The 112,137-nt window shown below is 68.4% G+C and carries 104 protein-coding genes, 2 tRNA genes and 1 riboswitch (2 of these 107 only partly in view); of the genes, 68 read left to right on the forward strand and 38 right to left on the reverse strand.

Annotation, left to right across the window (positions count from 1 at the left end):
• The 7 genes from AB4Y75_RS02935 to AB4Y75_RS02965 form a co-directional block, all read left to right on the forward strand.
• Window positions 1-63, forward strand: the final stretch of a protein-coding gene (locus AB4Y75_RS02935; protein WP_441434388.1) for a helix-turn-helix domain-containing protein. It extends 945 nt beyond the left edge of the window; 63 of the gene's 1,008 nt are visible here — the last part of the coding sequence; its start codon lies beyond the left edge, outside the window; the stop codon is at window positions 61-63.
• Between the two features lie 101 nt (window positions 64-164).
• Entirely contained in the window at window positions 165-380 is a 216-nt protein-coding gene (locus AB4Y75_RS02940; protein ID WP_441434389.1) for a hypothetical protein, read from the forward strand.
• Window positions 377-922 carry an MOSC domain-containing protein gene (locus AB4Y75_RS02945; RefSeq protein ID WP_441434390.1) on the forward strand — a complete coding sequence of 182 codons (546 nt, stop codon included), beginning with the start codon at window positions 377-379 and terminating at the stop codon, window positions 920-922. Before AB4Y75_RS02940 ends, AB4Y75_RS02945 begins: the two co-directional genes overlap by 4 nt.
• Window positions 923-1,216: 294 nt before the next feature.
• Window positions 1,217-2,890, forward strand: a complete 1,674-nt coding sequence (locus AB4Y75_RS02950) for a peptide ABC transporter substrate-binding protein (protein ID WP_441434391.1) — start codon at window positions 1,217-1,219, stop codon at window positions 2,888-2,890.
• Window positions 2,891-3,032: 142 nt separating this feature from the next.
• Window positions 3,033-3,962 (forward strand): ABC transporter permease, encoded by a 930-nt coding sequence (locus AB4Y75_RS02955; protein ID WP_441434392.1) that lies wholly within the window; start codon window positions 3,033-3,035, stop codon window positions 3,960-3,962.
• Complete coding sequence (locus tag AB4Y75_RS02960) at window positions 3,952-4,917, forward strand: ABC transporter permease (RefSeq protein WP_441434393.1); 966 nt, start codon at window positions 3,952-3,954, stop codon at window positions 4,915-4,917. Before AB4Y75_RS02955 ends, AB4Y75_RS02960 begins: the two co-directional genes overlap by 11 nt.
• A gap of 14 nt (window positions 4,918-4,931) precedes the next feature.
• A complete protein-coding gene (locus AB4Y75_RS02965) occupies window positions 4,932-6,641 on the forward strand; it encodes a dipeptide ABC transporter ATP-binding protein (protein WP_441435250.1) in 1,710 nt (569 codons plus the stop codon).
• Between the two features lie 186 nt (window positions 6,642-6,827).
• Here AB4Y75_RS02965 and AB4Y75_RS02970 read toward each other — a convergent pair whose 3' ends face one another.
• Complete coding sequence (locus AB4Y75_RS02970; protein ID WP_441434394.1) at window positions 6,828-7,598, reverse strand: SGNH/GDSL hydrolase family protein; 771 nt, start codon at window positions 7,596-7,598, stop codon at window positions 6,828-6,830.
• Window positions 7,599-7,889: 291 nt separating this feature from the next.
• On the opposite strand from AB4Y75_RS02970, the gene typA reads away from it, so the two are divergent.
• From typA to AB4Y75_RS02985, 3 genes are read left to right on the forward strand one after another with little or no spacing between them, the layout of a single operon-like run.
• On the forward strand, window positions 7,890-9,797 hold the full coding sequence (gene typA / locus AB4Y75_RS02975) for a translational GTPase TypA (RefSeq protein WP_441434395.1): 1,908 nt from the start codon (window positions 7,890-7,892) through the stop codon (window positions 9,795-9,797).
• A 28-nt stretch (window positions 9,798-9,825) separates the two neighbouring features.
• Window positions 9,826-11,388 (forward strand): WXG100 family type VII secretion target, encoded by a 1,563-nt coding sequence (locus AB4Y75_RS02980; protein WP_441434396.1) that lies wholly within the window; start codon window positions 9,826-9,828, stop codon window positions 11,386-11,388.
• 52 nt (window positions 11,389-11,440) lie between these two features.
• Window positions 11,441-11,899 (forward strand): hypothetical protein, encoded by a 459-nt coding sequence (locus AB4Y75_RS02985; RefSeq protein WP_441434397.1) that lies wholly within the window; start codon window positions 11,441-11,443, stop codon window positions 11,897-11,899.
• 18 nt (window positions 11,900-11,917) lie between these two features.
• Here the strand turns inward: AB4Y75_RS02985 and AB4Y75_RS02990 are convergent, their stop codons facing one another.
• Window positions 11,918-12,382: a hypothetical protein gene (locus AB4Y75_RS02990; protein WP_441434398.1), complete on the reverse strand. Its 465-nt coding sequence runs from the start codon at window positions 12,380-12,382 to the stop codon at window positions 11,918-11,920.
• A gap of 158 nt (window positions 12,383-12,540) precedes the next feature.
• Here AB4Y75_RS02990 and AB4Y75_RS02995 point away from each other — a divergent pair, with 158 nt between their 5' ends.
• The gene (locus AB4Y75_RS02995) at window positions 12,541-12,975 is read left to right on the forward strand and encodes a DUF3592 domain-containing protein (RefSeq protein ID WP_441434399.1); all 435 of its coding nucleotides are present in this window, start codon (window positions 12,541-12,543) and stop codon (window positions 12,973-12,975) included.
• Between the two features lie 36 nt (window positions 12,976-13,011).
• Here the strand turns inward: AB4Y75_RS02995 and AB4Y75_RS03000 are convergent, their stop codons facing one another.
• Window positions 13,012-13,275 (reverse strand): putative acetyltransferase, encoded by a 264-nt coding sequence (locus AB4Y75_RS03000; RefSeq protein WP_441434400.1) that lies wholly within the window; start codon window positions 13,273-13,275, stop codon window positions 13,012-13,014.
• Window positions 13,276-13,395: 120 nt separating this feature from the next.
• Here AB4Y75_RS03000 and fdxA point away from each other — a divergent pair, with 120 nt between their 5' ends.
• From fdxA to AB4Y75_RS03015, 3 genes are all read left to right on the forward strand, one after another.
• Window positions 13,396-13,719 carry a ferredoxin gene (gene fdxA, locus AB4Y75_RS03005; RefSeq protein ID WP_441434401.1) on the forward strand — a complete coding sequence of 108 codons (324 nt, stop codon included), beginning with the start codon at window positions 13,396-13,398 and terminating at the stop codon, window positions 13,717-13,719.
• An 11-nt stretch (window positions 13,720-13,730) separates the two neighbouring features.
• Entirely contained in the window at window positions 13,731-14,873 is a 1,143-nt protein-coding gene (gene dapC, locus AB4Y75_RS03010; protein WP_441434402.1) for a succinyldiaminopimelate transaminase, read from the forward strand.
• 226 nt (window positions 14,874-15,099) lie between these two features.
• Window positions 15,100-16,383 (forward strand): citrate synthase, encoded by a 1,284-nt coding sequence (locus tag AB4Y75_RS03015; RefSeq protein ID WP_441434403.1) that lies wholly within the window; start codon window positions 15,100-15,102, stop codon window positions 16,381-16,383.
• Window positions 16,384-16,463: 80 nt separating this feature from the next.
• Here AB4Y75_RS03015 and galE read toward each other — a convergent pair whose 3' ends face one another.
• Window positions 16,464-17,477 (reverse strand): UDP-glucose 4-epimerase GalE, encoded by a 1,014-nt coding sequence (gene galE, locus AB4Y75_RS03020; protein WP_441434404.1) that lies wholly within the window; start codon window positions 17,475-17,477, stop codon window positions 16,464-16,466.
• Between the two features lie 66 nt (window positions 17,478-17,543).
• Here galE and AB4Y75_RS03025 point away from each other — a divergent pair, with 66 nt between their 5' ends.
• Window positions 17,544-18,170: a TetR/AcrR family transcriptional regulator gene (locus AB4Y75_RS03025; protein WP_441434405.1), complete on the forward strand. Its 627-nt coding sequence runs from the start codon at window positions 17,544-17,546 to the stop codon at window positions 18,168-18,170.
• Window positions 18,171-18,243: 73 nt separating this feature from the next.
• Window positions 18,244-18,885: a hypothetical protein gene (locus tag AB4Y75_RS03030; RefSeq protein WP_441434406.1), complete on the forward strand. Its 642-nt coding sequence runs from the start codon at window positions 18,244-18,246 to the stop codon at window positions 18,883-18,885.
• A 34-nt stretch (window positions 18,886-18,919) separates the two neighbouring features.
• Here the strand turns inward: AB4Y75_RS03030 and AB4Y75_RS03035 are convergent, their stop codons facing one another.
• The gene (locus AB4Y75_RS03035) at window positions 18,920-19,774 is read right to left on the reverse strand and encodes a hypothetical protein (protein WP_441434407.1); all 855 of its coding nucleotides are present in this window, start codon (window positions 19,772-19,774) and stop codon (window positions 18,920-18,922) included.
• A gap of 74 nt (window positions 19,775-19,848) precedes the next feature.
• A complete protein-coding gene (gene dapD / locus AB4Y75_RS03040; protein WP_441434408.1) occupies window positions 19,849-20,859 on the reverse strand; it encodes a 2,3,4,5-tetrahydropyridine-2,6-dicarboxylate N-succinyltransferase in 1,011 nt (336 codons plus the stop codon).
• A 68-nt stretch (window positions 20,860-20,927) separates the two neighbouring features.
• On the opposite strand from dapD, the gene dapE reads away from it, so the two are divergent.
• Window positions 20,928-22,031, forward strand: coding sequence for a succinyl-diaminopimelate desuccinylase (gene dapE / locus AB4Y75_RS03045; protein ID WP_441434409.1), 1,104 nt, complete (start codon window positions 20,928-20,930; stop codon window positions 22,029-22,031).
• 82 nt (window positions 22,032-22,113) lie between these two features.
• On the opposite strand, the gene AB4Y75_RS03050 is transcribed toward dapE, so the two are convergent.
• From AB4Y75_RS03050 to AB4Y75_RS03065, 4 genes are all read right to left on the reverse strand, one after another.
• Window positions 22,114-22,989, reverse strand: a complete 876-nt coding sequence (locus tag AB4Y75_RS03050; protein ID WP_441434410.1) for an amino acid ABC transporter permease — start codon at window positions 22,987-22,989, stop codon at window positions 22,114-22,116.
• The gene (locus tag AB4Y75_RS03055) at window positions 22,986-23,633 is read right to left on the reverse strand and encodes an amino acid ABC transporter permease (protein ID WP_370958063.1); all 648 of its coding nucleotides are present in this window, start codon (window positions 23,631-23,633) and stop codon (window positions 22,986-22,988) included. Before AB4Y75_RS03055 ends, AB4Y75_RS03050 begins: the two co-directional genes overlap by 4 nt.
• 69 nt (window positions 23,634-23,702) lie before the next feature.
• Window positions 23,703-24,617 carry a glutamate ABC transporter substrate-binding protein gene (locus AB4Y75_RS03060; RefSeq protein ID WP_441434411.1) on the reverse strand — a complete coding sequence of 305 codons (915 nt, stop codon included), beginning with the start codon at window positions 24,615-24,617 and terminating at the stop codon, window positions 23,703-23,705.
• Between the two features lie 122 nt (window positions 24,618-24,739).
• Window positions 24,740-25,495: an amino acid ABC transporter ATP-binding protein gene (locus AB4Y75_RS03065; protein ID WP_441434412.1), complete on the reverse strand. Its 756-nt coding sequence runs from the start codon at window positions 25,493-25,495 to the stop codon at window positions 24,740-24,742.
• Window positions 25,496-25,599: 104 nt separating this feature from the next.
• On the opposite strand from AB4Y75_RS03065, the gene AB4Y75_RS03070 reads away from it, so the two are divergent.
• From AB4Y75_RS03070 to AB4Y75_RS03085, 4 genes are all read left to right on the forward strand, one after another.
• Window positions 25,600-26,376, forward strand: coding sequence for a TIGR00730 family Rossman fold protein (locus AB4Y75_RS03070; protein ID WP_441434413.1), 777 nt, complete (start codon window positions 25,600-25,602; stop codon window positions 26,374-26,376).
• Window positions 26,377-26,460: 84 nt separating this feature from the next.
• Window positions 26,461-26,841 (forward strand): DivIVA domain-containing protein, encoded by a 381-nt coding sequence (locus AB4Y75_RS03075; protein ID WP_441434414.1) that lies wholly within the window; start codon window positions 26,461-26,463, stop codon window positions 26,839-26,841.
• Window positions 26,834-28,090 carry a hypothetical protein gene (locus AB4Y75_RS03080; protein ID WP_441434415.1) on the forward strand — a complete coding sequence of 419 codons (1,257 nt, stop codon included), beginning with the start codon at window positions 26,834-26,836 and terminating at the stop codon, window positions 28,088-28,090. Before AB4Y75_RS03075 ends, AB4Y75_RS03080 begins: the two co-directional genes overlap by 8 nt.
• Before the next feature lie 105 nt (window positions 28,091-28,195).
• Window positions 28,196-28,366: a DUF3117 domain-containing protein gene (locus AB4Y75_RS03085; protein ID WP_441434416.1), complete on the forward strand. Its 171-nt coding sequence runs from the start codon at window positions 28,196-28,198 to the stop codon at window positions 28,364-28,366.
• 77 nt (window positions 28,367-28,443) lie between these two features.
• Here AB4Y75_RS03085 and AB4Y75_RS03090 read toward each other — a convergent pair whose 3' ends face one another.
• Window positions 28,444-29,076 carry an O-methyltransferase gene (locus tag AB4Y75_RS03090; protein ID WP_441434417.1) on the reverse strand — a complete coding sequence of 211 codons (633 nt, stop codon included), beginning with the start codon at window positions 29,074-29,076 and terminating at the stop codon, window positions 28,444-28,446.
• Window positions 29,077-29,242: 166 nt separating this feature from the next.
• On the opposite strand from AB4Y75_RS03090, the gene sigE reads away from it, so the two are divergent.
• The gene (gene sigE, locus AB4Y75_RS03095; protein ID WP_441435251.1) at window positions 29,243-29,875 is read left to right on the forward strand and encodes an RNA polymerase sigma factor SigE; all 633 of its coding nucleotides are present in this window, start codon (window positions 29,243-29,245) and stop codon (window positions 29,873-29,875) included.
• A gap of 95 nt (window positions 29,876-29,970) precedes the next feature.
• Window positions 29,971-30,345, forward strand: a complete 375-nt coding sequence (locus tag AB4Y75_RS03100) for a twin-arginine translocase TatA/TatE family subunit (RefSeq protein WP_441435252.1) — start codon at window positions 29,971-29,973, stop codon at window positions 30,343-30,345.
• 12 nt (window positions 30,346-30,357) lie between these two features.
• Here the strand turns inward: AB4Y75_RS03100 and AB4Y75_RS03105 are convergent, their stop codons facing one another.
• Genes AB4Y75_RS03105 through AB4Y75_RS03115 form a run of 3 tightly spaced genes read right to left on the reverse strand, consistent with a single transcriptional unit; the run spans window position 30,358 to window position 33,453 of the window.
• The gene (locus tag AB4Y75_RS03105) at window positions 30,358-31,518 is read right to left on the reverse strand and encodes an Mrp/NBP35 family ATP-binding protein (RefSeq protein WP_441434418.1); all 1,161 of its coding nucleotides are present in this window, start codon (window positions 31,516-31,518) and stop codon (window positions 30,358-30,360) included.
• On the reverse strand, window positions 31,515-32,177 hold the full coding sequence (locus tag AB4Y75_RS03110) for a DUF1003 domain-containing protein (RefSeq protein ID WP_441434419.1): 663 nt from the start codon (window positions 32,175-32,177) through the stop codon (window positions 31,515-31,517). Before AB4Y75_RS03110 ends, AB4Y75_RS03105 begins: the two co-directional genes overlap by 4 nt.
• Window positions 32,170-33,453, reverse strand: coding sequence for a magnesium transporter MgtE N-terminal domain-containing protein (locus tag AB4Y75_RS03115; protein ID WP_441434420.1), 1,284 nt, complete (start codon window positions 33,451-33,453; stop codon window positions 32,170-32,172). Before AB4Y75_RS03115 ends, AB4Y75_RS03110 begins: the two co-directional genes overlap by 8 nt.
• Before the next feature lie 76 nt (window positions 33,454-33,529).
• Between AB4Y75_RS03115 and AB4Y75_RS03120 the strand changes: the two genes are divergently transcribed.
• Complete coding sequence (locus AB4Y75_RS03120) at window positions 33,530-34,489, forward strand: general stress protein (protein WP_441434421.1); 960 nt, start codon at window positions 33,530-33,532, stop codon at window positions 34,487-34,489.
• A 193-nt stretch (window positions 34,490-34,682) separates the two neighbouring features.
• Here the strand turns inward: AB4Y75_RS03120 and AB4Y75_RS03125 are convergent, their stop codons facing one another.
• Window positions 34,683-36,245 (reverse strand): aminopeptidase P family protein, encoded by a 1,563-nt coding sequence (locus AB4Y75_RS03125; protein WP_441434422.1) that lies wholly within the window; start codon window positions 36,243-36,245, stop codon window positions 34,683-34,685.
• Between the two features lie 58 nt (window positions 36,246-36,303).
• Here AB4Y75_RS03125 and AB4Y75_RS03130 point away from each other — a divergent pair, with 58 nt between their 5' ends.
• Window positions 36,304-37,149: a PHP domain-containing protein gene (locus AB4Y75_RS03130; protein WP_441434423.1), complete on the forward strand. Its 846-nt coding sequence runs from the start codon at window positions 36,304-36,306 to the stop codon at window positions 37,147-37,149.
• A 4-nt stretch (window positions 37,150-37,153) separates the two neighbouring features.
• Here AB4Y75_RS03130 and AB4Y75_RS03135 read toward each other — a convergent pair whose 3' ends face one another.
• Entirely contained in the window at window positions 37,154-37,780 is a 627-nt protein-coding gene (locus tag AB4Y75_RS03135) for a TetR/AcrR family transcriptional regulator (RefSeq protein ID WP_441434424.1), read from the reverse strand.
• A gap of 45 nt (window positions 37,781-37,825) precedes the next feature.
• On the opposite strand from AB4Y75_RS03135, the gene AB4Y75_RS03140 reads away from it, so the two are divergent.
• A complete protein-coding gene (locus tag AB4Y75_RS03140; RefSeq protein ID WP_441434425.1) occupies window positions 37,826-38,617 on the forward strand; it encodes an alpha/beta fold hydrolase in 792 nt (263 codons plus the stop codon).
• 28 nt (window positions 38,618-38,645) lie between these two features.
• Here the strand turns inward: AB4Y75_RS03140 and AB4Y75_RS03145 are convergent, their stop codons facing one another.
• The 3 genes from AB4Y75_RS03145 to AB4Y75_RS03155 form a co-directional block, all read right to left on the reverse strand.
• Window positions 38,646-39,521, reverse strand: coding sequence for a DNA-methyltransferase (locus AB4Y75_RS03145; RefSeq protein WP_441434426.1), 876 nt, complete (start codon window positions 39,519-39,521; stop codon window positions 38,646-38,648).
• 8 nt (window positions 39,522-39,529) lie between these two features.
• Entirely contained in the window at window positions 39,530-41,191 is a 1,662-nt protein-coding gene (locus AB4Y75_RS03150; RefSeq protein ID WP_441434427.1) for a DEAD/DEAH box helicase, read from the reverse strand.
• 235 nt (window positions 41,192-41,426) lie between these two features.
• Window positions 41,427-42,944: an RNB domain-containing ribonuclease gene (locus tag AB4Y75_RS03155; protein WP_441434428.1), complete on the reverse strand. Its 1,518-nt coding sequence runs from the start codon at window positions 42,942-42,944 to the stop codon at window positions 41,427-41,429.
• Window positions 42,945-43,076: 132 nt separating this feature from the next.
• Between AB4Y75_RS03155 and AB4Y75_RS03160 the strand changes: the two genes are divergently transcribed.
• From AB4Y75_RS03160 to AB4Y75_RS03170, 3 genes are all read left to right on the forward strand, one after another.
• Window positions 43,077-44,060 (forward strand): DUF805 domain-containing protein, encoded by a 984-nt coding sequence (locus AB4Y75_RS03160; protein ID WP_441434429.1) that lies wholly within the window; start codon window positions 43,077-43,079, stop codon window positions 44,058-44,060.
• A 361-nt stretch (window positions 44,061-44,421) separates the two neighbouring features.
• Complete coding sequence (locus AB4Y75_RS03165; RefSeq protein WP_441435253.1) at window positions 44,422-44,883, forward strand: DUF805 domain-containing protein; 462 nt, start codon at window positions 44,422-44,424, stop codon at window positions 44,881-44,883.
• A gap of 104 nt (window positions 44,884-44,987) precedes the next feature.
• Window positions 44,988-45,653 carry a DUF805 domain-containing protein gene (locus tag AB4Y75_RS03170; RefSeq protein WP_441434430.1) on the forward strand — a complete coding sequence of 222 codons (666 nt, stop codon included), beginning with the start codon at window positions 44,988-44,990 and terminating at the stop codon, window positions 45,651-45,653.
• A 73-nt stretch (window positions 45,654-45,726) separates the two neighbouring features.
• Here AB4Y75_RS03170 and thiE read toward each other — a convergent pair whose 3' ends face one another.
• Window positions 45,727-46,389 (reverse strand): thiamine phosphate synthase, encoded by a 663-nt coding sequence (thiE, locus tag AB4Y75_RS03175; RefSeq protein WP_441434431.1) that lies wholly within the window; start codon window positions 46,387-46,389, stop codon window positions 45,727-45,729.
• Between the two features lie 27 nt (window positions 46,390-46,416).
• A riboswitch (TPP riboswitch) is annotated at window positions 46,417-46,533 on the forward strand.
• Between thiE and thiO the strand changes: the two genes are divergently transcribed.
• From thiO to AB4Y75_RS03190, 3 genes are all read left to right on the forward strand, one after another.
• The gene (gene thiO, locus AB4Y75_RS03180; RefSeq protein WP_441434432.1) at window positions 46,529-47,731 is read left to right on the forward strand and encodes a glycine oxidase ThiO; all 1,203 of its coding nucleotides are present in this window, start codon (window positions 46,529-46,531) and stop codon (window positions 47,729-47,731) included. Its footprint overlaps the riboswitch before it by 5 nt.
• Window positions 47,728-47,964 carry a sulfur carrier protein ThiS gene (gene thiS / locus AB4Y75_RS03185; RefSeq protein WP_441434433.1) on the forward strand — a complete coding sequence of 79 codons (237 nt, stop codon included), beginning with the start codon at window positions 47,728-47,730 and terminating at the stop codon, window positions 47,962-47,964. The genes thiO and thiS overlap by 4 nt, the downstream gene beginning before the upstream one ends.
• A gap of 1 nt (window position 47,965) precedes the next feature.
• Window positions 47,966-48,763, forward strand: coding sequence for a thiazole synthase (locus AB4Y75_RS03190; protein WP_441434434.1), 798 nt, complete (start codon window positions 47,966-47,968; stop codon window positions 48,761-48,763).
• Between the two features lie 170 nt (window positions 48,764-48,933).
• Here AB4Y75_RS03190 and AB4Y75_RS03195 read toward each other — a convergent pair whose 3' ends face one another.
• From AB4Y75_RS03195 to AB4Y75_RS03205, 3 genes are all read right to left on the reverse strand, one after another.
• Window positions 48,934-49,236 carry a hypothetical protein gene (locus AB4Y75_RS03195; RefSeq protein WP_441434435.1) on the reverse strand — a complete coding sequence of 101 codons (303 nt, stop codon included), beginning with the start codon at window positions 49,234-49,236 and terminating at the stop codon, window positions 48,934-48,936.
• 6 nt (window positions 49,237-49,242) lie between these two features.
• Window positions 49,243-49,467: a DUF3107 domain-containing protein gene (locus tag AB4Y75_RS03200; RefSeq protein WP_441434436.1), complete on the reverse strand. Its 225-nt coding sequence runs from the start codon at window positions 49,465-49,467 to the stop codon at window positions 49,243-49,245.
• 288 nt (window positions 49,468-49,755) lie between these two features.
• Window positions 49,756-50,379 (reverse strand): TetR/AcrR family transcriptional regulator, encoded by a 624-nt coding sequence (locus AB4Y75_RS03205; RefSeq protein ID WP_441434437.1) that lies wholly within the window; start codon window positions 50,377-50,379, stop codon window positions 49,756-49,758.
• A gap of 104 nt (window positions 50,380-50,483) precedes the next feature.
• Here AB4Y75_RS03205 and moeB point away from each other — a divergent pair, with 104 nt between their 5' ends.
• On the forward strand, window positions 50,484-51,695 hold the full coding sequence (gene moeB, locus AB4Y75_RS03210) for a molybdopterin-synthase adenylyltransferase MoeB (RefSeq protein WP_441434438.1): 1,212 nt from the start codon (window positions 50,484-50,486) through the stop codon (window positions 51,693-51,695).
• Window positions 51,696-51,727: 32 nt separating this feature from the next.
• Here the strand turns inward: moeB and AB4Y75_RS03215 are convergent, their stop codons facing one another.
• Both AB4Y75_RS03215 and AB4Y75_RS03220 read right to left on the reverse strand, forming a co-directional pair.
• Window positions 51,728-52,513 (reverse strand): HIRAN domain-containing protein, encoded by a 786-nt coding sequence (locus AB4Y75_RS03215; protein WP_441434439.1) that lies wholly within the window; start codon window positions 52,511-52,513, stop codon window positions 51,728-51,730.
• 177 nt (window positions 52,514-52,690) lie between these two features.
• Complete coding sequence (locus AB4Y75_RS03220; RefSeq protein WP_441434440.1) at window positions 52,691-54,082, reverse strand: glutamyl-tRNA reductase; 1,392 nt, start codon at window positions 54,080-54,082, stop codon at window positions 52,691-52,693.
• Window positions 54,083-54,228: 146 nt separating this feature from the next.
• On the opposite strand from AB4Y75_RS03220, the gene hemE reads away from it, so the two are divergent.
• The 9 genes from hemE to AB4Y75_RS03265 all read left to right on the forward strand — a co-directional run bounded on the left by hemE (window position 54,229) and on the right by AB4Y75_RS03265 (window position 64,628).
• Window positions 54,229-55,305, forward strand: coding sequence for a uroporphyrinogen decarboxylase (hemE, locus tag AB4Y75_RS03225; protein ID WP_441434441.1), 1,077 nt, complete (start codon window positions 54,229-54,231; stop codon window positions 55,303-55,305).
• Window positions 55,306-55,312: 7 nt separating this feature from the next.
• A complete protein-coding gene (hemG, locus tag AB4Y75_RS03230) occupies window positions 55,313-56,857 on the forward strand; it encodes a protoporphyrinogen oxidase (protein WP_441434442.1) in 1,545 nt (514 codons plus the stop codon).
• A 91-nt stretch (window positions 56,858-56,948) separates the two neighbouring features.
• Window positions 56,949-57,659, forward strand: a complete 711-nt coding sequence (hemQ, locus tag AB4Y75_RS03235) for a hydrogen peroxide-dependent heme synthase (RefSeq protein ID WP_441434443.1) — start codon at window positions 56,949-56,951, stop codon at window positions 57,657-57,659.
• On the forward strand, window positions 57,656-58,885 hold the full coding sequence (locus AB4Y75_RS03240) for a ferrochelatase (protein WP_441434444.1): 1,230 nt from the start codon (window positions 57,656-57,658) through the stop codon (window positions 58,883-58,885). Before hemQ ends, AB4Y75_RS03240 begins: the two co-directional genes overlap by 4 nt.
• A 43-nt stretch (window positions 58,886-58,928) precedes the next feature.
• Complete coding sequence (gene hemC, locus AB4Y75_RS03245; RefSeq protein ID WP_441434445.1) at window positions 58,929-59,903, forward strand: hydroxymethylbilane synthase; 975 nt, start codon at window positions 58,929-58,931, stop codon at window positions 59,901-59,903.
• On the forward strand, window positions 59,887-60,834 hold the full coding sequence (locus AB4Y75_RS03250) for a uroporphyrinogen-III synthase (protein WP_441434446.1): 948 nt from the start codon (window positions 59,887-59,889) through the stop codon (window positions 60,832-60,834). Before hemC ends, AB4Y75_RS03250 begins: the two co-directional genes overlap by 17 nt.
• Window positions 60,835-60,852: 18 nt before the next feature.
• A complete protein-coding gene (gene hemB / locus AB4Y75_RS03255) occupies window positions 60,853-61,830 on the forward strand; it encodes a porphobilinogen synthase (protein WP_441434447.1) in 978 nt (325 codons plus the stop codon).
• A 196-nt stretch (window positions 61,831-62,026) separates the two neighbouring features.
• Window positions 62,027-63,553 (forward strand): hypothetical protein, encoded by a 1,527-nt coding sequence (locus tag AB4Y75_RS03260; RefSeq protein ID WP_441434448.1) that lies wholly within the window; start codon window positions 62,027-62,029, stop codon window positions 63,551-63,553.
• A gap of 28 nt (window positions 63,554-63,581) precedes the next feature.
• Window positions 63,582-64,628, forward strand: coding sequence for an LLM class flavin-dependent oxidoreductase (locus AB4Y75_RS03265; protein WP_441434449.1), 1,047 nt, complete (start codon window positions 63,582-63,584; stop codon window positions 64,626-64,628).
• 81 nt (window positions 64,629-64,709) lie between these two features.
• On the opposite strand, the gene AB4Y75_RS03270 is transcribed toward AB4Y75_RS03265, so the two are convergent.
• Window positions 64,710-65,456, reverse strand: a complete 747-nt coding sequence (locus AB4Y75_RS03270; protein ID WP_441434450.1) for a 3-hydroxybutyrate dehydrogenase — start codon at window positions 65,454-65,456, stop codon at window positions 64,710-64,712.
• A complete protein-coding gene (locus AB4Y75_RS03275; RefSeq protein WP_441434451.1) occupies window positions 65,453-66,871 on the reverse strand; it encodes an MFS transporter in 1,419 nt (472 codons plus the stop codon). Before AB4Y75_RS03275 ends, AB4Y75_RS03270 begins: the two co-directional genes overlap by 4 nt.
• 154 nt (window positions 66,872-67,025) lie before the next feature.
• On the opposite strand from AB4Y75_RS03275, the gene AB4Y75_RS03280 reads away from it, so the two are divergent.
• The 3 genes from AB4Y75_RS03280 to AB4Y75_RS03290 are packed head-to-tail and all read left to right on the forward strand — an operon-like array spanning window position 67,026 to window position 70,578.
• Entirely contained in the window at window positions 67,026-67,937 is a 912-nt protein-coding gene (locus AB4Y75_RS03280) for a LysR family transcriptional regulator (protein ID WP_441434452.1), read from the forward strand.
• A gap of 38 nt (window positions 67,938-67,975) precedes the next feature.
• Entirely contained in the window at window positions 67,976-69,277 is a 1,302-nt protein-coding gene (gene hemL, locus AB4Y75_RS03285; protein ID WP_441434453.1) for a glutamate-1-semialdehyde 2,1-aminomutase, read from the forward strand.
• 14 nt (window positions 69,278-69,291) lie between these two features.
• Entirely contained in the window at window positions 69,292-70,578 is a 1,287-nt protein-coding gene (locus tag AB4Y75_RS03290; RefSeq protein ID WP_441434454.1) for a glycoside hydrolase family 3 N-terminal domain-containing protein, read from the forward strand.
• A gap of 50 nt (window positions 70,579-70,628) precedes the next feature.
• On the opposite strand, the gene AB4Y75_RS03295 is transcribed toward AB4Y75_RS03290, so the two are convergent.
• Window positions 70,629-71,330, reverse strand: coding sequence for a LysE family translocator (locus tag AB4Y75_RS03295; RefSeq protein WP_441434455.1), 702 nt, complete (start codon window positions 71,328-71,330; stop codon window positions 70,629-70,631).
• Between the two features lie 80 nt (window positions 71,331-71,410).
• Between AB4Y75_RS03295 and AB4Y75_RS03300 the strand changes: the two genes are divergently transcribed.
• Window positions 71,411-71,866 (forward strand): Lrp/AsnC family transcriptional regulator, encoded by a 456-nt coding sequence (locus AB4Y75_RS03300; protein WP_441434456.1) that lies wholly within the window; start codon window positions 71,411-71,413, stop codon window positions 71,864-71,866.
• A 185-nt stretch (window positions 71,867-72,051) separates the two neighbouring features.
• On the opposite strand, the gene AB4Y75_RS03305 is transcribed toward AB4Y75_RS03300, so the two are convergent.
• From AB4Y75_RS03305 to AB4Y75_RS03320, 4 genes are all read right to left on the reverse strand, one after another.
• On the reverse strand, window positions 72,052-72,789 hold the full coding sequence (locus tag AB4Y75_RS03305; protein WP_441434457.1) for an amino acid ABC transporter ATP-binding protein: 738 nt from the start codon (window positions 72,787-72,789) through the stop codon (window positions 72,052-72,054).
• Window positions 72,786-73,550, reverse strand: a complete 765-nt coding sequence (locus tag AB4Y75_RS03310) for an amino acid ABC transporter permease (protein WP_441434458.1) — start codon at window positions 73,548-73,550, stop codon at window positions 72,786-72,788. The genes AB4Y75_RS03305 and AB4Y75_RS03310 overlap by 4 nt, the downstream gene beginning before the upstream one ends.
• Window positions 73,551-73,641: 91 nt before the next feature.
• Window positions 73,642-74,589, reverse strand: coding sequence for a substrate-binding periplasmic protein (locus tag AB4Y75_RS03315; RefSeq protein ID WP_441434459.1), 948 nt, complete (start codon window positions 74,587-74,589; stop codon window positions 73,642-73,644).
• A 369-nt stretch (window positions 74,590-74,958) separates the two neighbouring features.
• Complete coding sequence (locus AB4Y75_RS03320) at window positions 74,959-75,690, reverse strand: 3'-5' exonuclease (RefSeq protein WP_441434460.1); 732 nt, start codon at window positions 75,688-75,690, stop codon at window positions 74,959-74,961.
• 91 nt (window positions 75,691-75,781) lie between these two features.
• Between AB4Y75_RS03320 and AB4Y75_RS03325 the strand changes: the two genes are divergently transcribed.
• Genes AB4Y75_RS03325 through AB4Y75_RS03335 form a run of 3 tightly spaced genes read left to right on the forward strand, consistent with a single transcriptional unit; the run spans window position 75,782 to window position 83,044 of the window.
• Window positions 75,782-76,210: an MGMT family protein gene (locus AB4Y75_RS03325; RefSeq protein WP_441434461.1), complete on the forward strand. Its 429-nt coding sequence runs from the start codon at window positions 75,782-75,784 to the stop codon at window positions 76,208-76,210.
• A gap of 22 nt (window positions 76,211-76,232) precedes the next feature.
• Window positions 76,233-79,685 carry an ATP-dependent helicase gene (locus AB4Y75_RS03330; RefSeq protein ID WP_441434462.1) on the forward strand — a complete coding sequence of 1,151 codons (3,453 nt, stop codon included), beginning with the start codon at window positions 76,233-76,235 and terminating at the stop codon, window positions 79,683-79,685.
• Window positions 79,682-83,044: an ATP-dependent helicase gene (locus AB4Y75_RS03335; RefSeq protein ID WP_441434463.1), complete on the forward strand. Its 3,363-nt coding sequence runs from the start codon at window positions 79,682-79,684 to the stop codon at window positions 83,042-83,044. The genes AB4Y75_RS03330 and AB4Y75_RS03335 overlap by 4 nt, the downstream gene beginning before the upstream one ends.
• A gap of 188 nt (window positions 83,045-83,232) precedes the next feature.
• Here AB4Y75_RS03335 and AB4Y75_RS03340 read toward each other — a convergent pair whose 3' ends face one another.
• Window positions 83,233-84,696, reverse strand: coding sequence for a phosphotransferase (locus AB4Y75_RS03340; protein ID WP_441434464.1), 1,464 nt, complete (start codon window positions 84,694-84,696; stop codon window positions 83,233-83,235).
• 89 nt (window positions 84,697-84,785) lie between these two features.
• On the opposite strand from AB4Y75_RS03340, the gene nudC reads away from it, so the two are divergent.
• From nudC to AB4Y75_RS03355, 3 genes are all read left to right on the forward strand, one after another.
• Entirely contained in the window at window positions 84,786-85,835 is a 1,050-nt protein-coding gene (gene nudC / locus AB4Y75_RS03345; RefSeq protein WP_441434465.1) for an NAD(+) diphosphatase, read from the forward strand.
• 249 nt (window positions 85,836-86,084) lie between these two features.
• The gene (locus tag AB4Y75_RS03350) at window positions 86,085-88,220 is read left to right on the forward strand and encodes an ATP-dependent DNA helicase UvrD2 (protein ID WP_441434466.1); all 2,136 of its coding nucleotides are present in this window, start codon (window positions 86,085-86,087) and stop codon (window positions 88,218-88,220) included.
• Entirely contained in the window at window positions 88,217-88,780 is a 564-nt protein-coding gene (locus AB4Y75_RS03355) for a M48 metallopeptidase family protein (protein ID WP_441434467.1), read from the forward strand. The genes AB4Y75_RS03350 and AB4Y75_RS03355 overlap by 4 nt, the downstream gene beginning before the upstream one ends.
• An 87-nt stretch (window positions 88,781-88,867) precedes the next feature.
• On the opposite strand, the gene AB4Y75_RS03360 is transcribed toward AB4Y75_RS03355, so the two are convergent.
• On the reverse strand, window positions 88,868-90,331 hold the full coding sequence (locus AB4Y75_RS03360) for a zinc-dependent metalloprotease (protein ID WP_441434468.1): 1,464 nt from the start codon (window positions 90,329-90,331) through the stop codon (window positions 88,868-88,870).
• Between the two features lie 168 nt (window positions 90,332-90,499).
• On the opposite strand from AB4Y75_RS03360, the gene AB4Y75_RS03365 reads away from it, so the two are divergent.
• The 5 genes from AB4Y75_RS03365 to AB4Y75_RS03385 all read left to right on the forward strand — a co-directional run bounded on the left by AB4Y75_RS03365 (window position 90,500) and on the right by AB4Y75_RS03385 (window position 95,931).
• Window positions 90,500-91,630: a YlbL family protein gene (locus AB4Y75_RS03365; RefSeq protein WP_441434469.1), complete on the forward strand. Its 1,131-nt coding sequence runs from the start codon at window positions 90,500-90,502 to the stop codon at window positions 91,628-91,630.
• Window positions 91,631-91,843: 213 nt separating this feature from the next.
• Window positions 91,844-94,834, forward strand: coding sequence for a UPF0182 family membrane protein (locus AB4Y75_RS03370; protein ID WP_441434470.1), 2,991 nt, complete (start codon window positions 91,844-91,846; stop codon window positions 94,832-94,834).
• 102 nt (window positions 94,835-94,936) lie between these two features.
• A tRNA-Met gene (locus AB4Y75_RS03375) sits at window positions 94,937-95,010 on the forward strand.
• 144 nt (window positions 95,011-95,154) lie between these two features.
• A tRNA-Met gene (locus AB4Y75_RS03380) sits at window positions 95,155-95,228 on the forward strand.
• A gap of 184 nt (window positions 95,229-95,412) precedes the next feature.
• Window positions 95,413-95,931 (forward strand): GNAT family N-acetyltransferase, encoded by a 519-nt coding sequence (locus AB4Y75_RS03385; RefSeq protein ID WP_441434471.1) that lies wholly within the window; start codon window positions 95,413-95,415, stop codon window positions 95,929-95,931.
• A 139-nt stretch (window positions 95,932-96,070) separates the two neighbouring features.
• On the opposite strand, the gene AB4Y75_RS03390 is transcribed toward AB4Y75_RS03385, so the two are convergent.
• Window positions 96,071-96,880: a PspA/IM30 family protein gene (locus AB4Y75_RS03390; RefSeq protein ID WP_441434472.1), complete on the reverse strand. Its 810-nt coding sequence runs from the start codon at window positions 96,878-96,880 to the stop codon at window positions 96,071-96,073.
• 108 nt (window positions 96,881-96,988) lie between these two features.
• Complete coding sequence (locus AB4Y75_RS03395) at window positions 96,989-99,010, reverse strand: TPM domain-containing protein (RefSeq protein ID WP_441434473.1); 2,022 nt, start codon at window positions 99,008-99,010, stop codon at window positions 96,989-96,991.
• Between the two features lie 284 nt (window positions 99,011-99,294).
• On the opposite strand from AB4Y75_RS03395, the gene AB4Y75_RS03400 reads away from it, so the two are divergent.
• The 6 genes from AB4Y75_RS03400 (at window position 99,295) to AB4Y75_RS03425 (ending at window position 105,640) form a co-directional block, all read left to right on the forward strand.
• Window positions 99,295-100,941, forward strand: a complete 1,647-nt coding sequence (locus tag AB4Y75_RS03400) for a trypsin-like peptidase domain-containing protein (protein ID WP_441434474.1) — start codon at window positions 99,295-99,297, stop codon at window positions 100,939-100,941.
• A gap of 148 nt (window positions 100,942-101,089) precedes the next feature.
• A complete protein-coding gene (locus tag AB4Y75_RS03405; RefSeq protein WP_441434475.1) occupies window positions 101,090-101,890 on the forward strand; it encodes an electron transfer flavoprotein subunit beta/FixA family protein in 801 nt (266 codons plus the stop codon).
• Window positions 101,891-101,908: 18 nt separating this feature from the next.
• Window positions 101,909-102,847 carry an electron transfer flavoprotein subunit alpha/FixB family protein gene (locus AB4Y75_RS03410; protein WP_441434476.1) on the forward strand — a complete coding sequence of 313 codons (939 nt, stop codon included), beginning with the start codon at window positions 101,909-101,911 and terminating at the stop codon, window positions 102,845-102,847.
• A 5-nt stretch (window positions 102,848-102,852) separates the two neighbouring features.
• Window positions 102,853-103,614 carry a PIG-L deacetylase family protein gene (locus AB4Y75_RS03415; RefSeq protein ID WP_441434477.1) on the forward strand — a complete coding sequence of 254 codons (762 nt, stop codon included), beginning with the start codon at window positions 102,853-102,855 and terminating at the stop codon, window positions 103,612-103,614.
• 101 nt (window positions 103,615-103,715) lie between these two features.
• Entirely contained in the window at window positions 103,716-104,261 is a 546-nt protein-coding gene (locus AB4Y75_RS03420; protein ID WP_441434478.1) for a gluconokinase, read from the forward strand.
• Complete coding sequence (locus AB4Y75_RS03425) at window positions 104,258-105,640, forward strand: GntT/GntP/DsdX family permease (protein ID WP_441434479.1); 1,383 nt, start codon at window positions 104,258-104,260, stop codon at window positions 105,638-105,640. Before AB4Y75_RS03420 ends, AB4Y75_RS03425 begins: the two co-directional genes overlap by 4 nt.
• A gap of 89 nt (window positions 105,641-105,729) precedes the next feature.
• Here the strand turns inward: AB4Y75_RS03425 and AB4Y75_RS03430 are convergent, their stop codons facing one another.
• Together AB4Y75_RS03430 and AB4Y75_RS03435 are read right to left on the reverse strand one after the other, a co-directional pair.
• Entirely contained in the window at window positions 105,730-106,197 is a 468-nt protein-coding gene (locus tag AB4Y75_RS03430; RefSeq protein ID WP_441434480.1) for a tRNA (cytidine(34)-2'-O)-methyltransferase, read from the reverse strand.
• Between the two features lie 34 nt (window positions 106,198-106,231).
• Entirely contained in the window at window positions 106,232-107,176 is a 945-nt protein-coding gene (locus tag AB4Y75_RS03435) for a J domain-containing protein (protein WP_441434481.1), read from the reverse strand.
• A 133-nt stretch (window positions 107,177-107,309) separates the two neighbouring features.
• Here AB4Y75_RS03435 and AB4Y75_RS03440 point away from each other — a divergent pair, with 133 nt between their 5' ends.
• From AB4Y75_RS03440 to AB4Y75_RS03460, 5 genes are all read left to right on the forward strand, one after another.
• On the forward strand, window positions 107,310-108,236 hold the full coding sequence (locus tag AB4Y75_RS03440) for a diacylglycerol/lipid kinase family protein (RefSeq protein WP_441434482.1): 927 nt from the start codon (window positions 107,310-107,312) through the stop codon (window positions 108,234-108,236).
• 30 nt (window positions 108,237-108,266) lie between these two features.
• Entirely contained in the window at window positions 108,267-109,490 is a 1,224-nt protein-coding gene (locus tag AB4Y75_RS03445) for a cysteine desulfurase family protein (RefSeq protein WP_441434483.1), read from the forward strand.
• A 115-nt stretch (window positions 109,491-109,605) separates the two neighbouring features.
• Window positions 109,606-110,730: a tRNA 2-thiouridine(34) synthase MnmA gene (gene mnmA, locus AB4Y75_RS03450; protein ID WP_441434484.1), complete on the forward strand. Its 1,125-nt coding sequence runs from the start codon at window positions 109,606-109,608 to the stop codon at window positions 110,728-110,730.
• Window positions 110,731-110,813: 83 nt separating this feature from the next.
• Window positions 110,814-111,209 carry a chorismate mutase gene (locus AB4Y75_RS03455; RefSeq protein ID WP_441434485.1) on the forward strand — a complete coding sequence of 132 codons (396 nt, stop codon included), beginning with the start codon at window positions 110,814-110,816 and terminating at the stop codon, window positions 111,207-111,209.
• On the forward strand, window positions 111,206-112,137 hold the 5' portion of the coding sequence (locus AB4Y75_RS03460) for a hypothetical protein (protein ID WP_441434486.1). 136 nt of this gene lie beyond the right edge of the window; only the first 932 of its 1,068 coding nucleotides appear in the window; it begins with the start codon at window positions 111,206-111,208; its stop codon lies beyond the right edge, outside the window. Before AB4Y75_RS03455 ends, AB4Y75_RS03460 begins: the two co-directional genes overlap by 4 nt.

Genomic DNA, 112,137 nt, shown 5'->3' on the forward strand with positions numbered 1-112,137 from the left:
CGGCGGGGGCGAGAGGTCTTCTATCGCCGGACGTCCTTGGCGGATGAACTCCTGAAGGCCTGATGCGGCCGGGCCGGGTCCGAGGGCTGCCGGCCGGCGTCGGTGCGGCCTGGTCCCACCTTGCAGTCCTTCCGCGGCCGGCGACCGCACCCTAGGCTGGTGACGTGAGCCTCCTCGATGACCCCTTCGACCACACCGAGACCAAGGACGGGACGATCCTGATCCGCCGTGGCGGGCGGCTGGTGGTGACGGTGGCCGGACGCCGGGCTCAGGAACTCGCCGCCCGCCTCGGCCGGGCGGATGACGCAGGGCGGCAGCAGCTCCTGGCCCGGGCCACGGGCAACTACCGCCGAGGGAACGAACGGGGTGCTCAGGGATGAGCCGGGCCGCCCGCCTCGAAGCGCTGCATCTGAGCCCCGTGCATGGTTTCTCCAAGGAGACCGTGGATTCGCTCCGCCTCCTGGAAGGCCAGGGCGTCGAGGGGGATGCCCATTGCGGCGTGACCGTCCAGCACCGCTCCCGGGTGGCTGCGGATCCCTCCCAGCCGAACCTTCGCCAAGTGCACCTGATTCATGCCGAACTCTTCGATGCGCTGAGTGCTGCGGGCTTCACGGTGCGCCCGGGTGAACTGGGCGAGAACCTGACCACCAGGGGAGTGGATCTGCTCTCCCTGCCGGTCGGTTCCCGGCTGGTCATGGGTGAGGCCGTGGTCACGGTGACCGGCCTGCGGAACCCCTGTCAGCAGATCAACGGCTTCCAGGCAGGGCTCCTCAAGCAGGTTCTGAAGGTGGATCCGGATGGCCGTCCGCTCCGCCTCGCGGGGGTGATGGGCATCGTGTCGCGAGGCGGGATGCTGACCACGGGAGATGTCATCGAGGTGCTGCTTCCGGAGGGGGAGCACTTCCCCTTGACCAGGGTCTGACCGGTTCCAGGGCTCTGAACTGCGCTTTCGACAAGGAGCGGGAAGAGCCGTGGAGGCGGAGCATCACCGGGACGCATTGCGTCATTCGAGGTGACAATCAAGTCAACTGACTTTGCGGGCGTAACAAAGGCGCGGTCTGAGGATCACGGTTTGGCAACGGATGCCCACTGGGTGGACAAAATCAAGCTAAGCTTTCACGTTATGTAGGCCAAGTCACACCTGTGTGTCCTGGACCTCGTTCATGGGAATCCGCGAGATTCCCCATCTCTACTCAGGAACTCCAAAGGAGGCGGAATGCGTTTCTCGCGCACTTCCAAGGCACTGGGCCTGGCGGTCATCGCTGCATTGGCTCTGTCGGCGTGTGGCGGCGGCAGCACCAATGGTGGCGGCTCCACCGGCGGCGATGCGGATCCGAAGGGCATCGTGCGGGCTTACAGCAACGAGCCGCAGAACCCGTTGCTCCCCGGCCAGACCAACGAGGTCTTCGGTGGCCGCGTGGTTGATCTGCTGTTCGCGGGTCTCGTCAGCTACGACAGCAGCGGCAAGACCGTGAACGAGCTGGCCGACTCGATCGAGTCCTCCGACTCGCAGAACTACACCATCAAGATCAAGTCGGGTCAGAAGTTCACCAATGGTGAAGCGATCACGGCCAAGACCTTCGTGGACTCCTGGAACTTCGAGGCGCTGAGCACCAACGGTCAGTCCAACGGCAGCTTCTTCAGCTCGCTCGAAGGCTACGACGCGGTCTCCGCCACCACCGGCACCGGCGACAACGCCAAGCCCGCCCCGAAGGCTCAGACCATGTCCGGTCTGAAGGTCGTCGATGACACCACCTTCACCGTCAAGCTGAAGCAGCCGGAGTCCGACTGGACCCAGCGCCTCGGATACACCGTCTTCTTCCCGCTTCCCTCGGAGGCGATGAAGGATCCCAAGAAGTTCGGCCAGAACCCCATCGGCAACGGCCCGTACAAGATGGCCGGCGCCGACGCTTGGCAGCATGACAAGCAGATCGCCCTCGTCAAGAACGATGACTACAAGGGCCCGCGTGAAGCCAAGAACGGCGGCGTGACCTTCGCGTTCTACACGAACTCCGATGCCGCCTACACGGACATCCAGGGCAACAGCCTGGACGTGCTGGACGTCATCCCGTCCACCGCTCTGGCCACCTTCCAGCAGGACCTCGACGGCCGCGCGGCGAACAAGCCCAGCGCCCTCAACGGCACGCTGAACATCCCGGTCTACCTGCCGGACTTCCAGGGTGAGGCCGGTTCGCTCCGACGCCAGGCCATCTCCCACGCGATCGACCGTGCCCAGATCACCAAGGTGATCTTCCACGACACCCGCACGCCGGCCAAGGAATTCACCGTTCCGTCCATGCTCGGCTATGACGCGAACATCCCGGGCAGCGATGTCTTGAACTTTGACGCCGCCAAGGCCAAGGATCTGTGGGCCCAGGCCGACAAGATCAAGCCGTGGGATTCCTCCAAGTCCTTCACCATCGCGTACAACACCGATGGCGGAAACAAGGAATGGGTCGACGCCGTCGCCAACCAGCTGAAGAACAACCTGGGCATCAAGGCTGAAGGCAAGCCGTACCCCAAGTTCGCCACCATGCTGGACGACCGTCTGAACCGCAAGCTGACCGGCGCCGTCCGTGCCGGCTGGCAGGCCGACTACCCGTCGATCTACAACTTCCTGGAGCCGACCCTCGGCACCAACGGCAGCTCCAACTACGAGAAGTACTCGAACCCCGAGTTCGACAAGCTGCTCCTCGAAGGCGAAGCCGCCAAGACCCCCGAAGATGGCGCCAAGATCTTCAACAAGGCTCAGGAGATCCTGTTCAAGGATCTCCCGAACATCCCGCTGTGGTCCCAGAACCAGCCCATCGGCTGGAGCACCAGCGTGAACAACGTTGAGACCGACTGGCACGGCGTGATCGAGTACTACAAGGTCACCAAGAACAAGTAGGAATCCATCATCTGATGTAGTCCAACGCCGCGAGCGAGCGTAACCTGACTGCTGTTGTCTGGTTACGCTCGCTTGTTGGCGTTCATCTACGGAGAACCCCTCATATGAAAAACACGACTTCGATCAAGTTCAGGTGGCGCTCATGCTCCGTTATCTAGGACGACGCCTCCTGCAGGTCATCCCCGTATTCTTCGGCGTGACGCTGCTCGTCTACGCCATGGTCTTCGCGGTCCCCGGTGATCCCATCCGCGCCATGTTCGGGGACAAGCAGCCCTCAGACGCCGTCATCAACGCGCTGCGTGCGCAGTACAACCTCGATCAGCCCTTCTTCGTCCAGTACTTCCTGTTCCTGAAGAACCTGCTCTCCTTCAACCTCGGGGTGGACTTCACCGGTCGCCCCATCGCCGACATCCTCGCCCAGATCTACCCGGTGACCGCCCAGCTGGCCATCATGGCCTTGGTGATCGAAGCCGTCTTCGGCATCGTCGCGGGCCTCATCGCCGGCCTCAACAAGGGAAAGGTCTTCGACGCGACGCTGCTGGTCTTCTCCCTGCTGCTGATCTCCGTTCCGACCTTCGTCATCGGCTTCGTCCTGCAGCTGGTGATCGGTCTGCAACTCGGCTGGGCGCGGCCCACCGTGGGTTCGTCGGTGGACTTCAACTCGCTGATTCTGCCGGCCATCGTGCTTGCTTCCGTCTCCTTCGCCTATGTCCTGCGTTTGACCAGGACCTCCGTGGCGGAGGGTATGGACGCCGACTATGTCCGGACGGCCACGGCCAAGGGCCTGTCCCGTGGCCGTGTCATCACCGTGCACGTGCTGCGCAACTCGCTCATCCCCGTGGTGACCTTCCTGGGTGCAGACCTGGGCAACCTCATGGGCGGCGCGATCGTCACCGAGGCCATCTTCAATGTGCCCGGTGTCGGCCAAAAGCTCTACAACTCCATCATCCGTGGTGAGGGGCCGACGATCGTGGCCATCGTGAGCCTCCTCGTCCTGGTCTTCGTCATCTCCAACCTGGTCGTCGACCTGCTGTACGCCTGGCTTGATCCGAGGATTCGCTATGACAAATAAGAAAAACTCGCGCGTGATCGAGCACTACGTCGCCCCGTTGGACGAGACGCCACTTGCGGCCGTCGACAGTTCGGTGGCGGACTCCGCCCCCAGTAGTCTGTGGAAGGAGGCCTGGGTCAATCTCCGGACCCGGCCGCTCTTCATCGTCTCGGCGGTGCTGATCCTTTTGATCGCCGTGGTCTCGATCTTCCCCCAGCTCTTCACCTCCCTTGACCCCAGCAAGCCGAACTTCTGTGATCTCGGTTCAGCCCTTCAGGGGCCGTCCGGTGCGCACTTCTTCGGCACCGATGGCCAGGGCTGTGACATCTATGCCAAGACCATCTATGGCGCACGTGCCTCGGTGTCCGTCGGCATCCTGACCACCATCTTCGTGGTCATCATCGGCGGAGCCCTGGGTGCCATTGCCGGCTTCTTCGGTGGCTGGGTGGATTCGGTGCTTGCCCGCCTGGGTGACATCTTCTTCGCCCTGCCTCTGGTGCTCGGTGCCCTGGTGGTCTTCCAGATGCCGCTCTTCCGTGAAAATAAGGGAATCCTCTCCGTGGTCGCGGTGCTGACTGTGCTCGGATGGCCGAACATCGCTCGCATCACCCGCGGCGCGGTTCTCTCGGTGCGGAACGCGGATTACATCACCGCCTCCACCGCACTGGGCGTCAGTAAGTGGGGCGCCCTCATCCGCCACGCAATTCCTAACTCGCTCGCGCCGATCATCGTGGTCGCCACCGTGAGCCTCGGAACCTTCATCGTGGCCGAGGCGACGCTGTCCTTCCTCGGTATCGGTCTCCCGCAAGAGCTGCTGTCCTGGGGCCAGGCCATTTCGGATGCTCGGACGCAGCTGAGGACCAACCCCTCGGTGCTCCTGTACCCGTCGGCAGCTCTTTGCATCACCGTGCTCAGCTTCATCATGCTCGGCGACGCCCTGCGGGACGCCCTTGACCCCAAAGCGAGGAAGAAGTGACTCCGGAGATCAACATGAATGAGGTGCCGAACACCTCCGGCGGACAGGAAGACCGTCCGCTCCTCGAGATCAAAGATCTGGAGATCGAATTCACCACCGCAGGCGGCACGGCCAAGGCCGTCCGCAAGGTCAACTTCACCGTGATGCCGGGCGAAACTGTGGCGATCGTGGGCGAGTCCGGTTCGGGCAAGTCCACCTCCGCCCTGGCCGCCATCGGACTGCTGGCCAAGAACGGTCGCGTGTCCGGTGGGCAGATCATCTTCGATGGTGAGGACATCACCCATGTGGATGAAAAGCGCATGGTCGAATTGCGGGGCAACTCCATCGGAATGGTTCCCCAGGACCCCATGTCCAACCTGAACCCGGTCTGGAAGATCGGATTCCAGGTCAAGGAGACGCTCAAGGCCAACGGCTTGCCGAGCGGACCCAAGGACGTGGCTGAGGCGCTGTCGAACGCGGGTCTCCCGGACGCCGAACGTCGTGCGAAGCAGTATCCGCACGAGTTCTCGGGTGGCATGCGCCAGCGTGCCCTCATCGCCATCGGCCTGTCCTGCCAGCCACGCCTCCTGATCGCCGATGAGCCCACCTCGGCTCTCGACGTGACGGTGCAGCGGCAGATCCTCGATCACTTGGAGAAGATGACCGAGGAGCTGGGCACCGCTGTCCTGCTCATCACGCACGATCTGGGTCTTGCCGCTGAGCGCGCCCAGAAGGTCGTCGTCATGTACAAGGGCCAGGTCGTGGAATCGGGTCCTGCGCTGGAGCTGCTGCGCAACCCGCAGCACCCCTATACCAAGCGTCTGGTCTCTGCGGCGCCGTCGCTTGCGTCACGCCGTATCCAGGTGGCGAAGGAAGCCGGTCTGGAATCCGAGGAGCTGCTCAGCGGTTCCGAGACGGTCCACGAGAAGGGCAAGCCGGATGCGGTGCTCAAGATCAAGGATCTGACCAAGGTCTTCAAGCTCCGGGAAGGTGCGTTCGGCCGTAAGACCGACTTCACCGCGGTGGACAAGGTCAGCTTCGAGGTCATGCGTGGCACCACCACGGCCGTGGTCGGTGAGTCCGGCTCGGGCAAGTCGACCGTGGCCCGTATGGTCCTGGGTCTCGAGACGCCCACGTCCGGCAACATCTCCTTCGACGGCGTCGACGTCAGCACCCTCAAGGGTGCGGATGCGCTCAAGTTCCGTCGTCGCGTGCAGCCGATCTTCCAGGACCCGTACGGGTCCCTGGATCCGATGTTCAACATCTTCCGCACCATCGAGGAACCTCTTCGGGTGCACAAGGTGGGGGACAAGGCGAGCCGTGAGAAGAAGGTCCGCGAGCTGCTCGACGCCGTGGCCCTTCCCGCCAGCATGATGCGGCGGTACCCGAATGAGCTCTCCGGCGGTCAGCGCCAGCGTGTGGCGATCGCCCGTGCTCTCGCGCTGGATCCCGAAGTGATCATCTGTGACGAGGCGGTGTCCGCTCTGGACGTGCTGGTTCAGGACCAGGTGCTGAACCTGCTCGCGAATCTGCAGTCCGATCTGGGTCTGACCTACCTCTTCATCACGCACGACCTCGCGGTGGTCCGCCAGATCGCCGACGACGTCTGCGTCATGGAGCGCGGAAAGCTCGTGGAGACCGGGACCACGGACAGTGTGTTCGAGAACCCGCAGCAGGAGTACACGCAGAAGCTGCTCGACGCCATCCCCGGCGCCCGGCTGCTCCTGCCGCCTGAGGTCGCCTGACGACCTGTACTGAGAACTCTGCACGGAGAATAAGGACAGGGTCCCACCGGAGACGGTGGGACCCTGTCCTTTTCTGATTCCGAATGTTCCCCAATTGTCCCCGTGCTCGTGTCGGGTGTCCGCGCCATGCAGACTGCGCGGCTGCATCACCCGCCGACCGCTCGGCGCGCCGGATCTTCTGGAACCTCAGCGGCCTTCCAGCACCTGGGACAGATGCTCCGCGAACACCGGGGTCAGGCGCCGGTGTCCGCTCGCCTTGAGGTGCACCCCGTCGGCCATCTCGTTCTCGAGTCCGTAGGCGGACACCCAGCCGCCGGGATCCACGAAGGGGATCCTGAGCTCTTCGGCGGTCCCCGCCAGGAGCGAGTCGACCACCAGCCGCCGCCCTCCGCCGTCGTGCGCCGAGCGGGAAAGCACCCCCACCATCACGATCCGGGAACCGGGATAACGGCGGTGCATCAGATACGCGAGCTGCCGGGCGTTCTGTGAAACCTGGGGGAGCGGCTTGCCCTGACCGGCGTCGTTGCCGCCGCCCTGGAACACGATCAGTTCAGGGGCGAACGGCGGAAGCTTCCACGCGCCCTGCTGGTACGACTGCAGGTAATTCGCGGCGCGGGGCCGGCTCGCGGCGTAGCCCGTGCCGCCGGCGCCCACCCAGGTGACCGAGTAGCCCAGACTGGCGAGCCCTCGCCGGGGCCAGGTCTCCTCGCCGGGAACCCCGGCGGCGCCCGCGGACTGGGAGTCGCCCACCAGCAGCGCGGTGCCCCGCCGGACCCCGTCCGGGCCCGTCAGCGCGACGACGGCGGTGCCCCGCCCGGCGCTCACCCCAGTCCCGGCCACCTGGCCGGGAGTGCTGTGGGCGGGAGAGAGGGGTGCCTTCTCGCTCACGACGAGTGAGCCCGCCACGAGGGCGAGTGCGGCTGCGGAGAGCGCGGCGCGGCGGAAGGCGATGTTCAAGGAGTTCCTCACAGGAGTCGGGACCTTGAACCAGTGTGGGGCCCGATGAAAGGGTTTGACCAGTCGTTGGGCGTATCGAAATGGTCACGTCTGGCCGGCTCCTCCACGCGGCTCCGGAGGGGCGACGTCGCCCGGGATTCCCGGCTTGTCCGACAGGCCTTGCCGCAACCGGTAGAATTGTCGTGGAAGGGCTGTGGTGTCCTCCCCCTGCTTTGTGCCCCGTCGCTGGACAAGTGATCCGCGGGCACGGAATTCACTGTCTTGTCGTCGTTGAAACGAGTCGAAAACCGCATGTCCGAAAACACTGCCTCGCGTTCTGATCTGCGCAATGTCGCAATCGTCGCCCACGTTGACCATGGCAAGACCACGCTCGTGGACGCCATGCTCCGCCAGACGAACTCCTTCGCCTCCCACGGCGAGGTCGAGGACCGCGTGATGGACTCTGGTGACCTTGAGCGTGAAAAGGGCATCACCATCCTGGCCAAGAACACCACGGTGGCCTACAACGGTCCCGCTTCCAATGGCGAGACCATCACCATCAACGTGATCGACACCCCGGGCCACGCCGACTTCGGTGGCGAGGTGGAGCGCGGTCTGTCCATGGTGGATGGCGTCGTGCTGCTGGTGGATGCCTCCGAGGGCCCGCTGCCGCAGACCCGCTTCGTGCTCCGCAAGGCACTGGCTGCTCATAAGCCCGTCATCCTCCTGGTCAACAAGACCGACCGTCCCGATGCCCGCATCGAAGAGGTCGTCCACGAGTCCATGGACCTCCTGCTCGGCCTGGCCTCCGACCTGGCCGACGAGGTTCCGGACCTGGACCTGGACAAGGTCCTCGAAGTCCCCGTGGTCTACGCCGCCGCCAAGGTCGGGCGCGCCTCCACCGAGCAGCCGGCCGACGGCACCGCTCCGGAGAACGAGGACCTGGAGCCGCTGTTCAAGACGATCATCGATCACATCCCCGCTCCGACGTACAACCCGGACGGCGTGCTGCAGGCTCACGTGACCAACCTGGACGCCTCCCCGTTCTTGGGCCGTCTGGCGCTGCTGCGCATCTACAACGGCACCCTCCGCAAGGGCCAGCAGGTCGCCTGGGCCCGTCAGGACGGCACCCTCAAGACCGTCAAGATCACCGAACTCCTGGCCACCAAGGCCCTGGAGCGCGTTCCGGCCGAGTCCGCCGGTCCGGGTGAGATCGTCGCCGTCGCAGGCATCGAGGACATCACCATCGGTGAGACCCTGACCGATCTGGAGAACCCGCAGCCGCTGCCGCTCATCAAGGTGGACGACCCGGCGATCTCCATGACCATCGGTATCAACACCTCCCCGCTGGCCGGCAAGGTCAAGGGCGCCAAGGTCACGGCCCGTCAGGTCAAGGACCGCCTGGACAAGGAGCTGATCGGTAACGTCTCCCTCCGTGTCCTGCCGACCGAGCGTCCGGACGCCTGGGAGGTCCAGGGCCGTGGTGAGCTCGCGCTGGCCATCCTGGTGGAGCAGATGCGCCGCGAAGGCTTCGAACTGACCGTGGGCAAGCCCCAGGTGGTCACCAAGACCATCGACGGCAAGATCCACGAGCCGATGGAACACATGACCATCGACGTGCCGGAGGAGTTCCTCGGCGCCGTCACGCAGCTCATGGCCGCCCGCAAGGGCCGCATGACCAACATGGCCAACCACGGCACCGGCTGGTGCCGCATGGAGTTCATCGTTCCGGCCCGTGGCCTGATCGGTTTCCGCACCAAGTTCCTCACGGACACCCGCGGCGCCGGCATCGCCTCCTCGATCGCCGAGGGTTACGAGCCGTGGGCCGGCCCCATCGAGTACCGCACCAACGGTTCCATGGTGGCCGACCGCGCCGGTGTGGTGACGCCGTTCGCCATGATCAACCTGCAGGAGCGCGGTTCCTTCTTCGTGAAGCCCACCTCCGAGGTCTACGAGGGCATGATCGTCGGCGAGAACTCCCGCGCCGACGACATGGACGTCAATATCACCAAGGAGAAGAAGCTCACCAACATGCGTGCGGCCTCCTCGGACTCCTTCGAGAACCTCACGCCCCCGCGTGAGCTGACCCTGGAGGAATCCCTCGAGTTCGCCCGCGAGGACGAGTGCGTGGAGATCACCCCCGAGGACATCCGCATCCGCAAGGTGATCCTGGACTCCAACGAGCGTCTCAAGGCCGCCAGGGCCCGCGCGCGCTCCTGATTCCAGCCTGACCTGGGCGCCGTGCGCCATGGGGAGTGATCCCCATGGCGCTGGAGCGGACGTCGCCAGACTCCGGGAGCTGTCCAGCACCATGGACAAGTCGGCGGAGCTGCTGAAATCGCGGAGCAAGAGCCTCCAGACCGAGATCATGAACTCGCCGTGGAAGGGCCAGGACGCGAGCCGGTTCCTGCAGAGCTGGAGCAGCGAGTACCAGCCGTTGCTGGAGAAGGCCATCAACGCCCTGCGCCAGAACGCCAAGACGCTGACCGCCCAGGCGAAGGAACAGGAGGAGGCCTCCAACTCCTCCGGATCCGCTGGCAGTGGCGGCCCGGGAACGGTCCAGAAACCGTCCCACGACGACCTCACCAAGGCCCTGGAGAACATCACGCACGCCACACCCGTGCAGCAGGCCGCCTGGTGGAACGGCCTCTCGGAGGAGGACAAGAAGTACCTTCTGAGCAATCCGGCCACCGCCGCGCTCATCATGAAGCTCGACGGCGGCGTGCCCGATGCGGCGCAGGAAGAGGCCCGGAAGTTCCTGCAGGACGAGGCCAAGCACACCATCCCGGTGTACAGGGAGACGCTCAGGGCCGACGCCAACCTCCGGGTGGCCTGGGTGCACGGGGGCGTGGGTGTGAGCGCCGAGGTGGTCCAGAACGCGGACGGATCCGCCACCCTCAAGGTGTCCGGCAAACTCGGTGCGGGCGTCAACAACCCCACGGGTGAACTGGGTGCCACGCTGAACGGCGAGATGTCCCGTGAGTACAAGTTCGCCTCCGTTGAAGAGGCGATGAAAGCCCGCACGCAGATGGTCACCGATCTGCCGCCGGACAGTTTCGACAAGGCCGTGGACGCCACCACGAACACCCCGAAGTACCTTCTGGACACGATCGACAACGCCGCCGACAAGAACGGCTCCTCGAGCCACGTGGACCGCCTGAAGGGATCGCTCTCGCTCGATGCGGAGGGCAAGGCCGGCGGGGCGTCGGGAAGCGTGAAACTCGACATGGCCTATGAGCAGAATCTGTCGGATGGAACCTCCAAGGGCACCGGCGAGTTCTCCGCCAAGGGAAGCCTCGACCTGGACGGGAGGCGTTTCGAAGCCGATGGCAAGGGTGGCCTGACGGTGAACTGGGACAAGGACCACAACATCAAGTCGGTGTCCGTGGCCGTCGAGGGCACCGTGGCGCAGGGCGTCAAGGACTCAGTCAAGGGCGGCACGGAGGACGCCGGTCTGTCCGCGAGCTCCACGACCACCACCGGAACCCAGGGGACCGTCAAGATCGACATCCCTTACACCCCGGAGAATCAGCAGCTGATCGAGCAGTACCTGGGGCACGCGGCGTCGAATGACACTGCAGGGGTGGCCGGTGACCTCGCCAGGCTCTACGACGCGGGCGCCGCCACGGTCCAGGTCAACGAGGTGGTCACGAACAAGAACGAGTTCAAGGTGGATGCCAAGGTGGTGGAAGCCAAGGTCAGCACCGAGGCGAAGGTCACCCAGAACGTGGTCACCTATTACAAGGTGCCCAATGACGGACGCCTGGACGTGCTGAGCGGCCAGGTTCCCCCGGGATCAGGCGGCTGGTGACCAGCCCCGATACGCTATCCCGGAGTAATCAGGATTCAAGGAGGAGCACCTCATGACCGTGAACATCGAATCCCCGCTCGGCTTCCGGGCCGAGTTCCCCGAGCACACCCTCACGCTGGAGGAATCCACCGGCGGACCGCAGACCGAACAGTACGGGCTTCCCGGCAACGTCCTGGTGACCCTGTATCAGGACCGGAACGTCCCCGCCGACGTGTCCGGCGCGAATCTGTGGGCGCACCGCCAGGGCGACTACTACCTGAAGGAGATGGATGCCACCCAGCTGACTGAGGGCGCGCTGAACAACGACGGGAAGGAGTCCTACGTCGTCATGCTCAAGCTGCCCGGTGGAGAGGACGAGACGAGGATCGTCTCGTGCGTGGGGATGGTGCAGAACGGATCATTCCTCGGCCTCGTGACGGTGTGGCCCGTGTATGACGAGGCGGTCGAACCCCGCACGGAACTCCTGCGCGAGATCGTCGGATCCATCACGGTGCTGCCCCCGGCCACCTGAGCTGCTGAGTCGCGGGCGTCAGAGCACCTTCAGGGTGAGCGTGACGCCCTCGGGAGTGCAGAGCCCGGAGGCCCGCAGGAAGTGCTCCGACACCAGATCCTTGTCCTGCTTGCTGGGACCTCCGCCCTGACCGGCGGCCTTGCCCTGGTACCCCAGGACCACGATGCTCATGGACTTGTACAGCCCTTGCAGGTCGTAGGGAACGGCGTCGGACGCCTGGTCGAACTCGCCCCAGAGGTCGAGAAGCCCCTTCTTGTCCGTGGGCTGCAGGGCCGCGAGTTTCTCATCCAGGGCGTTGAACTTCTCGCAGCCCTCCTTCATGCTGAGGCTGCCGGAGCTCCCGGAGGGGGACGCCTCGTCCGCCGGCGTCGTGGCGGACTCAGCCGGCTCGCTGGTGGCCGGCGCGGGGGCCGGCGCCGTCGGCGCGCAGGCGGCGAGCAGGGGCATCAGTGCCAGCGTGGTCCAGAGGTTGGTCTTCTTCATGGGAGCCTTTTCTGCCGGGTGTCCGCAGGACGGAGCGTGTACTGTGAGCCACGCTACCGGGCCTGCTCATCCCGTGCATGTCATGTCGGTGGGTAGCCCTGCCCACCCCGGCAGCGCGGGCTCCCGGTACAGAAGTCCCCTGACGAGAGGAACCGTTCATGTCCACCGTTCAGATCATCGCCTGGAGCATCTGGGGCGCGTTCGTCGTCCTCATGGTGGTCGTCTCCGTGGTCCAGATGCTCGCGCTGCGCCGGCGGGAGCGGGGCATGCGCGAGTGGCCGCGGGTCCAGGCGGTGGTGGTGGGCCACAAGGAAGGGCCCGGGGTCGGAGAGGGCGTGGACAGCCGGACGCGCTATTTCCCTGTCTATCAGTACCAAGACCCGGCCGGCCGGCTCCTTCAGGGGCGTGCACTGCGGGGTGGTCCCAGCCCACTTCAGCTGGGCAGCACCGTGGAGATCTGCGTCAATCCGCAGAAACCTGCCGAGTCGTATGTGATCGAGAAGACGAGCAGGGTTGCACTCGGCTGCACCATGGTGTTCGCGGGGGTCTTCCTGATCGGGTCGTTCTTCTTCCTCAGGATCCTGGTGGGCTGACCCCTCCGGCCGCAGCAGTCGGCCGAGGGTGCGGCGTCAGAACCGTGGTGCCCGACGCGCGGCCGGCGGCGGAACGGGCTTGGCCAGGGTCACCCGATCCAGCGGGATGCTGATCTCACCGTTCCTGCCCGTGATCACGATCCGCGGACTCCCGACGACGACGGCGGTGTCATCCCGCGCGGACAGCTCGCCGAGAGCGTCGCTGAGCGCGCCGTCGTCGAGCCGGTGACGCACCACCACCCGGGTGCCCAAGGGGGCGCTGAGCAGTAGGGGAACGCCTCGGAGCGTGGAGAACGACACGCCTCCATCGTAGAGCGGCGTCATCCTCTTCGGTGAAGTGACCTCCGGGGTAATACAGTGGAGTCCAGCGGAGGAACGCCTGCGGGACACGGGCACCGTTACTGGAAGGAATATGGGAACGTGACGTACGTAATCGCGCAGCCTTGCGTGGACGTGAAGGACAAGGCCTGCATTGAGGAATGCCCGGTCGACTGTATCTACGAAGGCGAGCGTTCCCTCTACATCCACCCGGACGAATGCGTCGACTGCGGCGCCTGCGAGCCGGTCTGCCCGGTGGAGGCCATCTACTACGAGGACGACGTCCCCGATGAGTGGAGCGAGTACTACAAGGCGAACGTCGAGTTCTTCGTCGAGCTCGGTTCCCCCGGCGGGGCCGCCAAGGTCGGCAACACGGGCACCGACCACCCCTTCATCTCCGCCCTCCCGCCGCAGAACCAGGACTGAGTTCCGCGACGATGGCCTTTCCCTCGGAGACCTTCGGTCTGAGCCTTCCTGAATACCCCTGGGAGGCTCTGGCGCCTTACCGGGCCAAGGCCGCGCAGCACCCGGGCGGTGTGGTGGATCTGTCCATCGGCACCCCTGTGGACCCCACCCCGGACTTCATCCAGGAGTCGCTCGCGGCGGCCGCCGACGCTCACGGCTACCCGACCGTGCATGGCACCCCGGCGCTCCGCGAAGCCGTGGTCGGCTGGTTCGAACGGCGCCGGAACGTCCCCGGGCTGGACCCGGACGCGGTCCTGCCCACCGTGGGATCCAAGGAGATGGTCGCCTGGCTGCCGTTCTTCCTCGGCCTGAAGCCGGGCGATGTGGTGGTGCGTCCGAGCGTCGCCTACCCCACCTATGACATCGGCGCCCAGCTGGTGGGCGCCACTCCGGTGGCCGCGGACGATCTGGACGAGCTGGGCGCCGACACGCGGGCGCGGGTCCGCCTGGTCTGGCTGAACTCCCCGGGCAACCCCACCGGCGAGGTCCGGTCGGCGGAAGCTCTCAAGAAGGTGGTCGACCAGGCGCGCGCCCAGGGCGCCGTGGTGGCCTCCGACGAATGCTACGCGGAGCTGGGCTGGGACGAATGGGACGTCCAGCGTGGCGGAGAAGCCGTCCCCAGCGTCCTCGACGCCAGGGTCAGCGGGGGAGACGTGTCCGGTCTCCTCTCGGTCTACTCGCTCAGCAAGCAGTCCAATCTGGCCGGATACCGTGCGTCCTTCGCCGCCGGGGACCCCGTGCTGATCGCCAATCAGGTCAACGCCCGCAAGCACGCCGGGATGATCGTCCCCGCGCCCGTGCAGGCGGCACTCCGTATCGCCCTGGGTGACGACGCCCACGTGCAGGCGCAGAAGGACCTCTACCGGGGCCGCCGGGAGCGTCTGCTGCCTGCCCTGCGGCACTTCGGGCTGGACATCCGGCACTCCGAGGCCGGGCTCTACCTGTGGAGCACTGCGGGCGAGGACACCTGGACGACGGTGGACCGCCTGGCGGAACGCGGCATCGTCTGCGGCCCCGGCGTCTTCTACGGCAGGCGCGGCGAAGGTTTCGTCCGCATCGCTCTCACGGCCACGGATGAGCGCGTGGACGCGGCGGTCGAGCGCCTGCTCGCCTGAGGCTCGCCGTCGGGCTCCTACTCCGCCGCAGGGTGGCGCCGCAAGGCTTCCTGAGAAAAAGCTGTCGATTAGGGTAGCGCTTGCCGGTGGTTGTAGTTTGTTACTGGAAACCTGGCGATTCCTCCGGGAATTCCGCCCTGGCTTTGTCGGTTACGGACAACCCGCCACCGCCGGAGCCACTGGATCACGAGTTCTACCGGGGCGACGCCCCCATGAAGGAGACTCCATGACTGAGCACAAGAGCGCAACGCTCCGCCATGAAAACGGCGAGCTGCAACTTCCCCGGATTCCCGCGGTGGAAGGCAACGACGGGTATGACGTCTCCAAGCTCCTGAAAGCCACGGGCGCCGTCACCTACGACCCCGGGTTCATGAACACGGCGGCCACCTCGTCCGCCATCACCTACATCGACGGCGATGCCGGGATCCTCCGCTACCGCGGATACCCCATCGAGCAGCTGGCTCAGCACTCCAGCTTCCTCGAGGTCTCCTACCTGCTGATCTACGGCGAGCTTCCGACCCCCACGGAGCTGGAGGAGTTCGACCAGAAGATCCGCCGCCACACCCTGCTCCACGAGGACCTCAAGGGCTTCTTCGGTGGCTTCCCGCGCGACGCGCACCCGATGCCGGTGCTGTCCTCCGCGGTCTCGGCACTCTCCACCTTCTACCAGGACTCCCTGGACCCCTTCAACCAGGAGCAGGTGGAGCTCTCCACCATCCGTCTGCTGGCCAAGGTCCCGGTCATCGCGGCCTATGCCCACAAGAAGTCGATCGGGCAGCCGATGCTGTACCCGGACAACTCGATGAACCTGGTGGAGAACTTCCTGCGCCTGTCCTTCGGCCTGCCCGTGGAGCAGTACGAGATGGACCCGACCATCGTCAAGGCCCTGGACCTGCTGCTCATCCTGCACGCTGACCACGAGCAGAACTGCTCCACCTCCACCGTGCGACTGGTCGGTTCGGCCAACGCCAACCTCTTCGCCTCCGTCTCGGCCGGCATCAACGCCCTCTTCGGCCCCGCCCACGGCGGTGCCAACGAGGCCGTGCTGAAGATGCTCCGCCAGATCCAGGCCGACGGCATCAAGCCGGAGGACTACATGGAGAAGGTGAAGAACAAGGAGGACGGCGTCCGCCTCATGGGCTTCGGGCACCGTGTCTACAAGAACTACGATCCGCGCGCCAAGATCATCAAGGCGACCGCGCACGAGGTGCTCGGCAAGCTCGGCGGCAACGACGAGCTCCTGGACATCGCGATGCGCCTGGAGGAGAAGGCTCTGGCCGATGACTACTTCATTCAGCGCAAGCTCTACCCCAACGTGGACTTCTACACTGGCCTGATCTACAAGGCCATGGGCTTCCCGGAGAAGATGTTCACCGTCCTCTTCGCCATCGGCCGCCTCCCGGGCTGGATCGCCCAGTGGCGCGAGATGATCAACGACCCGGCCACCAAGATCGGCCGCCCGCGCCAGCTGTACACCGGCTACCCGGAGCGCAACTACCCGGCGGTCTGACCCCGGACAGTCTGCACGACGACGGCGCCCCCACCTTCCGCGGAAGGTGGGGGCGCCGTCGTCATGGGGTTCCCTGTGGCTCAGTCGGCGTAGCCGTTGGGGTTGTTCTTCTGCCAGCGCCAGTGATCCTCGCACATCTGGTCCAGGGTCTTGGTGGTGGACCAGCCCAGATCGGCGAGGGCCGCGCTGGCATCCGCGTAACTCTCCGCGACATCGCCGGGGCGGCGAGCGGCGAACTCGTACGGGAGCTGGCGTCCCACGGCCCGGGAGAAGGCCGTGAGCACTTCCAGCACACTTGCGCCATTTCCGGTGCCCAGGTTCCAGCGGTGAGTGCCGCCGTGGGCCGTGAGATAGTTCAGCGCCGCCACGTGCCCGTCGGCGAGGTCCACCACATGGATGTAGTCGCGGACCCCGGTGCCGTCCACCGTGGGGTAGTCGCTACCGAAGATCATGAGCTTCTCCCGACGGCCCACGGCCACCTGGGCGATGAACGGCATGAGATTGTTCGGGATGCCGCTGGGATCCTCGCCGATGAGACCCGACTCGTGGGCGCCCACCGGGTTGAAGTACCGGAGCAGGGCAATGGACCACCGTTCGTCCGAGGCGCCGAGGTCGGTGAGGATGTCCTCGATCTGCTCCTTGGTCCGGCCGTACGGATTGTTGGCGCCCATCTCCATCTTCTCGACGAAAGGCGCGGTGTTGTGGTCGCCGTACACCGTGGCGGAGGAGCTGAAGACGATGCTCCGGACATCATGGGCGTCCATGGCGCGCAGCAGGTTGATGGTGCCGGCGACGTTCCGGTAGTAGTACTCCAGCGGGATGCTCGCGGACTCGCCCACGGCCTTCAGACCGGCGAAGTGGATGACGGAGCTGAAGTCATAGCTGCTGAACAGGCGCTCCAGTCCCTCCGGGTCGGTCAGATCCACCTGATGGAAGGGCACGTGCTTGCCGCTGAGCTGGGCGACTCTGCGCAGGGACTCTTCGCTGGAGTTGGAGAGGTTGTCCATCACCACCACGTCATGCCCGGCGTTCTGGAGTGCCAGGACGGTGTGCGAGCCGATGTAGCCGGAGCCTCCGGTAACCAAAATCGTCATGGCATCACCGTATCGCAGCGAGCAGAAGAAGCGCAGGTGTGCTACAAACTAAGGGTGCCGAAAGTCGTGAATGCAGCTGCCCGACGATCCGATGTGGCCGACGCGGTCTTCCGGATCATCGCCACCGATGGCCTCGCCCGGGTGTCCCTCCGCGAGGTCGCCGCGGAGGCGTCCCTCGTGGTCGGGTCCGTCCGGCACTACTTCAAGGACAGCGCCGAGCTTCTGGAATACGCCTTCGCGACGGCTGATGACCGGCTGGAGGGGCGGCTGTCCGCCCGTCTGCCGGCCGTGCATGAGGCGGCGGACTCCGGGGACGAGGAGGCTCTGACGGAGGCGTCGCTCCTGCTGCTGGCGGAATTCCTGCCACTGGACGGGAACAGCGCCGCCGAGTGCAGCGCCAGGACCGAGTTCCGCCTGGCATCCCGGGGCAACGCCGGGCTCCAGGCCGAGGCCGAGCGCGGCTACCGTGCGGCCGCCGCCGTCGTCGGGCAGCTGATCCAGGTCTTCAGGCCGGACGGTGAGCTGGAGGAGCTGGTGGTGGAGGCGGAACGCCTCATGTCCCTGCTGGACGGGCTCTCGCTGCATGCGCTGGTGCACAGCCAGTGGCTCGACGCCGCCATGTGCCGGAACGTCCTGACAGCTCACCTGAAAAGTCTGGCGCCTTCGCCGCATTCGGAGGCCGCGAGCCATTAACAGGATGCGACGGCGGATCTAGACTGAGAGCCGGGGTCACAAGCCGTGGAAGCGGCGTGGCCAGGAGGTCTGCATGAGCGTCGATGAACCCATCGGCCCCGGTCGGTCCGGGGCGGACGAGCCTGCCCCATGGAACATCACCGTGGGCACCTCCTTCCCGCTGCTCGTCGCCCTGTATCTGCGGGACAGTTCGGGCATGCACGACGCCGGGATCCCCACCCTCGCGCCGATCGAACCCCGTGTGCACGGCAGCGAGCACCACCACCTGATTTCCGAGGTGGGCGGCCGCGACGCGCTCCGGATCGAATGGGAGGCGTGGTGGGAGCACCTGATCAGGACCCATCACAGTCACACCCAGGCGCCCGTGATCCCGGAGACGGCGCAGTTCGTCGGTTCACCGGCACTGCACCGCGTGGCCAGCGCACACCGTGGGGCGGCCTACAGCTGGGCGGAGGCCCGCGTCCGGGAACACACTCAGCACGAGGCACGGCATTCAGGAGTCCTGGAGGCCGAGGTGACTGCCGTGGTCCGGGCCCGTGAGAAGAACCTGAAGCGCCGGGCACGGACGTTCAGCCTGAACGTGGTGGTCCTGCCGTTCGCCGAGCCGCGGGCGTGGTTCTCGGAGCCGGATCTCGTCCTGCTGAGCCATCAGCTCACGGGGGACCCGCCCCTCCTGCGGAGCTACCTGGAGCCGATCGTGGAGCTGCTCGTCTGAGGCGAGCGTGAGCGACGAACGCTGTCTGGTGAAGTCAGGCGCCGGGGCCAGAGGCGAGCGTGATGATCACCTGCCGGCCCAGCGAATGTGTGGACCGCCACCCGTCCCTGTTCTCGCGCAGCCAGGTCTGGGTGTTGTAGTCCACCCGGTCGATGCCGTACGCCTTGGCATGGGCCACGGCCCAGTGCGCCACTGCCCAGCCCGTCGGCCCGGACACGTCCACGCGGACCTCCCGGCCGGAGCCTTCCACCCCGAGGTGCGGGAAGGCCTTGCTCAGTTCCTCCCGCACCGCCTTGGGATCACCGGCGCCGGACGCGGGCAGGAGGCTGCAGCTGAATGAGGCGGGGGACTGGCCGGTCAGCGACGAAGCGAACGCCCGCCCTTCACTCTCGTGATCGGCGTACGCCTCTGGGAACGCCGAGCGCTGAACGCTCTGGGCAGCTTCCGTCAGCGGGATCGACTGGTAGTTGGGCACCTTCACCAGCGCCTTGTAGAACGTGGCGGCGGAGTAGTACGGATCCATGATCTGCGCCTCGGTGCCCCAGCCCTGGGAGGGGCGCTGCTGGAACAGCCCCCGGGAGTCCGGACCGGCCGCGTCACCGTACGTGAGGTTCCGCAGGTTCGACTCCTGGATGGCCGTGGCGATCGCGATGGAGGATGCCCGGGGCGGAAGCTCGCGGCTCACACCGACGGCTGAGATCAGGGACGCGTAGACGGATTGCTCGGGGGTGAGTTGGAACTTCTGTCCGGACACGTCGGCGGTGCAGAGCTCGGGACCGTCGGCGCTGATCGAGTGGGTCAGCTGGACCGCGACCCAGATACCTCCTGCCACGAGGCTTGCGAGGAGGACGAGCGTGATCCAGAGCCTGAGGTGGCGACGTCGTGACACGAGGAGCTTCCGGTGGGGGACAGAGAGGGGGTGAGGCTCATCCTCACCCCCTCCATGGTAAATGGCGTTCCTGGCTAGTTCGCGTGCAGCGCCTCGTTCAGCTCCACCGTCTGGCCCTTGCGCGGCAGGACCTCGACCTCGCCGGTGCTGGAGTTGCGGCGGAAGAGCAGGTTCGGGACGCCGGAGAGTTCCACGGCCTTGACGATCTGCTGCTGCTCCTCGCCGTCGGCGTCCTTGGGACCGTGCAGGCGGACACGGGTCCCGGCTGTCACGTAGAGACCGGCTTCGACGACCGAGTCGTCGCCGATGCTGATGCCCACGCCGGAGTTGGCGCCCAGGAGGACGCGCTCGCCGAGGGCGACGCGCTCCTTGCCGCCGCCGGAGAGGGTGCCCATGATGGAGGCTCCGCCGCCGACGTCGGTCCCGTTGCCCGCCACGACCCCGGCCGAGATGCGGCCTTCCACCATGGAGGTGCCGAGGGTGCCGGCGTTGAAGTTCACGAAGCCCTCGTGCATGACGGTGGTGCCGTCGGCCAGGTGCGCGCCCAGACGGACACGGTCCGCGTCGGCGATCCGCACGCCGGTGGGCACCACGTAGTCCACCATGCGCGGGAACTTGTCCACGCCGTAGACGGTGACGTTCCCGCGCTTGCGCAGCTTGGCGCGCACGCTTTCGAAGCCCTCGGGCAGCGCCGGGCCGAAGTTGGTCCAGACCACGTTGGCGAGCTTGCCGAAGAGGCCGTCCAGGTTGATGGTGTTCGGGGCCACGAGGCGGTGGGAGAGCAGGTGCAGCCGCAGGTAGGCGTCGGCGGTGTCCGCGGGTGCCTCGTCCAGGTCGATCTGCGCGAAGACCACCTGCTGCTGGGTGCCGCGGTCGGCGTCGTCCCCGGCGGCAGCCGCCTCGATCAGGTCCTGCGGGGCGTTCTCCACGGAGCGCAGAGACTCGGCGGCCTCGCCCAGGGCGGGCGCGGGGAACCAGACGTCCAGGACGGTGGCGTCCTCGCCGCGGACGGCGATGGTGGCGATGCCGAAACCGTGGGCGGTCCGGCTCTGGGCGGAAGCGTTCTCAGGGGCTGCGGAAGTCATGTGAGCAGTTTATCGGCGCGTCGTGCGGCCTCAAAAGCAGGGGCTTCCCGTGACGGTAGAGTGAAAAAATGACCGCTCTGGACCTTCAGCAGGACGTTTCGCTCCTCACCGCCGCCTTGATCGACATCAACAGCGTCTCCGACCAGGAGACGGCCATCGCCGACGCGGTGGAACAAGCCCTGCGGGCCCTGGACTACTTCGAGGTGACGCGCGACGGCGACTCGATCGTCGCGCGCACGACGGCGGGCCACCCCGAACGCGTGATTCTCGCCGGGCACCTGGACACCGTGCCCCTGCCGGGCACGGAGGGCGCCCGCGGCACGGTGCCCAGCAGCTGGGACGGCACCCCGGGCGAGGGAGTGCTCCACGGACGCGGCGCCGTCGACATGAAGGGTGGCGTGGCGGTGCAGTTGGCCCTCGCCGCCGCCATCGGACGCGGCGAGCTGGTCCCGCAGCGCGATGTCACGTTCGTCTTCTACGACCACGAAGAGGTCGAAGCCTCCAAGAGCGGGCTGGGCCGGCTGGTGAAGCACCACCCGGACCTCCTGGCGGGAGATTTCGCAATCCTCCTGGAGCCCACCAACGGCGTGGTGGAGGGCGGCTGCAACGGCACCAGCCGCTTCGAGGTGACCACCCGCGGCGTGGCAGCACACTCCGCGCGGGCCTGGATGGGGGAGAACGCCATCCACGCGGTGGCCCCGGTGCTGACCCGACTGGCGGCATACCAGCCCCGCACCGTCGAGGTGGACGGGCTGGATTACCGGGAGAGCCTGAACGCGGTGCTCATCCATGGCGGCACCGCGGGCAACGTCATCCCGGACCGCTGTGTCGTGGAGATCAACTACCGCTTCGCCCCGGACAAGACCGCGGACGACGCCGAGCTGCACGTCAAGCAGCTGATGGAGGGCTTCGACGTGGTCCGGACCGACGCCGCTCCGGGCGCGCGGCCCGGGCTGAACCACCCGGCCGCCGCGAGCTTCGTGGCCGCCGTGGGTGGTGAGCCGAAGCCCAAGTACGGCTGGACCGACGTCGCGCGCTTCTCCGAGCTGGGCATCCCCGCCGTGAACTTCGGCCCGGGTGATGCGCTCCTGGCGCACAAGGACGACGAGCGGGTGGACGCTCAGGCCGTGCGGACGTGCCTGGAGGCGCTCACCGCCTGGCTCTCCGACTGAGTCCTGCGGAACGCGACGGAGGCCGTGACCCTGAGGGTCACGGCCTCCGTCGCGTTCGGATGCCGGGTGCCGGGTGGCGACGTCAGGCGCCCGCCGCTCCGCCCTCCAGGGTCGACCCGGGAGCCGGGTTGGCGTCCAGCACCTTGCCCTTGCGCCCCTTGCGGAGCCGGATCTCCACCAGCTTGGCGATGCCAGACAGGATGAGGCAGAGGCCGATGTAGATCACTGCTGCCACCATGGCGGCCGGGATGATCGGCGAGCCGTAGAGCGCCTGCGAGCCGAAGTACTTGGCCTGGAACAGGATCTCGTTGTAGGTGACGATGAAGCCGAGAGCCGTGTCCTTCAGGATGACCACCAGCTGAGCCAGGATCAGGGGGAGCATGGCTCGGAAGGCCTGCGGGAAGAGGATCAGGTTCATGACCTGGCTCTTCCGCAGACCGATCGCCATGCCGGCTTCCTTCTGGCCCTTCGGCAGCGACTCGACGCCGGCGCGGAAGGCTTCCGCCAGGACCGAGCCGTTGTACAGGGTCAGTCCGCCGACCACGGCAGCAAAGGGCGTGACACCATGGACGCCGACCGTCGGCAGGCCGTAGTAGATGATCATCATGAGGATCAGCAGCGGCACGGCCCGGAACAGCTCGACGAACCAGAAGCAGGGCACCGAGACCCAGCGGTGATCCGACAGTTTGCCGACCATGAGCAGCATGCCGAGCACGACGCTCAGCACTGCCGCCAGAGCGAAGGCCGAGAGCGTGGCGCCGACGGCCTGGAGGATCGTCTGCTGCACCAACGGGAAGGTGAAGATCTTCCACTTCGCCGCCGTGAACTGACCGGTGTCGATCAGGCGGACGATGACGAAGGCGATGGCGCCCAGGACCACCAGGAGCGTGATGACTCCGCCTACCAGGTAGCGGGCTCTGGCCTTTGGACCGGGTGCGTCGAAGAGTACCGAGGTCATCGTGCCACCTTCCACTTCTTCTCAAAGTGCCGCTGGAGCAGGGAGAGCAGGGCGACCAGGATGATGAAGCCCAGGGCCACCCACAGGAGGCCGGCCATGGCGGGCTCGCCGCGCTCGGAGAGATTGGCGCGGATGGCGCCGGCCTCCATGACGGAGAAGCCGGCGGCGACCGTGGTGTTCTTCAGCAGGGCGATCAGGACGCTGAACAGCGGGGGGATCACCGCACGGACCGCCTGGGGGAGGACCACCAGGCTCAGGGTCTGCCCGAAGTCCAGGCCGATGGCGCGGGCGGCCTCCGCCTGGCCGATCGGCACGGTGTTGATACCCGACCGGATCGTCTCGGCGATGTAGGTCGCCGTGTAGAGGCTCAGACCGATGATCGCGGCCACCATGAAGCTGATTTGCGGAAGCCCCAGTTTCGGGTAGCCAAGGGCGAAGAAGAACAGGATCAGGGTCAGCGGGGTGTTGCGGACCAGGTTCACGTAGACCGTTCCGACGGCCCGGGCAGCCGGAACGGGGGAGACGCGCATGGCCCCGACCACCGTGCCGATGATGAGCGCGAAGATCGCCGAGAAGAAGAACAGGATGATCGTGTTCTTGAAGCCCTCGGTGAAGAGGTCGAGATTGTCGAGCAGCGTGTTCACGTGTCAGATCGCTTTCGCTCGCAGGGACAGGGGAGGCTCGTGGGGCGGTCTCCCGCCCCACGAGGGGTGTCACTGATAGTCGTCCACCGACGGCTGCTGCACCTTGGTGCCCGTGCTGCCCAGGGTCGAGTCGTAGATCTTCGTCCAGGTGTCCTTGCCATCGGTGAACATCTTGTTCACGAAGTGGCGGAGGGCGGCGTCACCCTTGGCCATGCCGACGCCGTACTTCTCGGTGGTGAAGGGTTCGCCCACCACCTTGAGCGCCTTGTCAGGATCCTGGGACGCGTAACCCAGCAGGATGGCCTGATCCGTGGTGACCGCGTCCACGGAGCCGTCCTTGAGAGCGGCGACGCACTGCGAGTAGTTCTCGAACTCGACCGGCTTGGCGGACTTGAAGTTCTCCTTGATGTTCTGGATCGGGGTGGATCCCGTGGCAGAGCAGACCTTCTTGCCGTCCAGATCCTTCTCGCTCTTGATCGTGGTGTTGTCCGACTTCACCAGCAGACCCTGGCCGGTGACGAAGTACGGGCCGGCGAAATCGATCTGCTTCTTGCGCTTGTCCGTGATGGAGTAGGTTCCGACGTAGTAGTCGATGTCGCCGTTCTGGATGGCGGACTCACGGTTGGCGGACGGGATCGGCTTGAACTCGATCTTGCTCTTGTCGTAGCCCAGCGAGGCGGCGATCCACTTGGCGATCTCCACATCGAAGCCGCTGAACTCACCCGTGGCTGCATCCTTGAAGCCGAGGCCGGGCTGGTCCTGCTTGACGCCGATGCGGATCTTGTCATTGGACTTGATCTTGTCGAAGGTGGGGCTGCCCGTCAGGGAGACGTCCTTGGCGACGGTGTACGGTGCGTCACCGCCACCTCCCGCGCCCCCGCTCGGGGAATCGCCGCTCGAGCCGCCACAGGCGGAGAGCGTCAGGGCGAGCGCCGCGGCCGCGGCGCCCAGTGCCGCGGTGCGGCCGGTGAAAAGCTTCCTCATGGTTGTCGTTCCCTTTCCGTTTCCGGTCGGCAGACCGGGGAGATGGAGATGAGCCGGGTGCGTGGCTCGGTAACTGAGCAGTGAGATCTGATTCGTGTCTGAACAGTCCTGCGCGGACGGATTCAGTGGGTGAGCAGCTTGGACAGGAAGTCCTTGGCCCGGGAGCTCTGCGGATTCGTGAAGAACGCCTCGGGCTCGGAATCCTCGACGATCTGACCATCGGCCATGAACACCACCCGGTCAGCGGCCTTCCGGGCGAAGCCCATCTCGTGCGTCACCACGATCATGGTCATCCCCTCCTTGGCCAGCTGGACCATGACGTCCAGGACCTCGTTGATCATCTCGGGGTCCAGGGCGCTGGTGGGTTCGTCGAACAGCATGACCTTGGGCTTCATGGCCAGAGCACGGGCGATGGCCACACGCTGCTGCTGCCCACCCGAAAGCTGGGCGGGGAGCTTCGGGGCCTGCTTGCCCACTCCCACCCGTTCCAGAAGTGCGCTCGCATCGCGCTCGGCGGTGGCCTTGTCCTGCTTCTTGACCTTGATGGGGCCCAGGGTCACGTTGTCCAGGATGGACTTGTGCGCGAAGAGGTTGAAGGACTGGAACACCATTCCGACATCAGCCCGCAGATGTGCGAGCTGCTTGCCCTCCGCCGGGAGCTCCTTGCCGTCGATGGTGATGACACCGTCGTCGATGGTCTCCAGGCGGTTGATGGTCCGGCACAGCGTGGATTTCCCGGACCCGGACGGCCCGATGATCACCACCACCTCACCGCGCTTCACCTGCAGGTTGATGTCCTGCAGAACGTGCAATGCGCCGTAGTGCTTGTTAACGCCCTTGAGGGAGACGAGGGCCTCCCCTTCCTCATGTGCGGTCATGCCATGACCTTAGTCACATCTTTTGGGTGATGTGAACCATCCCGCACAATCTCTGCCGGATTGTGATCCACGCTGAGCTGGGCGAACCCCGTTAGCCTAGGACCATGAGCACGCACTTCACTTCCCCCCGGCACAACGAACCCCGGCGTCGCGGCCCCGTGGAATTGCGGCGCGGGCAGGCCGGCATCGAGATGGCTGATCAGCGTCTGCTGGACAGCGGCACGCCGGGGGCTTTCGTCCACTCCGACCCCTGGCGCGTCATGCGGATCCAGAGTGAATTCGTCGAGGGCTTCGGTGCTCTGGCGGAGCTGGGCCCGGCCATCAGCGTCTTCGGCTCGGCCCGCACCAAGCCCGGCTCCCGGTATTACGAACTCGGTGTGCAGATCGGCCGCAGGCTCGCGGAGAGCGGCGTCGCCGTCATCACCGGGGGTGGACCCGGTTCGATGGAAGCGGCCAACAAGGGGGCCGTGGAAGGCGGCGGCGTGTCGGTGGGCCTGGGCATCGAGCTGCCGTTCGAGCAGGGCATGAACGAATGGGTGGACCTCGGTGTCAACTTCCGGTACTTCTTCGCCCGGAAGACGATGTTCGTGAAGTACGCCCAGGGCTTCGTGGTGCTCCCCGGTGGCCTGGGGACCCTGGATGAGCTGTTCGAAGCCATGGTCCTCGTCCAGACCCACAAGGTGACGTCCTTCCCGATCGTGCTGGTGGGCGTGGACTTCTGGACGCCGATGATCGGGTGGATCAAGGACACGCTGGTGGCCGAAGCCATGGTCTCGCCGCAGGATCTGAATCTGATCCAGCTGGTGGATGATCCCGACGAGGCGGTCCAGCGAGTGCTGCACGGGGTGCGGCTGGGTGATTCCGACGAGCGTCCCGAGTAACGTCCCGGGCCCCGGCTCCCGTTCCGGTCCGTTGCCGGCCGGGGCGGGGCTTTCCGGCACCATGCTTTCTGGCACCATGGAGGGATGAGTTTCCTCCTGGTTTTTCTCGCGATCGTGGTGCTCGGCGCGGCCTTCGTCCTGGCGACGCCGCTGCTGCGCCGGATCAGGCCGGGAGGCCGTTCCCTCAACGCTCCCGATCTGGAGGAGGGCTTCGAGGAACCGGTCGCGAACCTTCCGGCGGTCCTGCTGCCGGAGCGCCCGGGCCCCGCCGATGTGGACCGTCTGCGGTTCTCCCTGGGACTGCGGGGCTACCGCATGGACCAGGTGGATGAGGTCCTGGACCGGCTGCGGGATCAGTTGGCCGTCCAGCAGAGCGAACTGAACCAGCTGCGCACCCAGCTTGCCGCGCTGACGGCGGGCTCCGCCGTCGTCGTGCCGGCTGCCGGTGACCGTCCGCATGAGTGAGCCGGTCGCCGCGGAGGTCCGGCGGGGCGGGACCGAGCAGTCGTCCCGTGCGCTGGACGTGCTGATCTCGCCACGTCGCTGGCCCTGGTGGGCGCAGCTCAGCGCCGTCTACGTGGCCGCGCGGCTCTTCAGCTTCTTCGTCTTCTCCGGTGCCGCCTTCAAACAGGGCATGAACCCCTGGATGCAGGCGAGTCCCGGGTACTGGGATTTCATCACCATCTGGGACGGCCGCTGGTATCAGACGGCCGCGGAGCAGGGCTACCCCTCGCAGCTCCCCGTCGATGCCCTGGGCAACGTCCAGGAGAACGCCTGGGCGTTCTATCCGCTCTTCCCGCTCCTGGGCAAGGCGCTCTCCGGCCTGTTCGGGGTGCCCGTGCTGGCGTCGTTGACCGTGATCGCCATGGTGGCCGGCCTGGGCGCCGTCCTGGTGATCTTCCGCCTCTTCCTGTGCTTCGCCTCGCATCGGACGGCCTTCTGGGGAGCGGTGTTCGTCGCCGTGTTCCCGGTGGCAGGCATCCTCCAGGTGCCGTACGCGGAGTCGTTGAACCTTCTGCTGCTGGCCGCGTCGCTCCTGGCCGTGGTGCGGAAGCGGTATCTCTCGGCGATCCCCTTCGTGATCCTCGCGGCCCTCTCACGCCCCACGGGGGTGCCTTTCGGCGCAGTGGTGGGGCTCCTGCTGGTCCACCGGCTGTGGGTGCTTTTCCGCGCGCGACGCCGGCCCACCCCGGACGAGCTCGGCTCACTCCTGCGGCATGGCGCGCTCACCGTGGTCGCCTGCGCCGCCGCGCTCACCTGGCCGGCCCTCGCCTGGGCGAAGACCGGCGACCCCCAGGCCTACACCCGGACCGAGACCGTCTGGCGGGGGACCGACCTGGTGCCCTTCAAGCCGTGGTGGGACATGGCCGTCGGCGTCCTGGGTCCCGCGCTCGGGCCGCTCGCGCTGGGGGTCTTCCTGGCGGTGACCGCCTGGGCTCTCCTGAAGGCGCCGGCGGTGCGTGAGCTCGGCGTCGAACTCCGCCTGTGGTGTGCCTGCTACCTCGGGTACCTGCTGGCCTTCCTGCATCCGCAGACCAGCACCTTCCGGATGCTTCTGCCGCTCTTCCCCCTGGCCCTCGCGACGGCCTTCGTCTCGCGTTCCCGGGCCTACCGCTGGACGGTCGTCCTGATGTTCTCCCTGCTCCAGATCGTGTGGATCGTCTGGCTCTGGGCCTGGGCCCAGCTGCCCGGCGGGGGCGACTACCCGCCGTGACCAGGAGCCCTGCTCGTGTCCGGGTTGGTCCATCGATTAGCCTGTGACCCGCGACTCAGGGGATAATGGGCTGGACGCACTCGACAAACGCAAGGAGAATCTCCTATGGCCGCCATGAAGCCCCGGACCGGGGACGGACCCATGGAAGTGACCAAAGAAGGACGCAGTCTCATCATGCGGGTTCCGCTGGAAGGCGGGGGCCGGCTGGTGGTCGAGCTCAACGCCGACGAGGCCGCTGAGCTGAAGCACTGCCTGGAGGGCGTGACGCAGGGCTGACGAGACGCGGAGCGCGGCTGCTGGAAAGCGGCCGCGCTGCGGCATTTAAGAAGGGGCGCCGAGCACCGGGGAAAGGCTCAGCGCTTGACGGCGGCGAGGAGTCCGTCTCCAGTGGTGAAGACGGTCGTCAGGAGGCCTTCGTCCTCGCGGAGGCTCTTGATGAGCTGCCGCAGGGCCACGGTGACCTGATCTCGGTTGGCGGGATTGCCCACCCGGTCACGGTCCAGGGCGTCGTTGAGCAGGAGGATTCCGCCGGGCTTGAGCAGCCGCAGGGCCTGGGTGACGTAGAAGGGCGCCTGGGCCTTGTCCGCGTCGATGAACACCAGGTCGTAGGCGGAGTCGGTGAGGCGCGGCAGGACGTCCTGGGCGCGGCCGGAGATGGTGCGGGTGCGGTTGGCCGGCACTCCGGCCTCGGCGAAAGCCACCCGGGCGGCCCGCAGGTGCTCGACGTCGTGGTCGATCGAGGTCAGCACCGCCTGCGGCGACAGGCCGCGGAGCAGGTAGACGCCCGAGATGCCGGCGCCGGTGCCGATCTCCACGGCGGTCCGCGCCTTCGCGGTGGCCGCCAGGACCGACAGGGCCATGCCGGTGCCCGCGGACACCGCGGGGACACCCAGGTCGAAGGCCCGCTCTCGTGCCCGGAGCAGCACCTGGTCTTCCTCCGGCAGGCCTTCGGTGAAGGACCAGCTGGTGGATTTATCGGTGCTCATGAATTTCGCCCTCTGCGGAAAAGATGAATAGGAAGAGGCTCCCCAGAAATTTCACAGGGAACCTTGACATGATAACGGTCAAAGTGCTGGCGATTGAAGCCGGGGCTCGGTATGGCGCATACCCGCCATCGGGGGATGGATCGGAAGGGAGCAGGACATGCTGAACATGGCTGACAACCCTGCCACCGCGGTGGCAGGCGAGGACTCCGGCCGGACGCAGTCGCCGCTGGAGGAATGGAAGCGCCCCAGCTGGGAGGAAGTGGTCACCAACCACTCCGCCAAGGTGTTCCGCCTGGCCTACCGCCTCACGGGGAACCGTCACGACGCCGAGGATCTCACGCAGGAGGTCTTCGTCCGCGCGTTCAAGTCCCTGGACAAGTTCAAGCCCGGCACCCTGGACGGCTGGCTCCACCGCATCACCACCAACCTGTTCCTGGACCAGGTGCGTCGCAAGGCACGCATCCGCTTCGACGGGCTTCCGGAGGATGCTGACCAGCGGATCCCGGGCAACGAGACCAGCCCCGAACGAAGCTTCGAATTCAACAACCTGGACTCCGACATCCAGGCGGCTCTGGACAAGCTGCCCATCGAGTTCCGCACGGCCGTGATCCTGTGCGACATCGAGGGCTTCTCCTATGACGAGGTCGCCACGGCGCTGGGCATCAAGCTCGGCACCGTCCGCTCCCGGATCCACCGGGGCCGCGCGCTTCTGAGGACCGCCCTGGCGGACCGCGATCCGCGCCGGGGCACTCCGGTCCGTCCCCAGCTCAAGCTCCCTCGCGTGGCGGGAATCCACTGACCGGAACCGTTCCGGGCCATCGATGAGTCACTGAAGATCGGCCCCGCGTCCGGGATCGTCCGGGAGGCGGGGGAGAGGGTAGTCTTTCCAACGTGATATTCGGTATTAATGGGCCAGAATTCCTGATCCTGCTGATCATCGGGATTCTGGTGATCGGCCCCCAGCGTCTGCCCGAATACACCCAGGGCCTGATGAATCTGGTCCGTGGCGTCCGGAAGATGGCTTCCGGCGCCCGGGATCAGATCAAGGACGAGGTCGGCATCGACATCGACGAGGTCGACTGGCGGAAATACGACCCGCGTCAGTACGATCCGCGGCGCATCATCCGTGAAGCCCTGCTGGAGCCGGACGCCCCGGCGGCCACGTCTGCCGCGGTGGGGGCTGCGGCCGTCGCCACGGCGATGCCGGAGCGGGAGATCCCGCGTCTGGCCGAGGGTGAGAGCGCTCCTTTCGACACCGAGGCGACCTGAGTACTTACTGCATCACACGACCTGCTGCACGACGACGGCGCGCCGACCACCGAGTGGTACGCCGAGTGAGAGCCCGCTGAGTCCGCGCGGCTTCGAGGCCAGGGCGTCGGCCACGGAGAGCAGTTCGCGGGAGACGGCCGCGTCCGGGTGGGACAGAACCACCGGCAGTCCGGAGTCCCCGCCCTCCCTGAGAGCGATCTCCAGGGGCAATTGACCGAGGAGTGGGACCTGGTAGCCCAGGGTCTCCGTGAGGCGCGTGGAGAGCGCCTGGCCGCCTCCTGAGCCGAACACCTCGATCCGTTCGCCCCCTGGGGTGTCCAGGTACGACATGTTCTCCACGACACCCACCACGCGCTGGCCGGTCTGGGTGGATACCGAGCCCGAGCGTTCGGCGACCTCGGCCGCGGCGGACTGGGGCGTGGTGACCACCAGGACCTCGGCGGAGGGCAGGAGCTGGGAGACGGAGATGGCGATGTCCCCGGTGCCCGGGGGCAGGTCCAGGAACAGGTAGTCCAGATCGCCGAAGTACACCTCGGACAGGAACTGCTCCAGGGCGCGGTGGAGCATCGGCCCACGCCAGGCCACCGGGGCGTTGCCCTCCACGAACATGCCGATCGAGATGACCTTGACCCCGTGTGCCACCGGCGGCAGGATCAGCTCGTCCACCCGGGTGGGGGTCTGGGTGATGCCCATGAGGCCCGGCACGGAGAAGCCGTGCACATCGGCGTCGACGATCCCCACGCGGAGCCCCCGCGCGGCCAGCGCACAGGCGAGGTTGACGGTCACGGAGGACTTGCCCACCCCGCCCTTGCCGCTGGTCACCGCGAAGACCTTGGTGAGGTTGCCGGGCTGGTTGAAGGGGATGCCCCGGGTGTCACCGGGACCGCGGAGCTGCTCCTTGAGCGCCTGCCGCTGCTCCGGTGTCATGACGGCGAGTTCGACGTCCACTCCGGTGACACCGGGCACCTTCAGGAGGGCCGCTGTGGAGTCGGCCGTGATGGTGGCCCGCAGCGGGCAGCCCTGAATGGTGAGCAGCACCCGGAGCCGGACCGTGCCGTCGTCCTCGACCGCGACGGAGTCGACCATGCCCAGTTCCGTGATGGGCCTCCGGAGTTCGGGGTCGATGACCGTGTCCAGGGCACGCCGGAGCTGCTCCGCGCTGGGCAGGGTCATGCTCCGGAGTCCTGGCTGGGCTTCTTCACCTTGGGGATCTGCTGGGTGCGGGGCCCGCGCTGGCGGTCCCTCTTGTCCCGGATCTTCTCTTTGACCTTGTCGGCCGTGGTGTCGCCCTCGCCCGGGCCGTCCTCGCCCGAGTGGAACTCCTCCTGGGCCTCGATGATGTCCTCGAGGAGGGAGCGCATCTCGGCGCGGACGTAGTCACGAGTGGCCACCTCGCGCAGGGCGACGCGCAGCGCCGCGAGTTCCCGGGTGAGGTACTCCGTGTCCGCGAGATTCCGCTCGGCGCGCTGCCGGTCCTGCTCCAGGGCCACCCGGTCACGGTCGTCCTGCCGGTTCTGCGCGAGCAGCAGCAGTGGCGCGGCGTAGGAGGCCTGAAGGGAGAGCATCAGGGTCAGCAGGGTGAAGCCGAGGGCCTGCTGGTCGAACTGCCAGTCGGCGGGAGCCCAGCTGTTCCAGGCCAGCCAGAAAACGCAGAAGATGGTCATGTAGACCAGGAACTGCGGGGTGCCCATGAAGCGGGCGAACCCCTCGGTGGCCTTGCCGAAGGCGTCCGGGTTGGGGGAGAACCGGGGGAAGAACCGGCTGCGCGCCCCGAGTGGCGTGTCCAGGCTGTTCTTCTCGGCTCCGGGACGGCGTTCTCTGTTCTCAGCCATTGCGCCCCCTCAGTTTCTTGAACGGGACGTCCTCGGCGTGGGCACGCCAGTCCTCCGGCAGGAGGTGATCCAGGACGTCATCGACGGTGACGGCGCCGACCAGGCGGCCGGTGTCGTTCACCACGGGCAGGGCATTGAGGTTGTACACCGCCATGATGCGGGCCACCTCGCTGATGTGCGCCTGGTCCAGGACGGGTTCCAGGTTCTTGTCCACCAGATTGCCCAGGGGTTCGGGCGGGGGATACCTCAGCAGCTGCTGGATGTGCACGACGCCGAGGAACCGGCCCGTGGGCGTCTCCAGCGGTGGGCGTGCGATGAAGATGGAGGAGGCGAGCGCCGGGGTCAGCTCTTCGCGGCGGACGTGGGCCAGCGCCTCGGCCACCGTGGCCTCCGGCGGCAGGATGACCGGGACCGGCGTCATGAGACCGCCGGCGGTGTCCTCGTCGTATTCCAGCAGACGGCGCACATCCTCGGCCTCTTCCGGCTCCATGAGCTGCAGGAGTTCCTCCTGCTGTGCCTCGGGGAGTTCGGAGAGGAGGTCGGCGGCGTCGTCGGGGTCCATCTCCTCCAGCACGTCGGCGGCGCGCTCGCGGTCCAGCGAGGAGAGGATCTCCACCTGGTCCTCTTCCGGGAGTTCCTGGAGGACGTCGGCCAGGCGCTCGTCCTGGAGTTCGCTGGCCACTTCGAAGCGGCGCTTGTCGCTCATCTCCTGGAGCGCCTCGGCGAAGTCGGCGGCCTTGAGGTCCTCGTGGCTGGCGACGAAGGCCGTCGCCGCCTGAGGCTCGGTGGCAGCGGCGGGGACGGCGTCCGTCCAGTTGATGATCATGGTCTCGTTGCGGCGCAGGCGTGCGAGCGGCGAGAACGAGTGGCCGCGGCGGACGAAGAGCTTGGAGACGAACCAGTCGCCGGAGCGGTGCTGGTCGATCGCGATGTCCTCGATCGTGGCCGATCCCGAGCCGTCCGTGAGGGTGACCCGGCTGTCGAACATCTCGGCGACCACCAGGGTCTCCATCCCGCGCTGCTCGAAGCGGCGGAGGTTGACCAGGCCGGTGCTGATGACCTGGGCCTGGTCCATGCTGGTCACGCGGGTCATGGGGACGAAGACGCGTTTCTTACCCGGGACTTCCACCACCAGGCCCACGGCGTGCGGGGGCGCATTGTTGGCGCGGGCCAGCACCACGACGTCGCGGACGCGTCCCAGCCGATCACCCAAAGGGTCGAAGACATCCAGACCGAGGAGGCGGGCAACGAAGACACGGGAAGTAGGGTTGCTCACCCGACTAGGCTATCCACTTCGTCCACGTTTGGCTGAATTCCGGTTGCAGGCCTGCGGAATAGGCAACAATGTGGGTATGTCGAACTTGTTTGGTGCACCCAGGATTCCCGAGGAGCTCCGTTCCGTGCCGCAGGGCGTGACGGTGGGCTCCTACAACTCCTACCTCGATGCCCAGAAGGCCGTGGACTACCTGGCGGACCAGCAGTTCCCCGTCCAGTACGTCTCGATCGTGGGCAATGACCTGAAACTCGTCGAGCGTGTGACCGGCCGCCTGAGCTACCCCCGGGTGGCCATGTCCGGCCTGCTCAGTGGCGTGTGGTTCGGTCTGTTCATCGGTCTGCTGCTGTCGCTGTTCTCGCCGGGCGGCGCGTTCTCCGTGGTCACCTCGGTGCTGATGGGTGCTGCGTTCTTCGCGCTCTTCGGCATCGTCAGTTACGCCATGCAGCGCGGCAAGCGGGACTTCACCTCCACCAGCCAGGTGCTGGCGAGCAGCTACGACGTGATCGTCGCCCCCGAGGTGGCGGGTGAGGCGAGCCGTCTGCTGCTGCAGCTTCCCATGCGGGGCAACGACGGCGGCGCCCGCCAGCCCGGTCAGCAGCAGGGTCCCCAGGGCGGCCAGTACACCGGCCAGGGCCAGGGGTACGGCCAGCCGCAGGAACCGGAGCGGCCGGAAGGCTGGGGCAATCCCTACGGTCAGCGCTCCGAGGATGCCGCGCAGCAGGCGCAGGCCCCGGAGCAGCCGGCTTCGTCCCCGGTGTCCTCGGACTACCGGGATCTCCCGGACGGCCGTCCTCAGTACGGCGTGCGGTTGAACCAGACGCCTCCCGCGGCACCTGCCGCGCCGGCTCAGGAGCAGCCGGCCCAGCACCCGTCGGAGGACCCGGCGGAGGGTGCATCGGCCGATGACGCCCCGGCCGAGCCTCACGGCGAGTCCGTGCCGGACCACGACGCGCACGGGTCGACCGAGCAAGGCACTCAGGCGTCCGGGGAAGCGGATCACCAGGACAGCCACCCCAAGGAACAGCGCGGCGAGTAGGCCGGAGGCGGGGCCGCTCCGGCGGAACCGCGCAGGCCCACAACCTGCAGGCCCAGATCCGACGTCCTGACCGGGCGGCGCGATCCGGGTGACGTCCAGAGGGACGAATGGCCCGGCACCGGGATTCCGGTGCCGGGCCATTCGCATGCCTGGCGTGTGGCGCTCAGGGCGCCACGGCGGTGGTGAGGGGCACTCAGCCGAGCAGGCCGGCCATCCAGGACTCGACGTCGTCGGCCGTACGGGGGAGTGCGGCGCTCAGGTTCACGGCGCCATCCGCGGTGACGAGGATGTCGTCCTCGATGCGGACGCCGATGCCGCGGTACTCCTCCGGGATCGCCAGATCCTCGGACTTGAAGTACAGGCCGGGTTCGATGGTGAACACCATGCCCTCGGCGAGTTCCGCGTCCAGGTACAGCTCGCGCTTGGCCTGGGCGCAGTCGTGGACGTCCATGCCCAGGTGGTGGCTGGTGCCGTGCGGCATCCAGCGGCGGTGCTGCTGGCCGCTCTCGGAGACGGCCTCCTCCACGGTGACGGGCAGCAGACCCCAGTCGGCCAGGCGCTCGGCCAGGACACGGGTGGCGATCTGGTGCAGCTCGCGGAACTTCAGGCCCGGGCGGGCCTCCGCGAAGGCCGCGTCGGCGGCGTCCAAGACGGCTTCGTAGACCCGGCGCTGCACCTCGGAGAACGTGCCGTTCACGGGCAGGGTGCGGGTGATGTCCGCGGTGTAGAGGCTCTCGGCCTCGACGCCGGCGTCCAGCAGGAGAAGGTCGCCCTCCTTCACCTGACCGTTGTTGTTGATCCAGTGCAGGATGGTGGCGTTGTTGCCGGAGGCGGCGATGGTGTCGTAGCCGAGGTCGTTGCCTTCCTCGCGGGCCTTCGCGAAGAACGCGCCTTCCACGACGCGCTCACCGCGGTGGTGGGCCACGGCGCGAGGCAAGGCCTTGACCACTTCGTGGAAGCCTTCGACGGTCGCCGCGACGGCCAGCTTGAGCTGCTCGACCTCCCACTCGTCCTTGATCAGGCGCAGCTCGGAGAGCGCCTCGGCGAGCTTCTCGTCCAGGGCGTCGAGCTGGGAGAGGTCCAGGTTCTCGGGGTCCTGGGCGGTGTTGTAACGGGCGGTGTCCACGAGGGCGTCGATGTTCTCGTCCACCTTGCGGAGCAGGCGGATGGAGATGCCGCCGATCTCGGAGGCGCCGACGTTCTTGGTGATCGCCACCTCGAGCTCGTCCAGGTGCGCGGTGGCCAGGTCCAGACGGGACTTGAGATCCGCCAGGCTCGGGCGCGGGCCGATCCAGAACTCGCCGGAGCGGGCGTCCGCGTAGAACTGCTCGGTGTCGCGGCCGGCCATGGGACGGAAGTACAGGGTGGCGTGGTGGTGGCCGCCGTCGTCGCCCTGGCCGTCATCGGTGGGTTCGAGGATCAGGACCGCATCCGGCTCGTGGTCCACGCCCAGGCCCGTCAGGTGCGCGAAGGCGGAGTGCGGACGGAAGCGGTAGTCCGTGTCGTTGCTGCGGACCTTGTGCGGACCGGCGGGGATCACCAGGCGTTCGCCCTTGAACTGCTCCGAGATCGCACGACGACGGCGGGCGGCGTGTGCGGCGACGGCTTCCTCGGCGGGGAGCTCCAGCGAGGCGGGAGCCCAGCTGCTCGCCATGAAGGCTTTGAAGGCATCGGAGGAGGGGCGCTGCGAACGGTTGTTCACACGGTCCTCCAACGGCTGGGTGCTGGCATCAGTGGTGTGTTCTGCGTCATTCACCCTCCTATCGTCTCACTGATCGGGGGTTCCGCGGGTCCGCCGGGACTACGCTGGGAGCGTGAGGATCGACCTGCATGCACACTCGAACATCTCGGACGGGACCCAGCCGCCCGCCGCCCTCGTGGCCTCCGCCGCGCAGGCGGGGCTCGACGTCGTCGCGCTCACCGATCACGACACCACCGACGGCTGGGCTGAAGCCGCAGTGGCCGCGCGCGAACAGGGCGTCGCCCTGGTGCCCGGCATGGAGATCAGCTGCCGCACACGAGAAGGCATCAGCGTCCATCTGCTGTCCTATCTGCACGACCCCACGCACCCGGGGCTCCTGGAGGAGATCACCAAGGCGCGGGACGCCCGGCTGAGCCGCGCCGAGCGGATGGTCGCCCTGCTCTCCGAGGACTACCCGTTGAACTGGGACGACGTCACCCAGCACCTGGCTCCCGGCGCGACGGTGGGCCGGCCGCACATCGCCGACGCCTTGGTGGCCGCGGGGATCGTCAGCGACAGGACCGAAGCGTTCGCCACCATCCTGACCTCGCACTCGCGCTACTACGTGCAGCACTACGCCGCCGGCCCCGCGCTCGCCGTCGAGCTGGTCCGTGCCGCCGGAGGAGTGCCGGTCTTCGCGCATCCCGTGGCGCGGGCGCGCGGCCGGGTGGTCGGGGAGCACACCTTCCACGAGATGATCGACGCCGGGCTGGGCGGCGTGGAGGTCTGGCACCGCGACAATCCGCAGGACGGACGTGAATTCCTTCTGGGGCTCGCAGCGAAGCACGATCTGATCGTCACCGGCTCCAGCGACTATCACGGCAAGGGCAAGCCCAATCTGCTGGGCGAGAATCTCACGTCACCCGAGCAGTTCGCGCGGATCGAGGAGCAGGGGCGCGGGAGCGTGATCCGGGGCTGAGTGGTCAGTCCTCGGATGGCGCGGTGAGAGCCTGCCCGGCGATCAGCCGGAGGGCGAGACGAGCCGTGTCCAGGAGTTCATCCCGTCCTGCCCCGAGATTCGATTGCGCGGACAGCCCGTGCCACACCGACTGAATGAAGGACGTCAGTGTCTCCGGCGCGATGCCAGGCTGGAGACCGCCTTCGGACTTCGCCTGACGTAGCCGAGTGAGCAGGGCTTCTGCATTCGAGGCCTGCATCTCCGCGATGTATCTACGCGTATCCAGAGTGCTCGTGCTGTCGGCCATGACGGCGCTGCTGATGAGGCAGCCGGGGTGCGAATCGCTGTTCCGAGTGAATTCGACGACCGAATCGACGAGGACCCGCTCGATGACCTTCAGCACGTCCCGCTCGGTGACCGCCCGCTGATAGATCTCCCGGTAACGCTCGGCGTAGGTCCGTACGGTCTCCTCGAAGAGGCCGGCCTTGCTGCCGAAGGCGGCGTAGAGGCTCGACGTCGAAATCCCCAGTTCCGTCGTCAGGGCACGGGTGGACGTCCCGGAGTAGCCGTAGCGCCAGAAGAGGCGCGCGGCGCCCAGGAGGACGCGATCGCGGCTGAACGTCGAGGGGCGGCCTCGAGTGGTGGAAGACACCCTGGAATTATAGATCGTTTGCTCCATAATTGATTTATGGAGCAAATGATACAGAAAACGGTGAAACTCGATGACGGCAGCTGGGTATCGGTCGATGTGTACGGCGACCCTTCCGCCTCGGGCTTGGTCATCGTGCCAGGAGTGATGAGCGATGCTCGGTCCTGGGGCACCGTCGCGCGGGAGATCAGCGCGTGGCCTTCGGTCGCGGTGCTGAACCGCAGGGGCAGGGCGCCGTCGGGCCCGCTCACCGAGGACTACTCCCTGGAGACCGAGGTGGGCGATCTGCTCGACGTGCTGAAAGTCCTCGGTCCCGTGAAGACCGTTTTCGGATGGAGCTACGGGGGTCTGATCGCGCTGCTGGCGGCTGACCGGCACCCGATCGAGCAGCTGATCGCTTACGAGCCTGTCGGAAGACCGTTTGCCGGAGAGGCGCTGCCGGCACTGCAATCAGCGGAGCAGGCGCAGGACTGGGACCGGAGCGTCGAGATCGTCAACCGTGACATCTCCGGCTTCACAGCCGACTACGTCGAGGGCCTTCGTTCGGATCCTGACGTCTGGCAGGAACTCCGGCGCTTCAGTGAGCCGCTGTATGCAGAACTTGCCGCGCTGAACGCGGCGCCACTGCCGGAGCTGATGGCGCAGGAGGCGGCCGCGGTGGACCTCATCGTCGGGGAGCGCAACCGCCATACGGAGCCGTATGGAACGGCCTCTGACGCCATCGCACGCCGGGTTCCGGGCGCGCGGATCCATGAACTCGCGGGAGCAGACCACCTCGCGCACCTTCAGGACCCGGCCGGACTTGGGCGTCTCCTCAACGTCCTTGCAGGGCGGCCCTGAAGGGCACCCAGGACCAGACTCGCGTCCCTCAGCCCAGCGTGTGCACCGTGGCTGAGGCCGCCAGCCGCGAGGCCATGACGGACACGGCCGAAGGGTTCTCGTCGACACATACGAAGCGGCGGTCCGACTTGGCGGCCACCGCCCCCAACGTCCCGGAACCCGCAAAGAAGTCCAGGCACCAATCGCCCGGCCGGGTGGAGGCCATGACCATGCGGCGCAGCAGGCCCTCCGGCTTCTGCGTCGGATAGCCGGTCTTCTCCTTGCCCGTGGGGGAGACGATGGTGTGCCACCAGACGTCGGTGGGCAGCTTGCCGCGCTGGCGCTTCTCCTCGGTCACGAGACCGGGGGCCATGTACGGTTCGCGGTCGACCTCGGCCGCGTCGAAGTGGTACGCCTCCGGGTCCTTCACATAGACCAGGATGTTGTCGTGCTTGGCGGGCCAGCGGCGCCGGGCCCGTGCGCCGTAGTCGTAGGCCCAGATGATCTCGTTCAGGAAGCACTCCCGGCCGAAGATCGCATCGAGCATGACCTTGGCGTAGTGCACCTCGCGGTAGTCCAGGTGCAGGTACAGCGTGCCGTCCGGGGCCAGCAGGCGCCAGGCCTCGCGCAGCCGGGGTTCCAGGAACGCCCAGTAGTCCTCGAAGGCGTCGTCGTAGCGATGCAGGTCCCCGCGCAGCGTCTGGTACGAGCGTCCCTGGAAACCGATCCGATCGCCTTCGCCCTCCGCGCTGCGGACCATGGTGGTCTGCTGGCGGCGCTGCGTGCGACCCGTGTTGAACGGGGGATCGATGTAGATGAGCGTGAACGATTCATCCGGCAGCGTCGGCAGGAACCCGGCGTTGTCCGCTTGGACCACCAGGTTCCCGCCGTCCGCCTGCCAGAGCTGTTCAGCGTTCCGGGCCACGGATCCCGTCAGGATTCCTGAGCCGGGGTGCCGGCCTCGCGGCCGACCACTTCGCCGTTGCGGCGGCGGGTGCGGTTGCGCGGGCGGCGGCGACGAGCGTCGTCGTCGGCCTTCTTCTCGGGGGCCGGAGCCTCCGTGGTGGTCTCCGCGGCAGGCTGACGCGTCCGACGACGGCGGCTCTCGCCTTCGGTGGAACCCTCCGTCGCGCGGCCGGCGCCGGAGCGGCGCTCACCACTGCGCGGACGGTCACCACGGGAGGACGACGCCGGGCGCTTGGTCACGCGCTTGCCGGTCTCGCCCAGATCCTCGAGGACCTCGGCATCCACGCCGGCCAGGACGCGCTTGTCCCGGGGCAGGCGGCCCTTGGTTCCCTCCGGGATGTCCAGATCCGCGTAGAGGTGGGCGGAGGACGAGTAGGTCTCGACCGGCTCCGCGAAGTCCAGGCCGAGGGCCTTGTTGATGAGGGCCCAGCGGGGCATGTCCTCCCAGTCCACGAAGGTCACGGCGGTGCCCTTGTTGCCGGCTCGGCCGGTGCGGCCCACGCGGTGGAGGTAGATCTTCTCGTCTTCGACGCACTGGTAGTTGATGACGTGCGTGACGTCGTCCACGTCGATGCCGCGTGCGGCGACGTCGGTGGCGACCAGGACGTCCACCTTGTTGTTGCGGAAGGCGCGCAGCGCCTGTTCGCGGGCGCCCTGACCCAGGTCGCCGTGCAGGGCGGCTGCCGCGAATCCGCGGTCCACCAGTTCCTCGGCGACCTTCGCGGCGGTGCGCTTGGTCTTGGTGAAGATGACGGTGCGTCCGCGTCCGCGGGCCTGCAGGATGCGGGCGACGACCTCGATCTTGTCGAGCGAGTGGGCGCGGTAGACGAGCTGGCGGATGTCCCGCTTGGTCAGACCCTCGTCATCCGGGTCGGCCGCGCGGATGTGGGTGGGGCGCGTCATGTAACGGCGGGCCATGGCGATGACCGGGCCGGGCATGGTGGCGGAGAAGAGCATGGTCTGGCGGGTGCCGGCCGGGGTGGCGGCCATCAGCGTCTCGACGTCCGGGAGGAAGCCGAGGTCCAGCATCTCGTCGGCCTCGTCGAGGATCACGATCTTGATGTTGGAGAGGTTCAGGTGGCGCTGCTTGTACAGGTCGATCAGTCGGCCGGGGGTGCCGACCACCAGGTCGACGCCATTCTGAAGCGCCTCGATCTGCGGCTCGTAGGCACGTCCGCCGTAAATGGTGGCGATCCGGACCTGGTGCAGCCGGCTGGCGGTGGCGAGGTCATTGGCGACCTGCACGGCGAGCTCACGCGTGGGGACGATCACCAGGGCCTGGGGCGCGCCCGGCACCTGGAGCTTGGAGTACTTGGGGTCATCGCTGGTCACGATGCGTTCCAGTGCCGGCACACCGAACCCGAGGGTCTTGCCGGTGCCGGTCTTGGCCTGGCCGATGATGTCGTGCCCGCCGAGGGCGACCGGCAGCGTCAGGGCCTGGATCGGGAAGGGGTGGACGATTCCGGCCTGGGCCAGGGAATCCACGATTTCCGCGCGGACACCGAAGTCCGCGAAGGTCTTCTGGACCTCGGCATGCGGTTCCGCCGTGGTGGTGATGGTCTCCTCCGGCTCGACACTCTCCGTGCCGCTGGTGTCGACCAGGACTTCATGACTGTGGGTTTCGCTCACGCGTGCCTCCTTGGCATTGCTCCGCCAGCGCCAGGACGGGCGTCTGCCAACCTTGGCGACGGCACCGGTCATTCCAGAGAGGTTCCCGGAGAGGGCGGAGTACGGGTGGAAGCCGATCGCGGTCTGCGTGGGCCGCACTGGCGGCCATCAGGGGTGCCGGGCCCGTGGAGAACGGGCGGGGCGGGGGAAAGCAATGGTCAATCAACGACCGGGCATCCATGACTACCCCCTCATTCTAGGGGATGGAGGGCTGATTCCCCGGATTCGCCCCGTCGCCTCCGGACGATGGCGCATTCTCGACCAGGCTGAACGAGACCGTCCGGCGCAGGACGTCGGCCGCGTCCAGGCGGACCTTGACCCGGGTGCCGGGCTCCATGGCCCCCGTGCAGCGTGCCGTGACCGCAGGGTCCAGCAATTGGACGGTGGCGATCGGCGCCGTGGCGTTCTTCCCGTTGCCGGTGGAGATCACCACGGCATCGAAGACCTCGCCCAGACGGGGCAGCATGAGGGCCGCCTCGATGGTGTCGATGGCGGCGCGGTCCAGCCGGGAGGAGCGCTGCTCCGCGGATTTCATGAGCTCGGGCACGAGTGCCAGGCTCTCCCTGGCCCAGGCCGGAACCTCGGTGCCCTGGCTGAGTGCTTCACAGACCACGAGCACCCAGCGGTCGACCAGACGGCGCAGCGGTGCGGTGGCGTGGGAATAGGGCGCCGCGATGGCGGCCTGGACGGTGTTCTCGGGGACGTCGCCGTCGAACGCCACATAGCCTGCGCCGCGGAACAGCGCGGCTGCCGCATGCACGATCGCCAGGTCCTTGGGCTGGGCGGGGTCCAGCGTCCTGAGGTATTCGCCGTAACTCATGGCTCCTGCGCCATCGGGGCTCCACGGCTTGCCGAGCGCGGCGGTCTGGCGCTCGAAGGTCTCCAGGGAACGGCTGTCCGGTGCCGGCATGGTCCGCAGGATGCCGACGGAGCCTTTCACCATGAGGTCGGCGGCCGCCATGCCGGTCATGAGGGAGATCTGCGCGTTCCAGTCCTCCACGGGCAAGGGGATCTCGGTGACCAGACGGTAGGCGCCGCTCTCAGGATCTTGCTCGACCACCTGCGCGGGCAGTTTCAGACTGGCACCGCCGCGGAGACGTTCGAGTTCGATCCGCTTGAGCCCGACCTCCTTGAGCAGTTGCAGGCACTCGCTCGCGGTGCCGGCGTCGATCGCCTCCTGAACGCCCTGGTAGCTCAGCTTGGCGCGCGACCTCACCCGGGCCCGGCGGACGGTGGCGTTCTGCACCGCGCCGGAGGAATCGAGGGTGAACTGCCAGAGGAAGGCGCCGCGGTCGACGTCGGGCAGCAGGCTTCCGGCATCCTCCGAGATCGCCTCGGGATGCAGAGGGATCCGGCCGTCGGGAGCGTACAGCGTGAGCCCCCGACGGCGGCACTCGGCATCCAGCGCCCCGCCGGGGGAGACGAAGGACGGCACATCCGCGATGGCGTAGTAGACGGTGTACCCGTCGCCGGACCGCTCGATGAACACGGCCTGATCCAGGTCGGTGGACGAGGCGGGGTCGATCGTGACCAGCTCGATGTCCGTGCGGTCCCAGTCCGGAAGGGTGTGGGTGCGGATGACCCGCGCGGTCTCCTCGAGCACCTCCGGCGGGAAGGCCCGGGGGACTTCGAGTTCTTCGCGCAGCGCTGCGAGGGCCTCGGCGAGACCGTCCTGAACGTCCTGGGTGCCACGGGGGATCCATGTGTTCGTCACGCTCACAGGCTAGCTCCCGGGCAGACTCCTGACTTCTCCGACATCCCGCACGGCCGTGATTCTGGCATACTGACAGCAAAATCATCACCGCGTGTCACGGCCGTCCGAGGCCAGTCAGGAGAAGGGCAAGCCATGACCAACGAGTCTCAGCCCAACCAACCGGTTCCCCAGCAGCCGCCGGTCCCCCCGCAGAGTCCGCAGTCTGCGCCGTCCCAGGGACAGCAGCAGGTACAGCCCCAGCAGAACGCACAGCAGAACTGGAACCAGCCGCAGTCGTATGGTCAGCAGCAGTACGGCCAGGGCAACCAGCAGCACAACTCGCAGCAGTACGGCGGCCAGCAGCAGTATGGCCAGAATCCGCCGAGCCAGCAGCCCCCGTACGGTCAGCCGCAGCAGCAGCAGTACGGACAGCAGCAGGCGACTCCGCAACAGTACGCTCAGCCGCAGGCCGCTCCGCAGCAGAGTTACCCCCAGCAGTACGGCCAGCAGCCGGCGCAGCCCGGGTACCCGCAGCAGCGCCCTGGCCAGTTCCAGCAGGCCGGGCAAGCTGCACCGCAGCAGTACGGCCAGGCGCCCGGTTCGTACGCCCAGCAGGGCTACGGCAATCAGCAGTCCGCCTACGCCGGGCAGCCGTCCGCAGTGCCGGGCCCTCTCGATCCGGGAGCCAGCCTCGGGTTCGCCGCGGCCATCAAGACCGTGTTCGCCAAGTACGCCAGCTTCACGGGGCGTGCGGGCCGGCAGGAATTCTGGTGGTGGTACGTGTTCGTCGTCGTGGTGGCGGTGGTTCTCAGCACGGTCGCCGCGATCTTCTTCGGCACCGGCCTGTCCCAGGCGGTGGCCGATCAGGACTACACCGAGGTTCCGGGCACCGGCCAGGTGCAGGTGAATTCCAACGCCTCGATGATCATCGGGTTCGTGCTCTGGGGTCTGGCAGGTCTGTTCTCCCTGGCCGTCATCGTCCCCACCGCGGCCGTAGGGGCCCGGCGCCTGCACGATGCCAACTTCAGCGGCTGGTTCATCCTCCTGTATCTGGTTCCGGTGGGCAGCCTGGCGCTCCTCTTCCTGTGGGCTCAGGCCTCCAAACCCGAGGGCGCGCGCTTCGACGCGTCGTTCTGACGACCTCGCCGGTGTCTCGACAGGCACGGTGAATGGCCGCCACGGAGAACATCCGTGGCGGCCATCGCTTTTCCTCGGGCGGATCCTGGGACAGACTGACGGAGAACACGACCGCATCAGTGAAGGGGAGACCATGAGCCAGCCTCCGAGTCATCCAGGCGAGAACCCTCAGTATCCACCCGGGCCCGTTCACGTTCCGCCGGGACCCGCGCAGCCTCAGCCGCAGCCCTTGCCGCAGGGCGGTGCGCCGTGGCCACCGGGCGGGCAGCCGCCGCAGGGTGCACAGCAGGCACCCTGGCAGCCGCAGCCCGGCCAGCCACAAGGGTGGGGGCCGGGGTGGGGCCAGGCCGCTCCGTTTGTGATGCGCCCGAAGGTCGGATTCGCGGACGCGATCAAGTCGGGCTTCCGCAACTACGCCAACTTCAACGGCCGGGCCGTCAACTCGGAGTTCTGGTGGTGGTTCGTCTTCGAGTACCTGGTGCTCGGGATCCTGGGCTACCTGGCGTACTTCCTGGTCTTCCTGGGCTTCATGACCTCGCTGGGCGGGGTGCTGTCGGACTCCTCGCGGACCGGGTATCGCAGCCGGGACCTCGATGTCGTGTGGAGCGCGCCCCTGGTGGCCGGAATCGTCCTGTCCATCCTCTTCATCCTCGTGGCGCTGGCCCTTCTGATCCCGGGACTTGCGCTCAGGGTGCGCCGCCTGCACGACGCCGGGTACAGCGGCTGGTTCATCCTGCTGAGCCTCGCGCCGTTCGGTTCGGTGGTCGTCCTGGCGCTCCTGGCCATGGAAAGCAGCCCGGAAGGGATGAAATACGGCTATTGACCCTGTTCAATGGGGAGTTTTCCCCATTGAGCCCCACGAGCATGTGGTGGAGACTGTACGTTAAGGAAGCATCAAGCGCACCCAGTGATGGAAAGAACAGGACCATGACGCAACAACCCGATTGGCAGAACAACAACGGCGGTCAGCCGCAGCAGCCGAACTACGGTCAGCAGCCTCCTCAGGCGCCCCAGTACGGCCAGCAGCCGCCGCAGGCCCCGCCGGCCCCCCAGTACGGCCAGCAGGGCTACCAGCAGCAGCCCGCCAGCCCCTACGGCCAGCCCGCGTACAGCGGTGGCCTCTACCCGCCCTACGTCCCGCGCCCGAGCGTAGGGTTCTCGCAGGCCATCAAGATGGGCTTCGCCAACTACGCCAACTTCAAGGGCCGTGCCAGCCGCAGCGAGTTCTGGTTCTGGTACCTCTTCCAGGCTCTCGTCGCGGGTATCCCCGTCGGCATCGGCTACGGCCTCCTCATCGGTGGTCTGGTCTCCCAGTCCGCGTATTCGGATTCCTCCACCGGCTACAGCTCGTCGTCGGATGTCGCCTTCACCGGCACCATGGTGTTCGGCACCATCCTCATGATCATCGGCGGCATCATCAGCCTGGCGCTCCTGGTGCCGTTCATCGCCGTCGCGTGGCGCCGTCTGCACGACGCGGGCTTCCCCGGCCCGATGTTCTTCCTGTCGCTCATCCCGTATGTGGGTGGCATCATCCTCATCGTGCTGTGCGCCATGCCCAGCAAACCCGAGGGCATGAAGTACGAGATCCAGTAGTCCCCGTACTGCAACGCCACGGCCCCTGCCCTTCGCGAGAAGAGGACAGGGGCCGTGGCGTTTAACGGAGAGGTCAGGCGTCCGGCAGCTCGGCCAGCAGGCGCCGCGCGGCATCGGCGGGATCGGAGGCCTCGGTGACGGCGCGGACCACCACCACGCGGCGCGCTCCGGCCTCGACCACCTGGGCCACGTTCGCGTGGTCGATGCCGCCGATGGCGAACCACGGCACGGTGGTGCCGGTGCCCGCCGCATAGCGGACCAGGTCGAGGCCCACCCCGGCGCGGCCGGGCTTGGTGGGCGTCGCCCAGAGCGGCCCCACGCAGAAGTAGTCGGTCTCGCCGCGGGCCGCGGCAGCGAGGGCGGTGTCCACCTGCTCCGGCGCATGGCTCGAAAGGCCCAGCACGACGTCGTCGCCCAGCAAGGACCGCGCGGCGGGCAGCGGGAGATCCTTCTGGCCGAGGTGCAGCACCGGGCTGCCGGACAGACGGGCGATGTCCGCGCGGTCGTTCACGGCCCAGAGCTTCCCATGCCGTTCGGCCGCCTCCCGCAGCACGGCGAGGAGCTCGAGTTCCTCGGCGGCTTCGATGGCCTTGTCCCGCAGCTGGATGATGTCCACGCCGCCGGTGTACGCGGCATCGACGAAGTCCGCGAAATCGCCGCGACCGGCTCGTGAATCGGTGCAGACGTACAGCCGCGCGGCGGTCAGAGACGCTGTCGCATTTGCTCGGTTAACCATGGGCTTCAGCCTAGTTCCTCTACACTGGAGCGGTACTGCGGGAGCCGGAGCGGATGGTCATATTCGCCGGCTGAGAGGGCTTGAGCGCCGACCGCCACACCTGATCCGGTTAGCACCGGCGTAGGGAAGGACGAGGAGCATGGACCAGGAGACGGCCGACGCCGCGGTGATCGGCGCGGGCATCGTGGGACTGGGCATCGCGTGGACGCTCCTCCGGTCCGGTCGCCGGGTGACCCTCATCGATCCCTCACCCGCCCGGGGCGCGACATTCGCCGCCGCCGGCATGCTGGCCCCGGTCAGCGAATACCACTATCAGGAGGAGAACCTCCTCACCCTGACGCTCGAATCGGCAGCGCTCTGGGAGGGCTTCGCCGCGCCTTTCGGGCCTCTCAGCGGGTACCGGGCCACACCCACGCTCGTGGTGGGGTTCGACGCCGCCGACCGGGCCGCGCTCGCGGATCTGCAAGCGGTTCAGCGGGCGCACGGCCTCGACGTCCAGGCGGTCCCGCTCCGGGAGGCCCGCCGGATGGAGCCGCTGCTTTCACCCCAGCTGTCCGGGGCCTTCCTCACCCCCGGCGACCACCAGGTGGACCCGCGAGTCCTGCACGCCAGGATGCTGGAGGCCTTCCGCCAGGCGGGCGGGACGGTCGTGGAGGAACGTGCGGAAGCTCTGCGCTGGTCGGCGAACGACGACGACGGCGGCGCTTCCGCCGACCGGGTGACGGGGGTGCTGCTCGCCTCCGGCCGTGTTGTCACTGCGGTCGAGGTCGTGGTGGCCAACGGCCTCGCATCGCCTGAGCTGCGGGGGTTGCCGGACGGGCTCGATCTGCCCCTGCGCCCGGTGCACGGGGACATCCTCCGGCTGCGGGTGCCGGAACAGCTGCGGCCCTTCCTGACCGCGACGGTGCGCGGCTCGGTCCGCGGGGTACCCGTCTATCTGGTGCCCCGCGAGGACGGCACCGTGGTGATCGGGGCGACCCAGCGGGAGGATGGGCAGTCCGGAGTCTCCGCCGGTGGGGTGCACCAGCTCCTCCGCGACGCGCAGTTGCTGGTCCCCGCCGTGGCGGAACTCGAGCTCGATGAGATCACGGCGCGGGCGCGGCCCGGGACGCCGGACAATGCACCCCTGCTCGGCCGGGTGGCCTCCGTCGGGGGCGGCGAGGTGGCCGGTCTGGTCATCGCCACCGGATTCTTCCGCCATGGCGTCCTGCTGACGCCGGTGGCGGCACGGGCGGTTCTGCATCTGCTCGATGGACATGACGACGGGCGCTGGGCGGCCTTCCGGCCGGACCGGTTCAGCCCGGCACTTCTGAAGGAGACGACTGTGGAGGCTCACGCATGAACATCACCGTGAACGGCGAACAGCGCGCCGTGGGGGAGGACGCCACCGTGGCGGTCCTGGTCACCCAGGTGACGGGCCGCGAGATCCTGGCGGACGGCCGCGCGGCGGACGGGCGCCGTGTGGGGATGGCGGTGGCCCGGAACTCCACCGTGATCCCGCGGAGCCTGTGGTCGGGCACCGCCTTGCAGGACGGCGATGAGCTGGAACTCGTGACTGCGGTGCAGGGAGGCTGAGATGACGGAGATCTTGCAGGACCAGGGACTGGATCCCCTGGTGGTGGACGGGGTGGAGCTGGGTTCCCGGCTCATCATGGGCACGGGCGGCGCGCCGAGCCTGGATGGTCTGGGCGCCGCGCTGGTGGCGTCCGGAACCGAGCTCACCACCGTGGCGATGCGGCGGTACAGCCCCGCGCAGAGCGGATCGCTCTTCCAGTTGCTGGTGGACCGGGGGATCCGTGTCCTGCCGAACACCGCCGGGTGTTTCACGGCGCGTGACGCGGTGCTGACGGCGGAACTGGCCCGGGAAGCGCTGGAGACGGACTGGGTGAAGCTGGAGGTCATCGCGGACGAGCACACGCTGCTTCCCGATGCCGTGGAGCTCGTGGACGCCACGGAGCAGCTGGTGTCCCGCGGGTTCAAGGTGTTCGCGTACACGAATGACGATCCGGTGCTGGCCTTGCGGCTCGAGCAGCTGGGCGCCGCGGCCGTCATGCCGCTGGGCGCTCCGATCGGCACCGGTCTGGGGATTCTGAACCCGCACAACATCGAGGTGATCGTCTCGCGGGCTGCGGTTCCCGTGGTGCTCGACGCCGGGATCGGCACCGCCTCGGACGCGGCGCTGGCGATGGAGCTGGGCTGCGATGCGGTCCTGCTGGCCACGGCCGTGACCCGCGCGCAGGACCCGGTGCGCATGGCGACGGCCTTCCGGCATGCCGTGACGGCAGGCCGTCTCGCCCGTCTGGCCGGACGTATTCCCCGGCGTGAGCACGCTCTGGCCTCCTCCAGCATGGAGGGCAGGGCCGAGTTCCTCTGACAGGGCGGGCCCGGTCCGGTCCGCGGTGAGGGCCCGACGTCGGTGCCCCGGCGCGGCGCGGACCGGACGGCACGCGCGGGGACGCGACGGACCGTGCCGCAACGAGCGAGGGGCGCCTCCCGCACCTGAACGGTACGGGAGGCGCCCCTCGGCGTCGGGCCTGAAAAGGATCAGACCTTGAGGATCTCCGTCAGTGCCTTGGCGTCCTCGGCCGACCGCCGCGAACTGAGGATCCAGGACACCGCGAACGACGCCGCGATGCCGAGGACCAGCGGACCGATCCAGGGAATCCACGTCACGCCGGGCAGGTACCCGAATCCGAGCGCGATGAACACGATCCAGCTCAGGGCGGTGACCAGGGTGCCGGCGCCGGCCGGGAGCGCGGCCCCCAGCGTGGTGCGCTGCCGGTTCACGGCCCAGGCGAGCGCGCCGACGGCCGCCACGAGCAGGACGGGGATGATCAGGGACAGCATGGCTGCCTACAGGGCGCCGAAACCGACGCGGCGCTGCTCTTCCGGGCCCATCTCGACGTAGCCGAGCACCGCGGCCGGGATGATCACGCGACGGCCCTTGTCATCGGTCAGGGAGAGCTGGCCGCCGGAGGACAGAGCCTCGGAGACGGCAGTGGCGATGGCCTCCGCTTCCTCGGAGGACTCGAACACGACTTCGCGAGCGACGTTCTGGATGCCGATCTTTACTTCCACAATTGCCTCCTGGCAGTTTCGTGCGGGCCACGGGCACACGGGGCGCACCGCAGGCTTCAACAGCTGATCCAAGCCTAATATGGCGGGCAGGGGGAGAAGGGCCGTTCGGGCACGCTGGGAGCGAACACCGGGGAGAACGGAACGGTCGAGACGAGAGCGGGCCGGCCTGGATGACGCCGAATCCGCTCTCAAGGGTGTGAGTCCGCTACATGATGTAGCGGACTCACGACGTCGAGAGCGGACTCGGCAGTCCGAGCGGTGTGGTGGGGCCGTGACCCCGGGTGACGCCTAGCTCTCCTTCGGGAACCGGCTGATGCCCCGCCACGCCAGACGGTAGATGAGGTCGCTGGCCACGTCCAGGTCCAGCTTGCCGTCCGTCTCCAGCCAGTACCGCGCGCTGACCTGGGCCATGCCGGCCAGGCCGCGGCCCAGGAGCTGTGCCTCGAGCAGGGGGAGCTTGGTGTCCTCGGCGATCACGCGGGCCACGGCGTCTGCGAAGGTCCGGTTGAAGGTCTCCAACCGGTCGCTGACCTCTTCGTCATTGGTCAGCCCGGACTCGAAGACGAGGCGGTGAGCCTGGTCGTCGCCGGCCATGAACTCGAAGTAGGCCCGCATGACGGCCTGCACCCGGAGCTTGTTGTCCGAGGTGGAGTCGATGGCGCCCAGCAGCATGTCGGTCAGGACGGACAGATGGCTTTCCAGCAGGGCCAGGAACAGCTCGCGTTTCGAGGGGAAGTGCTGATAGAGCACGGGTTTGCTGACCCGGGCCGTCTCAGCGATCTCATCCATCGCGGCGCCGTGATAGCCGTTCGCGACGAAGACCTCCTGGGCGGCCTGGAGGAGCTGGGCCCGACGTTCATCCCGGGGAAGACGCGCGGTCCGAGCGCCCGGCCGTGCTTCGCTCACCGTCACATTCCATCCTTTGCTTCCAGCGCCATCCCTGTTCGTCCGGCGTGAAGGCCAGTTTACCCGTAGGTAATATGACGCGTGTGAGGCGGTGGGCATAGATTGAAGACATGTCCTCCCTGACTTCCCGCACCGCCCTGCCGCCCCTGGTCGAACCGGCGGCGGAACTCACCCGCGATGAGCTCGAACGCTATTCGCGGCACGTGATCATCCCGGAGATCGGCTCCGAGGGGCAGCGCCGTCTGAAGAACGCGCGTGTCCTGGTGATCGGCGCCGGCGGGCTGGGCTCACCGGCCCTGCTCTACCTCGCGGCCGCGGGCGTGGGCACCCTCGGCGTGGTGGACGACGACGTCGTCGAGCTGAGCAATCTTCAGCGGCAGGTGATGCACACGGTGGATCGTGTGGGGCTGCCGAAGACCGAGTCGGCGGCGCGCGCCATCGCGGAGCTGAACCCGCTGGTGACCGTGGTCCAGCACCGCGTCCGCCTGGACTCCTCCAACGCCGTCGAGCTGTTCCGGCAGTACGACCTCATCCTGGACGGGGCGGACAACTTCGAGACCCGTTACCTGGTCAACGACGCGGCGGCGATCGCCGGCAAACCGTACGTCTGGGGCTCGATCTTCCGCTTCGACGGCCAGGTGAGCGTCTTCTGGGAGCAGCACGGCCCCACGTATCGCGATCTGTACCCCGAGGCGCCCCCGGCAGGCAGCGTCCCGAGCTGCGGCGAAGGCGGCGTGTTCGGCATGCTGTGCGCCGCGGTGGGCTCCCTCATGGTGAGCGAGGCCATCAAACTCGTGACGGGCGTCGGCCGGTCCCTCCTGGGCCGCGTGGCGCTGTTCGACGCCCTGGGCGGGTCCTGGCGCGAGATCACCGTGCTCAAGGATCCCGAGGCGCAGCCCATCACCGAGCTGAGCGACTACGCCGCGTTCTGCGGCATCGCGCCCGCCGAGGAGCACGCGGCGTCGTCGGCTGAGGAAGGCCAGGACGACGGCGTGGTGAGCGCCCGTGGTCTGGCCGCGATGCTGGACGAACGTGAGGCGGGGACGCGCGACTTCCTGCTGGTCGACGTGCGGGAGACCGGGGAACGGGACATCGTGGCGATCCCCGGGTCGGTGCTGATTCCCCAGGGCCGCATCCTGGCCGGGGACGCGTGGGACGAGCTGCCGCGGGACACGGAGATCGTGTTCCACTGCAAGGCGGGGAGCCGGTCCGCGAACGTACTGGCCGCGGCACGCCGCGAGGGCTACACGAAGGTCAGCCACCTCGACGGTGGGGTTCTGGCCTGGGTCCGGGATGTGGAGCCCGGCAAGCCGGTCTACTGAGGGTTCTGTATCTAAGGACAGGATGAATGGTCCTATGAATTTTCGGATCTGGCTTTCTGTACGATGTTCCGAATAGTTCCGACCGACAGTCCAAATTGCCTCGCGATGCCTGCTGATGAATCGCCTGCTTCGGCCATCTTTACAATTTGACGATTCCGCTGTTCCCGTTCGGATCGGGCTCGGGCCCTAGCTGCCAGTCGCAATTCCTGCATTGCCACGTTGAAAATCCGGTCATCGTCAAATGCGCGAGCATTCTCGAACAGCTTGTAGTCCTTGACGAGGTAACGGCGCGACCGCACCTGGCGCCACGTTGACTCTGTCAAGTGATAGCCATCTTTGGCGATTTCTGCACGCAAGGTCAACGAGAGGCGCTCCCAAGCATGCAGTACGCTTTCGACGAGCCGCCGTTCTGGGGCATACCTATCAAGGCCAATTGTAGTAGGCAAGCAGATGGTGGCTACCGCCGGGTCATCTTTTGCGGCGTAACTCACGTTGGCTATGACTGTGCATTCAATGCCCTGGAGGTCTAAGCACTTGATCTGTGGGGCGATCATGTAGGCGAAATTCCGTCCTACGTATCCAATTTTTCTATCCCCAATATATGCAGAGATGGCGTTCGAATCATGCGGGTTGTCAAATTCTGGGCGAAGAGTTGCGGAGTAATTGCCCGCGGAGAGCGTCAGTAGTTCACGCTGAAAATATTGAGTTCCCGCTACGCCAGTCCAGAGAAATCTTGGATCATCTCGGTATTTTTCCTCGCTCCAACCCTCGAGAGCATCGGAGAGGGAGACTACGATCAACGATGTGCCGACTTTCACTCATGTACGGAAGGCGGGGAGCGGTTGTGTCCACGACCGTATGCATTTCAACCTCATCGTAGACGAATTAAGTTTGTGGCCATCTGTTTCGGCGCAGCTACTGTGGTCAGCCGACGGTGGGTTCCACAAGTCCGGGCTAAGACGTTCTGGAACTCAGAATCATGCGATCCAGCGTACTCAGGCGCTGAGGTCCTGCGCCGTGTCCTCCCGGGAGGACATCTCGTGCGCGGGGGCTTCGTGGGCCGGGCAGCCGGCTTCGGCGGACGAGAGCTGCGGCTCGGCCACATCGATCCCGTACAGCGCCTCGATGGCGTTCACGTACTGTTCCTGCAGGCCGGCGGCGGCGAGTTCACGGCCGCGGACCATGGGGGTGTGCAGGAGCTGCTTGACCATGCGGCGCAGCGCGAACTCCACCTCCTCCGCGGCGGCGGTGCAGCCGTGCCGGGCCCGCACGCGCTCCATCTCGGAGTCGAGCACGGACATGGTGTGGCGGCGCAAAGCCACGATCGCCGAATCCACACTCCGGGAGCGGCGTTCCGCCTCGAACTCGTGAGCGGCGGAGTCCACGATCCGGGTCGCCTCGACGAGGGACTCGGCGGCCTCCTCGGGAGCGGCCAGACGCACGGATTCCAGCGTGAGGAGCTCCACACCCTCGAGTTCGTCCACCGCCGGGTCGAAGTCGCGGCTGAGAGCCAGGTCGATCACGATCAGGGGGCGGGGCTCGGGTCCGCGGACCTCGGCGAGTTCTTCGGCGGAGACCCGGCGGTCCGAACCGCTGCAGCCGATCAGGACGTCGGCGTCGGCGATCGCGGCCGACAGATTGTCGGCGTCGAGCGCGGTGCCGCCCCGGGCCGCCACGAACTCGCCCGCCCGGCCGGAGCCCGAGAAGACACTCACCTGGGTGCAGCCGCGTTCACGGAGCAAGGCCATGGTGGCGCCGGCATAGGCGCCCGTCCCGAAGAGGACCACGCGGGTGTCCGTCCAATCACGGTCCACCGAAAGCTCCGTGGCCAGTTCGAGGGCGACGGAGACGATCGAGAGACCGCGGCTGCCCAGCGCTGTGCGGGTGCCGACTTCTTTCGCCGTGCGGCTGGCGGCCTGGAAGAGCCGGACCAGTCCGGGGCTCGCCGTGCCGGAATCCTGAGCAGTGATGAGGGCGCGGCGCACCTGTCCGGCGATCTCGCGTTCGCCCACGACGGCGGAGTCCAGTCCGGCGCCCACCGCGAACAGGTGGCGTGCCACCTCGGGACCGCGGCGGAGCGTCAGGGCCTGGGAGACGGTGTCCACGTCCAGGCCGCTCTGCGCGGTGATGTTCCTGAGCAGCTCTTCGCGGGCGGCTTCCAGGCCTCGGTCGGTGGCGGCCTCGGCGTAGATCTCGAAGCGGTTGCACGTCGCCAGCACCACGGAGCCGTTGAGCGCTTCGCCATCAGCGGTGGTGTCATCGGACCGGGTCGGCAGCGGCGGCGACACCGTGCTCCGTGAGGCGACGGCGGAAGCGCCCTTGCTCAGCCGAGCAACGGTCTCAAGGTTCAGATCGGCGTGGGTCGCCGTGAGGGAAAAGAGCACCACAGTGGCACCATCTTATGCTCTTCTCACCTTTGTAGAAAAACCGGCCGGGAATCCGCGGATCCCAGCAATGGCGCGGAATTCGCTGACACAGTGTCAGTGACGAAGTGTCGTCAAGTTGAGGCACCGAAGGTGGGCACAATCGAGGTATGCCTTCCACGCTCCAGGCCCTCCCGGCTGCCCACCCTCTGGTCACCGGCGCCACCTCGGATTCCCCGCTGATCACCGCATACCGCGGCGGCAAGCCCAGTCGCAGGCCCGTGTGGTTCATGCGCCAGGCCGGCCGCTCGCTGCCCGAATACCGGGCCGTGCGCCAGGGGATCTCCATGCTGGACTCCTGCCTCAAGCCCGAGCTCGCCGCCGAGATCACGCTGCAGCCCGTGCGCCGCCACGACGTGGACGCCGGCATCTTCTTCTCCGACATCGTCATCCCGCTCAAGCTTGCGGGCGTGGGCGTGGACATCGTCCCGGGCGTGGGCCCGGTCCTCGAGAACCCCGTCCGCACCGCGGCGGACGTCGCCGCCCTGCCGGAACTCACCTGGGAAGCTCTGGAGCCCATCCGTCAGGCCGTCCGCCTCACGGTGGATGAACTCGGCAGCACGCCGCTGATCGGATTCGCCGGCGCCCCGTTCACCCTGGCCGCGTACATGGTGGAAGGCCGCCCGTCCCGCGACCACCTCGGCCCCCGGACGATGATGCACGCGGATCCCGAGACCTGGGAGGCCCTCGCCGCCTGGGCCGCCGACGCCTCCGGGTTCTTCCTCCAGGCCCAGCTCGAAGCCGGCGCCTCCGCTGCCCAGCTGTTCGACTCCTGGGCCGGATCGCTGGGACTGGCCGACTACGAGCGCTTCGTCGCACCCGCGTCCGCCCGTGCCCTCGACGCCGTCCGCGGCCTCGGCGCCCCGCTGATCCACTTCGGCACCGGGACCTCCGAGCTGCTGCCCGCCATGCATCGCGTGGGCGTGGACGTCATGGGCGTCGACTATCGTCTCCCGCTCGATGAGGCGAACCGTCGCCTGGGCGGGAACGTGCCGCTCCTGGGCAACATCGACCCGGCGCTGCTCCCGGCACCCTGGGAGGTCCTGGAGGCTCACGTCCGCGAGGTCATCGCGGCGGGCGCCTCCGCCCCGGGCCACGTGGTCAATCTGGGCCACGGCGTTCCCCCGGAGACCGACCCCGAGGTGCTCACCCGCGTGGTCGAGCTCATCCACTCGATCGGCTACTGAGCCCGCCATGTCCCAGCACACCCAGCCACAGCAGGGCCGCGGCCCGGCCTCGGTGACCGCGCCCACGGGGGTGCGGCGCGCCGTCGTCGTCGGCGGGGGAGTGGCAGGTCTGCTGGCCGCCTATCGGCTGAGCGGTGACGGAGTGGCCGTCACCCTCGTCGAGGAGCGGCCCGTGCTGGGTGGTGCGGTCGGCTCGCACACCGTGGGCGGTCTGACGCTTGATTCGGGCGCCGAGTCCTTCGCGACGCGCGGCGACGCCATCCCGGCCCTCCTGGAAGAGCTGGGACTGGCTTCGGACGTGGTCGCCCCGGATCCTTCGGGCGCCTGGGTGAGGCTTCCCCAGGGACCCCGGGAACTGCCGCGGACCGGCGTTCTGGGGATCCCGGCCGATCCCTGGGACGAGGAGGTCCGCCGGACGCTCGGATGGGCGGGCTCGCTGCGTGCGAGCCTGGACCGGGTCCTCCCCGGGACGCTCGGCGCGGGCGCCGAGGTCAGCAGCGTCGCCCGCCTGGTCAGGCTGAGACAGGGCCGGCGCGTGCTCAAGCGCCTCGTGGAGCCCGTGGTGGGCGGGGTGCACGCCGCCGACCCGGGCCTGCTCGATGTGGACATGGTCGCCCCCGGCCTGCGCAAGCGGATGAAGGAACACGGTTCGCTCGGCGCGGCCGTGCTCGCCCAGCGGCAGTCCTCCAGAGCCGTCGCGGGAGACGCCGAACGTCCTGGTGCCCCGCGCCGCGCAGGGTCAGCCGTGGCGGGTCTCCGCGGCGGCATGCACCGGCTCGTGGAGGCGCTGGAATCCCGCGTCCGTGAGGCGGGCGCGCGTGTCCTCACCTCGGCTTCGGCCCGGCCCGTCAGCCGCGATGCCGACGGCCTCTGGACCATCCCGGTGGAGCACGACGGCGCTGTCGAGACGCTGCACGCCGAGCACCTGGTGGTGGCCCTGGACGGCCCCTCCGCCGTCGCGCTGCTGGCCTCCCAGGTGCCCGCCCTGGAATCGCACCGCCCCGAGTCGGGCGCACAGATCAAGCTCGTGACCCTCGTGGTCGACCAGCCGGAACTCGATGCCCGCCCGCGCGGCACCGGCATCCTGGTGGCGCCCCAGACCGAAGGGGTCCAGGCGAAGGCGCTGACCCACGCGACGGCGAAGTGGCCATGGCTGGCCGAGACCGCGGGCCCCGGGGTCCACGTGCTGCGGCTCAGCTACGGCCGTCAGGAAGGCGCGCCCGGAGACCGCCCGGAGCGCGCTGTCCCCGAGAGCGATGAGGAACTGTTCCGGGCTGCGCTGGCCGATGCGGCCGAGTTGCTGGGCGTCCCCGTCGCGGCGGACGATGTGCTGGACCATGACGTGGTCCGCTGGTCGGGAGCGCTGCCGTTCGCGGCGGTCGGGCACCGGCAGCGGGTCGCGACGGTGCGGGAGCTGTGCGCCGCTGAGCCGGGCCTCGACGTCGTGGGAGCATGGCTGGCGGGAACCGGCCTCGCCGCCGTCGTGGCGGACACGCTCAGGATTTTCGCCGGAACCGGAACCGGTTCCGGACAGGGGCCTTCACGGGCCTAGAATTCTACATATCGTAGAAGTCAAAAGAAGTACCGAAGTACACAGCGGAGACGGACATCCGATCACTTCCGATGCAGGAGGACATAGAAGCATGAGCCACGCAGCAGCAGGACACCACGCAGGGTCGCCGGACACCCAGGGCGGCGGGAACGAGTTCTTCACCCTCTGGGCCGTCTTCAAGCGCAGCGGTTCCGTGGAGCGGGCCGAGAGCGCGGTGGCCGGCTTCGAGGCCCTGATCGACTCCCTCTCGGAGAAGCAGGTGACCCTGCGTGGCGCCTACGACGTGTCGGCCATGCGCGCCGACGCCGACGTCATGCTGTGGCTGCACGGCGCCAAGCCGGAGGAACTCCAGGCGGCGCTGCGCCGGATCCGCCGCAGCGAGCTGTTCGCCGGCACCGAGCTGGCGTTCTCCGCCATGGGCGTGCACCGCGACGCCGAGTTCGCCAAGAGCCACACCCCGGCCTTCTCCCGCGGCGTGCCCGCCGAGGAATGGCTCTGCGTGTATCCGTTCGTCCGCTCCTACGAGTGGTACATCCTCCCCGCCGAGGAGCGCGGCCAGATGCTCCGCGAGCACGGCCTTCTGGGCCGTGAGTTCCCGCAGGTCCAGTCCAACACCGTGGCGTCCTTCGCCTTGGGTGACTGGGAATGGATCCTCGCCCTGGAGGCGCCGGAGCTCGTGGACCTGGTGGACCTGATGCGTCACCTGCGCCACAGCGAAGCCCGCAACCACGTCCGCGAAGAAATCCCGTTCTACACCGGTCGTCGCATCCCGGCGGCCCAGATTGCCGAGGTCCTTGCATGAGCACCCCAGTCGACGCCGCCCTCGAGGCGCTGCACATCAGCACCGAGCCGAACGCCGTGACCGAGCGCGGCCGCATGGCCCCGGTCGAATACGACGCCGTCCTCCTCGCCTCCTTCGGCGGTCCCGAGGGTCAGGACGACGTGATCCCCTTCCTCCGCAATGTGACCCGTGGCCGCGGCATCCCGGACGAGCGCCTCGAAGAGGTCAGCCACCACTACCGCGCGTTCGGCGGAGTGAGCCCCATCAACCAGCAGAACCGCGAGCTGAAGGCGGCCATCGAGTCCGAGCTGTCCGCCCGTGGCCTGGCGCTCCCGCTGTACTGGGGCAACCGGAACTGGGACCCCTACATCCCGCAGACGCTTCAGCAGATGTACGACGACGGCCACCGCCGCGTCCTCATGATCACCACGAGCGCGTACTCCTGCTACTCCAGCTGCCGCCAGTACCGCGAGGACATCGGCCTGGCGCTCACGGAGACCGGTCTGGACGGCAAGCTGCAGGTGGACAAGGTCCGCCAGTACTTCGACCACCCCGGGTTCATCCTCCCGTTCGTCGAGGGCACCCTGGAAGGCCTCAACTCGGTGCGCCAGGCGCTCGGCGCCGAGGACGGTTCGCGGGACTCGGAGATCCGTGTCCTGTTCGCCACCCACTCCATCCCCACCCGTGACGCCGAAGCCGCCGGCCGCAGCGAGGACGAGCCCCGCGAGTTCGAGGGCGGTTCCGCCTATGTGGCCCAGCACCTCGCCGCCGCCCGCGCCATCATGGCCGTGGTGGCCCCCGAGGTCGCCTGGGACCTGGTCTACCAGTCCCGCTCCGGCGCCCCGCACGTGCCGTGGCTCGAACCGGACATCAACGACCACCTGGAGGAGATCGCTCCGCAGGGTGTCAAGGGTGCCGTGATCGTGCCGCTCGGCTTCGTCAGCGACCACATGGAGGTCGCCTGGGACCTCGACACCGAGGCGCTGGAGACCTGCAAGGAACTCGGCGTGGAGGCCGTCCGCGTGCCCACCCCGGGCACCCACGGCACCTTCGTGGCGGGCCTCGTGGACCTGATCAGCGAGCGGACGGTGGCCCAGAACATCGCCGATCGCCCGCATGTCACGGACCTCGGCGCCTGGTACGACATCTGCCGGCCCGGCTGCTGCGAGAACTTCCGCGGCGCCAAGCCGGTCATCGCGGAAGCCGGTGTCACCCTCGGCACCACGCACGACGCATACCAGGCCTAGGCCGCATCACCCCGGGCACCGGGACAGGGAGGAAGAGAAGAGCATGGGCGTCCGCATCGGAACGCGGGGGAGCCAGCTGGCTGTCACGCAGTCCCAGCACACCGCAGACCAGCTGTCCGCCGTCGGCGGTTTCGAGACGGAACTGGTCCGTATCAAGACCGACGGCGACGTCCTGACCGGGCCGCTGTCCCAGATGGGCGGCACGGGCGTGTTCGCCGTCGCTTTGCGCGACGCCCTGCTGGTGGAACGGTGCGACGTGGCCGTCCACTCGCTCAAGGACCTCCCGACGGCGGCCGTCCCGGGCCTGGCCATCGCCGCGGTCCCGGCGCGTGAGGACGTCCGGGACGTGCTCTGCGCGCGGGACGGCCTCACGCTGGAGACCCTGCCCGTGGGCGCCCGCGTCGGGACCGGTTCGCCGCGCCGGGCGGCCCAGCTCCTGCTGACCCGTCCGGACCTGGACATCGTGGACATCCGCGGCAACGTGGACACCCGTCTGGGCCGGGTACCGGGGCTCCCGGGCAACGCCGCGGACGCCCCGGGGGACCTGGATGCGGTGGTCCTGGCAGCGTCCGGGCTGAAGCGCCTGGGCCGCACGGATGTCATCAGCGAGTACCTGGAGACATCCGTCATGCTCCCGGCTCCCGGTCAGGGCGCCTTGGCGGTGGAGACCCGCAGCGCGGACGCGCCGCAGGACGTCTCGCAGGCTGCCGCCCCGGACGTGCTGGCGCAGGCGCTCGCCGCGATCGACGACGCCGACTCCCGGCTGGCCGTGACCGCGGAGCGCGCGCTCCTGGCCCGGCTCGAAGCCGGCTGTGCCGCTCCCGTGGGCGCTCACGCGTTCCGCAAGGGCAGCTTCCTGCACCTGCAGGCCGTGGTCTGCGCGACCGACGGCACGCGTCATGAGCGCCGGGCCAAGGCCACGGACGTCTTCACCGAGGTGGGGGCGACCCTGCTGGGCATCGAGCTGGCCGAGGAACTCCTCGACGCCGGGGTGGCGGACTTTGCCGACCTCGGCTGAGTGGTCCTTCGCCGAGGGCTTCCCCCAGGCGCACACGGACCAGGAATTGCAGGAGATCGAGACCGAGCGGAAACGCCTCGGCCTGGACCCTGAGCGCCTGCCGCTCGCACGCCGCACCGTGCTCCTGACCAGGTCCCCGGATCGGGCGCAGGCCATGAACCACGCCCTGAAGGTCCACGGCGCGTGGCCGGTGCTCCTGCCTCTCATCGACTTCGAGGCCGTGACCGACCCGTCCGCGGTGGTGGACGCGGTGGACCGTGCCATCGCAGGCGAATACGACTGGATGGTGGTCAGCAGCATCACCACGGTCCGGGCTTTGGTGCAGTACGCGGGCACTGAGCGCTGGAAGGCACTCACCGAGGCGCCGGTCCAGGTCGCGACCATCGGGCCCACCTCGCGGGCGATCCTGGAACGGCTCGGACTGACCGTGGCGCTCGCCCCCGAGGACCGGCAATCTGCCGAGGGGCTTCTGGCTCTCTGGACCGGGAACGGGCAGAGGATCCTGCTGCCGCAGGCCGACATCGCAGGTACGGTGCTCTCCGAGGGCCTGCGGGCCGCCGGGAACACCGTGGACACGGTCACGGCGTATCACACGGTGGATGCCCCGGCGCGGCCCGAACGCCGTCTCACGGTTGAGCTCAACCGCCGGGTGACCGGAGCGCCGGGAGCCTCCTCCTATGCCGTCCTCAACCCGGAACAGGCCCGCGAAGCCGATGCGCACGGCCGGCTGGACGCCGTGGTCGCGGCATCGCCGAGTGCGGCGCGCGCCGTCGTCGAGCGTCTCGGAGCCGGGCTGAAGGCCCGGTTCGTGGCGATCGGGCCGAGCACCGCGGCCGAGGCGGAGCGCCTCGGCCTGACCGTGGCTGCCGTCGCGGCCACCCCCACATCCCAGGGAATCGTCGACGCCGTCATCGCGGCGCTGGACGACTGACATTCAGGAGAAGAACCCATGGAACTCCACCACCGCCCCCGCCGCCTCCGGACCACCCCGGCCCTGCGCCGTCTGGTCGCCGAGCACCGCCTGGCGCCGGCCGAGCTGATCCTGCCCGCGTTCATCCGGGAGGATCTCAGCGAGCCCGCCCCGATCACCTCGATGCCCGGCGTCGTGCAGCACACCACCGACTCCCTCAAGCGCGCGGCCGCCGAAGCCGTGGAGCTGGGCGTGGGCGGCATCATGCTGTTCGGTGTGCCGTCGGTGCGCGACGCCGAAGGCAGCGCGAGCCTCGACCCCGACGGCGTGCTGAACAGGGCCATCCGCGACGTCCGCGCCGAGGTGGGCGACGAACTGGTGGTCATGAGCGACGTCTGCCTCGACGAGTTCACCGACCACGGCCACTGCGGCGTGCTCGACGCCGACGGCCGCGTCGACAACGACCGCACCGTGGAGATCTACGCACGGATGGCCGTGGCCCAGGCGGAGGCCGGCGCGCACGTGCTCGGCCCGTCGGGCATGATGGACGGTCAGATCGCACCGATGCGCACCGCGCTGGACGCCGCCGGGTTCCAGGACGTCTCGATCCTCGCCTACGCCGCCAAGTACGCCTCCGCGTTCTACGGTCCGTTCCGCGAAGCGGTGGATTCTCAGCTTCAGGGCGACCGCCGGACCTACCAGATGGACGCCGCCAACCGTCGCGAGGCCCTGCTGGAGGTGCAGCTGGACCTGGACGAAGGCGCGGACATGGTCATGGTCAAGCCGGCCATGAGCTACCTGGACATCCTGGCGGATGTCGCGGAGATGAGCCCGGTTCCTGTGGCGGCGTACCAGATCTCCGGTGAGTACGCGATGATCGAGGCCGCCGCGGCCAACGGCTGGATCAACCGCGACGCGGCCATCATGGAGTCCGTTCTGAGCATCAAGCGGGCCGGTGCCGATATGATCCTGACGTACTGGGCCAGCGAGCTGGCCGGGTGGCTGCGCCGGGGATGAACCCGGTGATCCGGGACGCCTGAGGCGGCGCGCCCGGACGGCGCAGGTGGCTTGGCGCCCCGGAACGGCCGTGGCGCCGGTGACGAGGGGGACGTCGATGGGTTCAGAGCGCACTGCGGGCAAAGCCTGGACGAGGTCAGCCGCGGCCCCGCCTGCCGGGTCCTGGATCGGGGTGCTCCGCACGCAAGGACGGGCGGTGTTCTCGCGGAGCGGCCTGAGGGCACTCCTGACCGTCGTGGCGGTGGTGCTCCTCTCCTCGGTGGCGGCCGGCGTGGGCCTGACGCTCGTGCTCACTCTCATGCTGGGGACGTACACCGGTCTTCCCGTGGACGCGACGGCCTTCGCGTCGCGCCCGGAGGTGGCCGTTCAGATGCTTCTGGTCCTGGCCGGAATGCTGCTGGGCGGGGGCCTCGACGCTGACTTCCAGGGGGCGCAGATCGCCCGGGACACCGCGTTCTCGCAGGTCCACATGACTGGTCTGGTGATGAGCTACCTGCTGGTGCTCTGGTGGTGTCTGCGGGGCGTCTACCGGAGGGCCTGCCGGAGCGAAACCGGCCGCTGGTCCGTCCCCGCGATCCTGACCAGGGCCTTCTGGGAGGCCCTGTTCACGGTGATCGTGGTGGTGCCCGCGCTGGGCTTCTGGTCCCCGTCTCTGGCTCTTCCCCTGAGTCTGGGGGTCACCGTGCAGACGCGGTGGTGGTCGCTGGCGCTCATCGTGTTCCTCCTGGTCTTCCTGGCGGCGCTGACCGGACGCCTCCAGTGGCTGCGGGCGCCGGACAAGGGCCTGATCGAGCTCGCCGTCGACGAGGCCAGGCGCCTTGGCCTGACGGTTCTGGTCGGGTTCACCGTCGCCGCCACGGTGGCCACCGCCGTCGCGCTGGCGTCCGTGCCTCCGCAGGCGGGGACGCAGAATGCCGCCGCCCTGTCCCTGGCCGATCCGGTGTACCTGGGTTTCATCACGGCGACGACGGTGCTCGGCGGCGGGATCGTCACCTGGACCACCGTGACCTCGCCATTCAACGCCCTGATTGCGACGCCGGCGCCCTTCACCGGCGGCTTCGGTTCGGAGTCCTCCGCGGTGGGCCCGCCGCTGCTTCTGGGACTCTGGCTCCTGACCCTGGTGCTGTCCCTGCGGACCGCTGTGGTGCTCGGCTTGCGACGGCGGGCCGCGGACGAGGCGCTGGCGGCCCGTGATCTGGCGGAAGGCCGGCCCTCCGGAGCGGAGGAGGGGCAGGCCCGGAGCTGGGAGGCGATCCGCTCCCGCCGGAGGAAGGCCGGACGTGCGGTGGCTTTTCCGGTGCTGGTCACGGCCGTGCTCGTGATCGTCCAGCAGACCTTCGTGAACTCCATCTCCTGGTACGAGCCGGTGCTGTCGCCGCCGGCGGACGGGCCCGCGCCCGGTTACTCCTGGGGCGCCTTCCTGCCGTGGTACTTCCCCGCGTTCGCGGGCCTGTTCGCCGCCCTGGTCTCGGCGTGCGCCGCGGTGCTGCCGTCCCTGCTGGAGCGGCGCGCGCCCCGGCTTCTGGATCTGCTCGCCTGGCGCTCGCGGGAGCTGGCCGTCTGGCGGGCGGCGCATCGCGCAGACGACGGACCCCAGGACTCCGGGAGCGGGATGTCCGCGGCGGTCCGCAGCACCGACCGGACAGCGGTCACCACGGTCGAGATCCGGGAACTGGAGTACGAGGGGTCCGCCTGGGACGACCCGGCCCGCGGCCGGGAATGAATCCGGCGCCCCGCCGGTTTGCATGCATATGCATACAGATTCCACGCACTCGGTCCATCTCGGCGTCGACACCTTCGGTGACGTGACCCTCCACCAGGACGGCACCCCGAAGTCTCATGAGGAAGTCCTCCGCGACGTGGTGGAGGAAGGCGTTCTGGCTGATCAGGTGGGTCTGTTCGGCTTCGGTGTGGGGGAGCACCACCGCAAGGACTTCGCGGTCTCCGCACCCGAAGTGGTCCTGGCCGCGATCGCGGGGAAGACGGAACGCATCAAGCTGTCCTCGGCCGTGACCGTGCTCTCCTCGGACGACCCCATCCGCGTGTTCCAGCGATTCTCCACGCTCAACGCCATCTCCGGTGGCCGGGCGGAGGTGGTGCTGGGCCGCGGTTCGTTCATCGAGTCCTTCCCGCTGTTCGGTTACGACCTGGAGGACTACGAGCTGCTTTTCGAGGAGCGTCTCGCCCTCTTCGACAAGGCCCATTCGCAGACGCCGATCCACTGGGAAGGACGGACCCGGGGGCCGATCCGCGGGCTGATGGCCTACCCGCAGGTGTCCGACGGGCTGCTGCCCGTCTCCATCGGCGTCGGCGGCAGTCCGCAGTCGGTGGTCCGGGCCGCGAGCTACGGCTACCCGATGACCCTGGCGATCATCGGCGGGGATCCGAAGCGTTTCCGCCCTTACGTCGATCTGTACTACAAGTCCCTCGAGGAGCAGGGCAAGGAGTGGCAGCCGCTGGCCGTCCACTCCCCGGGGCACGTGGCCGAGACGGATGAGGAGGCCCGTGAGGAGTTCTTCCCGCACTGGCTGGCCAGCCGCAACAGGATCGGCGCCGAGCGTGGCTGGGGCCCCGCGAGCCGGATCGAGTTCAACGAGCAGGTGGCCGCTCATGGCGCACTCTACGTCGGTTCTCCGGAGACGGTGGCCCGGAAGATCGCCACGGCGAAGGAGAACCTGGGCATGCAGCGCTTCGACCTGAAGTACTCGAACGGCACGCTCCCGCATGCGGCGATGATGAAGAGCATCGAGCTGCTCGGCACCCAGGTGGCGCCGCTCGTGAACGACATGATCGCCTAGCGTTCCCCGCGAAAACGGACATTCCCCGGAGCCTCGGCGCCGGGGAATGTCCGTTTTCAGGGGGAGAATCAACGTCCGGCGTCAGTGCGCCGACCAGCCGCCATCCATCGTGTAGCTCGCCCCGGTGACCATGGCGGCGTCGTCGGAGGCGAGCCAGCAGGCGAGTGAGGCGACCTCCTCGGGTTCCACCAGCCGTTTGACCGGCATCTCCGTGAGCATCACCCTCTCCAGCACTTCGGCGGGGGTGATGCCGTGCGTGGCGGCCTGGTCCGCGAGCTGCTTCTCCACCAGTGCGGTGCGGACGTACCCGGGATTGACGCAGTTGGAGGTCACGCCGTGCGTGGCCCCCTCCAGCGCAGTGGCCTTGGACAGGCCCTCCAGCCCATGTTTGGCCGTCACGTAGGCGCTCTTGAAGGGCGAAGCCCGCAGCCCGTGGACGGAACTGAGGTTGATGATCCGGCCCCAGCCCGTCCGGTACATCGCGGGGAGGGCCGCCCGGATCAGGAGGAACGGCGCCTCGACCATGAGCCGCTGGATCCGCCGGAAGGTGTCCGGGTCGAAGTCCTGGATCGGGGAGACCTTCTGGAATCCGGCGTTGTTGACCAGGATGTCGCAGTCCAGGCTGAGCGTCTCGAGCGCCGTCGTGTCCAGCAGGTCGACCGCCCACGCCTCCCCGTCGATCTCCGTGGCCAGGGCCTCTGCGGCCGCTCCGTCCAGGTCCGCGACCATCACGTGCGCTCCGCGGTGCGCCAGGGCACGGGCGACCGCGGCGCCGATGCCGGCCGCCCCTCCCGTCACGAGGGCCTTCCGGCCATGCAGCGCGGTCATCGCCTGGCCTCCTTCCGGGTCTGAGGGACGACGACGACGGCCGCCCGCCCGCCGTCGGACGCTGCGGCCCCGGGGGCTGCGGCGTCGACCGAGTCGAGTGAGCGGAGTGAGATCCCCCGCGTCTCGCGCAGGGCCAGGGCGGCCACGAAGGTGACGGCGCCGGCGAAGGCGAGATACACGGCGGTCGGCCACCAGGAACCGGTGGACTTGAGCCATTCGGTGGCCAGGACCGGGGCGAGGGAACCCGCGACGATCGAGGTGACCTGGTAGGCGATGGAGACGCCCGAATACCGCATGCGGGTGGGGAACATCTCCGCCATGATCGCCGGCTGACCGGAGTACATCAGGGCGTGGAACAGCAGTCCCACGATGATCGTGAGCAGGATGATCCACGTGTTCCGGGTTCCGAAGGCGGGGAAGGCCCAGAGGCCCCACGTCCCGCCGAGAATGGCGCCCGCGAGGTAGACGGGCCGGCGGCCCACGCGGTCCGCGAGCCGTCCGACCAGCGGGATCACTGCGAAGTGGCACAAGTGGGCTATGGCGATCATCCCGAGGATCTCCGCGGTGTTCACCTTGAGCGCGGTGCCGAGGTACACGATCGAGAACGTCACCACGAGGTAGTACAGGATGTTCTCGGCGAAGCGCAGGCCCATGCCCACCAGCACACCGCGCGGATACCGGCGGAGCACCTCCAGGACGCCGTAGCCGCTGCTCTTCTCCTGGTCCATTTCGGCCTTGGCCTCCTGGAACACCGGGGCGTCCGTGATCTTGGTGCGGATGTAATACCCCACCAGGGCCACGATCGCGGAGAGCCAGAACGCCACACGCCAGCCCCAGGCGAGGAATTCTGACGGGGCGAGCACCGAGGTCATGATCCAGAGGACCAGGGTGGCCAGGACGTTGCCGAGCGGGACCGCCGCCTGAGGCCAGGACGCCCAGAAGGCGCGCTGTCCGTCGGGGGCGTGTTCGGCCACCAGGAGGACGGCCCCGCCCCATTCGCCGCCCAGAGCCAAGCCCTGGATGAAGCGGAGGGTGACCAGCAGGACGGGTGCCCAGGCGCCGATCTGCTGGTAGCTCGGGAGGCAGCCCATCAGGACCGTGGCCGCGCCGATGAGCATGATCGTGGCCTGCAGCGTCTGCTTGCGGCCGAAGCGGTCACCGATCTGCCCGAAGATCACCCCGCCCAGGGGCCGTGCGATGAAGCCCACGGCGTACGTGATGAAGGCGGCGATGATCGCGTCGTACTCGTTGCCCATCTTCGGCAGCAGGATCTTGTTGAAGACGATGGTGGACGCCGTGGCGTACAGGAAGAAGTCGTACCACTCGACGACCGTGCCGGCCATGGAGGCCGAGACGATCCTGGTCAGAAGCGGACGGTCGGCGGCCGCTTCCCGGGCTGGGGGGATGGTGCTCATGGGTTCCTCCGGTGGTTGCTGTGGGTCGCCTCGTTGCGGCAGTGTGACACCGGTCACTGAATCCCTGTCAGTATCCATGCGCGAATTTGCCATAACAATGACCAGAACCGCACCGGCCATGTGCATTTCTGCACATCGTGGGTAGGGTGACCCCATGACGACGCCACCCGCCCCGGACCAGCTTCTGGTGCTCCTGGAGGTCTCGCGGTCCGGTCGTTTCACCGTCGCGGCGGAGACCCTGGGGGTCAATCACACGACCGTGGCGCGCAAGATCGCCGCGCTGGAGAAGGCGCTGGGTGGCCGGGTCCTGGTGCGGGCGGCCGGCGGGTGGGAACTCACGCCCCTGGGCGAGCGGGCGGCGGGCGTCGCCGCCCAGGTGGCCGACGCCGTCGGGCGTCTGGCTCCCGGCGCCGACGATCCCGTGACAGGAGTGGTCAGGATGACCGCCACCGACGGCTTCAGCGCGTACATCGCATCCCCGGCCGTGGCGGAGCTGCGCCGCGAACATCCCGGGCTCGCCGTCGAGCTCGTCACGGTCACCCGGCGCGCGCAGCAGCAGCGGTCCGGCGTGGACATCGAAGTGGTGGTGGGCGAACCGCAGGTGCATCGTGCCGAGGCCATCCAGCTCGGCGCCTATGCGCTCGGAATGTACGCCTCGCGTGACTACCTGGCCCTGCACGGGACCCCGGAGACCGAAGAGGACTTCGCCCGCCACGGTCTCGTGTACTTCGTCGATTCGATGCTCCAGGTGGATGACCTGGATGCGCCCCGCCGCCTCGCCCCGCAGATGAAAGACGCCCTGACCTCCACCAACGTGTTCGTTCACGTCGAAGCCACGAGGGCCGGCGCCGGGATCGGCTTCCTGCCCTGCTTCATGGCGGACCGGCATCCCGATCTGGTCAGGCTCCTCCCCGAACGGTTCAGCGCCAGGCTCCCGTACTGGATGGTGGTGCGGGCTGATGCCCTGCGCCAGCCGGCCGTGGCGGCGGTCGTCGAGGCGCTCCGCGACCGGGTGACGCGGGACCGGGCCGCGCTCCTGGGACGGTCGTCACAGGGCGGGTCCTGAGCGAGCAAAAGGCCTCTCCCGAGTGGGACAATGGAGTCATGACGCACTCCGAAGAGCTCTTTGCCCGTGCCCAGCAACTCATGCCCGGTGGCGTGAACTCGCCCGTCAGGGCGTTCGGCTCGGTGGGCGGCACTCCTCGGTTCATGGCGGGCGCCAAGGGCGCGTATCTGTACGACGCCGACGGCCAGGAATACGTGGACCTGGTCTGCTCCTGGGGCCCCGCCCTCCTGGGTCACGCGCACCCGGCCGTCCTGGACGCCGTGCACCAGGCCGTGGACCGCGGCCTCTCCTTCGGCGCGTCCACCGAGGACGAGGGCCGCCTGGCCGAGCTGGTCATGCAGCGTGTGCCCGCCGTCGAACGCATCCGCATGGTCTCCACCGGCACCGAAGCCACCATGACCGCCATCCGCCTGGCCCGGGGCTTCACCGGCCGCGAGCTCGTCATCAAGTTCGCCGGCTGCTACCACGGCCACGTGGATTCCCTCCTGGCCGCCGCAGGCTCCGGCCTGGCGACCCTGGCGATGCCGGGCAGCGCCGGCGTCACCGAGGCCACGGCGTCGCAGACGCTGGTCCTGCCGTACAACGACCTCGCCGCCGTCGAGGCCGCGTTCGCCGCCCACCCGGGCCGCATCGCCGCCGTCATCACCGAGGCCGCACCCGCCAACATGGGCGTCGTCACCCCGGACGAAGGCTTCAACGCGGGCCTGCGTCGCATCACCGAGGCCAACGGCGCACTCCTGATCCTCGACGAGGTCCTCACGGGCTTCCGCACCGGCTGGGCCGGCTACTGGGGCCTGACCGGCGCCACCGAGGGCTGGGCCCCGGACCTCTTCACGTTCGGCAAGGTCATCGGCGGCGGTCTCCCGACGGCCGCCCTGGGTGGCCGCGCCGAGGTCATGGACTATCTGGCACCCCTCGGCCCGGTCTACCAGGCGGGCACCCTGTCGGGTAACCCGGTGGCCATGGCCGCCGGCGTCGCCACGCTGACGCATGCCACCCCCGAGGTCTATGCGACCGTGGACGCGCGCTCACTGGAGCTGTCCGCCGCGCTGTCGGCAGCCCTTGACGCTGAGGGCGTCGACCACTCGATCCAGCGCGCCGGGAACCTGTTCTCCGTGGCGTTCGGGACCTCCGCCACGGGCGTGCACAACTACGCCGAGGCACAGGCCCAGGAGGCGCACCGCTACGCGCCGTTCTTCCACTCCATGCTGGACTCCGGCGTCTACCTGCCGCCGAGCGTCTTCGAGGCCTGGTTCCTGTCCGCCGCGCACGACGACGCCGCCATGGAGCGGATCTTCAGCGCGCTTCCCGCCGCGGCCAGGGCAGCCGCGGGAGCCTGATCGAAGGAGTCGCCGTGAGCGCGCGCAGCCTGAGAAGGGCCCGTGGTGCGGGGCTCGCCGCCCTGCTCGTGGCCCTGTCCGGCTGCGCGTGCCAGGCGCAGCCTGCGAACCCGCCGGGATCCTCCACGGCCTCGGGCAGTGGCGGTGGCACGGTGAGCCCCACCGCCACCGGCTCACCCGGCCCGACCCGCACCCCGGCGCCGAGCACGTCTCCGACGGACAGCACGCCGCGTGCCACGCCGTCGTCGGCCGCGCCCAGCACCACCCCGGTCAAGCCGCCCACCGGCCTGGCCTCGCTGACGCTGAGGCAGCGCCTGGGACAGCTGTTCCTGGTCTCGGCGAAGGCTGACGGGAGCAATCTCGGGGCGACGGCCGCGGCCCTCCAGTCCGGGGTGGGCAACTTCTATCTGAACGGAAGGACCTCCGGAGGCGTGGACACGACCGCCTCCGTGGTCGCTCAGCTGCGCGCCGCCGTGCAGGCCTCCCAGAGCGTCATCCCACCCGCCGTCGCCACCGATCAGGAGGGCGGGCAGGTCCAGGTGCTCCGGGGGCCCGGATTCAGTGCCATTCCCAGCGCCCTGCAACAGGGGCAATGGGCTCCCGCCGACCTCCGCGCCGCCGCCCGGCAATGGGGGAGTGAGCTCCGTTCGGCAGGGATGACCCTGGATCTGGCGCCCGTGCTGGACGTGGTCCCCTCCGCGGACTTCGCGCCGCAGAACATCCCGATCGGCCACTATCAGCGCAACTACGGCTTCGATCCGGCGACCGTCGCCGCCTCCGGCGACGCGTTCGCGCAGGGGCTGAGCGCTGCGGGCGTGGCCCCGGTGGTGAAGCACTTCCCGGGTCTCGGCCGCGTCACCGCGAACACGGACGTCGCCACCGATGTCCATGACACCGTCACCACGCGCACCGACCCGTATCTTCAGCCGTTCCGTCAGGCGGTCCAGTCGGGCGTCCGCTGGGTGATGCTCTCCAACGCGTACTACGACCGGATCGATCCGGGCCGGATGGCGCCGCTGTCGCCGGTGGTGATCCAGGGCATGCTGCGCCAGGACCTGGGGTTCCGCGGCGCTGTAGTCTCCGACGATCTGTGTGAAGCCAAGCAGCTCTCGTCGCTCAGCGCGGCGGACCGGGCCGTGGGGTTCTTCAGCGCCGGAGGATCGCTGCTGGTCTGCGCCAACAGCTGGATGGCGAGCAGCATGCTGGACGCCGTGGTGGCCAAGGCGGAGTCGGACCCGGTGTTCCGGGCCAAGGCCGAGGCGGCCGCGCAGCTCGTGGTCCGGACCAAGAACGGCTCCTGAAGGTCCCTCCGGCGGGACCTGGCCCGGATCAGGCCGGAATCAGGCCTGGCTCAGGCCAGAAGATGGCCGCTCTGTTCGACCAGCAGGGCCGCAGCGATCAGTAGCATGAGAAGCCCGCTGCTCAGCGTCACGGAGCGGGCCAGAGCGGGCCGGCTTCGGAGCAGTCTCCGGGCGGCGAACGCCACGGCCCCGTAGACCAGCACACAGATCAGCACATGGGACAGACCCATCACCGCGGTCTGCGCGGGCACGGGCAGCGGCGAGCCCAGCGTCACGAATTGCGGCATGACCGCTGCGAAGAGCAGCACGCCCTTCGGGTTGATCCCGCTGGTTCCCAGCCCCAGCAGGAAGTCCCGGCCGCGGCGGGGACGCTCGGCCGTCACGGCGGGAGCGTTCACTGCGGGCGCGGCCCCCTGCTCCAGGCTCGGGATCTCTCCCGAGGAGGCCGGGCCCAGGGCCTCGATCCGTGCCGAGCGCCACGAGCGGAGGGTGCTCAGACCCAGCCAGGCGAGGTAGAACGCGCCGGCCACGGAGAGCCAGGACACCAGATCCGGACGGGCCGCCAGGAGCACTCCCAGTCCCGCGGTGACGAGCGCGGTGTGCAGCACGTACCCCGTGCACAGGCCCGCCACCGAGGGGACCGGCGAGGAACGGCGCAGGCCGGCCGCGATCGTGTAGGCCCAGTCGGCGCCTGGCGTCATGACCAGAGCGAGGGAGATGCCTGCGAAGCCGAGGAAGGGCGAGAAGTCCATGGCGCAAGACTAGGGAATTCTCTGCGAGAAGTGCTCGCGTCTTTGGGGCGGAATCGCGGAGATCGCGATAGATTCTTCTCGTGATCGACGCCATTGACAGAAGTATTTTGCGCAGCCTCCAGAAGGACGGCAGGATGACCGCCACGGCACTCGCCGCGGAGGTCGGCCTGACGGTGGCGCCATGTCATCGCCGGCTGAAGGATCTGGAAGCCGACGGCGTGATCCGCGGCTACCGCGCGGACGTGGACCTGCAGAGCGTCGGCCTCGGGTTCGGCGCGCTGGTGTTCGTCACGCTGAGGGAGACGTCCCAGGAGACCATCCGGGCCTTCGAGGACGCCGTCGTGGCGGAGGAGCAGATCGTCGAGGCGTACCGGCTTTTCGGAGACCCGGACTATCTGCTGAAATGCGTGGCCACGGATCTGGCCGGGTTCCAGGCCCTCTACGACACGCACCTGGCCGCCCTGCCCGGTGTCGCCAAGCTCAGCTCCACGATCGTCATGCGGGACCTGAAGGGCGCTGGCGTCCTGCCGCTGTGAGCTTCCGGCCGCCGTCCGGGTCGTGCTCTCCGGCACGACGACGGCGGCGGCTCCCCGGCGCGCGACGCTCGCCGCCGTCGTCGCGCCTCACCGCCGTCGTGCCCCACAGCGCGCGAGGGAACAGATGAGGCCCCCACCCGGCGTGGGTGGGGGCCTCATCTGTTCCCTCGCGAAGGGGGCCGTGTCTAGAGGACGTCCGAGAGGAACGTCTTCAGGCGATCGGTCTGGGGGTCGGTGAAGAGCTGGTCCGGCGAACCGTTCTCCACCACCACGCCACCGTCCATGAACACCACCTGGTTGGAGACATTGCGGGAGAAGCCCATCTCGTGGGTCACCACCACCATGGTCATGCCCTCCTTCGCCAGGTCCGTCATGAGCGCCAGGACGCCCTTGACGAGTTCCGGGTCGAGGGCCGAGGTGGCCTCGTCGAAGAACATGACTTCGGGCTGCATGGCCAGGGCACGGGCGATGGCCACGCGCTGCTGCTGACCGCCGGACAGGGTCGCGGGACGAACCTCGGCCTTGTGCTTCAGCCCGACCTTGTCGAGCTGTGCCAGGGCTTCGGTCCAGGCCTCATCGCGGGACAGCTTGCGCAGACGGCGCAGCGCGAAGGCCACGTTTTCGCCCACGGTCTTGTGGGGGAAGAGGTTGAACTGCTGGAAGACCATGCCGATGCGGCGGCGCAGCTCGTCGGGACTGTCCTTGAGCACCGAGCGGCCGTCCAGCAGGATGTCACCCTGGTCGGGCTCGATCAGGCGGTTCATGACGCGCAGCAGCGTCGACTTGCCCGAGCCGGAAGGGCCGATGACCGAGGCGGCCGTGCCCTTCTCGACATGGAGGTCGATGCCGCGGAGCACCTTGTTGCTGCCGAAGGCGAGGTGGAGGTTCTTGCCTGTCAGGGAACCGGATTCGAACTGGCTCATGCGTGGGATCCCTTCCCGATGACGGCGGCGGCTTCATCCGGCTCGGCCTTCTGGGCCTTGCCGGTGCGCAGGCGGTTGTCGAGGTGGTTGACCAGGTGCGTCAGGGGGATGGTCAGCACCAGATAGAAGATGGCGGCGGCGACCAGGGTGGAGAGGTTGCCGTTGTTGGAGGCGAAGTCCTGCCCGATCTGGAACAGCTCGCGTTCTCGGGTCATCAGGCCCAGGGTGAACACGAGGGAGGAGTCCTTGATGAGCGCGATGAACTGGTTCATCAGGGCCGGCAGCACGCGGCGGATGCCCTGCGGCACCACGATCGAGCGCATGGACGGGCCGTAGCCGAAGCCGAGCGCGCGCGCCGCCTCCAGCTGTCCCTTGTCCACGCTCTGGATGCCGGAGCGGAAGATCTCACCGGTGTAGGCGGCGGCCATCAGGCCGAGCGCGATGATCGCCAGAGGGTACGGGCTGGAGAGGCCCGTCAGATCCTTGAAGATCGGGCCGAAGCCCAGGCCGATCACCAGGATGACCAGCACCGCGGGGAGTCCCCGGAAGATGTCGGTGTAGATGCGGGCGATCCAGCGCGGCACCGGGTTGCGGGAGATGCCCATCAACGCCAGCACGATGCCGAGGACCATGCCGATCGCCGCCGAGCAGACGGCCAGGACCAGCGTGTTGAGCAGGCCATACGACAACATCGTCGGCACGACTTCGGCAATGTATTTCCAGTTCAGGAAGGTGTCCGCAAGGCGGCTCCAGGCGTCCATATGACTCCTTAGGTATCAGCCGCTCAAGCCCGGACCCCGAAGGGTCCAGGCTTGAGAGGCGGTGTTCAGCGACGTGACCAGCGGCCAGCCGTTACTTGTCGGCGGGGACCTTGACGGCCTTGCTGCCCGGCTTCCAACCGTCCGGCATGCGCTCGGCGTCGTTCTTGCGTTCCGGGAACCACTGCTTGACCAGCTTGGTCCAGGTGCCGTCGGCGATCACGGCGTCCAGTGCGGAGTTCAGCGCATCGGTGAGCGGCTGATTGTCCTTGGCCACGGCGTAGGCGGAGAAGTTCTGAGTGGCGACCTTCTTCTCCTGGATCTTGGTGCCGTCACCTTCCTTGATCTGGCCTTCGGCCTGCTGGGACGGGGCCAGCCAGGCATCGATCTGACCGCTCTTCACGTTCGCGTACGCGGTGTTGTAATCCTTGAAACGGACCGGATCCAGCTTGAGCTGGTTGGTGACCAGGTCGTCCTGCACGGTGCCCTGGACCACGCCCACGCGGACGCCGTCCTTGAGCTCGGAGATCGCCTTGACCTTGCTGTCCGTCTTGGAGACGAGAGCCATGAAGCCGAAGTCGTAACCGTTGGTGAAGGAGACCGTTTCGCGGCGGGCGTCCGTGGTGGAGATCGAGGAGGACCCGACGTCGAACTGCTTGTTCTTGACCTGGGCCAGCAGGCTCTGGAACTGGGTGGAAGCGAACTCCACCTTCAGGTCCAGCTTGGCTGCCATGGCCTTCAGCAGCTCGTTGTCGAAGCCGGTGAAGTTGCCGGACTTGTCGATGTAGATGCTCGGCGGCGCGTCGGACAGCGTGCCGACCTTCAGGACACCGGGGGTGAGGAGACCGAGCTTGTCCTTCTCGATCTTGTCGAGCGGGGTGACGTCGGCGGTCGTGTACTTGTCCGGCGTCTGGGCGCCCGCGAGGGCGTCCGTGGAGGCACCGCCGCTGGCCGGGCCCGAGGTCCCGCCGCAGGCGGCGAGGGAAAGGGAGAGGACCGCGGCGATGGCGCCCGTCTTCAGAATTTTTCCGGTCAGTTTCAAGGGTGTGGTGCTTTCTCTCGTGGCCTGACCCGGCATGTCCACTGAGCGGTCTTCCGCCTGGACTCCGGGGGTTCCGGTCGTCGAAACGGCCCGCGCGAAGGAGGCTGGTGCTGGCACCCGGCGCGGGCCGAAGAATGAATTTAAGTATGGCACGGCGGCATTCGCGGCTTCATGAATGCGTAACATTCGGAGTTGACTTGATTTAGCCGAATATTCTGCAATCCAACCTGAAGAATGGCTGGGAAGTGGCGGCCTGAGAGCCTGATCTCAGAAGCTCTGAGCTGCCGGGCATATCACAGGGCCGTGTGACCTTGATCTCAGGAGGGTGGAATTCCTCGCCCAGAACGGCTCCATCGGGAGAGCCTGGGGTCAGAAGCCGCCGCGTTCCGGCTCCTCGGGAGGCAGGACGGGCCACTCGCCCTCGATCACGGCGGTGGGTTTGGTCCTGCGGAGGTACTGCTGGAAGTCGGCGGCCTGAGCTGCGGCCCACTCGATATGCAGCTTGTGCAGAGAAGCGGTGGGCATGACGATCTTGGGGAACTTCTTGGCCATCGCATCCAGCAGCCGCACCGTTGCCAGGGCGTCCGCGGCGGAGGTGTGGGCGTTGTCCAGGCGGACGCCGTACTCCTCACACAGGGCGCCGAGCGTCCTGGTGCCCTTGCGGTACCGGTCCACCTGCTTGTTGATGATGAAGGGGTCCAGCACCGGGAAGCGCGTCACCTGCGGGATGCCGTGGCGTGCGCATTCCGCGGCGAGGACGGTGAAGTCGTAATTGGCGTTGAACGCCATGACGGGAGTGCCGGCGTCGAACAGGTCCTGGATGGTGTTCCGCAGCTCCAGCACGACGGCGGCGGCCGGCCGCCCCTCGGCGCGCGCCTTCGCGGTCGTGATGCCGTGCACCTCAGCGGCTTCGGCGGGGATCTCGACGCCGGGGTCCGCCAGCCATTCGTGCTCCTGGAGGACTTCGCCCTGCGCGTCGACCACGATCAGCGAGGCGGTGACGATCCGGGCGGCGCGGGAGTTCTTTCCGGTGGTCTCCACGTCGAAGGCGGCACGGGGACCCGCGTTCCAGATGCTCTCATTCCGCTGTGCGCTGCTCATGCCTCAACGCTACCCGGAGCGGCTGACAGGTTTTTCCACATGCGGTTCTCCCGCCGCGGCCCGCGGGGCACACTCACCTACGCTTAGGGGCATGCGGCAGGAATACATCGACGCGGTCAGGAGCATCGTCGCCATGGTGCCCCCGGGCACCGCGGTGGCCTACAGTGACATCTCCGATCTGCTCGGGCAGGGAGGCCCACGGCAGATCGGAGCGATCATGGCCAGGCACTCCGAGGGACTGTGCTGGTGGCGGGTGCTCCGGGCCAGTGGTGAGGCTCCGAGCGGTCATGAACTGGAGGCCTTCCGCAGATACCGGGAGGAGGGGACCCCGCTCCGGGGCCGGGTCGCGGACTTCGAGCGGACGGGGAAAGGCCGGTGGAAGGTGGACTTCCCCTCGGCACGCTGGGCGCCCCGGGAGGAGGACTTCCTGGCGATGGACGCCCTGGCGGATTCCCTACGGGAACCGGAACCCGGGAACGGCGATCGACCACCTGCAACCGCCCCCGGAATGAATGTCTGAGCTCCGTGATGGAATGGTTTGCGTGACGGAAGAGACATCGGTACGGCAGGCCCCACGCGGCCGGGGCGCACGGCCCACTCTCCTGCCTCCTCTGCGGGTGGCGGGGGTCCGGCCGCGGCTGAGCCCTGACCAGGAAGCCGTGGTGGAACTCCCCCAGGGCAGCGGGCCGGTCATCCTGTGGGGTGCGCCCGGAACAGGCAAGTCGACCGCCCTGGTGGAGGCTGCCGTACAGCGGGTGGACGCGGGCGGTGTGGATCCGGAACGCGTCCTGGTGCTGGCCCCGAGCCGTGTGGCCGCCACCCGGCTGCGGGACGCCCTGACCTCCCGGCTCGGCAGGAGCCTCGGCACCGCCCCGGCCCGGAGCTGGGCCGCCTACGCTTTCGATGTGATCCGCCGCGCCCACGCCGAGGGTGTGATGCCGCTGGACGGCCCGCCCCGGCTGCTGTCCGGCCCCGAGCAGGACCAGGTCATCAAGGAACTCCTGGACGGTGCGCGGAACGTCCCCGGCTCGGGAAGCGACTGGCCCCGTGACCTGGAAGCCGCTCTTCCCACCCGCGGCTTCCGGCAGGAGGTGCGTGAACTCTTCGACCGCCTGATCGAGCACGACGGCGGCGCGGAAGATCTGGAAGCGCTCGCCGGCGAGGTGGGGCGTCCCGAATGGCTGGCCGCCGCCCGCTTCTACCGCGAGTACCGGGACGTCATGGACCTGCGTAACGCCGGAGCCTTCGATCCCGCCGGGATCATCTCGGCCGCCCGGTCCGTCTTCGCGGGATCGCCGGAATTCCTGGCCGCCGAACGTGACCGGCTGCAGCTGATCCTGGTGGATGATCTGCACGAGTCCAACCGCTCGGTGTACGAGTTCTTCCTCGACCTGGCGCAGGGGAAGGACGTCATCGCGACGGTCTGCCCGGACACCGCGGTGCAGGGTTTCCGTGGCGCCCGTCCGGACCTGGTGTCCCGGGTGGCCGAGGAACTCGGCGCCGAGGGGAGGGGCGTCCTGAATCTGGAGTTGACCACATCGCACCGCCTGACCCCGTCCCTCGCTGAGGTGTACCACCGTGCCGCGGCGCGGGTTCCGCGTGGAGCGGATGCCACGTGGGCCAGAAACCTGGAACCGGCCGCGGAGAACCCCGATGACGCGGAAAACCCTGATGAACGGGACACGGGCGGCCCGGCGGGCGAGGCGCACCCCGGGGTGAAGCCCCCGGTGACGGCGGCGGTGTTCCGTGGCAGCGGACACGAGCTGCGCTTCCTGGCCTCGGAGATCACGTCCGAACATCTCAAGGGGAAGAGGAGCCTCGAAGACCTCGCCGTGGTGGTGCGCAACGGTGCGGAGGTCTCCCGCGTGCAGCGCTTCCTCCTGGCGCAGGGAATCCCCGTGCGGGTCTCCCTCGGAGAGACGGCGGTTCGGGACGAGCCGGCGGTCCGGCCTCTGCTGGATGTCCTGGGTGTGGTCCTGGACCAGCTGGAGCTGGACCCGGAACGCGCCGTCGAACTCCTCTCGTCCCGGGTGGGCGGCGCGTCCAGCCTGGACGTGCGGCGGCTGCGTCAGAGGCTCCGGCATGAAGAGCTGATCGCCGGAGGGACCCGGGGCAGCGACGACCTGCTGGTGGAAGCTCTGGGGGATCCGGGATGGCTGGAAACGCTCGGGATCGTGGCGCGCCACGCCCTGAGGATCGCCCGCATGCTCGCGGAGGGCCGGAAAGCCGCCCAGGAGCAGGCCGCCAACGGTGAAACCGTGCTGTGGGCCATCTGGAAAGCGTCACGTCTCTCCGACCCCTGGGCGGAGACCGCGCTGGAATCCGGCACGGCCGGTGCCCGGGCGGACCGTGACCTGGACGCCGTGATGGCCCTGTTCGAAAGCGCCGAGCGTTTCGCCACCCAGTTCCCCGGATCCGGCGCTGCCCAGTTCTACGACTATCTGACCGCTCAGGAACTCCCCATGGACACCCTCACCGCCCGTCCTCCCGTGGAGGAGGCCGTCGAGGTGCTGACCCCGGCCGGAGCGGCAGGCCGCGAGTGGCCTGTGGTGTTCATCGCCGGGCTTCAGGAAGGCACCTGGCCCAACACCCGGTTGCGGGGAGAACTCCTGGGCAACACCCTCCTCGCGGACGCCATGGAGCACGGTCCCGTGGTCGCACTGCAGCAGGGCCCCGGTGAGCGGCTCCGGGCCATCCGCACCGACGAGTTGCGGACCTTCGTCGCGGCACTCAGCAGAGCGTCCGAGCGCCTGGTGCTGACCGCCGTCGAGGATGAGGAGTCCCGGTCCTCGGCCTTCCTGGAACTGGCGGTTCCGGGTGCCTCGGACGAGGTGGGGACCCAGGCGATCCGGTCCCTCGACCTGCGCTCCCTCGTGGCCGAACTGCGGCGCACGGCGGAGGAACACCACTCCGCCGTGGTGACCGAAGCGCAGGACGACGGCGCGCGTCGGCTTGTGGCGGACGACGCCGGCGCCGCCGTCGCGGAGGACGCCGCCCGGGTGCTCGGCCTCCTCGCCGGCCACGAGGTGCCCGGCGCCCACCCGGCACAGTGGTGGGGCCTGTCTCCTTCCAGCACGGAGGACGATCTGGTCCCGGACGGAGGGACGGTGGTGGTCTCGCCATCCAAGGTGGAGAAGGCGAGCAAGTCGCCGCTCGAATGGTTCGTCCCCGCGGCCGGGGGAGAGGCGCACACGGACTTCGCCAGAAGCCTGGGAACCCTCATCCACGCCATCGCGGCGGAGCTGCCGGAAGCCACTCTCGACGAGTACCGCGAACTGCTGGACCGCCGCTGGCCGGAACTGGGCCTGCCGGAAGGCTGGGAGAACGATGCCCTCCGTCGCCGGGCCGACCTGATGCTCTTCAAACTGGCCGGCTACGTGGCTTCGCTGAAGAGCGCCGGGCGGTCGCTCGCCGCGGTCGAGATCGACTTCACCGTGGACCTCGCCGAACCGCTGGAATTCGTGGCGGACGGCGAGACCGCGATCAGGAATCTGCACACCAGGATCAAGGGTCAGATCGACCGTTTGGAGGTGGACTCCCAGGGTGCCGCCTACATCGTGGACCTGAAGACCGGGAAATCCAAGCCGCGGAAGGAGGACATCATCCAGCACGCCCAGCTCGGCACCTATCAGGCCGCCATCAACGAGGGGGCGTTCCCGGGCGGCGAATCCCAGGACGCGGCGTCCCAGGACCAGGAGTCCACTCCGGGCCCTGTCGTCCCCACCGCCACGGTCCCGGAGATTCCCCGCATCTCGCGGAGCGGCGGAGCCGCCCTGGTGCAGCTTGGAGACACCACCAAGGGATTCACTGAACAGCAGCAGCCGGCACTCGGCCCGGACGACGGCTGGGCGATGGACCTGGTCCATCAGGCCGCCATCGCGATGGCCGGGCACGCGTTCGAAGCACGGCATGAATCAGCGGGAACGCCCTTCGGAGGCTGTAAGACGCCCGAAGTCTGTCCGCTGTGCCATTCGGGAAGGCAGGTCACGGAATGACGGAAACCACCGCGGCGATCATCTCGCCGGAGGAACTGGCCGCTCTCCTCGGAGGCAACACCCCCACCGAGGAGCAGTCCCGCATCATCTCGGCCCCTCTCGAACCTCTGCTGGTGATCGCGGGCGCGGGGTCGGGCAAGACCGCCACCATGACGGACCGGGTGGTCTGGCTGGTGGCGAATGGTCTGGTCAGCCCCGAGGAGGTTCTCGGGGTGACCTTCACGCGCAAGGCGGCCGGCGAACTCGCGCACCGTGTCCGCAAAGCCCTGCAGCAATTCGCCCAGGTCAACCAGCGGCTCGGCATCGCTCCCGTGGAACTCGCCGTGGACGAACTTCATGAGCCCCGGGTCTCGACGTATCACTCGTACGCCAACTCCCTCGTGTCGGACTTCGGTCTCCGCCTGGGCATCGAGCGCGACGTCACCCTCATGGGTCCCGCTCAGGCCTGGCAGCTCGCCAGCCAGGTCGTGGAGAGTTATGACGGCCCCATGGAATCCGTCGAGGCCGCGAAGTCGAGCCTGGTCGGCGGAGTGCTGAAGCTCGCCGGTGAATGCGCCGAGCACCTCAGGCCGGCGGTCGCCGGCGCCCTGGCCGGTTCGCCGGGCAGGGTCAGCGTGGAGGAATGGGTTGCGGACCTGCTGTCGCATTATGAGGCGCTTCCTCCCAAGGTCACAGGCCGGGCTGCCGACTCCGCTGCCAGGACCCTCCAGACGAAGTTCCGCACCAGGGTCGCCCTGGCCCGGATGGTCGGCCGCTACGCCGAGGTGAAACGGCAGCGGGGACTGCTGGATTACGGTGATCTGGTCGCCCTGGCCGCGACGATCGCCCAGGATGTCCCGCAGGCACGTCAGCTCGAGCGGGACCGGAGCAAGGTGGTGATCCTGGACGAGTTCCAGGACACCTCCCACGCGCAGATGGTGCTGTTCTCCGAGCTGTTCGGTGATGGGCACGCGGTCACCGCGGTGGGCGATCCGAATCAGTCGATCTACGGGTTCCGCGGTGCCTCCGCGGGCCAGCTCTTCCGCTTCACCGAGGCCTTCCCCCGGCGGACGCCCGACGGCGGTCTGGAGCCGTCCGGGACGGCTTACCTCACCACGGCGTGGCGCAACGGTGAGCGGATCCTCGAGGTGGCCAACCGTGTGGCCGGACCGCTGTCGTCCGTCTCCGGGACTGCGAGCGTTCCGGAGCTCAGGCCACGCCCGGGCGCCCCCGCGGGCGCCGTCGTCCTGGCCCGTTTCCCGGACCAGTACACCGAGGCCGCGGCGCTCGCCGACGACGTGCTCGCGCTGCGCGGCCCCGGGCGGCCCGCCCGGACGATGGCGGTGCTGTGCCGGAAGCGTTCCCAGATGCTCCCTGTTCAGGAAGCACTGGAACAGCGAGGTGTCCCGTACGAGGTCATCGGACTGGGTGGTCTGCTGGAGACGCCCGAGATCATGGACCTCACGGCCGCGCTGCACGTCCTGGCGGATCCGGGTCGGTCGGACAAGCTGATGCGCCTGATGGCGGGCGCCCGCTGGAGGATCGGCCCCGCCGACCTCATGACGTTGCAGGAGTGGTCGTCCCAGCTGGCACGACGGCGGTCGGCCCGGATCCGCGAGGACGCGGAGGAACCGGACGAGGATAGTGCCCGGACCCCGGACCCCGTGGACGACTCCAGCCTGATCGAGGGACTCGACCACCTGCCGAAGCCGGGGTGGGTGTCGCCCGCGGGACGGGTCCTGAGCCCGCTCGGGAGGCAGCGCCTGGAACGGCTGTCCGAGGAGCTCCGCCGGCTCCGTGGCCACCTCGGCCACGAACTCGTGGACCTGATCGCCGAAGTCGAGCGCGCCATGCTCCTCGACATCGAGGTGGAGGCGCGTGCCGGGCGCAGCCTGCATTCCGCACGCCGGAACCTTGAAGCCTTCACGGACCAGGTGCTGCAGTTCAACCGGAGCAATGAACGAGTGGACCTGCTGGCCTTCCTGTCCTGGCTGGAGGCTGCCGCACGGGAGGAGAACGGCCTCGCGGCGGCACCCCCCGAACCGGATCCCGAAGCCGTGCAGATCCTGACCGTGCATGCGTCCAAGGGGCTGGAATGGGACGCGGTCTTCGTGCCCGGGCTGAACACCAAGGACTTCCCTTCGGAACGGGCGGCCCATTGGGACGTCGAGATCGACACCCTGCCCTGGCCCCTGCGTGGCGATCATGCCAGTCTCCCGCTGTGGGACACCACGGAGGCGGGCCAGGCCGAATGGACCCGCAGCGCCAAGCTGTTCGCCGAGGAGGCGAAGGAGCACGCGGTCCGTGAGGAACGGCGACTCGCCTACGTGGCGTACACGCGCGCCAAGGACCTGCTCTGGGTGTCGAGCCATGCCTACGCCACGGCCGGGGCACTCCGGCCCATGTCGGACTTCCTCACGGAACTGCTGCCGCTGGCCGAGGATGAGGAGTATCCGGAGGTACAGTTCCACGGGTTCAGCGTGGGGGAGGAGGACATCCCGGAGTCGAATCCGCTGACCGCCCAAACCCGCCGGTCGCCGTGGCCCTACGATCCTCTGGAGGGACCTCTGGACGGTGAGACCGGACGGCGCAGGAGCCTCGTGCCCGGACGTCGTGCGGCGCTCGAGGCATCCGCTCACGCCGTGGTCGCCGCGCTGGAGGACCTCGGCGGGGAGATGCCCAACGGAGGTGTCGCTGTCCGCACTGCGCACGGGGAGGCCTGGCTGGAGGACGCCCAGTTGCTGCTGGCCGCCCGGGAACGGCAGCCTCGGCGCCACGAAGTCCGCCTTCCCGCCCACATCTCCGCCTCCACCCTGGTGGAACTGGGCACCGACTCCGAAGCGGTCGCCCGTCAGCTCCGCAGGCCCGTGCCGAGGGAGCCCGGCCAGGCCGCCCGCAAGGGAACGGTGTTCCACGGCTGGGTGGAGGAGTTCTTCGGACAGGCCGGAATGCTGGACCTCGACGAGCCGTTGAGCGAGGACGCCGCCTTCGACACGGCGCTGGGTCTCGACGAACTGGTCACGCGGTTCAAGCAGTCGGCCTGGGCGCAGAGGACGCCGGCATACCTGGAGGCTCCCGTGGAGACCGCCGTGGGCCCTTTGGTGGTGCGTGGGCGGATCGACGCCGTGTTCCGCGACGACGACGGCGGCTGGGACCTCATCGACTGGAAGACCGGGCGCGCGCCACGGGACGCGCAGGATCTGGCGAGGAAGTCGGTGCAGCTCGCCGTCTACCGGCTGGCCTGGTCACGCCTGCGCGGCGTCCCCCTGGAGACGGTCCGGGCAGCCTTCTACTACGTGGCCGACGGGCAGGAGATCCGCCCCCACGACCTCGCGGACGCACGGGAACTCGAGAAGATCGTCAGCGACGCTCTCGGCTGACGGAGGGTGGCTGTGTCCGAGCCGAGCCGCTGCGCTGAGGTGTGTGTCCCGAGCCGCCGGTGGCCGTACTGCGGCACCCCGTTGTTCCCGGGCTGCCGCACCCGGTTCCGCGGGTGACCGGACGGTGGACGGACTCCTCCACCCCTGGAACTGCTGCCTTCCGAACCGGCCAGCGGCCGGCCGGCGCCTCAGTTCTGGTGCTTGATGACGGGCAGGGCCGTCGTCTCGACCCCGGCCTGGGAACCGCCGGACCCGGCGTCCTGCCGAGGATTTTCGGAGCCGTCGGCAGCCGAAGATGCTGCAGTGGCCTCAGGCTCGGCGTCGTCGGAGCCGGAGCCGGAGTCCGCCCCGGCCCCCGACGTGTCGGCGTCGTCGTGGGCCGCCGGGGCGGCCACGCCGTTCCCGGACGAGGGCGCCTCCGCCGTCGTGGACCCGCCGGCCGGGTCGTCCGCTCCGGATTCGCTGTCCGGCACCACCGCGAGCACCGGCGGTTTCCCGGCGGACGCGTCGTCCTCGCCCTGGCCGGATGCGGGGGCCTTCGGGGTGGCGGCCGCGTCGCCCCCGGAGATCGGTGTCACGGTGACCTTGGAACCCTGTCCGGTGGGGGGAGCCAGGTCGGACTCGGTGTCCTCCTCGTCCCGCTCCTGCGCCAGGCGCTCGTACTCTTCGGCCGCGTCGGCCTCGGCGGCGGCCTCCTCCGCCTCCTCGAGTTCGCGGGCAGCGGCTTCGCTGGCGCGGATGTCCGCGGCGAGGTCGGAGAGCATGCTCTCCGCTTCGCGGATCACGGCGGCGTCGTTCTTGGCCAGACCCTTCATGAGGTACTGCGCCAGGGCGAATTCGGCGGAGAGCGCGGCACGGCGGAGCAGATGAGGGTCCGGATCCTGCCCGGCCTTGCCCGGCAGCGCATCGCGGTAATGGTGCAGGACGGCGTCCACGAAGGACGTGTCGTGCGAGGCGACGAGCCACGCGAAGTCGTCCGCCGGATCGCCGATGTGCAGATCGGTCCAGCCGGTCACGGCGGTGACCTTGCCGTCGTCGAACAGCAAATTGTCCTCATGCAGATCGCCGTGCACCACCGACGAGTTGAACCGCCAGAGCGTGACGTCCTCCAGCGCGTGCTCCCAGCGGAGCAGGAGTTCGGCGGGGATCTTTCCGCTGGTGGCGGCCTGGTCCAGCTCGTTCAGGCGGCGCTGCCGGAACTCGTTGGCGCTGTACCGGGGGAGATCCGCCCGGTCCACCACGTCCTGCGGGAGCGCGTGAATGGCGGCCAGGACGGAGGCCACCTCCTTCGCCGCCGCATCCCCGGACCGTTCCAGCTGATCCAGCGGGAGGGACTGTCCGGCCACATGGGTGTAGACGAAGGTGCTCAGGGGACCGCGGCGGACGCAGCCGAGCACGGTGGGGATCCGGAACGGAAGCTCGGCTCGCAATCCGGCCGGGAAGGCGCGGAGGATGGCGAATTCGCTTTCGAGCCGTGCGCTGGCCTCTTCGTGGCGAGGTGACCGGACGCGCCAGCGCTGGTCGTCCTCGCCGAAGAGGAGGGCGGCGTCGAAGTCTGCGGGGTCGTCAAGATCGGCCCGGACGGCGGTGGGGGAGAGTCCAGGCACTGCGGCGGCGGCCAGGGCCGCCAGTTCGAGGGGGGAGCGCTTCACATCTTCCACCGTAGAGGGGTGTGCACCCGACTGTCCCCAGCACGGGCGGCGAGTCGCCAATCCCGGAAGGCAGTGGGTACGGTTGAGGCATGCATTCCCCAGGGCTTTCCACCACTCCCGCAGGCTTGCTGTCGCCGACGGTTCTCGGGACGCCTCCGGCCCTGATGGACCGGGTCTCGGGGGAGCGGGCCGGCGCGGAAGCCCTGGCCTCGCTCCGGGAGGACCCCGCCACGCGGTACCTGCTCCTGGCGCGGCGCAGCACCCCGGTCCTGGCGGGCGAGGACTCGCAGCGTCTCCTCCTCCTTTCGCCTGCCGAGGTCGACGCTCTGGGACCGCTCCGGGTCATCCAGGAGATCCACCTGGGCCGCGTGCTGCCCCCGCACGACGACGCCCCGGCCACCGCGTCCAGCGCCGGCTCGCTGCCGGCGGGCACCGCCGTCGTCGCCCTGGTGCTGAGCGAACCCCTGGCGGCTGATCACCCTGCGCTTCCCCCAGGAGCCGTGTGGCGCGGCTACCGCGAGAGTGGCGCGTGGCTTTCCCCACTCGAGTCCGAGCTGTTCATCGAGGCGCAGGCGATCGCGGGCTGGCACGAGGGCCACGGATTCTGCCCCCGCTGTGGCACGCCCACCGAGATCGAGCAGAGCGGCTGGGTGCGGCGCTGCCCCCGGGAGAACGTGGAGATCTTCCCGCGGATGGATCCTGCGATCATCGTCAGCGTGGTTGGGCCGGACGGCCGGATCCTGCTGGGCGGCGGCGGCCCTGCGGACGGCAAGGGTCACTCGGTCCTGGCCGGTTTCGTCGATCCGGGCGAGTCCCTGGAACAGGCGGTCGTCCGGGAGCTGGGTGAGGAGGTCGCGGTGTCGGTGGACGCGGTCCAGTACCTCGGCTCGCAGTCCTGGCCGTTCCCGGCGTCCCTCATGCTGGGATTCACGGCCCGGACGAGCAGCAGTGACGCCCGCCCCGACGGCGTGGAGGTGACCCATGCGCGCTGGTTCACCCGGGAGGAACTGCAGGAGTCGGTCCTGGGGGGTACGGTGATCATTCCGAGCCGGCTCTCGATCGCGCGGAACCTGATCGAGCATTGGTACGGCGGCGCGATACTGGAACCGTCGGCACCACCGGCGAGTCTCCGGACCTGAACGGGCAGGAGCACGCCGGCGGACCTCGGCGATCCGGCAGGCAACGGCCGGAGGCCGGGTCGGCTAAACCCGGATCGGCCAGGCCGGCCCGGATCGGCCAGTCCGGATCTGTCTGGACAGAACCCGGGCCACCCGCCGCGGCGCACAGCGCGCCACGGAACACGGCTCGGAGCACCGCTCGGCGCAACGCATGACACCGAACAACGCACGACACCGCACAACGCATGATCCGGCACAGCGTGTGCCGCAGTGACTGAAGGAGAAATCACCCTGGACGTGGAGAACGGCAGCAGCCTCGAGGAACGGATTCTCGGCGGCCTGGATGCAGAACAGCGCGCGGTGGCGACCACCCTGACCGGGCCGTTGTGCGTCCTGGCCGGCGCCGGCACGGGCAAGACGCGCGCCATCACGCACCGCATCGCCTACGGTGTCCACTCCGGCGTCTACACCCCGCAGCGTCTCCTCGCCGTCACCTTCACGGCCCGTGCCGCCGCGGAGATGCGCAGCAGGCTCCGGGATCTCGGCGTCCCGGCGGTGCAGGCCCGGACCTTCCACGCGGCCGCGCTCCGGCAGCTTCAGTATTTCTGGCCCCAGTCGATCGGCGGTTCCGTTCCGCAGCTCCTGGACCACAAGGCCGGACTCATCGCCGAATCGGCCCGTCGGCTGCGCCTGACCGTGGACCGGGCCGCGGTGCGGGACATCGCCGCGGAGATCGAGTGGGCCAAGGTGTCCATGCTGACCCCGGCCAATTACCTCGCCCGCGCCCAGGGCCGTGGCGAACCGGGCGGCCTGGAACTTCCCGCCGTCGCGCGCCTCTTCGAGGCCTACGAGGAGGTGAAGACGGACCGGAACATCATCGATTTCGAGGACGTCCTGCTCATCACCGTGGGGATCCTGGAGGAGGATCCCAAGGTCGCCGCGACGGTGCGCGACCAGTACCGGCACTTCGTGGTGGACGAGTACCAGGACGTCTCCCCGCTTCAGGAACGTCTGCTCCAGCTCTGGCTCGGCGGCCGGGAAGAACTGTGCGTGGTGGGCGATGCCAGTCAGACCATCTACTCCTTCACGGGTGCGACGCCCCGGCATCTCCTCGACTTCCCCAAGACCTACCCGCAAGCTGAGGTCGTCCGCCTGATCCGCGATTACCGTTCCACGCCTGAAGTGGTGAAGCTCGCGAACACCCTCCTGCACAGCCGGCCGTCCGGCGGTCCGGAGGCGGACAAGGTCTGGGCGAGGCCCCTGGAGCTCGTGGCCCAGAGGCCGCACGCCGCCGAACCGTTGTTCATCGAATGCCCGGACGACGAGGCGGAGTCCGCCGTCGTGGCCGAACGGATCGCGACCCTCATTGCGGCCGGGACACCGGCAGCGCAGATCGCGGTGCTGTTCCGCACCAACGGGCAGTCGGAGGCTTTCGAGCAGGCACTCTCGGCGCGGGACATCCCGTACCAGCTGCGCGGCGGGGAACGCTTCTTCCAGCGCCGCGAGGTCCGCGAAGGCATCCTGCAGCTGCGCGCCGCGTCCCGTGCAGACGAGACGCGCGGCGCCGCGGTGACCGGAACCGTGGCGGACGTCCTGTCGAGCCTGGGCTACACCGCCCAGGCCCCGGTGGGCGGAGGAGCCGTCCGGGAACGCTGGGAATCCCTCGCTGCGCTGGTCAATCTGGCCCAGGATCTGGCGGCCAGCCGCGGAGACGAGTTCTCCCTGCTGGACTTCGTGGCGGAGCTCCAGGAGCGTTCCACGGCTCAGCACGCCCCCACGGTCCAGGGCGTCACCCTCGCCTCGCTCCACTCGGCCAAGGGCCTGGAATGGGATGCGGTGTTCCTGGTGGGCATGAGCGAGGGCCTCATGCCGATCTCGTTCGCGGAGACTCCCTCCGAGGTCGATGAGGAACGGCGCCTGCTGTACGTGGGGATCACGCGTGCGCGGACCGATCTCTGCTTCACCTGGTCCACCGCCCGCACCCCGGGCGGCCGGGCGCACCGCAAGCCGTCCCGTTTCCTCGACGCACTGCGCCCGGGGGGCAACGGGGGAACCATGCGGGAGACCGGCTCGCGCTTGCGCAAGACCCGCACCAAGGCCGTGGCCACCCAGTGCAAGGTGTGCGGCACGCAGCTCACCACGGGACCCGAGCGGAAGGTGGGCCGGTGCTCCGACTGCCCCCCGACCGTCGACGAGAAGCTGTTCGAATCGCTGCGGGAATGGCGCAAGGCGGAGGCGTCCTCCGCAGACGTCCCGGCCTATGTCGTCTTCACCGATGCCACCCTCACCCTGATCGCCGAGGAGAAGCCGGAGACCATGGAGGCGCTCGCCGTCCTCTCCGGCGTGGGGCAGCGGAAACTGGAGAAGTACGGCGAAGCGGTGCTGAAGGTGGTGGCGGCGCAGTGAGCCGTGCCGCTCAGGCCGAGCAGCCACGGTTCGCGGCGGACGGCACGCCCGTGCTGGTGCGCCGCTCGGCCCGCCGCAAGCGGACGGTCAGCGCCTTCTGGGAGGGCGGGACCGTCGTCGTCGCCATCCCGGCCCGCTTCACCCACGCGCAGGAGGACGAGTGGGTGCAGAAGATGCTCCAGCGTCTCCAGTCCCGCGAGGCCGCTGGCAAGGCGGCCGGCCGGAACGACGACGAACTGGCGGAGCGCGCCCGCATCCTGTCCCAGCGGTATCTGGGCGGTCAGGCGCGGCCCAGCAGCGTGCGCTGGGTGAGCAACCAGAATTCGCGGTGGGGATCCGCCACCCCGGCCGACCGGTCGATCAGGCTGTCGGACAAGCTGCAGGGCATGCCGGAGTGGGTGGTCGACTACGTCCTGGTGCACGAACTGACGCATCTGCTCGTGGCGGGCCACGGCCCGGACTTCTGGAAGCTGTGCGCCGCCTATCCGGATCTGGAGAAGGCGAAGGCGTTCCTCTCCGGGGTGGCGTACGCCCAGTCCCGGGGGCTCACGGAGGGCTGACGACGGCCTGGTGAGGTTGCGTGCTCAGTTGTTGCGGGTCATCCGGCGGATCATCCGCAACAACTGAGCACACAACCTCGCCGCGACTCAGGCGCCGGGCTTCCCGTCTTCGCCGGCCGGTCCATCATCAGACCCGTCCACCGGCTCGTCGCCGGTCTTGTCGGAGGGCTCCTTCGACGAGCCGTCGGCCGGCTTGTCGAAGCCGCCGGAGAGCAGCTTCTCGATCGCGTCGTCCACCTCGGCGTCGCTCGCCTCGGCCAGCTGACGCCGGGCTCCGAAGCCCTGAGGATCGTTCAGGTCCTCGGTGGTCGGGATCAGATCCGGGTGCTTCCACACGGCGTCGCGGCCCTCCATGCCCCGCTCCTCCTTCAGCGCAGCCCACAGGGCGGCGGCCTCCCGGAGGCGGCGCGGACGGAGTTCCAGGCCCACCAGAGAGGAGAAGGCATGCTCGGCGGGGCCGCCGGTGGCACGGCGCCGCCGGACCGTCTCCCGCAGTGCCGGTGCGGTGCTCAGCACACCCTCGAGGGCCTCGGTGGTCACTTCGTCCACCCAGCCTTCGATCAGGGCGAGAGCGGTCTCCAGCTTGTCGAGGGCGGCCTGCTGGGCGGGGGTCCGCTCCGGCATGAACACGCCTTCTTGAAGAGCGGCCTGGAGGGATTCCGGATTGGACGGGTCCACGTCCTGGGCGAGGTCCTGGATGCGCGAGACGTCGATGTGGATCCCGCGGGCGTAGTCCTCGATCGCACCCAGGACATAGCCGCGCAGCCACGGCACGGAGGTGAAGAGGCGGGCATGCGCGGCCTCGCGGACACCGAGGTAGATCCGCACGTCCTCGGCCGGGATCTCCAGACCCTCGCCGAAGGCCGCCACGTTGGCGGGGAGGAGGGACATTTCGAGGTCTGCGAGCGGCACGCCGATCTCGGTGGACCCCACCACTTCGGTGGACAGCGATCCGATCGCCTGACCCAGCTGCATGGCGAAGATGGCCCCGCCCATGTTCTGGAGCATGGAGCCCGCGCCGCCCATCATGCCGCCCAGGCCCTGCATGGTGAGTTCCTCGGGGAGGTTCTGGGTCATGGCGTCCGTGAGGGCCTTGGCGATGCTGTTGGCCACAGGTTCCGTGAGGCGGCGCCAGGTGGGCATGGTCGCCTCGACCCATTCGGCCCGTGACCAGGCCTTGCCGATGATGTTCGGCTCGGGTAAGTCCGTGACCTTGTTGAGCCACATGTCGGCGAGGCGCAGCACCTGATCGACTTCGCGCTGCTGGACGGAGCTGGGGGTCGGATCGCTGGACTGCGCCGCGACGTTCCGGGCGGTGTCGTGGGCCAGCTTCCAGTTCACCGGGCCATCGGAGGTGGATGACAGCATCGCCTGCACCTGCTGGAACATGTTGGCCAGCACCTGGGGGTCGTTCGGAAGTCCGCTCGCCTTGGCGAATTCCTGGACGTCGAAGCCCTCCGGAGCGGCACCTCCCATGAGTCGCCGCAGCATCTCCTGGAACTGGTCCTGGGGATCCTCGCCGGGGTTGTTCGTGTTGGGCTCGTTGCTCATGGTCCACCGATCTTTCCTGGGCCTTTTAGTTCACGGTACCCCCGGCCGGGGGCGCATGTCGCCGGTGCCGGAGGCGGTTTCGCTGAGGGCAAAGCACAGGCGGGCGGCGGGGCACATCCAGATTCGCCGCCTACTCTTGGAGGAGCACCGTAGATCCGGAAGGAAACCATGAGCGAGCAGTTCCCGGCGACCCCGCCGGCGCAGCCTTACCCGACGCCGGCCTGGCCGGAGGGCGCGCCCGGACGACGACGCCGTCGTCGCTTCCCTCTCGGCGCGGTGCTGTGGGGTCTCTTCTTCGTGGTGCTCGCGCTCGGCTCGCTGGTGCCCCTTCCGTACGTGGTCGAGTCGCCCGGTCCCACCTACAACACGATCGGGTCCGTGGAGAACAAGAAGGTGATCCAGGTCAGCGGTCACGAGAGCTTCGCGGCGCAGGGCAACCTCGACCTCACCACCGTGTACGTCTCGGGCGGTCCGGGCGGGCGGGTCACGGGCTTCGAGCTGATCCAGGCGTTCCTGGACCCGTCCAAAGCCGTCTACGACGAGGACCAGATCTTCCCCAAGGGCACCACCAAGGAGGAGTCCCAGAAGGAGAACGCCCTCGCGATGACCAGTTCCCAGGAGAACGCCACCGCGGCGGCGCTGGGCGCGTTGAAGATCCCGTTCCAGCAGAAGCTCACGGTGGCCGGTTTCACCCAGGGTTCCCCCGCGGAGGGCAAGCTGAAGAACGGCGATGTGCTGCTGAGCATCGGCGGACGTCCTTCCACGTCGATGACCGCTGTCCGTGATGCGATGGCGGCGTCGAACGGCAACGAGGTGGCCGTCCAGGTCCAGCGGGGCCAGGAGAAGCCCACCGTCCGGCTCACTCCCGTCAAGGGCGACGACGGCAGGTACCTCATGGGCATCGGCCTGCAGTTCAGCTTCGACTTCCCCTTCAAGGTCCAGTACCAGCTGGACCAGGTGGGCGGACCGAGCGCGGGCCTCATGTTCACGCTGGGCCTCATCGATTCGCTGACCCCGGGTGACCTCACCGGTGGCAAACACATCGCCGGCACGGGAACCATCACCCCTGACGGTCAGGTGGGTCCCATTGGCGGGATCGCCCAGAAGATGCACGGCGCCCGTTCGTCCGGGGCCGGACTGTTCCTCGCCCCGTCCGCGAACTGCGACGAAGTGGTGGGGCACATCCCGGACGGTCTGACCGTGGTGAAGGTGAGCACCGTCGCGGATGCCCGCACCGCGGTCGAGACCTACGCCAAGGGCGGTGACCTCGCCGCGCTGCCGCACTGCTCGGCAGGCTGAGCGCCCGACGGCGCGTGGCGGGCCCAGGGCGTGACCTGCGGCCCGGCGTCGAATGATGTCGCCGGCCCGGGCCGCCGGGGTGCGGGGGAGTTAGGCTGAAGGCGGGGAACCTCACGGCCGATCCGTTCGTGGAATTGGTGTGACGGGTCCCCCGTCCATCACCGCAGCGAAACTTCCATCGAGGTACTGAGCGTGTCAGGAACACCCCATCCCATGTCAGCCCCCGGGCCCCGCAGGCGACGCGGAGCTTTTGTGCCAACCCTCATCGTGGTGGCCGCACTCGTGGCCGGCTTCGTCTTCTTCGCCAATGTCTGGACCGACGTCCTCTGGTACCAGCAGCTCGGGTTCATCGGGGTCTTCGTGACCCAGAACCTGGCGCGGATCGGAGTCTTCCTGGCCGTGTTCCTGCTCATGGGGCTGGCCGTCTACTTCTCCATCCGGGTGGCCTACCGGGCCCGTCCCGTCTACGCGCCGGATCAGGCGGTCCAGGACAATCTGGGCCGCTACCAGGCTCAGCTCGAGCCGGTGCGCCGCGCCGTGATGATCGGCCTTCCCGCGGTCCTCGGCCTCTTCGCCGGCACCGCGGCCATGGGTCAGTGGCCCAAGGTCCTGCTCTTCTTCAACCAGGAGCCGTTCGGTCAGACCGACCCCCAGTTCAACCTTGACCTGGGTTTCTATGTCTTCTCATTGCCCTTCCTGGGCTTCCTGCTGTCCCTGCTCATGAGCATCGTGGCCGTGGCCGGTTTGGCAGGCCTGTTGACGCACTACCTCTACGGCGCCATTCGGATCCAGCCGCGCGGGGTGTTCTTCAGCCATGCGGCACGCCTCCAGCTCGGCATCACCATCGCGGTGTTCCTGCTGCTCCTGGCCGCGAACTACTGGCTGGGCCGCTACACCACCGTGCAGAACCCCAACGTCGGACGCTGGGCCGGTGCTCTGTACACGGATGTGAACGCCGTGGTCCCCACGCGTTCCATCCTCGCGGTGGCCGCTGCGATCGTGGCCGTGCTCTTCATCGTCGCCGCCATCATCGGCAAGTGGCGCCTGCCGGTCATCGGCACGGCCATGCTGATCATCACCTCCCTTCTGGCCGGCGGCCTGTACCCGTGGGTGATCCAGCAGTTCCAGGTGCGCCCCTCGGAACAGACGCTCGAGAAGGAATTCATCCAGCGGAACATCGACGCCACCCGCGCCGCCTACGGGCTCGACAAGATCAAAGTGAACGAGTACAAGGCGACCACCACGGCGACCCAGGGCGCTCTGCGCGGTGACGCGGAGACCGCGGCGAGCATCCGTCTGCTGGACCCCAACCTGGTCTCGGCGTCGTTCGAACAGCTCGAGCAGTACCGCCCGTACTACCAGTTCCCCGAAACGCTGAACGTGGACCGGTACAAGATCAACGGCAAGGTCCAGGACACCGTGATCGCCCTGCGTGAGCTGAACCCGGACGGTCTGAACGCGAACCAGCAGTCCTGGTACAACAAGCACATCGTGTACACGCACGGCTACGGGGTCGTGGCGGCCAAGGGCAACAAGTTCACCTCGGACGGCAAGCCGGACTTCCTGCAGTCGGGCATCCCGAGCACCGGCATGTTCGGTGACGACAGCAAGTACCAGCCGCGGATCTACTTCGGGGAGAACTCGCCCGAGTACTCGATCGTGGGCGCTCCCGAGGGATCGCAGCACCGCGAGCAGGACCGCCCGGCCAGCAAGGACAAGGGCGAGACCCAGTACACCTTCACCGGCAACGGCGGCCCGAACGTGGGCAACCCGCTGAACAAGCTGCTGTACTCCATCAAGTTCCAGTCCTCGGATCTTCTGCTCTCGGACGGCGTGAACTCCGATTCGCAGATCCTCTACGACCGGAACCCGCGCCAGCGCGTGGAGAAGGTCGCCCCGTACCTGACCATCGACGGGAACTCCTACCCGGCCGTGGTGGACGGACGCGTGAAGTGGATCGTGGACGGTTACACCACCAGCAGCGATCTGCCGTATTCGCAGTCGCAGGAACTGGACACCGCCACCCGCGACTCGCAGACCGCGGCGGGCCGGCTCTCGGCTCTGCCTGGTGAGTCCGTGAACTACATCCGCAACTCGGTGAAGGCCACGGTCGACGCCTACGACGGTTCGGTGACCCTGTACGCCTGGGACGATCACGACCCGATTCTCAAGGCCTGGCAGAAGGTCTTCCCCAGCACGGTGAAGCCGCTGGCCGAGATGTCCGGTGATCTGATCAGCCACGTCCGCTACCCGGAGGACCTCTTCAAGGTGCAGCGTGAGCTCCTGGGCCGCTACCACGTGACCGATGCCGATGGTTTCTACCAGAACAACGACGCGTGGAGCGTGCCGAACGATCCCACGATCAAGGGCAACGACGTCACTCCGGTGAAGCAGCCGCCGTACTACATGTCGATGCAGATGCCGGGCGAGACGAGCACGGCCTTCCGCCTCACGAGCACCTTCATCCCGCAGACCGTGGGCGGCAACGCCCGCAACGTGCTGTACGGCTTCCTGGCCGCCAATGGCGATGCCGGGGACAAGACGGGTGTGAAGGACCCCAAGTACGGCGAGCTCGAACTGCTCAGGCTGCCCACCGACACCCTGGTGCCGGGCCCGGGACAGGCTCAGAACAAGTTCGACTCGGACCCGAACGTCTCACGCGAGCTGAACCTGCTGCGTCAGGGCGCGTCCTCCGTGGTGAGCGGCAACCTGCTCACCGTGCCCATGGGTGGCGGTCTGCTCTACGTCCAGCCGGTCTACCTGAAGTCCACGGGCAGCACGGCCTATCCGACGCTGCAGCGCGTGCTGGTGGCGTTCGGCGATCAGGTGGGCTTCGCTCCCACGCTCGACGCCGCACTCGATCAGCTCTTCGGCGGCAACTCGGGCACCAAGGCCGGTGACGCCGCGAACAACAACGGTGGGTCCGGCGGCACGGGCACGGGGTCCTCGTCGGGCAACTCGGGCAACTCCGGGAACAAGGGGAACACTCCGGCGCCGGGTCTGAAGGCGGCGCTCGATGACGCCAAGAAGGCCATCGACGCCGGCCAGACGGCCCTGAAGAACGGGGACTTCGCGGCCTATGGCGAGCAGCAGAAGAAGCTGCAGGACGCCCTGAACCGGGCTCTGGCCGCCGAGGGCGAGCAGGGTGCGGCGACGCCCAGCCCGTCGCCGTCGTCGAGCCCCTCGGCCAGCCCCGGCAAGTAAGCCGGACTGCCGCCCCGCGTCGCGTATCGCGGCTGGTGAGGCGCGGATCACGTCACCTCGATTTGGTCTGCGGTTCATCAACCGGTAGAGTAGTTCATGCGACGCGGGGTGGAGCAGTTCGGTAGCTCGCTGGGCTCATAACCCAGAGGTCACAGGTTCAAATCCTGTCCCCGCAACTGGCAGAAGGCCGGAACCATTGGTTCCGGCCTTCTTGTTTTCCCGGAAGCCGTCGCCGAGGTCCTGTCCAGATGGCCTGAGGCGGAGATCACGTGGCCTCGAATTGGTCTGGCGGGGCACACAGGGTAGCGTTGACGGTACGACGCGGGGTGGAGCAGTTCGGTAGCTCGCTGGGCTCATAACCCAGAGGTCACAGGTTCAAATCCTGTCCCCGCAACTCGCAAGGGCCGGAACCATTGGTTCCGGCCCTTTTCTTTGCCCGGATCCAATTGCCCGGAGTGGGTTGACCTTGCACTTTCTCGGGGGTGGACGGCCCGGGCGCCGGAGAAATCGCACACTCGACGGCAGCGGTGCGACGGCGGCCGGTTGCCGTCCCGCCTCGGGACCATGAGGATGGTCGGATGACCACACTGCGCCTGATCACCCCGGACGATTCCGCCGCCGTCGCGCTCCTGCTCCAGGAGAGCCGGGAGCATCTGGCTCCCTGGGAGCCCGTGCGCCCCGAGCAGTTCTTCTCCGAGGAGGGACAGCGTGCGGAGATCGGCGCGTCCCTGGAATCGCTCAGGCAGGGGAGCCGTGTCCCGTTCGTCATCCTCGACGACGACGGCGCCGTGGCCGGCCGGCTGAACATCAACAACATCGTGCGGGGCGCCTTCGAGTCGGGCAGCCTGGGCTACTGGGTCGCCGCCGGTCGTACGGGCCGGGGCCTGGCCGGCAGGGCCGTCGCGGAGGCCGTGGAACATGCCTTCACCGAGCTGGGGCTGCATCGGCTGGAGGCGGGCACCCTGCTGCACAACGCCGCCTCACAGCGCGTCCTGGGGAAGAACGGGTTCACGGAATTCGGGATGGCGCCGCGGTACCTGAAAATCCAGGGCCGCTGGCAGGACCACCGGCTCTTCCAGCGGCTCAACGAGGACTGAGGCGGCCGGCCCGGTCCGGACCGGACTTGGAGCGGAAGTCTGGAGCGGACGTGGAAACGGCGGAGCCCCCGGACCACTCAGGGTCCGGGGGCTCCGCCGTTCAGGCTCCTCAGGAAGCCGGAAACTCAGAAGCCACCGCTCAGAGGCGGTCGAAGTCCTCTTCATTCACGGAGCCTGCGCCGGCCAGGGGCTTGGCGGCGGCCGGAGCCGCCGGGGTGCCGGAGATCGCGGCGGGGCTGCCACCGGACTTGAGCGCGGCCAGACGGGCTTCGATCTCGGTCTGCTCGCCGAGGTCCTCGAGCTGGTTGAACTGGGCGTCGAGGCTGGATGCCGCGAGTTCCTGCTGGCCCATGACCTTGGCCTCTTCGCGGCGGATCTTCTGCTCGAAGCGGCCCACCTCGCTGGTCGGGTCCATGATGTCGATGCTCTTCAGGGCATCGTTGACCTGGGTCTGAGCCTGCGCGGTCTTGGCACGGGCCACCAGCTCATTGCGCTTGGAGGTCAGCTCATTGAGCTTGCCGCGCATCTGCTCCAGACCGGTCTTGAGACGGTCGACCACCTCGGTCTGAGCGGCGATGCTGGGCTCGGCGGTGCGGGCTTCGCTTTCGGAGCTCATCTGACGCTGGATGGCCACCTTGGCCAGGTTGTCGAACTTCTGAGCGTCGGCGGCGTTGCCGGCAGCGCGGTACTCATCGGCCTTGCGCGAAGCGGCCAGGGCCTTGTTGCCCCAGTCCTGGGCGTTCCGGACGTCCTCGGCGTGGTCCTGCTCCAGCATGCGGAGGTTGCCGATGGTCTGGGCCACGGCCGACTCGGCCTCCGCGATGTTGTTGGAGTAGTCGCGGACCATCTGGTCCAGCATCTTCTGGGGATCCTCGGCGGAATCGAGCAGTGCGTTGATGTTCGCCTTGGCCAGCTGTGCGATGCGACCGAAAATGGACTGCTTTGCCATGGTGTTACCTTTCGTGTGGCCCTTGATGCCGAAGGCGGCCGCCGCCGGCAGTGTCATGGACGCGTGGGTGATGTGTGTCTGAAATCGTAGGGTCTGGTCTGCCGGGGGTCAGAAGCTGGAGTCTCCACCGGAGTCGCCGCCCCAGTCGCCTCCGCCACCGGAGTCTCCTCCGAAGCCACCCCAGCCTCCACCGGAATCGCCACCGCCCCAGCCCCCGCCGGAGTCGTGGTGGTTGCCGCTGTTCAGGATGGAGTTGATCAGGAGGCCGCCCAGGATCGCGCCCCCCAGTCCGTTGCCGTTGCCGCCGCCGAACATCCCGCCGCCGCCGTAGCCGCGCTGGTTCATGCCGAACTGGTCGACGTCGGACTGGGCCAGCTGAGCCGCCTGTCCGGCGAGGGCGTTGGCCTGGTTGGCGTAGTTGAGGGCCTGGACCGGGTCGCTCTGGGAGATGGAGATGGCGTAATCAAGGTTCCGCTGTGCCTCCGCCAGGCGGGTGCGCGCCTCCGTGCCGACGCCGCCACGGCGTGCGGCGACATAGTCGCTCGTCGCGCTGATCTGCGACTGGGCGGTGACGATGCTCTGCTGCAGCGAGGCGCGCGCCCGCTGGGCCTGCTCCTGCTGGTCACGGACGCCGGTGAGGACCTGGTCCAGGGCCGCCGTGGAGTTGGAGAGGGCCTGCAGGTCGGCGACCGGGTCGAGGTGGCCGTCCTGATAGCGGCTCTTGATCCCGGCCAGCGCGGCCTCGACGCCGGCGACGGGGCCGTTCAGCTCGGGGTGCTGTCCTGTCTGGGCGTAGGCCTTGGCCTGTGCCAGATCCTGCGCGGCCTGGGAGACCGCTGCCTCCAGCGACGTCTTCGCCTGCGCCAGGTTCTGGTCCACGGAGGAGATCGCTTCCACGAGCTTCTGGGCCTGGCCCAGTGCTCCCTCGGCGGCGCGGACCGCGACGGCGGCCTGGCCGCCGTCGCCGGCCTGCAGACGCTGCTCAGCGGTGTTCACGGCGTTGCCGACGAAGTCCAGCCGTTCCCGGGCCTGCGCGATGTTGTCCTGGACCTGGGCCAGCGCGGTCGGGGCGTAGCCCTGGCGGAGTCCCTCCAGCTTCTGTTCGGCCTCCTGGATGGTCTGGCTGGCGGCTCCCGCCTCGGTCCTGATGCGGACCACGGCCTGCGGAGCGTTCTTCTCGAGCTCCCGGAGGGAGTCGAAGGACGCCTGCTGGTCCTTGAGGGAGGCGATCGCGGCCTCGGAGTAGCCGATGATCTGGGTCAGCCAGGTGCGCTGCTGTTCCGGGGTGTCCGGGATGTGGTCGTCCAGCTGCTGCTGGAGCTTGAAAGACTCGCCGAGCTGGGCTTTGGCCTGCTGCACCGCCGCGGCGAAGTCCTTCACCGCCTCCGGGCCGAACTGTGCTTCCGCGAAACCGAGTTCCTGCTCGCTCGACTTGATGGCGTCGTCGGCGGCGATCAGCAGGGGGCCGCTTTCGGCCCGCAGCTGCTCGATGCTCATCCGGGCGAGGCGGTCCTGCTCGGTGGGCGCATTCTCGATGCCGGCGGCCTGCGCGGCCTGACGACGACGGCGGACCAGCCAGAAGGCGCCCGCGCCACCGACGACCACCACGGCGCCGCCGATGAGGAACGGCGTGGCGCCCGGGCCGGAGAGTTCCTTGTCCGTCTGCTCGGCCACGGCGACGGCTGCTGCGGTGAAGTCCTTTTTGTTCTGGACCAGCTGATCGCTCGCAGCGTTGTTGATCTTGAGCCGCTGATCGTTGCTGATGCGACTCTTGGGGCCGCGGGTGAGATTCGCCTTGCCCTCGTCGGTGGCGACCACGTAGAGGAGGTCCGTCGATCCGAAGCCCTTCTTCTTGGCCACGGCGTTGGCCCAGTCGGTGGGCGCGGACGGGTTGGTGAAGGTGTCGACCACGACCACGTACAGGTTGATCTTCTGGTCCTTGTACAGCTTGCTGATGGCGGACTGCACCTTGCCATGATCCAGCTTGTTGCCGGGATCGGTGATGTTCTGTCCTGGACCGATGGTTACCGGGTCTGCCGCCTGCGCGGCGGTGGTGCCGAGGAGGAGGGAGGCCGAGAGGCCCAGCCCCACGGCGAGAATCGTCCTGGCCTGTTTCAACAGGGTGCGCATCCGCTACCTTTCAGCAGTCACGGGACCCGCTGACGTAGTCGGACCCGCTGTCATGAACGTCCCCCAGCCGTACTGCTCAGCCGTTGGCCGCTGTGGCATTTCCTTGATTCTAGGCATGCCCCGAAAGGGGCGTCCATCAGTGGAACTCCGCCCGTGGCGAAAAGGTTCCCCGGGCGGTCCTCACCCCCGTCTAGGCTTTCAGCAAACAGTCAGCCAGCGCTTTCAGTCTGCTCAGACTCCTTGTGGATAGTGGAAGCCAGAAGACGAATCTGAAAGGCAGAACGATGACGGAGAATCCCAGCAACGAGCACGGCGGACCGAATTCCCACGAGCCCCGTCCGCAGGAGCACCCGACCATGCCTCTGGAGCGGGCCACGGAGCCGACGCAGGCGCTTCCGAGCCATCCGGCGGCCTCCGGGTCTCCGTCCGCGGAGCAGACCGCTCCAGACCAGCCTCAGCAGTCTCAGGCTCAGCACCCCCAGACCCGGCAGCAGCCTCAGTTCCACCAGGCGCCGGCTTACCAGCACGGCGGCTACCAGCAGCCTCAGCCTCATCAGCCCCCGCAGCCCGGCTACGCCCCCGCAGCGGCAGGGGCGGGCTCCGCGCAGTATGGCGGAGCGCCCCAGGGACAGCAGGCACCGCAGTTCTACGGTGAGCAGAGCGGATACGCCCAGCAGGCTGCTCCGTCCCAGCCGTACACCACGCAGACCTCCCAGCCGAAGACGGCGCGGAAGATCGGCGTCGGGACGCTGGTGGCTGCGGTGCTTGCGGCAGGCCTGGTCGGCGGAGCGGTCGGAGTGGGCGGCAACTCGCTGCTCAATTCCGGGCAGCCGGCCGCGGCGACCCAGTCGAACAGCAGCGGCCAGGGCGGAATCGTCATCAACAACAAGGACAGCGTCACGGCGGTCACGGCCGCCGCGGCCAAGGCCGCCCCCAGCGTCGTGACGATCGCGGCCAGCGGTGGGAGCTCCTCCGGCACCGGCTCGGGGATCGTCCTCGACGACCAGGGCCACATCCTCACCAACACCCACGTCGTGACCCTGGACGGCGCCGTCTCCAAGCCCACGGTGGAGGTCCGCACGAGCGCCGGCAAGGTCCTCAAGGCCACCGTGGTGGGGACGGATCCGCTCTCCGATCTGGCCGTCATCAAGGTGGACCCCTCCGGGCTCGTCCCGGCGACGCTCGGTGATTCCGGCAAGCTCAACGTGGGTGACACCGCTGTGGCGATCGGCTCGCCCCTGGGCCTGACCAACACGGTGACCGACGGCATCGTCTCCACCCTGAACCGCACCATCTCGGTGCAGTCCTCGGCAGCTCCCACCGACGGCAGCGACTCCGGCAAGGACGACGGCGGGTACAACTTCGCCCCACCGTTCGGGCAGAACAAGTCCTCCTCGTCCGGCGGCTCGGTGTACCTCAACGTCATTCAGACGGACGCGGCCATCAACCCGGGCAACTCGGGCGGCGCCCTGGTGAACGGCAAGGGCGAGGTGATCGGCGTGAACGTGGCCATCGCGACGGCGGGCAGCAGCTCCAGCGACGGCAGTGGGAGCACCGGCAACATCGGCGTCGGCTTCAGCATCCCGATCAACTACGCCAAGCGGATCGCCCAGGACATCATCAAGGATGGCAAGGCCACCCACGGGCAGTTCGGCACCACGGTGCAGAGCCAGGCCGCGGGTGCGAGCGACGCCTCGGCGTTCTCGGTGGGCGGTCTGGTGGTGAGCGTGGTCCCCGGCTCCGCCGCCGACAAGGCCGGAGTCCGCAAGGGCGACGTGATCACTCAGTTCGCCGGGTACACCATCTCCGATGCCAAGGAACTGACCGCGGCGGTCCGGGAACAGCCTGCCGGTGGCAAGGCCACGGTCACGGTGGTCCGCGACGGTCAGAGCAAGCAGATCGAGGTGACCCTGGACGCCGCCAAGCAGTAGGCGACCCGGCCACCGTCGTGTGGCAAGCTTGGAGATGCAGCCGTCCGCCCGCATCGTCGCGGGCATGGCGCGGCTGTCCGCCCCGCGCGGAGAATCCCGTCAGCCAGGGCCTGAACCGAGGCCTGCGTGAGAACACTATGGGAGAACCATGAAGATCGTGGTCTTGGTCAAGCACGTCCCGGACGCTCAATTCGAGCGTCATCTGTCCGGTCCGGGGCACACCGTCGACCGTTCGGAGAGCATCCTCTCCGAGCTCGACGAATACGCCCTGGAAGCGGCGCTGCAGATCAGCGAGGCGAACGGCGGTGAGAAGGGCGGCAACACCGTGGTCGCCCTGACCATGGGCGCCGACGGCGCATCCAACTCCATCAAGAAGTCCCTGCAGATCGGCGCCAGCGAGGGCTACCACCTCAGCGATCCGGCGCTCGCCGGTTCGGACGCCGCCGCCACGTCGCTTGCGCTCGCAGCCGCGGTTCAGCGCATCGCCCAGGACGGTCCCGTGGACCTGGTGATCGGCGGCATGGCCTCCACCGACGGTGAGACCTCCCTGGTCCCCGCCCAGCTGGCCGAGCGCCTCGGCTGGGCCTATGTCGGCCACGCGAAGTCCCTCGACGTGAACGCCGGCACGGTCGCCGCGGCACGTGAGGTGGACGGTTTCGCCGAGACCCTCGAAGCATCCCTGCCGGCCGTGGTCTCCGTGACGGATCAGATCAACGAGCCCCGGTACCCCAATTTCAAGGGCATCATCGCGGCCAAGCGCAAGAAGTCCCACCCGCTGGCGCTCTCGGACCTGGGGATCGAGGCCGCGGCCGTCGGCGCCGCAGGCTCCCTCACGGTTCTGGAGGAGGCGCAGGAGCGCCCCGCCCGCAGCCAGGGCACCATCATCACGGACGAGGGCGACGCCGGCATCAAGCTGGTCGAGTTCCTGGCCGCCGAGAAGCTGATCTAGCGTTACCAGGAGCGAAACATGGCACATGTCCTTGCAGTCATCACCAGCCCCGATGGCGCCCTCAAGAAGAACCAGCGCGAGCTGCTCACCCTCGGCCGCAGTCTCGGCGACGTCTCCGTCGCGCTGATCGGCGACGACGCCGCAGCCACCGAAGCGGCGAGCTACGGCGCCGCCGTGACCTACACCGCCCCTGCCACCGTGAGCACGCTGGGCGGCTCCGCCCGGGCCGCCTTCGTCGCCGAAGCAGTGTCCCGCTCCGGCGCCGACGTGGTCCTGCTGGAGAACGGCGTCGCCGCCAAGGAGCTCGCGGCGAGCCTCGGCGTGAAGCTGAACGCCGGCGTCGTGACCGATGTGGTGTCCCTGAGCGCAGACGGCGCGGCCACCAAGTCCGTCCTGGCCGGGGCCTACACCACGGTGGCGCGGTCCCGCTCCGCCGTCGCCGTCTACACCGTCAAGTCCCACGCCGTGGAGCCGTCCGAAGCGCCGGTCGAGGGCCGGACCGAGGCGATCGAGCTTCCGGAGTCGGCCTACGGCGCGGCGGCCCGGGTCACTTCCCGTGAGGCGAAGCCGGCGACGGGCCGTCCGGATCTGGCGGACGCCCGGATCGTCGTGGCCGGTGGCCGCGGCGTGGACGGCGACTTCGGCCCGGTCGAGGAACTGGCGGATCTGCTAGGCGGCGCAGTGGGCGCGTCCCGCGTCGCCACCGACAACGGCTGGATCGGCCACGACTCGCAGGTGGGCCAGACCGGCGTCGTCGTGTCCCCGCAGCTCTACATCTCCGCCGGCATCTCCGGCGCGATCCAGCAGAAGGCCGGCATGCAGACCGCCCGGGTGATCGTGGCCATCAACACCGATGAGGACGCACCCGTCTTCGAGATCGCCGACTTCGGCATCGTGGGCGACCTGTTCACCGTGCTGCCGCAGGCCAGCGAAGAGATCCGGCGCCGGAAGGGCTGAACCACGTGAGCATCATCCATCACCCGTCCGCTTTCACTCCGCGTGAGGGCGGGCGGGTGCTCTGTTTCACCGCCCATCCCGACGACGTCGACTTCGGCGCCGCGGGCACCATCGCGGCCTGGACCGCCGCGGGCGTGGAGGTGATCTACTGCGTCATGACCGACGGCGACGCCGGAGGCTTCGAGGCCGAGGAGGACATCGCCTCCCGCCGCGTCGAGGAGCAGCGCCGTGCCGCCGCCCTGGTGGGTGTGGAGACGGTCCACTATCTGCACGAGCGGGACGGGTATCTGGAGCCGACCCATGAGGTCATCAGCCAGGTGGTGGCGCTGATCCGGCAGTACCGGCCGGACGTGGTGCTGACCATGCACCCGGAGCGCAATTGGGAGCGCCTGCAGAAGAGCCACCCTGATCATCTGGCAGCGGGGGAGATCGTGACCCGGGCGGTGTACCCCGCCGCGGAGAACCCCTTCGCGTATCCGGAGCTGGAGGAACGCGGTCTGCACGCCTACAAGGTGCCGCAGCTCTGGTTCATGGCCGCCCCCCGGGAGCGGGAGAACCACTTCGTGGACGTGTCCTCCACCGTGGAGGCCAAGCTCGCGGCCATTCACATCCACGCGTCCCAGCACCCCGATCCGGCGGCCATGGATGCGCAGGTCCGGGCCCAGTTGCGGGAGAACGGGGCACGGACCGAGGCGGGGGAGCAGGCGCTGGTCGAGTGTTTCCACGTGGTCTTCGTGAATGCGGACTCCACCTTCGCAGGCTTCTAAAAATATGATTTTTATCACCGCGCGGTCTTGCGCGAGGAGTACGCTGGGTCTAGAGTGCTAAAGAATTAAATAATACTTATTCCTCTGAAGGGCAGACCTCAATGGAGAAGACTGCAATCGAGCACCCGGTCCTTGTGATCATGGGTGTCTCGGGCTCCGGCAAGTCCACCGTGGGCGGATTCCTGGCCGGCGCGCTGGGGTGGGAACTCGCCGAGGGCGACGATTTCCACCCGGCCGCCAACGTGGCCAAGATGGCCTCCGGCCAGCCGCTCACCGATGAAGACCGGTGGCCCTGGCTCGACACCATCGCCGACTGGATCAAGAACCGTCACACCCTGGCCGAGCCCGGCGTCGTGACCTGCTCGGCACTCAAGAAGCGCTACCGCGACGTCCTCCGCGGCCCGAACGTCGTGTTCGTCTACTTGCACGGCGGCAAGGGCCAGATCTCGGACCGTCTCCAGGCCCGCCACGGCCACTTCATGCCCCCCGAACTCCTCCAGTCCCAGTTCGAGGCCCTGGAAGAACCCACCGAGGACGAGAACTTCCTCGTGGTGGACATCGAGGGAACCCCCGCAGAGGAAGCACACCGCATCATCCAGGCTCTCGGACTGAAGGCCACCCCTTATGGAGAGGCAGAAATCGCATGAACACGACGGCGTGGTCAGGGCATGACACCCAGCTCATCATCGTGGCGCTCATCGGCATCGCCGCGATCGTCCTTCTCATCACCAAACTCAAGGTCCACCCGTTCCTCGCCCTGGTGCTGGGATCGGCGTTCGTGGGCCTGGCCTCCGGCGTCGAGCTGGACAAGGTCATCAAGAACTTCGAGGAAGGCGTCGGCGGCGTCCTGAAGGAGGTCGGCCTGCTGATCGCCCTGGGCGCCATGCTGGGCAAGCTCCTGGCGGACTCCGGCGGAGCGAACCGCGTGGTCGACACCCTGCTGGACAAGGCCAAGGGCAACAAGCTCGTCTGGATGATGACGCTGGTCGCGGTCATCATCGGTCTGCCGATGTTCTTCGAGATCGGGCTGGTCCTGCTCCTCCCCGTGATCGTCCTGGTGGCTCAGCGTTCCGGGCTCAAGCTCATGCGCGTCGCGATCCCGGCCCTGGCCGGCCTCTCCGTCCTGCACGGACTGGTGCCTCCGCACCCGGGCCCGCTCGTGGCGATCGCCGCCCTCAAGGCCGACCTCGGCCTCACCCTGATGTTCGGTCTGGCCGTCGCCGTTCCGACCGTCATCATCTGTGGTCCGCTGTTCTCCAAGCTGGCGGCCCGCTGGGTCCCCGTGGAGGCGCCGGCGGTGGCCGGTGGCATCGACACCCAGCATGGTCCGGACCTCAGCGAAGTGAAGCGCGTGCCGAGCTTCGGCATCACGCTGTTCACCATCATCTTCCCGGTCATCCTGATGCTCTTCAAGGCCATCGTGGACATCGTGCTGCCCGCCCAGAACCCGTCGGGCCTCCGGGTCTTCGCGGACTTCATCGGCCAGCCCCTCGTGGCCATGACCCTGGCGGTCCTCCTGGCGATGGTGACCTTCGGCTACGCGGTCGGCTTCACCGGATCCACCATCACCTCCAAGCTGGGGGCGAGCCTCGGACCCATCGCGGCGATCATCCTGATCGTCGGCGCCGGCGGCGGCTTCAAGCAGACCCTGATCGGCGCCGGTGTGGGCGACGCGGTGGCCAAGTGGGCCACGGGCGCCAACATCTCCGTGCTGGTGCTCGGCTTCCTCATCGCCGTGGCCCTGCGTCTCGCGACCGGTTCCGCCACCGTCGCCACGGTGACGGCGGCCGGCATCGTGGCGCCGCTGGCCAGCGGCCTGTCCCCGGCACACGGCGCACTCCTGGTCCTCGCGATCGGCGCGGGCTCGCTCTTCCTCTCGCACGTCAATGACGCGGGTTTCTGGCTGGTGAAGGAGCTGTTCGGCCTCACCGTGGGTCAGACGTTCAAGACCTGGTCCGTGATGGAGACCCTGATCTCCGTGGTCGGCTTCGTGTGCGTCATGCTGCTCTCCTTCGTGGTCCCATAACCCCACCGAGACGTCTGGGAGCCAATGAGAACGGCCGGTCACCTTCACGGGAAGGTGACCGGCCGTCGTCGTCGTTCGACGGGAAGATGTCAGAGCTGGGCGCCCTGGAAACCGTTCTGACGCCAGGCCTCGAACAGGGCGATCGACGCCGAGTTCGCCAGGTTCAGCGAGCGGCGGGACGGCAGCATGGGGAGCCGCACGCGGGAGGTCACGTGGGGATCGTCCTTGACCTCGCGGGGCAGGCCGACCGATTCCGGCCCGAACATCAGCACGTCCCCGGGGAGATAGTCGACGTCCGTGTAGGAGGTCTCGCCGTCGCTGGTGAAAGCGAAGACCCGGCGGGGCTTCAACGCCTCCCATGCCGCTTCCAGGGTGGGGTGCACCGTCACGACGGCCAGGTCGTGATAGTCCAGGCCCGCCCTGCGCAGCTTGGCGTCGTCGAAGTCGAAGCCGAGGGGTTCGACCAAGTGGAGTTCGGCCCCGGAAATGGCGGCCAGGCGGATGGCGTTGCCGGTGTTGCCGGGGATTTCGGGCGTGTAGAACAGGATGCGGAACACCGTCCCATCCTATCGGGGCCGGGGGAGGACCCGGTCAGTGCATCCCGCGGATCAGGCGCGCCAGGGAGGGCACATGCACCACGTTCGGCTGGGGGCCGTTGCCTAGGAACTCCCGCAGTCCACGGATGGTCCCGGCCGCGTTCCCGACCTCGACCCCTCCCGTGACGCCGGGTCTGCGGTCGATCACGGGCTCGTGGAGGTTGTCGCCCGGGCCCAGGACCAGGGTCCAGCCGGTCACGTGAAGCTCGGGGAAGAGATCCTGGATGTGCCGCACCGAGTGCGCCAGAAGGGGCGGGAGTACCGAGCGTCCGCCGTGCAGCAGCCGCTCCCCGTCCCACGCGTACGCACCCTGGGGGAGCACCATCGAGTCGACCAGGGCCAGCCGGTAACCGGCCAGGATCGCGTGGTCGATGTGGGTTCTGCCGTCCGGCGCCTTCAGGCCGTTGATGAGCCGGGCCGCCGGCTGCTGCGCCACCACGTGGCGCAGCAGCAGCTGCATGGTGCGCTGTTCCCGCCGGATCCGTGCTTCGGCGCCGAAGATGCCGCGCTTGCGGGGCAGGCCGTGCATCTGGAGCCGGGAGAGGTCCTCGGGAAGGAGCGCTCCGGGAGTGCCGAGCGGCGGAACGAAGACCGCCGGGTCGCTCGCCTTCGGCCGGGGCCCGGAGGAGCGGGTGGTGGCGTGCGAATCGGTCCCGGCCTCCCACGCGGTGGAGAACGTGGAGAAGCCGTCGCGGGACGGGGAGGGGCCGTCCCAGGCGCCCTTGGCCGCGCCATAGCCGGCGTCGTACCGGGCCCGGGACTTCTCGTCCACCAGGACCTCGTAGGCGAGGGTGACGGCGCGGAAACGTGCTGGATCGCCGCCGTGGTCCGGATGCGTCAGGCGGGCGGCCTTGCGGTACGCGACCTTGATCTCCTGAGTGCTGGCCGTGACGGCCACCCCCAGAACCTGGTAGTGGGTCTCACCAGGTGTTGCGGTCATGGACACTGCCTTTCCTGTACGACGTCTTTCCTGTGCGACGTCGTCATTCCACCCGGGTCCTCCCGGTGATGCCGGGCTGGTGGTGCAACGAATCGTTCGCCGGGCCGGTTCCTGGCGTGCACAATAAAGCGTGATGAATCGCCCGCGCCCCGTCAAACCGCGTCTCCTGGAAGGCGCGCGGCTCGTCGTGCTGGTCAATCCTTCGGCCGGGAGCAGGCAGGGGATGCTCCGGGGCGCCCGCGCCGTCGCGGCGCTTCAGGAAGCGGGTGCCCAGACCACCGTGCTGTCCGCTGCGGATCCGGAAGCGCTCGCCGCGATGGCCGACGACGCCGCTGCCTCCGCAGACGCGCTCGTCGCCGTGGGCGGTGACGGCATGGTCCAGTCCGGTGCGGAGGCCGCGCTCCGGAGCGGTCTGCCGCTGGGCATCATCCCGGCGGGGACGGGGAACGACGCGGCCCGGGCTCTCGGTGTGCCGCGTCGGGGAGAAGAGGCCGTGCACCGCCTCCTCGCCACCTGGGGTTCCGGTGGCCGGGCGGTGGACCTCGCCCGGGTGGAGCTGCCCGATGGCAGGGTCCGGCACTACGTCACGGCGCTCGCCGCAGGATTCGACGCGGTGGTCAACCGCCAGGCCAATGAGTGGAGCCGCCCTCGGGGAACGCTGCGCTACGTGGCGGCGATCTTCCGGAGGATCGGGGGATTCCGGCCTGTGCGGTACCGACTTCGGGTCGACGGGGTGAGCGAGGAACTCGACGCGGTGATCCTCACCCTCGCGAATGGCTCGTCCTTCGGCGGGGGTCTGAAGATCGCTCCCGGGGCCCGCCCGGACGACGGGGTGCTGGACCTCGTCACGGTGGCTCCGATCTCCCGGCTCCTCCTGGTGCTGATCTTCCCGCTCGCCTTCTTCGGACTGCACGTCCATCACCCGGCCGTGGCGGTCCGGCGGGTACGGGAGGTCCGGCTGGAGCAGGGTGGCCCGCTGTGTCACGCCGACGGGGAGGCCCTGGCGTCGCCGCCGTTGACGGTCACGGTGGTGCCGGGGGCGTTGAGAGTCCTGGCCTGACTGTTCCCCGAACGGTCTTAAACTGGTGGGGTGCCTGTCTATCTCGACCATGCCGCCACCACCTCCCTGCACCCCGCCGCGCTCGCCGCGATGACGCGGGAACTGGCACGCACCGGCAACCCGTCCTCGCTGCACGGCGCGGGGCGGCAGGCGCGGCGCGCCGTCGAGGAGGCCCGTGAGGCCATCGCCGTGGCCGGTGGGGCGCACTCCTCGGAGGTCATCTTCACCTCGGGCGGCACCGAATCGGACAATCTGGCCGTCAAAGGCCTCTTCTGGCAGCGCCGGGCGGAGGGCCCCCGTCGGGTGCGGGTCCTCTGCTCCACCATCGAGCACCACGCCGTCATGGACACGGTCGAGTGGCTCGAACGTCACGAAGGCGCCGAGGTCACCTGGATTCCAGTGGACGGCGAGGGCCTGCTGGACCTGGCCGCCCTGGACGCGGAGCTGCGGCGGGATCCGGAGTCCATCGCGCTGGTCACCGTGATGTGGGCCAACAATGAGGTGGGCACCGTCCAGCCGATCCGCCGGGTGGTGGAACTCGCGGAGGCTGTGGGCGTGCCGGTGCATTCCGACGCCGTGCAGGCTTTCGGAGCTCTTCCGCTCGGTTTCCGGGACTCCGGGCTCGCGGCCATGAGCGTCAGCGGCCACAAGATCGGGGGCCCGGTGGGTGTGGGCGCCCTCTTCCTGCGGCGCGATGTGAAGCTGGTCCCGGTGCAGCACGGTGGGGGTCAGGAACGCGATGTCCGCTCGGGCACGCTGGACACCGCCTCGATCGCGGGATTCGCCGCAGCGGCGACGGCGTGCGCGGAAACGCTTCAGGACGAGGGGGCGCGGCTTTCGGCACTGCGGGACCGGCTCATCGAGGGCGTTCACGCGGCGGTTCCGGAGGCCGTGCTGCGCGGTGCCCCCGGGCCGGGGCGCCTCCCGGGCAACGCCCATTTCACGTTCCCCGGCTGCGAAGGGGACTCCCTCCTTTTCCTGCTGGACATGTCCGGGGTGGAGAGTTCCACCGGATCGGCGTGCACGGCGGGCGTTCCGCGACCATCCCATGTGCTGCTGGCGATGGGACTCGACGAGGAGACGGCGCGCGGCGCTCAGCGCTTCAGCCTGGGGCACACGACGACGGACGCCGACGTCGACGCCCTGCTCAAGGCTCTGCCCGGCGCGTTCGCCCAGGCGCGGAAGGCGGGCATGGCCGGCCACGAATCCAGCATCCAGACGGCCGCGACGGTGGCCCGCGGCGGGGACGCCTGAGTCTTCCAGGCACCCTGCGGGGAATACAGTCCCGCTGCGGGCGTTAAGATGGAAGGGCGCGCAGACCGCTTGCGGTGCGCGTCCTTCCACACTTTTCCCCGATGAGAAAGCCAGTATGCGAGTTCTAGCAGCCATGAGTGGCGGAGTCGACTCCGCCGTCGCCGCGGCACGGGCGGTCGAGGCCGGCCACGACGTCGTCGGCGTCCACCTGGCGCTGTCGCGCATGCCCGGCACCCTGCGGACCGGAAGCCGCGGCTGCTGCACCATCGAGGACTCCCGTGACGCCTACCGCGCCTGCGACGTTCTCGGCATCCCGTACTACGTCTGGGACTTCTCGGAGCGCTTCAAAGAGGACGTGGTCCAGGACTTCATCGACGAGTACGCCGCGGGCCGCACCCCGAATCCCTGCATGCGCTGCAATGAGCGGATCAAGTTCGCCGCACTTCTGGAGAAGGCCGTCGCCCTCGGCTTCGACGCCGTCTGCACCGGGCACTACGCCAAGGTGATCGAGGACGGGAACGGCAACCGTGAACTCCACCGCGCCGCCGACTGGGCCAAGGACCAGTCCTATGTCCTGGGAGTCCTGACCCATGAACAGCTCAAGCACGCCATGTTCCCGCTGGCCGAGACCCCGTCCAAGGCGGAGGTCCGCGCGGAGGCCGAGCGGCGCGGCCTGTCTGTGGCCAACAAGCCGGACAGTCACGACATCTGCTTCATCCCCGACGGCGACACCGCCGGCTGGCTCTCCGAGAAGATCGAGATGGAGCCCGGGGACATCCTGGACGAGACCGGCGCCAAGGTCGGCGAGCACGGGGGAGCGAACGCCTTCACGGTCGGCCAGCGCCGCGGCCTCAAGCTGGGCCGCCCGTCCGCCGACGGCAAGCCCCGCTTCGTGCTGGAGATCCGTCCCAAGGAGAACACCGTGGTGGTCGGCCCTCAGGCGCTCCTGGCCATCGACGAGATCCGGGGCATCAAGATCTCCTGGGCGGGCCTGCCCATCGCCGAGGTCGCCACGGGTGAGGAATTCGCGTGCCACGCCCAGGTCCGCGCTCACGGTGACCCCGTGCCGGCCCGCGCCCGGGTCGAGGAGCGCGACGGCGCCCCGCAGCTCGTCGTGACGCTCGACGAAGCTCTCCGCGGCGTCGCCCCGGGCCAGACCGTGGTGCTCTACCAGGGTTCCCGTGTGCTCGGCCAGGCCACGATCGACAAGGCACGTTCCCTCCAGCGCGCCGAGCTCTGAGGCGGAACCGCCACCCCACCTCACCCGTCCCACTCAGCGGACGGCGGCCCTGGTTGCGACTCCGCGTCAGTAAACTGGATCCCATGACCGCCGAGCACCACATCTCCCAGGCCTTCGACTTTGACCCCGAGGCGAGTTCGCTCGCCGGGGAAGTGGACCAGACCGTCATGGACGAGCTGCTCAGCATCCGGTCCAGCATCGACAACATCGACGCCACCCTGGTGTTCCTGCTGGCCGAGCGTTTCAAGGCCACCCAGCGCGTGGGCGTGCTGAAAGCCCGTCATAAGCTTCCCGCGGGGGATCCCGGCCGCGAGGCGGCGCAGATCGCCCGGCTGCGTGCCCTCGCCATGGAGGCCCACCTGGACCCCGCTTTCGCCGAGAAGTTCCTGAACTTCATCATCAGCGAGGTCATCCGGCACCACGAGGCCATCTCCGCGGACCACGAACGTCAGGCCGGTCAGGCCGGCTCGCAGGCGTGAGCGACGGCCAGCGCGGTCTCACAGGCACCCGTCTGATCGGCTCGGCCCATGGACCGTGGCCCGGGACCGATCCGCTCGAGGCCGACCGTGCCCTGCGCGGGGAACTCGGAGCCCCGCATGCCGCGCCCCTGGCCGAGCTGCCATCTCGGGGTGTCGGTTCCGACGCCACCGGACGCAGCGCGGCACTCCTCGCCGGGCTGGCCGTGGACGTGCAGCCCCACGGCTGGCGGCTCGGCGAGGCCGGGTCCGCCGATCATCGCCGGGCGGTCGCGGCGCTCGCCACCGATCTTCAGGTTCTGGCCGATGTGGCGGGCGTGGAAGAGGCTCCGCCCGGTCCGCTGAAGCTTCAGCTGCGCGGACCCATCACGCTGGCGGGCTCGCTGTATCTGCATCATGGCGAACGCGTGATCTCCGACCACGGGGCGCGACGGGACGTGGCGCAGGCGCTCGCGGAGGGGGTCCTGGATCATGTGGCCGCCGCGCGGCGTGCCGTGCCCGGTGCCGAGGTCGCCGTCGTGGTCGAGGAGCCTTTGGTGACGGAGGCGCTGACCGGGACCATCCCCACCGCCAGCGGATACCGCACGCTGCGGTCGATTCCCGGCGAGGAGGTCACCGCGTCCTGGCGTCTGCTGGTGGAGGCCCTGCGTTCGGCGGGCGCCGCCGAGGTCGCGATCTCCGTCCCCGGTGTCGAGGCTCCGCTGGACCGGATCGTGCAGGCCGGCGCCGACGGCGTCGGACTCCGGACCGCCATCCTCACCACCCGCCAATGGGAGCGGCTCGCCGGTCTGATCGAGGGCGGCCTGTCGGTCTGGGCCGAATGCGTGCCACTCACGGTCGCACCCGGTCAGGAGGCGCGGACGACGACGGCGCTCGCGGACTCGCTGCTCGGCACCTTCCGGGATCTGGGTCTTCCCTCCACGCTCGTGCC

This window comes from Arthrobacter sp. RAF14 (assembly GCF_052114185.1).
Classification (GTDB): Bacteria; Actinomycetota; Actinomycetes; order Actinomycetales; family Micrococcaceae; genus Arthrobacter_E.

Bases quoted from the DNA above. Each gene is read 5' to 3' on its own strand.
- AB4Y75_RS02945 (WP_441434390.1), top strand. From the start codon at position 377: ATGAGCCGGGCCGCCCGCCTCGAAGCGCTGCATCTGAGCCCCGTGCAT.
- AB4Y75_RS02950 (WP_441434391.1), top strand. From the start codon at position 1,217: ATGCGTTTCTCGCGCACTTCCAAGGCACTGGGCCTGGCGGTCATCGCT.
- AB4Y75_RS02955 (WP_441434392.1), top strand. From the start codon at position 3,033: ATGCTCCGTTATCTAGGACGACGCCTCCTGCAGGTCATCCCCGTATTC.
- AB4Y75_RS02960 (WP_441434393.1), top strand. From the start codon at position 3,952: ATGACAAATAAGAAAAACTCGCGCGTGATCGAGCACTACGTCGCCCCG.
- AB4Y75_RS02965 (WP_441435250.1), top strand. From the start codon at position 4,932: ATGAATGAGGTGCCGAACACCTCCGGCGGACAGGAAGACCGTCCGCTC.
- typA (WP_441434395.1), top strand. From the start codon at position 7,890: ATGTCCGAAAACACTGCCTCGCGTTCTGATCTGCGCAATGTCGCAATC.
- AB4Y75_RS02980 (WP_441434396.1), top strand. From the start codon at position 9,826: ATGGGGAGTGATCCCCATGGCGCTGGAGCGGACGTCGCCAGACTCCGG.
- AB4Y75_RS02985 (WP_441434397.1), top strand. From the start codon at position 11,441: ATGACCGTGAACATCGAATCCCCGCTCGGCTTCCGGGCCGAGTTCCCC.
- AB4Y75_RS02990 (WP_441434398.1), bottom strand. From the start codon at position 12,382: ATGAAGAAGACCAACCTCTGGACCACGCTGGCACTGATGCCCCTGCTC.
- AB4Y75_RS02995 (WP_441434399.1), top strand. From the start codon at position 12,541: ATGTCCACCGTTCAGATCATCGCCTGGAGCATCTGGGGCGCGTTCGTC.
- dapC (WP_441434402.1), top strand. From the start codon at position 13,731: ATGGCCTTTCCCTCGGAGACCTTCGGTCTGAGCCTTCCTGAATACCCC.
- AB4Y75_RS03015 (WP_441434403.1), top strand. From the start codon at position 15,100: ATGACTGAGCACAAGAGCGCAACGCTCCGCCATGAAAACGGCGAGCTG.
- galE (WP_441434404.1), bottom strand. From the start codon at position 17,477: ATGACGATTTTGGTTACCGGAGGCTCCGGCTACATCGGCTCGCACACC.
- AB4Y75_RS03030 (WP_441434406.1), top strand. From the start codon at position 18,244: ATGAGCGTCGATGAACCCATCGGCCCCGGTCGGTCCGGGGCGGACGAG.
- dapD (WP_441434408.1), bottom strand. From the start codon at position 20,859: ATGACTTCCGCAGCCCCTGAGAACGCTTCCGCCCAGAGCCGGACCGCC.
- dapE (WP_441434409.1), top strand. From the start codon at position 20,928: ATGACCGCTCTGGACCTTCAGCAGGACGTTTCGCTCCTCACCGCCGCC.
- AB4Y75_RS03050 (WP_441434410.1), bottom strand. From the start codon at position 22,989: ATGACCTCGGTACTCTTCGACGCACCCGGTCCAAAGGCCAGAGCCCGC.
- AB4Y75_RS03060 (WP_441434411.1), bottom strand. From the start codon at position 24,617: ATGAGGAAGCTTTTCACCGGCCGCACCGCGGCACTGGGCGCCGCGGCC.
- AB4Y75_RS03065 (WP_441434412.1), bottom strand. From the start codon at position 25,495: ATGACCGCACATGAGGAAGGGGAGGCCCTCGTCTCCCTCAAGGGCGTT.
- AB4Y75_RS03070 (WP_441434413.1), top strand. From the start codon at position 25,600: ATGAGCACGCACTTCACTTCCCCCCGGCACAACGAACCCCGGCGTCGC.
- AB4Y75_RS03075 (WP_441434414.1), top strand. From the start codon at position 26,461: ATGAGTTTCCTCCTGGTTTTTCTCGCGATCGTGGTGCTCGGCGCGGCC.
- AB4Y75_RS03080 (WP_441434415.1), top strand. From the start codon at position 26,834: ATGAGTGAGCCGGTCGCCGCGGAGGTCCGGCGGGGCGGGACCGAGCAG.
- AB4Y75_RS03085 (WP_441434416.1), top strand. From the start codon at position 28,196: ATGGCCGCCATGAAGCCCCGGACCGGGGACGGACCCATGGAAGTGACC.
- AB4Y75_RS03090 (WP_441434417.1), bottom strand. From the start codon at position 29,076: ATGAGCACCGATAAATCCACCAGCTGGTCCTTCACCGAAGGCCTGCCG.
- sigE (WP_441435251.1), top strand. From the start codon at position 29,243: ATGGCTGACAACCCTGCCACCGCGGTGGCAGGCGAGGACTCCGGCCGG.
- AB4Y75_RS03105 (WP_441434418.1), bottom strand. From the start codon at position 31,518: ATGACCCTGCCCAGCGCGGAGCAGCTCCGGCGTGCCCTGGACACGGTC.
- AB4Y75_RS03110 (WP_441434419.1), bottom strand. From the start codon at position 32,177: ATGGCTGAGAACAGAGAACGCCGTCCCGGAGCCGAGAAGAACAGCCTG.
- AB4Y75_RS03120 (WP_441434421.1), top strand. From the start codon at position 33,530: ATGTCGAACTTGTTTGGTGCACCCAGGATTCCCGAGGAGCTCCGTTCC.
- AB4Y75_RS03140 (WP_441434425.1), top strand. From the start codon at position 37,826: ATGATACAGAAAACGGTGAAACTCGATGACGGCAGCTGGGTATCGGTC.
- AB4Y75_RS03160 (WP_441434429.1), top strand. From the start codon at position 43,077: ATGACCAACGAGTCTCAGCCCAACCAACCGGTTCCCCAGCAGCCGCCG.
- AB4Y75_RS03165 (WP_441435253.1), top strand. From the start codon at position 44,422: ATGCGCCCGAAGGTCGGATTCGCGGACGCGATCAAGTCGGGCTTCCGC.
- AB4Y75_RS03170 (WP_441434430.1), top strand. From the start codon at position 44,988: ATGACGCAACAACCCGATTGGCAGAACAACAACGGCGGTCAGCCGCAG.
- thiE (WP_441434431.1), bottom strand. From the start codon at position 46,389: ATGGTTAACCGAGCAAATGCGACAGCGTCTCTGACCGCCGCGCGGCTG.
- thiO (WP_441434432.1), top strand. From the start codon at position 46,529: ATGGACCAGGAGACGGCCGACGCCGCGGTGATCGGCGCGGGCATCGTG.
- thiS (WP_441434433.1), top strand. From the start codon at position 47,728: ATGAACATCACCGTGAACGGCGAACAGCGCGCCGTGGGGGAGGACGCC.
- AB4Y75_RS03190 (WP_441434434.1), top strand. From the start codon at position 47,966: ATGACGGAGATCTTGCAGGACCAGGGACTGGATCCCCTGGTGGTGGAC.
- AB4Y75_RS03195 (WP_441434435.1), bottom strand. From the start codon at position 49,236: ATGCTGTCCCTGATCATCCCCGTCCTGCTCGTGGCGGCCGTCGGCGCG.
- moeB (WP_441434438.1), top strand. From the start codon at position 50,484: ATGTCCTCCCTGACTTCCCGCACCGCCCTGCCGCCCCTGGTCGAACCG.
- hemE (WP_441434441.1), top strand. From the start codon at position 54,229: ATGCCTTCCACGCTCCAGGCCCTCCCGGCTGCCCACCCTCTGGTCACC.
- hemG (WP_441434442.1), top strand. From the start codon at position 55,313: ATGTCCCAGCACACCCAGCCACAGCAGGGCCGCGGCCCGGCCTCGGTG.
- hemQ (WP_441434443.1), top strand. From the start codon at position 56,949: ATGAGCCACGCAGCAGCAGGACACCACGCAGGGTCGCCGGACACCCAG.
- AB4Y75_RS03240 (WP_441434444.1), top strand. From the start codon at position 57,656: ATGAGCACCCCAGTCGACGCCGCCCTCGAGGCGCTGCACATCAGCACC.
- hemC (WP_441434445.1), top strand. From the start codon at position 58,929: ATGGGCGTCCGCATCGGAACGCGGGGGAGCCAGCTGGCTGTCACGCAG.
- hemB (WP_441434447.1), top strand. From the start codon at position 60,853: ATGGAACTCCACCACCGCCCCCGCCGCCTCCGGACCACCCCGGCCCTG.
- AB4Y75_RS03265 (WP_441434449.1), top strand. From the start codon at position 63,582: ATGCATACAGATTCCACGCACTCGGTCCATCTCGGCGTCGACACCTTC.
- AB4Y75_RS03270 (WP_441434450.1), bottom strand. From the start codon at position 65,456: ATGACCGCGCTGCATGGCCGGAAGGCCCTCGTGACGGGAGGGGCGGCC.
- AB4Y75_RS03275 (WP_441434451.1), bottom strand. From the start codon at position 66,871: ATGAGCACCATCCCCCCAGCCCGGGAAGCGGCCGCCGACCGTCCGCTT.
- AB4Y75_RS03280 (WP_441434452.1), top strand. From the start codon at position 67,026: ATGACGACGCCACCCGCCCCGGACCAGCTTCTGGTGCTCCTGGAGGTC.
- hemL (WP_441434453.1), top strand. From the start codon at position 67,976: ATGACGCACTCCGAAGAGCTCTTTGCCCGTGCCCAGCAACTCATGCCC.
- AB4Y75_RS03295 (WP_441434455.1), bottom strand. From the start codon at position 71,330: ATGGACTTCTCGCCCTTCCTCGGCTTCGCAGGCATCTCCCTCGCTCTG.
- AB4Y75_RS03305 (WP_441434457.1), bottom strand. From the start codon at position 72,789: ATGAGCCAGTTCGAATCCGGTTCCCTGACAGGCAAGAACCTCCACCTC.
- AB4Y75_RS03310 (WP_441434458.1), bottom strand. From the start codon at position 73,550: ATGGACGCCTGGAGCCGCCTTGCGGACACCTTCCTGAACTGGAAATAC.
- AB4Y75_RS03320 (WP_441434460.1), bottom strand. From the start codon at position 75,690: ATGAGCAGCGCACAGCGGAATGAGAGCATCTGGAACGCGGGTCCCCGT.
- AB4Y75_RS03325 (WP_441434461.1), top strand. From the start codon at position 75,782: ATGCGGCAGGAATACATCGACGCGGTCAGGAGCATCGTCGCCATGGTG.
- AB4Y75_RS03335 (WP_441434463.1), top strand. From the start codon at position 79,682: ATGACGGAAACCACCGCGGCGATCATCTCGCCGGAGGAACTGGCCGCT.
- nudC (WP_441434465.1), top strand. From the start codon at position 84,786: ATGCATTCCCCAGGGCTTTCCACCACTCCCGCAGGCTTGCTGTCGCCG.
- AB4Y75_RS03360 (WP_441434468.1), bottom strand. From the start codon at position 90,331: ATGAGCAACGAGCCCAACACGAACAACCCCGGCGAGGATCCCCAGGAC.
- AB4Y75_RS03365 (WP_441434469.1), top strand. From the start codon at position 90,500: ATGAGCGAGCAGTTCCCGGCGACCCCGCCGGCGCAGCCTTACCCGACG.
- AB4Y75_RS03370 (WP_441434470.1), top strand. From the start codon at position 91,844: ATGTCAGCCCCCGGGCCCCGCAGGCGACGCGGAGCTTTTGTGCCAACC.
- AB4Y75_RS03385 (WP_441434471.1), top strand. From the start codon at position 95,413: ATGACCACACTGCGCCTGATCACCCCGGACGATTCCGCCGCCGTCGCG.
- AB4Y75_RS03390 (WP_441434472.1), bottom strand. From the start codon at position 96,880: ATGGCAAAGCAGTCCATTTTCGGTCGCATCGCACAGCTGGCCAAGGCG.
- AB4Y75_RS03395 (WP_441434473.1), bottom strand. From the start codon at position 99,010: ATGCGCACCCTGTTGAAACAGGCCAGGACGATTCTCGCCGTGGGGCTG.
- AB4Y75_RS03400 (WP_441434474.1), top strand. From the start codon at position 99,295: ATGACGGAGAATCCCAGCAACGAGCACGGCGGACCGAATTCCCACGAG.
- AB4Y75_RS03405 (WP_441434475.1), top strand. From the start codon at position 101,090: ATGAAGATCGTGGTCTTGGTCAAGCACGTCCCGGACGCTCAATTCGAG.
- AB4Y75_RS03410 (WP_441434476.1), top strand. From the start codon at position 101,909: ATGGCACATGTCCTTGCAGTCATCACCAGCCCCGATGGCGCCCTCAAG.
- AB4Y75_RS03420 (WP_441434478.1), top strand. From the start codon at position 103,716: ATGGAGAAGACTGCAATCGAGCACCCGGTCCTTGTGATCATGGGTGTC.
- AB4Y75_RS03425 (WP_441434479.1), top strand. From the start codon at position 104,258: ATGAACACGACGGCGTGGTCAGGGCATGACACCCAGCTCATCATCGTG.
- AB4Y75_RS03435 (WP_441434481.1), bottom strand. From the start codon at position 107,176: ATGACCGCAACACCTGGTGAGACCCACTACCAGGTTCTGGGGGTGGCC.
- AB4Y75_RS03440 (WP_441434482.1), top strand. From the start codon at position 107,310: ATGAATCGCCCGCGCCCCGTCAAACCGCGTCTCCTGGAAGGCGCGCGG.
- mnmA (WP_441434484.1), top strand. From the start codon at position 109,606: ATGCGAGTTCTAGCAGCCATGAGTGGCGGAGTCGACTCCGCCGTCGCC.
- AB4Y75_RS03455 (WP_441434485.1), top strand. From the start codon at position 110,814: ATGACCGCCGAGCACCACATCTCCCAGGCCTTCGACTTTGACCCCGAG.